The organism is Arthrobacter sp. 10L424 (assembly GCF_056395325.1).
On sequence record NZ_JBFTJH010000004.1, the window covers coordinates 56,679 to 168,771 of the forward strand.

A 112,093-nucleotide genomic window follows, 5' to 3' on the forward strand; every position below is an offset into this window, starting at 1 on the left:
GCTGGAAGGGACATGCCTCGCGTCCCAGGGCCCGACGCTCCTTCCCAGTTACTGCCAGGGGCATCTGTGGCCGCCCGCGACATTCCGGGGTTTAGTCCGGGTCCGGGAGCGTTCTTAGGACGTGTAACTGGGCAGGAGCGCCTGGGCCCGGACTGCGGCTCGATGTTCCCGCGTCAGCCCTCCTCGGTCCGCCGGCGGACATGTCCCGCGCTGGGGTCGAAGCATGGACATAGTGCCCTCATGTCCATTCCCGTGCGCTGAGACTGAGCATGTCCACGGGCCTGGTGGTGCGGACCGGGCGGCCACGGACCGGCCGGTGCGGCCGGTGCCAACGGCGGCCTGCGGAAGCCGGGCTACTGGATCGGCGGGACGGTGCGGGGCCTGACGACTAGCCAGAGTGCAGCCGCGGCAAGGAAGATGCACGCGGCCTGGACGGCACCCATCGGGGTGGCGGAAGTGACGCCGAACCAGCCCACCACGGGTGAGATGAGACCTGCCATCAGGAAGGTGGCTGCACCCAGCAGGGAGGCAGCTGTGCCGGCCTGTGCGCCGTGCTTGGCCAGCGCCAGCACCTGGACGCAGGGGAACGTAAAACCGGCGCCGAGGATGTAGAACCACAGCGGCACCATGACGCCCCACAGCCCGAAGCCCAGCTGGTCGAAGACCACGATCAACAAGGCCATCAGGAACATCCACGCCGTGGAGCCGGCCAGGATCCACTGCGGCGGGACCTTCCGCACGAGCCTGGAGCTGGTCTGCACACCCGCAACGATGCCCAGGGAATTCACGCCGAAGAGCAGGCCGTACTGCTGCGGGCTGAAACCGTAGACATCCTGGAAAAGGAACGGCGACGCGGACAGGTAGGTGAACAGGCCGGCGAAGTTCATTCCTCCCACCAGCAGCAGCCCGACGAAGATCCTGTCCGCGAACAGGACGCCATACCGCTGGCGGGCAGTCATGCCGGTCTTTCCCCGCAGTTCCCGGGGAAGCGTCTCGCGCACCACGAACACCGCGGCAATGAGGACGCACGTCCCATAGGCGGCCAGGAAGAAGAAGATCCCCGGCCACGGCATAAACAGCAGCAGCTGCGAACCGATCACCGGCGCGAGGATCGGAGCCAGGCCGTTCACCAGGGCCATCCGCGAGAACATCCGCACCATCGCGAATCCGCTGAACAGGTCCCGAACCATCGCCATGGCCACCACGCCGCCTCCCGCAGCGCCAATGCCCATCAGCACGCGGAAGAAGCCCAGCGTCGTGATGTCGGTCGACAGGGCCGCCCCAAGGGAAGCCATGATGTGCACCGCAGTGGCCAGGATCAGCGGCATCCGCCGGCCGAACTTGTCGCTCAGCGGGCCAACCACGAGCTGGCCCAGGGCAAAGCCGATTGTGGTGCCGGTCAGCGTCAGTTGCACGGCCGCCTCGGAGACGCCCAGGCTCTCCTCCAGCGCGGGGAAGGCCGGAAGGTACAGGTCCACCGTGAACGGCCCCAGGGCGGTGAGCGCGCCGAGCATCAAGATGTAGAGGAGCTTGCGGCGGCGGCTCAGCGAATCGCCGGGATTGGTGGGTGTAGTCACAGAGGTCAATCCTAGGGCCCGCATTCAGCTGATCGGGTGTGCGGCAGGGGGCGCGCCACAGCCCGCCGCCGCGCCCCTGCCCGGAGCCTGAATGGTAGTTTTGACACCGGGGTGTGCGTGAAGCTGCGCAGACCGGCAAGCCCGCGAACGCGGAATCATGGATGTAACCAGTTAGGCGGGACCGATGAGCGGACGTCACACCGGCGGGACAAATGGGGTGCTGCGCATTTCCACGCTGCCCAGAACCCTCAAACTGATCTTCAAACTGGCTCCGCGGCAGCTCAACGACGAGATCGCTCTTGCCAAGGTTGAGCTCAAACGCAAGGGCATCGCGGTCGGCGTTGCCGCCGCGTTCCTCGCCGCCGCGCTGGTCTTTGCCGCTTTCCTGGTCGTCGGCCTCATCGTTGCCGCCATCATGGGCCTCGCCACGATCATGCCCGCCTGGCTCGCCGCCCTGCTGGTCAGTGCTGTCTTCCTGCTGATCGCCGCGATCGCGGGTCTGGTGGGGGTCGGCAAATTCAAGAAGGCCATGCCGCTGGTTCCCGAGGACACCATCCGTGGCCTCAAGTACGACCTCGGCATCGCCAAGGAGGGCTCAGCCTTCGATCCCGCCGTGCTGGACCCGGATTCCGAGCAGTACAAGGCAGCCAAGGCCGCCAAAGCGGAGGCCGAGGCCAAGGCCAAGGCTGAAAAGGAAGCCAAGAAGGCCGCCGAACCGGACCTCGGTCCGCCGCCCACCGAAGCTGAACTGCGACGCCGGCTGGACCAGCGCCGCACGCACCTCACCGGCGTCCGCGATGAACTCAACGAGGAACTCGACGTCAAGACCCAGGCCCAGGCGCTGCTGGCGGCTGCCCAGGTGAAGCTGCAGGACGGCAAGGAACAGCTCAGCGGCAAGGTCGCCGGCTTCCGCTCCTCGGCCGCGCGCGCCACGAAGCGTCCGTCGACGTCGGCCGGTGCCTCCAAGGCCGGTGCCGGCAGAGACAGCGCGGGCGTGACCGACCAGCTGAGCCAGCGGTGGAAGCCCCTCGTCGCTCTCACCGCCTCAGCCGCTGCCCTGGTGTTCCTGCTGCGCAGACTCTTCAAGGGCTAGGCAGCCTGCTGAACTGCAACGCCGACTCGTTGTCGGCCACGGAAAGGGGGACTGGATGAAGTTTATTGGCGCTGGTGCCCGGCCTGGTCAGGCTCAGATTCACCACGACAGGATCTTCACCGTCCCCAACGTCCTGACCGTAGTGAGGTTCCTCGGCGTACCGCTGTTCGTCTGGCTGGTCCTTGGGGTCCAGGAATACGGTTACGCCGCCCTTGTCCTGGCGGTCATGGGCAGCACCGACTGGGTGGACGGCTACGTCGCCCGCCGGTTCAACCAGATGTCCAACCTGGGCCGGGTCATGGATCCCATCGCCGACCGGCTGTCGCTGATCGCGGTTGCTGTCACGCTCGTAATCGCCGGCGTGGTCGAGTGGTGGTACCTCGCGGCGCTGCTGATCCCGGACGCCATCCTGCTCGCCCTGTCGCTCTTCTACTTCCGCGGCCACCCCGACCTGCCTGTCAGCAGAATCGGCAAGATCCGGACCGCGCTGCTGTTGGTCGGCACGCCGTTGCTCGTCGTCTCGGCACTCCCGGTCCCGGGCGCCGATGTGTACTTAGTGGCCGCGTGGATTTTCCTGGGGCTGGGGCTCGTGGGGCATTGGATTGCCGCGTACAACTACGTTTGGGCCATCGTCCGCAAGGGCAAAATGATTAAGGGCAACAAGTTCGACGTCGACGGCGGCACCCGCTGATGATGTGGTTCGCCGTTTTGCTGGCTGTACTTGGCGCGTTTTGCCTCGCGTTCGGCGCCCAGCGCCAGGGCAGTGCGGTCAAGGCGGACACCGGGGGACTGGCGCTCAGCAACCATGGCATGCTGCGCCTGATCCGCAATCCGCGTTGGGTGTTCGGTCTGCTGTTGCTGTGTGTGGGCATGGCGTTGAACTCCGTCGCCCTCGTGATGGCACCGCTCACGGTGGTGCAGCCGATCGGTGCGATCGCCCTTGTCATCACCACAATCGTCAACGCCAAGGACCAGGGACTGAGCATCAACCGGGCCACGGTGGTGGCCATCTCCGCCTGCGTCACGGGTTCGGCCCTGTTTGTGATTCTGGCGGTCAACGTGACCCAGGAGAACCACCAGGTCAGTGCCTCCGACGAGCTGACGGTTGTGCTTCTGCTGGCCCTGGCCGTCGGGCTGTTCGGGACGCTCGCCCTGGTGTTCCGGCACCGGATGAGCGCCTTCATCTACATCCTTGGCGCGGGGATCCTGTTCGGCTTCGTCGCCGTCCTGACCCGCATCATCGGCAAGCACCTGCTGGATCCCAACGGCCTGGGTGTGCTGAATGTGCCGTGGTATTCGGTGGTCGCGATTGTGGCCGCCGGCGTCCTTGGCTCGTGGTTCGTCCAGAACGCCTATTCCGGTGGCCCGCCGGACCTTGTGATTGCCGGGCTGACCGTGATCGACCCGATCGTGGGCATAGGAATCGGCATCACGATCCTCGGCGAGCTGCGCCCGGATGTCCACGCCGTCACCGCAATTGCGATGGGGGCGGCCGGTTTGCTTGCTATCGTGGGAGTGATCGCCTTGTCCAGGCACCACCCCGAAGTCACCAAGCGCAAGAAGGACGCGCGCAAGGCCGCGGGGCGGGTATCCCCGGACAAAACCAGACTTCAGCAGTAGGCCCGGTACGCCTGCGCCGAGGGCCAGCCGGCCACTACAGTTCCAGCTGACCGCACCGTGACCACCAGGAGTTCTCCCCGTGACCATGCCTGACCACCAGCACCCGCTGACCATCCTGATTGCCGCGGACACCTACCCGCCCCACGTCAACGGCGCTGCCATGTTCGGCTACCGCCTGGCCAAGGGAATGACGGCGCGCGGACACGATGTCCACGTTCTGGCCTGCCGCCCGGACAAGGGCAAGAGCTACACCGAGTTCTGCGAGGAAGGCACCGTCCACCGGATCCGCTCGCACTCAGTTCCCACGCACGAGTACTTCCGGATCACCTTCCCGTGGGAGATCAAGAAGGAAATCAGCCTGCTGTTCGACCGGATCCAGCCGGACGTCGTGCACATCCAGAGCCATTACATGATCGGCGAGCACGTGCTCTACGAAGCCGTCAAGCGCGGCATCCGGATTGTTGCGACCAACCACTTCATGCCCGAGAACCTGAACCCCTTCCTTCCGTTCCCGCAGTGGTTCAAAGACATCGTCGGGCGCATTTCCTGGAAGGACATGGGCAAGGTCATGGGCCAGGCCGACGTCGTCACGACGCCGACGCCGCTGGCGGCCAAAGCGATGCACCAGCACGCCTTCCTCCGCCAGGTACTGCCGCTCTCCAACGGCATTGACTCCGCCGCCTACGAACTCAAGCCCGGTGAGGAAGTGGCGCGCCACAGCAGCCCCACCGTCCTGTTCGCCGGCCGGCTCGCCGAAGAGAAGCATGTCGACGTGCTGATCGACGCCGTTGCCAAGACACCGAAGGAACTGGACGTCCATCTCGAAATCGTCGGTGGCGGCGAGGTGCGGCCTGGCCTCGAGGCCCAGGTCGAGCGGCTCGGCCTGCAGGCCCGGGTCAAGTTCCTGGGACTGGCGACCGACGCCGAACTCCGCCGCGCCTACATCGCGGCGGACCTGTTCTGCATGCCCGGCACGGCCGAGCTGCAGTCACTCGTGACGCTGGAAGCGATGTCTGCCTCCACGCCCGTGCTGCTGGCGGACGCCATGGCGCTGCCACACCTGGTGCGCGACGGCGAAAACGGCTACCTGTTCACGCCCAATGACAGCGACGACCTCGCGGCCAAGATGGTCAGCGTCCTGTCGCTCCCTGCGGCTGAGCTGGCGGCCATGGGCAAGGCGAGCCGGGGCATCGTGGAGAACCACAGCATCGAGCGCACCCTGCAGTCCTTCGAGGATCTCTACCGCGGCGCGAGCTACGACGACCTCGTGGTCTGAACCGGGCCACTACTATTGTTAGAGTGATTTTCGCCCGGAACCATCCGGCCCTGGCCGGGCCGGTTTTCCGGGTGCAAGGGGCTATAGCTCAGCTGGTTAGAGCGCGGGACTCATAATCCTAAGGTCCTCGGTTCAAGTCCGAGTAGCCCTACATTTTCGCGGAACCCTGCAGGGGACCCGCGTCCACGGGAGCCGTGGCCGATGTTCCGACGTCGGCCCGGCTCCCTTCTCGTTCCCCGGCTCCGCCGCCGGCGCACTGGGAACGTCCCGTGGGGAATCACGCCGGGATTGTGTCCTCCACATGGCCTCCGTCACTTGCAGTGTCTCTCCTGATTGCGATAAGTTACTGGTGAGTAACATCCCGTTGGCGCGAAGCGCGCGCCATTCTGGTCGCTGCTGATCACACGTGAAGGAACACCATGTCCAAAGCTGCCGTCGACATCAACAACCTCCCGTACGCCGATGGCGACTTCTACGCCTTCGAACAGCTGCTCAGCGGCAAGGAACAGGACAGGCTCGCGGAGGTCCGCGACTTTCTGGCCCGTGAGGTCAAGCCGATCGCCGTCGACTGCTGGAACCGCGGCGAGTTCCCTATGGACCTCATTCCCAAGCTCGCCGAGGTCGATCTGGTGAGCCCCGTCCGGAGGCAGGGCTACTCCAACGTCTTCGCGGGCATCATGCACGCCGAGGTGACCCGGGCGGACACATCCATTGCCACCTTCATGGGCGTCCACGACGGCCTCTTCACCGGCTCGATCGAGGCTCTCGCGTCGCAGGAGCAGCAGGAGGCGTGGCTACCGGACATCTACTCACTCAAGAAGATCGGCGCCTTCGGCCTCACCGAACCCCTGGGCGGTTCCGACGTCGCCGGCGGCACCCGCACGACTGCGCGCCGCGAGGGGGACAGCTGGATCCTCAACGGGGCCAAGCGCTGGATCGGCAACGCCACGTTCTCCGACTGGGTGGTCATCTACGCCCGGGATCTCGCCGACAACCAGGTCAAGGGCTTCCTTGTCGACACCAAAACCGAGGGCTACAGCGCTAGCAAGATCGAGAACAAGATCTCGCTTCGCACGGTGCAGAATGCTGACATCACCCTCGACAACGTCGTGGTGCCGGACTTCTTCAAGCTCGCAAACGCCAACAGCTTCCGCGACACGAACAAAGTCCTCAAGGTCACCCGGCTGGCCGTCGCCTGGCAGGCTGTCGGCCAGCAGCTCGCCGCCTTTGACGTCGCCCGCCGCTACGCTGTCGAACGCAGCCAGTTTGGCCGCCCGATCGCCTCCTTCCAGCTGGTGCAGGACCAGCTCGTACAGATCCTCGGCAACGCCGTCAGCTCGATGGGCATGATGGTCCGGCTCTCCCAGCTGGAGGACCTCGGCCAGGCCAAGGACGAGCAGTCCGCCCTGGCCAAGGCCTTCACCACCGCCCGGATGCGCGAAAGCGTTGCCCTGGGCCGCAGCATCCTCGGCGGCAACGGCATTGTGACCGACTTCGAAATGGCCAAGATCTTCTCGGACGCCGAGGCCATCTACTCCTACGAAGGCACCCACGAGATCAACACGCTCGTCACCGGCCGGGCAATCACCGGCATCTCCGCGATCGTCTAGCCGGCGGCGCCCGGCCGGGCACGCGGCCCTTCAGTCTGCCGTGCCATCCTCCTCTAGCCCCTACCCGGGTGCGGGGTCCAGGGGAGGGAGCAGGACGGAGGGCCGCAGGTCCGTCACGAAGCCCAGCGGATTGAGGTACTCCTCGCCGCGGCGGACTCCCCAGTGCAGGCAGGGTCCAGGTCCGCAATGGCCCGGCTGGATCCAGCCCAGGACGTCTCCCTCGGCGACGGCGGTGCCCGGCTTGTGTTCGCTGCGCACCGCCTCGAAGCTGCTCCTCAATCCGTTCCCGTGGTCAACGGTGATGACAGGACGGTCCACCACGACGCCGGCAAAGGTGACGGTCCCGGCCGCCGGTGAGGTGACCGGGGCGCCGTCGTGAGCTGCCCGAAGATCAACGCCGCGGTGGCCGCTGAGCCACGGCTTGGCCGGCGGGTCAAAGGCGCGCAGTACGGCGGGCCTCGGGTCCAGGGGCCAGCTCCACCCGCCGGCCGCCACGTCTGAGCCGGTATAGACACTGGACGCAACTGCCGCGCCGGGTCCCCCGGACGCCGCGGCGGGGGAGAAGGCCACGAGCAGGGCGGCAGCCATGACGTTCCTGATCGCCTGAGTTTTCATCCACCCAGCCTGCGGCTGCCGCCGGATCTGGTTAACCCCTACTCCGCGCTATGTGGATAGATCCCGGAGGGAGTGCCAGCCCTGCGAAGGTGCCCCGAAAATGCGGCCCAAAAAGTCACCTGCGCAGCCCTCGGCAAAACCCCTGCGCGCCAATCCGGCAGCCCCCGGAAACGGTCCATTCCCGTACGTGCCCTGTAGTACACTTGGTGGAGCAGTTTGCTGTGCCCTCACGCTTGATCATTCTCTTTGTGTACGTACTGTCTTTGTATAAGCAACGTAATTATCAGAGCCGGCACGCCTCATTCAGGGGTGCGGGGGAGCAGCAGCTGACTACGCGTATCCAGCCCTCCACATTGGAAGCCTCAACTCTTCAGCGTGCGGAGGACTGCGCCTCTTGCGGTCCGGCCCTTGTGGTCCGGATAAGAAGCGCAGTGGATGCCAGGAGCACCGCCCGCCTGGGTGTTGCTAATCAACCGTCAACTATTGGCAGGGTAAGACAGTCCATGGGCTGTCTCATGAATGACCTGCCGGAAGGAGCGTCGGCATGCCCGTCGTAACTATGCGCCAGCTGCTTGACAGCGGCGTCCACTTTGGACACCAGACCCGTCGTTGGAACCCGAAGATGAAGCGTTTCATCTTCACGGAGCGCAACGGCATCTACATCATTGACCTGCAGCAGTCGCTGTCCTACATCGACCGTGCCTACGAGTTCGTGAAGGCCACCGTTGCACACGGCGGCACCGTTCTCTTCGTCGGCACCAAGAAGCAGGCGCAGGAATCCATCGCCGAGCAGGCCACCCGCGTTGGCCAGCCGTACGTCAACCAGCGTTGGCTCGGCGGTATGCTGACCAACTTCCAGACGGTCTCCAAGCGCATCCAGCGCATGAAGGAACTCGAAGAGATCGACTTCGACGACGTCGCCGGTTCCGCTTACACCAAGAAGGAACTGCTGCTCCTTCGCCGCGAACTCACCAAGCTGGAAACCAACCTCGGTGGTATCCGCAACCTGACCAAGGCGCCTTCCGCACTGTGGATCGTTGACACCAAGAAGGAACACCTTGCTGTCGACGAAGCCAAGAAGCTGAACATCCCGGTTGTTGCCATCCTGGACACCAACTGCGATCCGGACGAAGTCGACTTCCCGATCCCGGGTAACGACGACGCCATCCGCTCCGTCAACCTGCTGACCCGCGTTGTTGCTGACGCCGTTGCTGAGGGCCTCATCGCCCGCAACCAGCGCGCCACCGGCACCACGGAAGCTCCGGAAGAGCCGCTGGCCGAGTGGGAGCGCGAGCTCCTCGAAGGCAGCAAGACCGAAGAAGCCCCTGCCGCTCCGGCCGCAGAAGCTGCTCCGGCCGAGGCTGTTGAAGCACCCGCCGCTGCTGAGGAAGCTCCGGCTGCTGCTGAGGAAGCTCCGGCTGCCGACGACGCCGCAGGCGAATCCAAGTAGTCAGACACAACAGTCTGCTTTGCACAGCTGACAAATAAATCCGGATCTCCCCGCGCGGTCTCCGCGCAGGGGAACTGACAGGATGGCCGCTCACAAGGTGAGCTGCCGTCCTGTCAGTCCGTACACCACATAAAATTTCTAGACAGAGGGGTTCACATGGCGAACTACACTGCCGCTGATATCAAGGCTCTGCGCGAGCGCACGGGCGCCGGCATGATGGATGTCAAGAAGGCTCTTGACGAAGCCAACGGTGACGCCGAGAAGGCCATCGAAATCATCCGCATCAAGGGCCTCAAGGGCGCTACCAAGCGCGAAGGCCGCTCCACCGCTGAAGGCCTGGTTGCTGCCAAGGTCGACGGCGGCGTTGGCGTGATGATCGAAGTCAACTGCGAGACCGACTTCGTCGCGAAGGCTGACAAGTTCATCCAGCTCGCCGACAAGGTCCTGGCAATTGCAGTCGAGTCCGGCGCTGCCGACCTCGAGACCCTGCTGGCCACCGAGGTCGACGGCAAGCCGCTGTCCGAGGTCGTCGTCGAAGAGGGCGCGGTTCTGGGCGAGAAGGTTGTTGTCCGCCGCATCTCCCGCATCGAGGGCGCAACGGTCGACGCTTACCTGCACAAGACCTCCAAGGATCTCCCGGCCCAGGTCGGCGTCCTGTTCGCTGTTGACGGCGAAGGCGAAGCAGCTGCCACCGCAGCCCACGACGTCGCCGTCCACGTCGCCGCGATGTCCCCGAACTACCTCTCCCGCGAGGATGTTCCGTCCGAGCTCGTCGAGTCCGAGCGTCGCATCGCCGAGGAGACTGCCAAGGCTGAAGGCAAGCCTGAAGCAGCCATGACCAAGATCGTGGAAGGCCGCGTCACGGGCTTCTACAAGGGCGAGGTTCTCCTCGACCAGGCATTCGCCAAGGATGCCAAGAAGTCTGTCGCGCAGGTCCTCGAAGAGGCCGGCGTCAAGGGCACCGCATTCACGCGTTTCCGCGTCGGTTCCTAGTCAGACACCAGTCAGACATTAGTCAGACACGCTGAGGGGGTGGTCACTGCGGTGGCCACCCCTTTTGCATGCACCCGGGACGCAGTCCCGGGAAGTCCCGGGAAGATCGGGGCAGGCCGGGGGCCGGGCGGAATCACGCCTTTGGTCCCCGGCACGATAACCTAGCTCAGAGTTCACCAACGGGAAGGCACCATGGAAACCGTCACCAATTCAGCCCAGCCAAAGAAGAGCCGGCGCCGGGTCCTGTTGAAGCTTTCCGGCGAGGTCTTCGGCGGCGGGAAGCTGGGCGTCGACCCTGACACCGTCCGCGGCGTGGCCAAGCAGATCGCCGCGGCGGTCCCCGACGTCGAAGTCGCGATCGTGGTCGGCGGCGGAAACTTCTTCCGCGGCGCCGAGCTGTCGCAGAGCGGCATGGACCGTTCCCGCGCCGACTACATGGGCATGCTCGGCACGGTCATGAACTGCCTGGCGCTCCAGGACTTCCTGGAGCAGGCCGGCGTCGAAACCCGTGTGCAGAGCGCCATCACCATGGGCCAGGTCGCAGAGGCGTACATTCCGCGTCGCGCCATCCGCCACATGGAAAAGGGCCGCGTCGTCATCTTCGGCGCCGGCGCCGGACTCCCGTACTTCTCCACCGACACCGTGGCCGCCCAGCGCGCCATGGAGGTCCACGCCGACGTCGTCCTGATGGCCAAGAGCGGGGTCGACGGCGTCTACACCGCCGACCCGAAGAAGGACCCCACTGCCGAGAAGCTGCACCGCCTCAGCTACGACGACGCCCTTCGCCGAGACATCCGCGTGATGGACCAGACCGCCATGACCATGTGCAAGGACAACAACCTGACCATGGTGGTGTTCGGCATGGAAGGCGACGGCAACGTGACCCGGGCCATCCGCGGCGAGGACCTGGGCACCGTCGTCACGCCCTAGCAACGGCTAGGATGTTTTCAGGACATTTCCGCACTTCGAAGCCTGGGGCCAGCAGTCGGAACACCACCAAGACCGTGCAGTACCCGCCAGCGGCGGCTGCACCAAATTTCTGAGGAGAGATCGTGATCGAAGAAACCTTGCTCGAAGCCGGGGACAAGATGGACAAGGCGGTTGAAGTAGCCAAGGAAGACTTCGCCTCGATCCGCACCGGCCGCGCCAACCCGGGCCTCTACAACAAGGTCCTGGTGGACTACTACGGCTCGCCCACGCCCTTGCAGCAGCTGGCCTCCTTCGCCATCCCGGACGCCCGGACCATCCTCATCACGCCGTTCGACAAGACCGCCCTGCGGGACATCGAACGTGCCCTCAGCGACTCCGAGGTGGGCGCCAACCCCTCCAACGACGGCAACGTCATCCGGATCACCATCCCGGACCTCACGCAGGAGCGTCGCAAGGAGTACGTCAAGATCGTCAAGTCCAAGGGCGAGGATGCCAAGGTGTCCATCCGCAACATCCGCCGCAAGGCCAAGGAAACCCTGGACAAGCTGGTCAAGGACGGCGAAGCCGGCGAGGACGAGGGCAGCCGGGGCGAGAAGGAACTGGACGCCCTGACCAAGGCCCACGTCGACGGGATCGACGAGCTGCTCAAGCGCAAGGAAGCCGAGCTGCTCGAGGTCTAATGACGCAGGAACAGGGGGACCCCGGAGCACGCATCCGGGTGCGGGGGAAGCAGCGGCGGAACCCCACGCCCAAGGCCGGCAGGAACCTTCCCGCTGCGACCGCTGTGGGCCTCGGCATGCTTATCGTTGTCCTGGGCGGGCTGTTGTTCCTTCCGCTGGGGTTCGTGCTCATCGTCACCACCTTCGCGGTTTTCGGCGTCTGGGAAGTCTTCCGGGCCCTGGAAGCCTCGGGCACCAGGCTGCCGATCATCCCGGTGATGACCGGAACCGTTGCGATGCCGGCGGCCGCCTACTTCGGCGGCCCCGAAAGCCTCCTGTTCGCGATGATGCTCAGCAGCGTCGCGGTCCTGATCTGGCGGTCCCTGGAGGGCGCTGCAGGTTCCGCGCGCAGCATCTTCGCCGGTGTCTTCACCCTGGCCTGGATCCCGTTCCTCATCAGCTTCGCCGTGTTGCCGCTGCACACGTTCGCGGGGGAGACACCGGTGGGGCTGTGGCCCGACGGCGTTGTTCCCGCCGGAGCGTGGCAGATTGCCACCCTGCTGCTGCTGGTGGTCGCCAACGACACGTTCGGGTACCTCGTCGGGGCCTCGCTCGGCAAGCACCCGATGGCGCCGAAGATCAGCCCGAAGAAGAGCTGGGAGGGCTTCGCCGGCTCCATCGCCGGTGCCACCGCAGTGGGTGTGCTCGCCTCCGTCTTCCTGCTGGACAAACCCTGGTGGGTCGGCGTGGCCTTGGCCGTGGGCATGGTCGCCGCGGCCACCGCCGGAGACCTCTCCGAATCCATGGTGAAGCGTGAACTGGGGATCAAGGACATGAGCAGCATCCTGCCCGGCCACGGCGGGGTCATGGACCGGCTGGACTCGATCGTCTTCGCTTCCCCGGTGGCCTTCATCCTCTACTCGATCTTTGCCGGCGCGTAAGGCATCACGGCATTCACCCTGCGGCCCCTAGAATGGTGCCGGGCAGACCGGACAAACCGGACAGTCCGGCCGAACAGCATTGAAGGAACAAAAAGTTACAGTGGACATTCAACGGCAGATTCCTGCTTCCTTTGACCGTGTGCAGCGGAGCCAGTACGGCTACAACGCCAAGCAGGTCGACCAGTTCATGCAGCGCGCACGGGTGTCGTTCGAATCGCCACGGTCTGCCGCCCGGCCGGTCAAGAGCGCGGACGTCAGGTCGGTCTCCTTCGACCCCGTCAAGGGCGGGTATGTCGCGGCGGACGTGGATGCAGCCCTGGACCGCCTGGAGGACGCCCTTGCCCTGCGGGAACGCGACGAACTCGTCGCCGCACGCGGCGAGGACGCCTGGCTCCGCGAGATCGGCCGGCTCGCCGGCCTGCTCCGCGGACGGTTGCACCGCCCCGACGGCCAGCGGTTCCGGCGCCCGGCCAAGGCCAAAGCGCGCAGCTACAACACCACGGACGTGGACGACCTCTGCCACGACCTGATCGGCTACCTCGAAGAAGACAAGCCGCTGAGCGTGGACAATGTCCGCCGCGCTGTCTTCCGTCCCGCCGTCGGCAAGGACGGCTACGAGGAGAACCAGGTGGACGCCTTCCTGGACCGCGTCGTCGAACTTATGGCCGCCATAGACTGAGCGCGCTCAGCGCTCAGTGGCCAGCGGCCGCTCCGGAGTGTGCAGCCGGGTCATGAGCCGGGTGATGGTCCGCGGCACGCGGTCCCGGGTGGCCCGGGAAACCAGGACCATTACGGCAAACGCCGCCGGCACGGTCCAGGCCGCGGGCTGCGCCAGCCAGGACGGCGTTCCGGCGGCACTCAGGAAGGCTCCGGCCACCATCGCCCCGCCGCACAGCACGGCTCCGGTCACCATGCCGGCGATCGCCCCGGCGTCGGTCAGCCCGCGCCACCAGATGCCCAGCAGGAGCACCGGGCAGATCGTCGACGCGGTGAACGCGAACACCATCCCCACGCTGCCGGCCAGAGCAAGGGAACCCGTCATGGACGCGATGCCCAGCGGGACCACCGCCGAGATCACGGCCGCCCGCCGGAAGCCCTGGACGCTGCCGCCGAAGAGGTCCTGGCTGATCACACCGGCGAGCGAGACCACCAGCCCGGACGTCGTCGACAGGAACGCGGCAAACGCCCCGGCCACCACCAGTGCGGACAGCAGGTCACCTGCCGTCCCGCCCACCAGCTCCCCGGGGAGCAGCAGCACCAGCGCATCGGACTGCCCGCTCTGCGCCAGCTGCGGGGCGAACACCCGGCCGATCAGCCCGTACGCCGTGGGGAACAGGTAGAACACCGACAGCAGGCCCAGGACAATCAGGGTGGTCCGGCGGGCCGACTGCCCGTCCGGGTTCGTGTAGAAGCGCACCAGCACATGCGGCAGCCCCAGCGTCCCGAACAGCAGAGCCACCAGCAGGGAGACGTTCTGGTACATCCCGGCCGGTGCCGCTCCCGTCGGGTTCACGGACGCCTCGGCAGCGAGGGGAGTTCCGGAGTCTGCCAGCACGAAGAGAATGAACAGGATCGGCACGGCCAGCGCCGTCAGTTTCAGCCAGTACTGGAACGCCTGGACAAACGTGATGGACCGCATGCCGCCCGCCACCACGGTGACGCAGACAACCACCACCACCGCCACCATGCCCACCCACGCCGGCAGCCCGGTGGTGATCCGGATGGCCAGCGCCGCGCCGTGGAGCTGGGGGACAATGTAGAGCCAGCCGACCATCACGACGACGACACTCGTGACGCTGCGGACCACCCGCGAATCGAGCCGCGCCTCGGTGAAGTCGGGGATGGTGTAAGCGCCGGAGCGGCGGAGCGGCGCGGCAACGAAGAGCAGCAGCATCAGGTAGCCGGCCGTGTACCCCACCGGAAACCACAAGGCGTCCGTGCCGGAGAGCAGGATGAGCCCGGCGACGCCGAGGAAGCTCGCCGCCGAAAGGTACTCGCCGCCGATGGCCGAGGCGTTCCACCAGGGCCGGACCGTCCGTGAAGCCACGTAGAAATCCCCGGTGGTGCGGGAAATCCGCAGGCCGTAGAAACCGATGCCGGCCGTGGCCAGCGAGACGGCTACGAACGCTGCAATGCCGACGACCGGGTTCACGGGCGCCTCATTTGTCCCCGACGAGGTCCCGGTAGCGGGACTCGTTCCGGGCCGCCGTCCGGATGTACAGCCAGGCGCTGAGCCCGACCACCGGATAGATCCCGGCGCCCAGCAGCACCCAGTCGAACGGCAGCCCGGCGATCGTGGACTCCGCGAGCCCGGGGACCAGTCCCAGCATGAGCGGGAAGGCGGCAAGGATCAGCAGGAACCCCGCAGCCACCACCACCCCGAGCCGCAACTGAGAGCGAATCAGCGAGCGGACAAACACCTGGCCGGCGTCGGACTCCTCGGCGGCTTCGCGCGAGTCGGCGGCCGACCGCACAGCCGGGAGCGCGCTGCCACCCAGGGCGACACCGCCCGTCGCAGCGGCGCCTGAGTTGCCGCTCCGCGGCGCGGTGACGCGGACGCGGGTCATGCCTGCGGCCGGATCCGGGTGGCCTCAAGCTTCTCCCGGACGGACGGCAGGTGCCGCCGGCTGATCGGGAGTTCGGCCCCCGCCACGGTGACACTGGGCGCCGCGGCGGCAAGTTTCATGTGGCTGACGTGGTTCAGCGCGATGAGGTACGAACGATGGATGCGGATAAATCCGGCGTCCGCCCACTGCTGTTCCAGGTCGGCCAGCGGGACACGGATGAGGTAGCTCGCGTCGGCGGTGTGCAGCCTGGCGTAGTCGCCCTGGGCCTGGACGTAGGTGACATCCTCGCGGCGGATCATTTTCGTGGTGCCGCCAAGGTCCACCGTGATCATCTCCGGGGGCGGCGCGCCGTCCTTGAGCAGCTCGCAGATCCGGCCGACGGACTTCGCCAGCCGCTCAGCCCGGACGGGCTTCAGCAGGTAGTCCACGGCGGCCAGTTCAAAGGCTTCCAGGGCGCAGTCCTCATCGGCGGTGACAAACACGACGGCGGGCGGCTTGCTGCTGCGCGAGATGACCCGCGCGATGTCCAGGCCGGAGAGCGCCGGCATGTGGATGTCGAGGAAGACGGCGTCGACATTCTCGGCTTCGAGGGCCCGCAGCGCCTCGGCCCCGGAGGACGCGCGGTGGATGGTGCCGATCCGGTCATCCTTGCCGAGCAGGAAGGCCAGTTCCTCGACAGCGGGCAGCTCGTCGTCGGCGACGAGGACGTTAATCATGGATCAAGACTACTGCCGCAGGCGCTTCGGCCTGCCGCAGGCTCAGGCGTCGTGCCGGGGCTGCGACTTCGGGACGCGCATCGTAATCAGGGTGCCTTCGCCGGGCGCCGTCTCGATCACGAGGCCGGTGTCGTCGCCGTAGACCTGCCGCAGCCGGGCGTCGACGTTCCGCAGCCCGACGTGGTCGCCTTCCCCGTGCCCGGCGAGGACTGCCCGCAGCTGCTCCGGGTCCATGCCCACGCCGTCGTCCTCGATGGTGACCTCGGCGAAGGCGCCGGAGTCGTTGGCCGTGATGGTGATGTGGCCGGGACCCTCCTTGGCCTCGAGGCCATGCCGTACCGCGTTTTCCACGAGCGGCTGCAGGCTCAGGAACGGGATCACCGTGCTGAGCACCTCGGGGGCGATCCGCAGGCTCACCTGGACGCGGTCGCCGAACCGTGCCCGTTCCAGCAGCAGGTAGCGGTCGATGCAGCGCAGTTCCTCGGCGAGCGTGGTGAAGTCGCCGTGCCGGCGGAAGGAATAGCGGGTGAAGTCGGCGAACTCCACCACCAGCTCGCGCGCCCGGACCGGATCCGTGTTGATGAACGAGGCGATCGCGTTCAGGGAGTTGTAGATGAAGTGCGGGCTGATCTGTGCCCGGAGCGCACGCACCTCGGCCTCCATCAGGAGCGTGCGCGACGCATCCAGTTCCGCCAGCTCCACCTGCGTCGCCACCCAGTCGGCCACCTCGCTGGTGGCCCGGACCAGCCCGGCGCCGGCAGCCGGGGCGAAGGCGGCCACCACACCCACCACACGGGTCCCGGCCTTGATCGGGGCGATCACCGCGGCACGTTCCACATCCGTGCGGGTCGCGACGGCGCCTCGGCCCCGGGCGAGTTCCTGCACCTCGCCGGCCGGGATCACGGCGGTGTGGCCGCCGTCGAGCACTCCTGCCGACAGTTCCATCAGCAGCGGCGTGAGTTCCTCGCCGGCGCCGTCCCAGGCGAGCACGCCGGAGGCATCGGTGATCGCCAGCGCGTCGCAGCCCAGCAGGGTGCGCAGCTGGCGGCTCGCCTTGGCGGCCCCGGCCGGATTGAGCCCGGTCCGCAGGTGCTGGCCGGCGCGCGAGGCCGCGTGAAGCGTCTTGTAGGTGGCCCGCTCCGCGTCGGTGCCAAGCTCCCGGAAGGAGCGGAGCACCTTGAGCCCGACGGCGACGACGACGGCGATCGCCGCCGCGATCACGGCAACGGCGGCGGCGGTGAACAGGGGAGAGTCGGGCATGGGCCCAGCGTATCGCGGCACCTGCCGGACGGGGCCGAGGGTGCGCCCGCCTGCCTTTCAGGCACGGCTTCGGGCGCCGCTGAGCGCAGCATCGGGACCGTTGAGCGACGCAGGGCGCGGTAATTCTGGAATGTAACCCGCATCACGGGGGACAGTGATTGCAGTCACATTGGCCGGAGGGCTGTTCGGAGCAGGCCAGGGCAGCCGGTGTGGACACGCCAGTCTCAATGAGGAGGAACGATGGGTAACGATGCCCAAGAAACGGACGCTACGGCGGCCGTGGACTTCAAGGAAGTCCAGTCGACGCCGCGGTTCCAGGAACTGCGCAAACGTCACCGCAGCTTTGTCTTTCCGATGGCCATTGCATTCCTGCTCTGGTACTTCGCCTATGTCCTGCTGGCCGACTACGCGGTGGAGTTCATGTCCACCAAGGTCTGGGGCAACATCAACATCGGCCTGATCCTGGGCCTGCTCCAGTTCGTGACCACGTTCGCCATCACCGGCTGGTACGTCAGCTACTCGAACCGGAAGCTGGACCCCATTGCCGCCGAGATCCGCGACGAAATCGAAGGCCACGAGTTCGACACCCACGGTAATCCAGTGAGCGGATCGGCAAAATGACAACATTGATGGTTCCCGCGGTCAACGTCGCCGCCCTGAAAGACACCACCCTGCTGAACATGGGGATCTTTGCCCTGTTCGTGGCGGTCACCATGGTGATCGTCTTCCGCGCCAGCCGCAACAACAAGACGGCCGCCGACTACTACGCGGCCGGCCGCTCGTTCACCGGTTCGCAGAACGGCACCGCCATCGCCGGCGATTACCTGTCCGCTGCCTCGTTCCTGGGGATCACCGGGGCCATCGCCATCAACGGCTACGACGGCTTTATGTACTCCATCGGCTTCCTCGTCGCCTGGCTCGTCGCCCTGCTGCTCGTCGCCGAGCTCCTGCGCAACACGGGCAAGTTCACCATGGCCGATGTGCTCTCATTCCGGCTCAAGCAGCGCCCCGTGCGCATTGCCGCCGCCATCTCCACCCTTGCGGTCTGCTTCTTCTACCTCCTGGCCCAGATGGCCGGCGCCGGAAGCCTCATCTCCCTGCTGCTGGGCATCAGCGACTGGGGCGGACAGGCGCTGGTGATCATCGTCGTCGGCGCCCTGATGATCATGTACGTCCTGATCGGCGGCATGAAGGGCACCACCTGGGTCCAGATCATCAAGGCCATCCTGCTGATTGCCGGGGCCGCTGTCATGACCTTCTGGGTCCTGGCCATTTACGGCTTCAACCTCTCCTCCCTGCTGGGCGGCGCGGTGGAAACCGCGGGCAACCCGGCCATCCTCAACCCGGGACTGCAGTACGGCAAGTCCGAGACCTCCAAGCTCGACTTCCTGTCCCTCGGCCTGGCCCTGGTGCTCGGCACCGCGGCCCTGCCGCACGTGCTGATGCGCTTCTACACGGTCCCGACCGCCAAGGAAGCCCGCAAGTCCGTGGTCTGGTCCATCTGGCTGATCGGCCTGTTCTACCTGTTCACGCTGGTACTCGGCTACGGTGCCGCGGCACTGGTGGGCGCCGAGACCATCAAGGCCGCCCCGGGCGGCGTCAACTCGGCCGCTCCGCTGCTCGCGTTCCACCTCGGCGGACCGCTGCTGCTCGGCTTTATCTCCGCGGTGGCCTTCGCGACCATCCTTGCCGTCGTCGCCGGCCTCACCATCACCGCGGCGGCCTCGTTCGCCCACGACATCTACGCCAACGTCCTGGCGAAGGGCAAGGCCGACCCCGACACCGAGGTGAAGGTGGCGCGGAAGACCGTCGTTGTGATCGGTGTGCTGGCCATCATCGGCGGCATCTTCGCCAACGGGCAGAACGTCGCGTTCCTCGTGGCCCTGGCCTTTGCCGTGGCCGCCTCGGCCAACCTGCCCACCATCCTGTACTCGCTGTTCTGGCGCCGTTTCACCACCCAGGGCGCCGTCTGGAGCATGTACGGGGGCCTGGGCTCCGCGGTGATCCTGATCGCGCTGTCCCCGGTGGTCTCGGGTGCGAAGACGTCCATGATCCCGGGCGCCAACTTCGCGATCTTCCCGCTGAGCAACCCCGGCATCGTCTCCATCCCGCTCGCGTTCTTCCTGGGCTGGCTCGGCACGGTGCTGGACAAGAAACTGGAAGACACCACCAAGCAGGCCGAAATGGAAGTCCGCTCCCTGACGGGTGTGGGCGCCGAAAAGGCCACCAACCACTAAGAGGGTCGGCGGCCCCCCGCCCGCTCACACCGCAGGAGCCCCCATGCAACCGCATGGGGGCTCCTGCCGTGTAGACCGTCAGCCTTCGGCGGAGCCGCGTTCCAGCAGCGGCTGGATCCGGAACGGGATCATCTCGCTCATCGCCAGGGCGGTGTCCGTCCGGTCCACCCCGTCGCAGGACAGGATCTTGCCGTTGATCCGGAACAGGTCCTCGGCGTCGAGCGCCACCACCCGCAGCAGCAGGTCCGCCGAACCGGTGAGCCCGTAGCCCTCCAGAATCTCCGGGATGTCCGCCAGTTCCACCGCCAGCTGGCCGAGTTTCTGCTGCTGGACGTGCACCGAGATGAAGGCCATCAGCGGGTAGCCCAGCGAGGCCGGATTGATGCGGCGCTCGAAGGACAGGAAGACGTGTTTTTTCTCCAGCTGGGCCATCCGCGCCTGCACGGTATTCCGCGACAGGCCCAGCTTCTGGGCCAGCGCCACGACGGTCCGCCGCGGGTCGCGGGCCATGGCCGAAAGCAGGCGGGTGTCGGTGCCATCCAAGGGTTGCATAGTGCGCAAGATTAGCACGGTGCCAGGGTGCCGGACAGTGCAGAATGCTCAACTTTTCTGCAGGTGGTTGTACCCAATGGGCGTTGTGAGTAGGGTCACAACTATCCGGGGCAACGGCGCCCGGGCGGCCGGTGCGCGCCGGGATCACGAGTCCTGCGAGTATCGGTCAGACGACGTCAGAAGGTGCGGACAACTGTGTTTACCGACGACGCGGGCAAGGGCGGTATTTCCGCCGGGGGCCCCGGGAACAGTGCAGAATCAAACAGGCGGACGGGCGGGGACCTCGTCCAACTCATCACCCCCGGGGGTGAACGCGTAAGCCATCCCGAGTTCGATCCCTGGGTCCAGGACGTCAGCGACGAACAGCTCGGCGCGCTCTACGAGGACATGGTGGTCATCCGACGCATCGACGCCGAAGCCACCGCCCTGCAGCGCCAGGGCGAACTCGCCCTCTGGCCGCCGCTGCTGGGCCAGGAAGCCTCCCAGATCGGCTCGGCCCGGGCCCTTCGGGACGACGATTTCGTCTTCCCCAGCTACCGTGACAACGGCGTCGCCTACTGCCGCGGCGTCAACCCCGAGGACATCGTCAAAGCCTGGCGGGGCAACGCCCTGGCCGGCTGGGACCCCTACACGGTCAATGTCGCCACGCAGCAGATCATCATCGGCGCCCAGACCCTGCACGCCACCGGCTACGCGATGGGAATCCAGAACGACGGCGCCGATTCGGTCGCCGTGGCCTACTTCGGCGACGGCGCCACGAGCGAGGGCGATGTCAACGAGGCCCTGGTGTTCGCCGCCAGCTTCCAGTCCCCGGTGGTCTTCTTCTGCCAGAACAACCACTGGGCCATCTCCGAGCCCGTCCGGCTGCAGTCCCACATCCAGATCGCTGACCGCGCCGCAGGCTTCGGCATCCCCAGCATGCGCGTGGACGGCAACGACGTCCTGGCCGTGATGGCCGCAACCCGCATCGCCATCGACCGTGCACGCCGCGGCGGCGGCCCCACCTTCATCGAGGCCGTCACCTACCGCATGGGCCCGCACACGACGGCGGACGACCCCACCCGCTACCGCGACGCCAACGAGCTCGAGGACTGGGCCGCCAAGGACCCAATCGCCCGGCTGAAGTCGCTGCTGGAACGCAAGGGGCTCCTCACCGAGGACCTCGAAACCGCCGTCGCCGCCAAGGCGGACGCCGTCGCGAAGGCACTGCGGGCGGGCACCATCAACATGCCCGAACCGCAGCCGATGGACATCTTCAAACACGTCTACAGCACGCCCAATTCCTCGCTGGACCGCCAGCAGGACCACTATTCCCGTTACCTGGCTTCCTTCGGCGATCCCGCAGAAGCCGCTACTGAAGAAGGTGCACGCTGATGACGAAGATGACCTTCGCCCGAGCCATCAATTCGGGCCTGCGCAAGTCCCTCGAGAACGATCCCAAGGTGATCCTCATGGGCGAGGACATCGGCGCCCTCGGCGGTGTCTTCCGCGTCACCGACGGCCTGCAGAAGGACTTCGGCAAGCACCGCGTCGTGGACACCCCGCTCGCCGAGTCCGGCATCATGGGCACCGCCGTCGGACTCGCGTACCGCGGCTACCGCCCAGTGGTGGAGATCCAGTTCGACGGCTTCATATACCCGGCGTTCGACCAGATCGTCAGCCAGGTCGCCAAGATGCACTACCGCACCCAGGGCGCGGTCAAGATGCCCATCACCATCCGCGTCCCGTTCGGCGGCGGCATCGGTTCCCCGGAGCACCACTCGGAATCGCCCGAGGCCTACTTCACCCACACGTCGGGGCTGCGCGTCGTCAGCGTCTCCAACCCGCAGGACGCCTACACGATGATCCAGCAGGCCATCGCCTCCGATGATCCGGTGCTGTACTTCGAACCCAAGCGCCGCTACCACGACAAGGGCGAGGTGGACGAGACCCTTGACCTCGGCGCCGCCCTGTCCCTGGAGAAGGCCCGCGTCGTCACCGAAGGCAAGGACGTGACGCTCGTGGCCTACGGCCCGCTCGTCAAGACCGCCACGGACGCCGCGCTCGCCGCCGCCGACGAAGGCGTGTCGGTCGAGGTCATCGACCTGCGCTCGCTCGCCCCGCTGGACTTCGCGACGCTGGAAGCCTCGGTCCGGAAGACCGGCCGGCTCGTCATCACGCACGAGGCCTCCCAGACCGGCGGCATCGGCGCCGAAGTAGCCGCCAGCATCACCGAACGCTGCTTCTACCACCTTGAAACCGCACCGGTCCGGGTCACCGGCTTCGACGTCCCGTACCCGTACTCAAAGCTTGAAATGCACCACCTCCCGGGCCTGGACCGGATCCTGGACGGCGTCGACCGTGCCCTGGGCCGCCCCAACTCCCTGAGCGGGCTGGAAGGATGAGCGCCACCATGATCAAGGAATTCCGGCTGCCCGACCTCGGCGAAGGTCTCACCGAATCGGAAATCGTCGCCTGGAAGGTCGCGGTGGGGGACACCGTCGCGCTCAACCAGATCATCGCGGAAGTAGAAACGGCCAAGGCCGTCGTCGAGCTTCCCTCGCCGTTCGCCGGGGTAGTCGCTGCCCTGCACGAACAGCCCGGCACCGTCGTGGAGGTCGGCAAGCCGATCGTTTCCTTCGAGGTAGAGGGCGACGACGGCGCTCCCGCCGGCGGCTCTGGAACTGCCGGAGGTACCGGTGCGGACGCGCCCGCCAAACGTGAACCGAACCTCGTGGGCTACGGCGCCGTCCTGGAGAACTCCGGCCGACCGGCCCGCCGCACCCGCAGCTTCGCCGCTCCCGCGGCTTCGGCCGCCGCACCGGCCCCGGCCGCGCCGGCCACGGTGGTCGAACCGGTCGCGCCCGCCCCGGTGGCCGAACCCGCTGCCGCCGCGCACTCCGGGGACCGCCCGCGGTCCACGCCGCCCGTGCGCAAGCTGGCCAAGGATCTCGGCGTCGACCTCGCGGCCGTCGCCGGCACGGGCGAGTTCGGGCTCATCACCCGCGACGACGTCCGCAACTTCGTCGGCGGGGGAGACCTGCCGGTGGCACCCCGGGACCTGGCCGGCGTGCCCGTCCAGGCCCAGGCGCAGGGCGAGCGGGAAACCCGGACGCCCATCAAGGGCGTACGGAAGTTCACCGCCGCGGCCATGGTCTCCAGCGCCTTCACGGCGCCGCACGTCACGGAATTCCTGACCGTCGACGTCACCCCGACCATGGAACTGCTGGCGAAGCTCAAGGCCAGCCGCGCGTTTGCCGGCTACAAGCTGACCCCGCTGACCATCGTGTCCAAGGCTGTGCTCATCGCCCTGCGCAACCACCCCACGCTCAACACCCGCTGGGATGAGGCCAAGCAGGAGATCGTGCAGTACAACTACGTGAACCTGGGCATCGCGGCGGCCACCCCGCGCGGCCTCACCGTTCCGAACATCAAGGACGCCGACCGGATGTCCCTGCTGGAGCTCTCCACGGCGCTGACCGAACTGACGGACACGGCGCGGTCCGGCAAGACGGCCCCGGCCGAGCTTTCCGGCGGCACCATCTCCATCACCAACATCGGCGTCTTCGGCATCGATGCCGGCACACCCATCCTGAACCCGGGCGAGGCCGCCATCCTGGCCCTCGGTGCCGTGCGGAAGATGCCGTGGGAGTACCGGGACGAGGTGGCGCTGCGCCAGGTCATGACGCTCAGCCTGTCCTTCGACCACCGCCTGGTCGACGGCGAGCAGGGCTCACGCTTCCTGCAGGACCTCGGCGCCATGCTCTCCGACCCGGGCATGGCCCTCGCCATGGTCTAGGCCCCCAACGTCACGGCTGCCGGCTGCCCCCTCCCGGGGTGGCCGGCAGCTTTGTTGTGCGGCGGGTTGTCCGTCCGGGGGCACATTGGCCGGAAAGTTCGACGGCGGCGCCTTGGCAGTCGGCGTGTTCGCGCCAAAGGGCCCCCGGAGCGCGGGACGGCGTGAGCTGCGGGGCCGGGCGGCGTGGGCGGGACGGCGTGAGCCGCGGGGCCAGGGGGACCCGGCACGCGGGCAGGGACAGGTCAGTCGAGCGGGTCGGGAACGGCCGGGGCCATCAGGGCCGCCAGCGCCATGCTCTGGAGCAGGGGCCGTGCCCGCTTGACTGCGATCCGGCGCCCGTGGCTGCGGACCGAGTGCGGCGTGGAGTTGATCAGGCCGAACGTGGCGTGGGCGCGCATCCGGAGTTCAGTATCTTCGGTCTCGGGGTGCAGCCCGGCCAATACCTCGACCCAGAGCTCCACGTAGTTCCTTTGCAGCGTGCGGACCTGCGCCTGGTCGTCGTCGGCGAGGTTGCTGAAGTCCTGGTCCTGCACGCGGATGACGTCGGGGTTACTCAGCGCGAAGTCCACGTGGAACTCCACCAGCCGGCGCAGCGCAACGGCGGCGCCGTCGGAAGCGGCAATCACGCGCCGGCCGCCGTCGAACAGATCCTGGCTGACGCTGAGCAGCAGCGCCCCGAGGACTGCCTGCTTGCCGGAGAAGTGCCGGTACACCGCAGGGCCGCTGACGCCCGCCGCGGCGCCCAGATCCTCCAGCGAGACGCGGTTGAAGCCGTCGACGGCGAACAGCTCGGCGGCCGCGGACAGCAGGGCCTGCCGCCTGTTCTCCTTGGCCTGGCTGCGCTGGGTTGATGCGGGAGGTGTCGATGTAGGAGGCGTCGAACCGGAAGAGGCCGGAGGGGCCTGGGTTGTCTGGCTGGACTCGGTCACCGGCACGTCCCTCTTTTCGAATTCCACTTGACTGTGCAGCTGACTCTGCTGTCCTGTGTTGGACATCACAGTTAATAGAGACTAACCTAAATCTCAGTTATGCGGTACTAACCGAAGTGGCTGGAGCGGGCGCAAGTCAGGTCCCCGGCATGAAGGCCCAGAACGGAAGCAGTCAATGGAGACAATCGCCAGCCAGGTGGACGCCACGAGCGCCGCCTTCGCCGCGAACCGCGAGGCACAGCTGGGGCTGGCCCGCGAGCTGAAGGCACGCCTCGCCACGGCAGCCCTCGGCGGGCCGGAGAAGTCGCGCGAACGCCATGTGGCCCGGGGCAAACTCCTGCCGCGCGAGCGCATCGACCAGCTGCTCGATGACGGCAGCCCGTTCCTGGAGATCGCTCCGCTGGCCGCCAACGGCATGTACAACGACGATTCCCCCGGCGCCGGCGTCATTGCCGGGATCGGGCTGGTCCACGGCCGCCAGGTGCTGGTCATCTCCAACGACGCCACCGTCAAGGGCGGCACCTATTACCCGATGACGGTCAAGAAGCACCTCCGGGCCCAGGAAATCGCGCTGGAGAACCGGCTGCCCTGCATCTACCTCGTGGACTCCGGCGGCGCCTTCCTGCCCAAGCAGGACGAGGTCTTCCCGGATAAGGAACACTTCGGCCGGATCTTCTTCAACCAGGCCAAGATGTCCGCGGCCCGGATCCCGCAGATCGCCTCGGTGATGGGCTCCTGCACCGCCGGTGGCGCCTACGTTCCCGCGATGAGCGATGAAACCGTGATCGTCCGCAACCAGGGCACCATCTTCCTGGGCGGCCCGCCGCTGGTGAAGGCCGCCATCGGCGAGATCGTCACGGCCGAGGAACTCGGCGGCGGCGACGTGCATTCCAAGATCTCCGGCGTCACCGACCACCTCGCCGAAAACGACGAGCACGCCCTCCAGATCGTCCGCGACATCGTCTCCACGCTGCCGAAGCCGGCGGCCCCCGCCTGGGACATCGACACCGCCGTCGAACCCGTTGCCGACCCGGATGAGCTCTACGGTGCCGTCCCCACGGACGTCAACGCGCAGTACGACGTCCGCGAGGTGATTGCCCGGCTGGTGGACGGCAGCCGCTTCCACGAGTTCAAGAAGGACTACGGCACCACCCTGGTCACCGGCTTCGCGAAGCTGCACGGCCACCCCGTGGGCATCGTGGCGAACAACGGGGTGCTCTTCAGCGAGTCCTCGCTCAAGGGCGCGCACTTCATCGAACTCTGCGACCAGCGCGGCATTCCGCTGATCTTCCTGCAGAACCTCTCCGGCTTTATGGTCGGCAAGGACTACGAGCAGGGCGGCATCGCCAAGAACGGCGCCAAGATGGTCACCGCCGTCGCCACCGCCCGGGTTCCCAAACTGACTGTCGTGATCGGCGGGTCGTTCGGCGCCGGCAACTACTCGATGTGCGGCCGGGCCTACTCGCCGCGGTTCCTGTGGATGTGGCCGGCGTCCCGGATCTCGGTGATGGGCGGCAACCAGGCCTCCAGCGTGCTCGCCACCGTCAAACGGGACCAGTACGAGGCCCGCGGCGAGGAATGGTCCGCCGCGGACGAGGAAGCCTTCAAGGCCCCGATCAAACAGCAGTACGAGGATCAGGGCAGCCCGTACTACTCCACCGCCCGCCTCTGGGATGACGGCGTGATCGACCCCGCGGACACCCGCACCGTCCTGGGACTGGCGCTCGACGTCGTCTCCCGCACCCCGCTGCCGGAGACCTCCTTCGGCCTGTTCCGGATGTGAGCCAGCCATGACTATTTCTTCCTCGAGTATTTCTTCGTCGACTACAACCTCCCCGACGCCGATGGGGGACAAGCCTCTCTTTGGCACCGTGCTCGTCGCCAACCGCGGCGAGATCGCGTGCCGCGTGATCCGCACCCTGCGGGCGCTGGGTATCCGCTCGGTGGCCGTCTATTCGGACGCCGACGACGACGCCCGGCACGTACGGGAAGCAGACGTCGCCGTGCGGATCGGCCCGGCGGCCGCGGCCGAGAGCTACCTCAAGATCGAGGCGATCCTCCAGGCCTGCCGCGACACCGGCGCCGAGGCTGTGCACCCGGGCTACGGGTTCCTGAGCGAGAACGTGGACTTCGCCCGCGCGCTGGAGAAGGCCGGGATCACGTTCATCGGTCCCGGCGTCGAATCCCTCAATGTCATGGGCGACAAGATCCGCTCCAAGAACCACGTCACCGGCTACGGCGTTCCGGTGGTCCCCGGCATCGCCGAACCCGGGATGACGGACGCGCAGCTGATCGACGCCGCGGCCGGCGTCGGCTTCCCGCTGCTGATCAAGCCCTCCGCCGGCGGCGGCGGCAAGGGTATGCACGTCGTGGAACGCGCCGAGGACCTGGAGGCAACCCTTGCCACAGCCCGCCGCGTCGCGGCCAGCGCCTTCGGCGACGACACCCTGTTCCTGGAGCGGCTCGTCCTGACCCCGCGGCACATCGAGGTCCAGATCCTCGCGGACAACCACGGCAACGTCATCCAACTCGGGGAGCGCGAGTGCTCGCTGCAGCGCCGGCACCAGAAGGTCATCGAGGAAGCCCCGTCCCCGCTGCTCGAAGCCCTGCCCGACGGCGCCGATATCCGGGCCCGCCTCGGTGAGGCCGCGTGCAACGCCGCGCGCAGCGTCAGCTACAGCGGCGCCGGCACCGTGGAGTTCCTGGTTTCCGACAACGCCCCGGACGAGTTCTTCTTTATGGAGATGAACACCCGGCTGCAGGTCGAGCACCCCGTCACCGAAATGGTCACCGGCGTCGACCTCGTCGAATGGCAGGTGCGGATCGCCGCCGGCGAGGAACTCACCGTCCGGCAGGACGACGTCGTCCTCACCGGGCACTCGGTGGAAGCGCGTGTCTACGCTGAAATCCCGGAACGGAACTTCCTGCCCTCGGGCGGTGAGGTGCTGCTCCTGGATGAGCGAGGCGAGATCTTCACCGCGATGGATGACCTGGACGCCGTTAGCCCGGCCTCTGCCGATCCTGACATCCGGATCGATTCCTCGCTGCTTGAAGGCCTGGAAATCTCCAGCGACTACGACCCCATGGTCGCCAAGGTAATCGCCTGGGGCGTGGACCGCTCCGCGGCGCTGGACAAGCTCGACACGGCGCTCTCCCGGTACACGGCACTGGGGATCGACACCAACGTCGAATACCTCCGCCTGCTGATCAACGACGCCGACGTCCGCGCGGGCCGGCTCGACACCGGCCTGATCGAACGGAAGATGGACGGCTTCACGTTCCGCCGCGCCGGCGACGCCGAGCTGATCGCCGCGGCAATGCCGTTCTGGGTCCTGGCCGAGGCACCGGAAACGCTCAGCTCGCCCTGGGACACCACCACGGGCTGGCGCCTGGGGGCACCGGCCGCCTGGACCATGAGCTTCGGTGTTCCCGGCGGGGAACTGGCCACTGTGGCCGTGACCTGGCTCAGCAACACCGACCTCGGCCGTGCCAGGGTCCGGGTCAACGACGGCCCGGCGCATCAGGTGCGGGTCATCGGGATGTCCAGTGACGATGTCTTCCTGGAGCTCGACGGCGGGGAACTCAGGTTCGCCCAGGCGGGGTCCGGGCCGGACCACCCGCGGGAGAACCCGCCGGAATTCGTTTATCTCGGCAACGACGGGTGGTCCTGCCGCCTCGAACCGCTCACCCGGGAAACCCGGCTCGCCCGGGTGCTGGACGCCGTCGAACGCGTGGAGGGCGCCGCGGACCCCGCGGTGCGCTCGCCGATGCCGGGCACGGTGGTGTCCGTCTCCGTCAGCAACGGGGACCCCGTCACCGCCGGGCAGGTCCTGCTCGCGGTGGAGGCCATGAAGATGGAGCACCAGCTCGTGGCGCCGCTCGACGGGACCGTGCACATCAGCGCCGCCTCCGGCGACCTCGTGAAGGCAGACCAGATCCTGGCCACCATCCACCCTCCGGAACCCTCCGGAGCCGAAGACACCATCGAGGAATCCGTCATCGCGATGGGCGCCGCGGACTAGATTCCACAGCTTCACCACCAGACCGCAATTCTCAGACAGCACCACCAACAGAATTTCCAGACAAAGGAGTCACCATGCCGGATTTTGAACTCAGCGAGGACTACCAGGACCTCAGCAACACCGTCCGCGAATTCGCCGATGAAGTAGTGGCTCCGGTCTCCGCCAAGCACGACGAGGAACACAGCTTCCCCTACGAGGTTGTCTCCCAGATGGCGGAAATGGGCCTGTTCGGCCTGCCGTTCCCGGAGGAATTCGGCGGCATGGGCGGCGACTACTTCGCCTTGGCCCTCGCCCTCGAACAGCTGGGCCGCGTGGACCAGTCCGTCGCCATCACCCTGGAGGCAGGCGTCTCCCTCGGTGCCATGCCGATCCACCGCTTCGGCAACGAGGCTCAGAAGCAGGAGTGGCTGCCGCTGCTGGCCTCCGGCAAGGCGCTCGCCGGCTTCGGCCTGACTGAGCCGGAAGCAGGCTCCGACGCCGGCGGCACCAAGACCACCGCCAAGCTCGGCGGCGGGGAATGGGTCATCAACGGCAACAAGGAGTTCATCACCAACTCCGGCACGGACATCACCAAGCTCGTCACCGTCACCGCGGTCACCGGCCAGGAGGAACGCCCGGACGGCAGCATCAAGAAGGAAATCTCCACCATCCTGGTGCCCACCGACACGCCCGGCTTCAAGGCGGAGAAGGCCTACAACAAGGTCGGCTGGAACGCCTCAGACACCCACCCGCTGACGCTGGACAACGTCCACGTCCCCGAGGAAAACCTGCTGGGCACCCGGGGCCGCGGCTACGCCAACTTCCTCTCAATCCTGGACGAGGGCCGGATCGCGATCGCGGCGCTGGCCGTCGGCGCGGCCCAGGGCTGCGTGGACCAGTCGGTGAAATACGCCAAGGAACGCAGCGCGTTCGGACAGAACATCGGCAAGTACCAGGCCATCGCGTTCAAGATCGCCCGGATGGAAGCGCGCGCCCACACTGCCCGGCTGGCCTACTACGACGCTGCCGCCCGGATGCTCGCCGGCAAGCCGTTCAAGACGCAGGCGGCCATCGCTAAGATGGTCGCAGGCGAGGCAGCCATGGACAACGCGCGGGACGCCACCCAGGTGTTCGGCGGCTATGGCTTCATCAACGAATTCACCGTGGCGCGCCACTACCGCGACTCCAAGATCCTTGAAGTCGGCGAGGGCACCACGGAGGTCCAGCTGATGCTGATCGCCCGCGAACTGGGGCTCTGACCGGCCCGCTGGCCGCAACCGTCGAGAGAGGGAATCAACGATGATTAACAAGGTTGTGGCCAGCGCTGCCGAGGCAGTTGCGGACATCCACGACGGCGCCTCGCTCGCCGTCGGCGGGTTCGGGCTCTGCGGCATTCCGGTGGCCCTGATCGACGCGCTGCACCAGAGCGGCACCAGGAACCTGGAAACCGTCAGCAACAACTGCGGCGTCGACGACTGGGGGCTCGGAATCCTGCTCAAGGACGGCCGGATCCGCCGCACCATCAGCTCCTACGTGGGGGAGAACAAGGAGTTCGCCCGGCAGTACCTCGCCGGCGAGCTCGAGGTGATCCTCACCCCGCAGGGCACGCTGGCCGAGAAGCTGCGTGCCGGCGGGGCCGGGATCCCTGCGTTCTACACGCCTGCCGGCGTCGGCACCCAGGTGTCCGACGGCGGCCTGCCGCAGAAGTACGACGCCGACGGCAACGTTGCGATTGCCTCCGCGGCGAAGGAGGTGCGCAGCTTCAACGGCGCCGACTTTGTCCTGGAGGAATCGCTGACCCCCGACTTCGGCCTCGTCCACGCCTGGAAGGGCGACCGCCACGGCAACCTCGTCTTCCACGCCACCGCGATGAACTTCAACCCGCTCTGCGCCATGGCCGGGAAGGTCACGATCGCCGAGGTGGAGGAACTCGTGGAGCCGGGGGAGCTGGACCCCGAACACGTCCACATTCCCGGCATCTTCGTCCAGCGTGTGGTGCTCGCGCCCGGCGCTGAGAAGCGGATCGAGAAGCGGACGGTGGCGCTGGCCGCAGCGTCCGCCGCCGGCAGCGCACCTGCCGCCACCGCAGCTTCGGCCCCTGCCGCCGCCGTCCCAGCAACAGTCCAGTCAGGAGCCTAGGCCATGGAATCCAACAGCCTCCCGGGCGCGCCGCCCCGTCCCGAAGCGGTCCGCCACGAATACCGGCCCCCCGCCGTCGGGCATCCCGCCGGTGTGGAGAGCAAAGGCTGGACCCGCAACGAACTGGCCGCGCGGGTGGCGCGGGAGCTGCACAACGGGCAGTACGTCAACCTTGGCATCGGGATGCCCACACTGATTCCCAACTACATCCCGGCCGGCGTCGAGGTGGTCCTGCATTCCGAGAACGGCATCCTCGGCGTCGGCCCGTACCCGGCCGAGGACGCGGTGGATCCGGACCTGATCAATGCCGGCAAGGAAACCGTCACCGTCAACAAGGGCGCCGCGTTCTTCGACTCCGCCTCCTCCTTCGGCATGATCCGCGGCGGCCACGTGGATGTCGCAGTGCTCGGCGCGATGGAAGTGGCCCGGAACGGTGACCTGGCCAACTGGATGATCCCGGGCAAGATGGTCAAAGGCATGGGCGGCGCCATGGACCTGGTGTTCGGCGCCAAGAAGGTGATCGTGATGATGGAGCACGTGGACCGTAACGGCCGGCCCAAGATCGTGGAACAGTGTACGCTGCCGCTGACCGGCAAAGGCTGTGTGGACCGCATCATCACGGACCTGGCGGTGATCGACGTCGTGACGGAGGGCGGCACGTCCCGGCTGGTACTGCGCGAACTTGCCCCCAACGTGACGGCCGCGGACGTGGCGGCTGCCACCGGCGCCGAACTCTTCGAGGAAGACCAGGAACTGACCGTATGACAACGAATTCCCAGCACGCGGCTGAACCCCGCGCCGTCGAGCCCCGCGTCATTGAACAGCGCGGACTCTACTTCGATGAACTCGAAGAGGATGTGGTCTACGCGCACCGGCCCGGCCGGACCGTGACCGAGGCGGACAACGTCCTCTTCACCACCATGACCATGAACACCCAGGCGCTGCACCTCGATGCCGCCTGGAGCGCGGAGCAGCCGTTCGGCCAGCGCCTGATGAACTCCATGTTCACCCTGGCCACGGTGGTGGGGCAGTCCGTGCCGCAGCTGACCCAGGGCACCATCATCGCGCAGCTGGGCCTCACGGACGTGTCCTTCCCGCACCCGATGTACCACGGCGACACGCTGTACACGGAGACGGTGGTGACCGGGAAACGGCTGTCCTCCTCCCGCCCCGGCCAGGGGATTGTGACCATGAAGCACACCGGCCGGAACCAGAACGGCGACGTCGTCGCCCTCGCCACCCGCAGCTGCCTGATGTGGACACGGGATGCGCACTCCGAAGCCCAGAACGCGCGCAAAAGGGCAGAATAGATCCATGAGTTTCCTGATGGGCCCCGCCCTGCTGTTCTGCCCTGCCGACCGCCCTGAGCGCTACCAGAAGGCGGCCGAGCGCTCCGACGCGGTGATCGTGGACCTCGAGGACGCCGTCGCACCCGCGGACAAGCAGCGGGCCCGCGGCGCCATCCTCGCCCAGCTCGGCGCCACCGGGGACGTCCCCGAGCTGGACCCGAGCCGCACGATCGTCCGGATCAACCCTGCCGGCACGGAGGAGTTCGAGAAGGACCTGCACTGTCTCAAGCACACCCCCTACCGGCACATCATGCTGGCCAAGGCCGAGAGCGCTGCCCAGCTCAAGGAGCTTGAAGGCTTCAGCGTGATTGCGCTCTGCGAGACGGCGCTTGGCGTTGTCAATGCCGCCGCCATCGCGGCCGAACCCAATGTGGTCGGGCTGATGTGGGGCGCCGAAGACCTGCTCGCCTCGCTCGGCGGCACCTCCAGCAGGACGGACGACGGCGCCTACCGTGCGGTTGCGCTGCACGCCCGGTCCGCCGTGCTGCTGGCCGCCCGCGCCTTCGGCAAGGAAGCCGTCGACTCGGTCTACGTCAACATCCCGGACCTGGACGGCCTCGCCGTCGAAGCCCGCGACGCCGTCGCCTCGGGCTTCGGCTCGAAGGCCTGCATCCACCCGAACCAGGTGGCCGTGGTCCGCGGGGCCTACGCGCCGTCCGAAGCCGAGGTCGAGGCGGCCGCCGAACTGCTGGCCGCCGCCGCCGAGGCAGGTTCCGGTGTGTTCCAGTTCAACGGCAAGATGATCGACGGCCCCATCCTCAAGCACGCCGAATCCACGCTCCGCCGGGCCGGCCGCTAGCTTCTGGGCTACGGCTTTCGTTTTTGTGGCGCGGCGTGTGGCTGCCGCCCGATGTTGCGCGGAGTGAAACCTCGGCCATTCACCACGAATGGCCGCTTGGGCAGGTCGTTTGGCGGCCACTTGCGTCAGATGGGTGCACTTTGGTGCGGAGCCCGTGCCGCCGGGCATTCTGGTGCTCCACCGGGCGGGGGGTAGGACCAGGGGTTGAACCTCGTCGATTCACCACGAATGGCCGCTTTGGCAGGTTGTTTAGTGGCCACTTGCGTCAGATGGTGTGCTCAATTGCATCGAGACCGGGTCCCGCGAGGGGTTTATTGGCGACGAATGGACATGCTCAGCGCTTCCATAAGTATCTGTTCTCCGGCCGGCCCGCGGCGCCATAGCGGGGGGTTAGCCGGGCGAAGCCGTGGATGACCAGATACTCGAGGTAGCGCCGGGCGCTGACCCTGGACAGCCCGAGCTGAAGCGCCATCCCGGCCGCCGAGACGTCCTCCGGGCTCGACTTGAGCGCCTCGATGACGGCGTCCAGCGTGGGCCGGGACAGCCCTTTCGGCAGCCTCGACATCGGCTCGGCAGCCGGGTCAGCCACGGGACCGGCCAAGGTGTCCCCGGCTGTGGCCCGGCGGGTCGGCGCCACGAGCCGGTCGATGCTGTCCTGGTCCAGCGGCCCTGCAGCCCCACCTGCGGCGAGTTCACGGCGGAGGAACAGGTACTCGTCGAGCCGTTCGTTGAGGGCCTGGGAGGTAAAGGGCTTCACTAGGTAGTGCAGCACCCCGCCGGCCATGGCGCCGCGGACCGTCTCCAGCTCCCGCGACGCCGTGATGACAAGGACGTCCAGGGCCTGCTGGCGGCCGCGGAGTTGCCGGAGTACGTCCAGGCCGGACATGTCCGGGAGATGGATATCCAGCAGGACCAGTTCCGGCCGCAGCTCCGCCGCCAGGTCGAGGCCCTGCTGTCCGGTGTGGGCCATGCTGACGACGTCGAAGCCGCCGCGGGCCAGCAGGAATCCGTGGTGGATTCCGGCGACTGCCACGTCATCGTCAATGATGAGGGTGCGAATGGGGCTCATTGTTTTTGTAGTTCCGCCTCTTTTGTCCTGAGTACCACCGTAAAGCAGGCGCCGCCCAGCGCGGATTGCGACACCGACGCCCCGCCGCCCCGGCGCCGGGCCACCCGCTGGACCAGTGCCAGCCCAAAGCCGCGGCTGTTGATCCCCTCGGCTGCTTTGGTGGTGACGCCGGCCTCGAAGACGGCCTGCCGCTCCGGTTCGGGGACGCCCGGACCGTCGTCCTCGACCGTGATGGTGCGGCCGCCGTCGGGGGACTCCTCCAACCGGACGGCGACGGTGCTGTCGTAGCCCGCCGCGTCCACCGCGTTGTCGATCAGGTTCCCCAGGACCGTGATGACGTCGCCGGTCCCGTCCGGGGTGCACGCCGAATCCGGGCTGACCAGAATCTCGATGCCGCGCTCGGCGCAGACGGTGGACTTGGCGATCAGCAGCGCCCGGACGTCATGGTCGGTGATTCCAGCGGCCAGGGGACGGCTGACGAAGGCGGCGTCGCTGTGGCTCCGGCCCAGGTACTGCGAGGCTTTGTCCTGCTCGCCCAGCTCCAGGAGACCCGAGATCACGTGCAGTTTGTTGGCGAATTCGTGGGCCTGTGCCCGGAGCGCCTGCGTCACGTCCAGGGCCCCGTCGCGGTCGCGGAGGACGGCGTGGAGCTCCGTGCGGTCGCGAAGGATCAGCACCTTGCCTACCTCCCGGCCGTCCACGGTGGCGGCGTTGACCTTGCCCAGCAGGATCCGTTCCCCGGAGAGCACCAGCTCCTCCGCAACGGACCCGGCGGTCAGCATCCGCCGGATCCCGGGTTCCAGGCATTCGCTGGCGGGTTTCCCGGTGATCTCCTCGCCCAGTCCCAGCAGCCGGCGGGCTTCGTCGTTGACCAGCGCCACCTTCCCGTCAGCGTCGACGGCGACCAGCCCCTCGCCCAGGCCGTGCAGCATCGCGTCGCGGGTCTCGAGGAGCGCGGCGATCTCCTCCGGTTCCAGCTTGTAGATCCGCCGCCACACGAGCTTGGAGATGTACATCGCCCCCAGCGACCCGAGCAGCGCCGCCCCAAGGAGCCAGCCGAACAGCTGTGGCAGGTCCTCGTAGAGGTCCTGGGCCAGGGTGGTTTCGAGCACGCCAACCGAGGCCGAGCCGATCACAGTGCCGGTTCCGTCAAAAATGGGAACCTTCACCCGCCAGGACTCACCCAGGGTTCCTGTCTGGGTGCCGACGTAGATCTCGCCGGACAGCGGGACAGACGGATCGGTGGAAACGGGCCTGCCGATTTCGGCCGGGTTCGGGTGGGACTGCCGGACCCCGTTCCGGTCCGTCACCACCACATAGGTGACATTCGAGGCCTGCCGGATGACTTCGGCGATGGGCTGGATGATCTGGGCCGGATGCGGTGTCCCGAAAGCCTGCACTACCGAGGGCAGCCGGGCAACACTTTCAGCGACGCCGATCAGCCTGCCTTTGTAGGCGTCCCTGAGCTGCTGTTCCTGCATCCGGATGGTCACGGCCCCGACCGCCGTCAGGACGGCCAGCACGATGGCGAGCTGCAGCGCCACCAGCTGGAAGCGTAAGGGAATCCTGTGAACCATGTCACAAGTTTCCCATCCGGCCGCCGCCTCACCGGCCAAACCCGGCCTCCGGGCTGTGACCAATATGACCACTACTACCTCTATGGCCAAATTCTGGCCCCCGGGCCGGGGCGCTCCTAGTCTCTGGGAAGTGATTCCGATGACGTGCGTCACATTTCAACAAGGAGAAACCATGACCTCCCCTTCCAATTCCACGCGGTCCAGCTTCACCCGCCGGGCTGCGCTCGCTGCCGGGGCGGCCGGCGTCGTCCTCGCAATGTCGGCCTGTGCCGGTGGTGCAAGCGGCGCGGCGGCCGGCCAGAGCGGCGCGGCAGCCGACCCCATCAAGAAGCTGAGCATCATCGTTCCGGCCAACCCGGGCGGTGGCTGGGACCAGACCGGCCGTGCGATGCAGCAGGACCTGCAGACCAACAAACTCGTCACCTCCGCCCAGGTCAGCAACATCGGCGGCGGCGGCGGCACGAACGGCCTGGCCAAGCTCGCCACCGAAAAGGACGTCAACACCCTGATGGTGATGGGCTACGTCATGGTGGGCGCCGTGGAAACCAACGCCGCCAAGACCCGGCTGGAAGACACCACCCCCATTGCGCGCCTGACCGAAGAGCCGCTGGTCCTCGTGGTCCCGGCGTCGTCGAAGTACCAGTCCGTCAAGGACCTTGTGGACGACATCAAGGCCAACGGCAAGGGCGTGGCGATCACCGGCGGCTCGGCCGGTGGAGCGGACCACATCCTGGCCGGCCAGATCCTCAAGTCCCAAGGCGTCGAGTCCGACAAGCTGAACTACATCGGCTACTCCGGCGGCGGCGAATCGATCGCGGCCCTGCTCGGCAACAAGGTCCAGGCCGGCATCTCCGGCGTGGGGGAGTACGCCGAGCAGGTCAAGGCCGGCAAGGTCCGGGCGCTCGCCGTCTCCGGCACGTCCGAGGCACCGGCCCTGCCGGGCGTCAAGCCGCTCAAGGACCAGGGCGTCGACGTCGTGCTGACCAACTGGCGCGGTGTTGTTGCGCCGGGTTCCATCGACGACGCGCAGAAGGCAAAGCTGACCGAGGTTGTCACCAAGCTGCACGCCACGGAAGCCTGGAAGGCCACCCTGGCCAAGAACAACTGGGACGACGCCTTCCTCGCCGGCGACGGTTTCAAGACCTTCCTCACCGAGGACATCGCCAAGGTCAAGACCACGCTCACCGAGATTGGCCTGGTCAAGTAACAATGTCCGTTCAAGTCAGCACGCCCGCCAAGCGTCCCACGGGGGAGATCCTCTTCGCCCTGGTGTTCGTAAGCGTGGGCGCAGCCGGCCTGCTGACGGCGGGGTCCATTCCGATCCCGCCGTCAGAGACCGGCATCGGCCCGCGGGCTTTTCCATACATCGTGTGCACCATGCTGGTGCTCGTGGGCACCGGCATCGTCGCCCAGGTGTTCCGCGGCAAGGTGGGCCAGGCCGAGGAAAGCGAAGACCTGGACGTCACCGCCAAGACCGACTGGGTGGCCCTGGCGAAACTCGTGGGCTTCGTGGTGCTCCACATCTTCCTGATCGAACCGGCCGGCTGGCCCATTGCCGCAGCCGTGCTGTTCAGCGGAGCGGCGTGGTCGCTGGAGGCCAAGCCGCTCTGGAAGGCGGTCATCATTTCCGTGGTGCTGGCGCTCGTGCTGCAGTACGTCTTCGGCGGCCTGCTGGGCGTCTCCCTGCCGCCGGGCCCGCTGCTTGAGGGGGTGCCGTTCTTCCATGGATAGCTTCATGATGCTCCTGGAGGGCTTCTCGACGGCGCTGCAGCCGGTCTACCTGCTGTACGCCCTGGGCGGCGTCTTCGTCGGCACCGCCGTCGGCGTGCTGCCCGGCATCGGTCCGGCGATGACCGTCGCGCTGCTGATGCCCATCACCTACGCGCTGGATCCCGCGGCCGCGCTCATCGTGTTCGCCGGCATCTACTACGGCGGCATGTACGGCGGCTCCACCACGTCCATCCTGCTCAACACCCCGGGCGAATCGTCCTCGATCGTCACGGCGCTCGAGGGCAACAAGATGGCAAAGGCCGGCCGGGGCGCGGCGGCACTGGCGACGGCGGCGATCGGCTCGTTCATCGCCGGCACCATCGCGACTGTGCTGCTGTCCTTCCTGGCCCCCGTCGTCGCGGAACTGGCCGTCGGCCTGGGACCCGTGGACTACGTGGCCCTGATGGTGGTGGCGTTCCTCACCGTCGGTGCCCTGCTGGGCGCCTCCGTGCTCCGCGGCCTCGCGTCGCTGGCCCTGGGGCTGTTCATCGGGATGATCGGCATCGACGACAGCACCGCGCAGCAGCGGTTCACCTTCGACAACCCCACCCTGGTGGACGGCATCGACATGGTCCTCGTAGCTGTGGGTCTCTTCGCCCTCGGCGAGGCCCTGTACGTGGCCTCGAAGCTGCGGCACGGCCCGGTCGAGGTCATCCCGGTCAGCAAGGGCAAGAACGCCTGGCTGTCCAAGGAGGACTGGAAACGGTCCTGGAAGCCGTGGCTGCGGGGCACCTTCATCGGGTTCCCGATCGGCACGGTGCCGGCAGGCGGCGCGGACGTCTCCACCTTCCTGTCCTACGCAGCTGAGCGGAAACTCGCCAAGGGCGAGAACAAGGCACAGTTCGGCAAGGGCGCCATCGAGGGCGTCGCCGGGCCGGAAGCGGCGAACAACGCCGCTGCCGCCGGCGTCCTGGTCCCGCTGCTGACGCTCGGAATTCCGACGACGGCGACCGCGGCCATGATGCTCACGGCGTTCCAGCGCTACCAGATCCAGCCCGGACCGCTCCTGTTCGAGAACCAGGGCGCGCTGGTGTGGACCCTGATCGCCTCGCTGTACGTCGGCAACCTGATGCTGCTGGTGCTGAACCTGCCGCTGGTCGGGCTCTGGGTGAAGATCCTGCAGATCCCGCGGCCCTACCTGTACGCAGGCATCCTCGTCTTCGCGGCCCTGGGCGCCTTCTCGGTGAACTTCGCGGCGGCCGACGTCGGCATCCTGCTGGTGGTGGGCATCCTGGGCTACTTCATGCGACGCTACGGCTATCCCGTGGCGCCCATGGTGGTGGCGATGATCCTCGGGCCCATGTTCGAAGTGCAGCTGCGGCGCTCGCTGCAGCTCTCCCAGAACGACCCCACGGCCCTGTTCTCCTCGCCGTTCGCTGTGGTGGTGTACGTGTCGATGGCACTGATCTTCGTGGGCTCCTGGTGGCTCCGCCGCCGGCAGGCGTCCCTGGAGGCTGCGCCGGTGAAGGACGAGCTGTCCGTCTAGGCAGAACGCTCTCCTGATTCGCCACAAATGGCCGGAATGGTGACCACCATTCCGGCCATTTGCGTCAGATCGGTGGTGCGGTGGGCCGCAGAACGTGCCCCGGGCCCCGGCAACGGGACTCAGTCCTCCGGCGGCAAGGATAGCGGCGGGATGGACTCGTACAGCGGAATCCGGATCCAGCGCTCGCCGGTGGCGCGGAATTCCTTCCGGGTGGCGAAGCGGTACAGGTAGCTGCGGGCCCGCACCCAGCGGGGCCGGGCGCCGTCGAACGGGTCATGGCGCAACAGGCGCAGGGTGGGGCGGTCGGCCTCCAGTAGTTTGGCCAGGAAGGCGTAGAACCACTGCTCGTGCACGGTGCGCAGGGGAAGGAACCACATCAGCCAGTCGAGGCGCAGGTGATACGGCGCCCACTGGCGCGGGATGCGGCGGACGTCGCCGGGCTTGCCACGGAAGCCGTATTCCTGCCAGTCCGCAGTCTCGTCGGGCTCGGCGTCGAGGGTTCCCTCCACCGCGATTTCGATCCGCTGCTTCGTGACCGTGCCGAAGGCGCCATAGGTGTTCCCCAGCTGCCAGCGGTTGAAGGCGGCGTTCATCAGCTGGTCGTGGGAGAACAGGTTCTCGGCCGGGCGGTAGCTGAGCACCACGAGCAGCACGGTGGCGACCAGGACCACCACCAGCCACGCGACCGGCGCCTGGGTACCCGTCGCTGCCGCCCCGCCCGCCGTGGCAACTGCCCCGCCCGTGCCGGCCGCCGCGGTGTGCCAGTCGAGCGGAATCGCCGGGACCAGGGCATGCGCCACCGGGTCGCTGACGGCGGCGAAGGCGAGCAGGATCGCCATCCAGTTGAGCCACGCGAAGTTCCCGCTCGCCACCAGCCAGAGCTGCGTGAAAATGACAATTCCCGCCGCCACGCTGGCCAGCGGCTGCGGGGCAAAGAGGAAGAACGGCACCACCAGCTGCGCGAAATGGTTGCCCAGGACCTCCACCCGGTGCCACGCCTTGGGCAGCAGATGCGCCTGCCGGCTGAGCGGGCCCGGCATCGGCTGGGTCTCGTGGTGGTAGTACAGGGCGGTGAGGTCGCGCCACTCCCGGCCGCCGCGGATCTTGATCATGCCGGCGCCAAACTCGAGGCGGAACACCAGCCAGGCCAGCAGGATCAGGATGGTCCGCGGCGGGGGAATCTGGTCGGAGCCGAGGAACGCCACAATGAAGCCGGCCTCCAGCAGCAGCATCTCCCAGCCAAAGCCGTAGAACGTCTGCCCCACATTGACGATCGACATGTACAGCAGCCAGAGCGCCAGAAACGCCAGCATCGGAACCCACGGAGGGCCCAGCTGTGGCAGCCCCAGGATTGCCGTGGCGGCGATCGCCATACCGCCCCGGCAGACGGCCCGCAGCAGCCGGTCCGAGTAGCGCCAACTGAACAGGGTGGGCCGGCGGTACCGGCTGGAGCGTGCCACGAAATCCGGGACCGGCAACAGGCCGCGCTCGCCGAGGAGGGCCGGAAACTGGTTGTGCGAGGACAGGAACGCGACAAAGTAGATGGTGGCGATGCCGCGCTGCAGCACCTGCCGGGCGAACTCGTACTCCGGCGCGTCGAACCAGGCGGTCCACTCCACGATCCCCACGTTACGCCTGCGGTCCGCGGCGTCAACGGCGGGCGTCGAGTGGACACTTCGCGGCAATGTTGCGCGCGATCACTGCCGTGACATGTCAACTCGATGGGGAACCCGAGCACGAACGCGGTGCGGGATACTTGAACCATGCAGCCGCGCAAGATCGTCCTCCTCGGGTCCACCGGTTCCATCGGCACGCAGGCGATTGACGTCGTCGACGGCGCCCCGCACCTTTTCGAGGTCGTGGCGCTCAGCGCGGGCGGCGGCAACCTCGAACTCCTGGCCCGGCAGGCCGTCCACACCCGGGCCCGGGCCGTCGGCACCGCGTCCGGAGATGCGGGTGCCCTCCAGCACCTGATCGACGACGCCGCCGGGGCGGCGGGAGTGACCGGCTACCGGCCCGAGATCATCACCGGCCCGGACGCCTCCACCCGGATCGCCGAAATCGAGGCCGACGTGGTGCTCAACGGCATCACCGGCTCGATCGGCCTCGCCCCCACCCTGGCGGCGCTCAAGTCCGGGGCAACCCTGGCCCTGGCCAACAAGGAATCCCTGATTGTCGGCGGCGCCCTGGTCAAGGCCGCGGCCCGCGAAGGCCAGATCGTCCCGGTCGACTCCGAACACTCCGCCATCGCCCAGTGCCTGCGCTCCGGCTCCGCCGCCGAGGTGGACCGGCTGGTCCTCACGGCGTCCGGCGGTCCCTTCCGCGGCAAGACCAGGGAGCAGCTGCACGATGTCTCCCCGCAGGACGCCCTGGCGCACCCCACCTGGGACATGGGCCTTATGGTCACCACCAACTCCGCCAGCCTGGTCAACAAGGGACTGGAAGTGATCGAGGCGCACCTGCTCTTCGACATCCCGCTGGAGAAGATCGACGTCGTGGTCCACCCGCAGTCCGTGGTCCACTCGATGGTCCAGTTCATCGACGGCTCCACGATCGCCCAGGCCTCCCCGCCGGACATGCGCCTGCCCATCGCCCTGGGCCTCGGCTGGCCGGACCGCGTTCCGGGCTCGGCCCGGCCGTGCGACTGGACCCAGGCCACCAGCTGGACCTTCGAGCCGCTCGACACGGAGGCGTTTCCCGCCGTCGGGCTGGCGAAGGATGCCGCCAGGCAGGGGAGTACCTACCCGGCGGTCTTCAACGCCGCGAACGAGGAGGCCGTGATGGCGTTCCATGCCGGGCGGATCCGGTTCACCGACATCGTCGATACCATCGAAGCGGTGCTCAGCGAACACACAGGTTCCTCCGGGCTGACGGTGGAGTCCGTACTGGATGCTGAAAGATGGGCACGCGCCCGCACCCACGAACGTTTAGCCCTCAGAAGCGTCTAGGAAGCAGCAGATTCAAGCATGAGCCCCGTCCTCCTCTTTATCCTCGGTGTCGTCTTTGTGGCGATCGGCATCGCCGTGTCCATCGCCCTCCACGAGGTCGGCCACCTGCTGCCCGCCAAGCTCTTCAAGGTCCGCGTCACCAAGTACATGATCGGCTTCGGGCCCACACTCTGGTCCCGCAAAAAGGGCGAGACCGAATACGGTTTCAAGGCCATTCCGCTGGGCGGCTTCGTCTCCATGATCGGCATGTACCCGCCGAACAAGGAGGACGGCACCGTCCGGACCTCCAGCACCGGCATGTTCCAGTCGCTCGCCTCAGACGCCCGCTCCCTGGCGCACGAGGAAGTCGGTCCCGCCGACGCCAACCGCGTCTTCTACAAGCTGCCGGTCTGGAAGAAGATCATCATCATGCTCGGCGGCCCGGCCATGAACATGCTCATCGGACTCGCCCTGACGGCCGTGCTGCTGATGGGCTTCGGCATTGCCACCCAAACCACCACCATCGCCGACGTCTCCAAATGCCAGGTCAAGGCCGGCGAAACCGTGGACCCGAACTCGGCCGACTGCAAGCTCACGCCCGCCGCCACCGCGGGCCTGCTGCCCAACGACGTCATCACCTCCTTCGACGGCAAGGCCGTCACCAGCTGGGATCAACTCACCGGCTGGATCCGCGCCTCCGCGGACAAGCAGGTCAGCATCACGGTGGAGCGCGACGGCGTCCCGGTCACCACCACCGTCACCCCGGTCCTCTCCGCGCGGCCCGTGGTGGGCGACGACGGCCGGCAGGCCAAGAGCGCCGACGGCACCCTCCAGTACCAGGACGTCGGCTTCCTGGGCATCGGCGCGCAGACCGCGCTCGTGCCGCAGCCGGCGTCGACCGTCCTGCCAATGGCGGGCGAGAACATCAAACAGATCGCCGGCGTCGTCCTGAACCTTCCGGCCCGTGTGGCCGGTGTGGCGCAGGCAGCCTTCAGCGAGGAACCCCGCGACCCCAACGGACCCATCAGCGTGGTCGGCGTGGGGCGGGTGGCCGGCGAGGTCGCCGCCATGGAGCAGGTTCCGATGCAGTCCCGGGTGGCCACCCTGGTGGGGCTCCTGGCCGGGCTCAACTTCGCCCTGGCCGTCTTCAACCTCATCCCGCTGCTGCCGCTCGACGGCGGCCATGTGGCCGGCGCGCTGTACGAAGGGGCGCGCCGCAGGATTGCCAAGCTCTTCGGCCGCCCGGACCCCGGCGCGTTCGACATCGCCAAGCTGCTCCCCGTCACCTATGTGGTGGCAGTGCTGCTGATGGGCATGGGCGCCCTGCTGATCTACGCGGACATCGTCAAGCCGGTCAACCTCTTCGGCTGACACGGCGGCTTTCCGGCCTGCCGGGGCCGCCGTCGTTGTGTCGAAGTCGCGAAATCGCCGGAAAGCTGCCAGTTCGCCGACACTGTACGGCGATTTGGCAGCTTTCCGGCGACCTCGGAGGGCCGGGGGCCGCCCAATCCGCCCGGGCGAACCGGATTGCGATGATTTACTCTTATCAGCTTATTTCGTCTTATTTTCAGTAATCAGTTGAAAATGATTGATTCCCGTAGATCAGCCCTTTAGGGTGGGGCTATGTACGTGATGACGATCGACCAGCGCGGCAGCAGCGCCGACGTAGACCGTGTCCCCGGGCTCCTGGCGGAGTTGGCCGGCTTGTCCACCGCCGGGCGCTTCGAGCGCTCAGTGGGCGACGAGGTCCAGGGCGTCGTGGAGCGTCCGGACGAAGTCGTCGAGATTGCCCTGCACGCCCTGCGGAGCGGCCGCTGGTACGTGGGAATCGGAGTGGGCGCTGTGGACCTGCCGCTGCCGGCCAGCCCGAGGGAAGGTTCCGGTCCGGCCTTCGTGGCGGCGCGTGTGGCCGTCGAGAACGCAAAGTCCGGGTCAGCGCATGTTCCGTTCTCCGTCGTCTCCGGCGGGCTGCGCAGGGGAGAGGCGGCTCCCTCGCCCGCAGGATCAGCAGGCGCCCGCGCCTGCGCCAATGCCGAGGCGGTGCTGCGGCTGATCGGACGGCTCGTCCAAGACCGGACGGCCGCCCAGTGGAAGGTCGTGGATGCGCTGCGCTCGGTGCAGCAGGGCCACTCCGGCACGCACGGCACGCAGAAAATCGCTGCACAGGAACTGGGAATCACCGAACAATCGGTGAGCCGCGCACTGCTGCGCTCCGGTTGGCAGGAAGAATGGGCGGCGAGGCCGGCGGCGGAAATGCTGCTGTCCTTCGCCCACGGAACAATCACCGGCACCGGAAACGGCACCGGAAACGGCGACGCCGGCGGGCAGCCTGCGGACCGGGCCCGGGACGCGGGAGTGGCCCGGCAATCGGATTCCCGCCCGCGGGACAGCACAGAAGGAGATCGGTGGACGCCCTCTGGATCACCCTGACCCTGCTCGCTGCCGGCTTCGTCGGCTGGCCCGTCACCGCGCTGGTCTTCCGGCTCGCCCGGACCATCGACGACCGGGCCGACGCCGGCACCCGCGCTACGGACCCGGCCAACGATCCAGCGGCGGACGTCACCGTTGACCCCTCGGCCGCCGCTGATCCCACCGCAGCCACTCCAGCCGCCGGCACCGCGGCATTGGCAGCAGGCTCCGCGGGCGCCTCGGTGAACAGCGTCCGGATCCTGCGCGGCGGCGCGATCATCGGCGTGCTGGAACGGCTGGCGGTGTGCCTTGCGATCCTCGCCGGTGAACCGGTCGCTATCGCCTACGTGGTTGCGATCAAGGGCCTGGGCCGTTTTGCCGAGTTGAAGGAGACTCCGGTCGCCGCGGAGCGGTTCATCATCGGAACCCTCACGTCCCTGCTGTGGGCGGCTGGCGTCGCGGCCCTGGCCAAAGTGCTCTTCCTGAGCTGACGCCACCCCGACGCGGGCTGGCCGCCCCGTCGCCCCGCCACCCCGCCGCCCCGTCGCCGTCCCGCCGCGTGCGGGGCTCCGCGCGTCCCCGGCTGCGCCCCGGAGCGCGGCCCCGCACGGTGTCCCGGTGGGCGCCGGATGGGTACCGGGCCGGCAGGGCGATAGTGTATCCGTATGACTGTTTTTGCTGTTGAGTACGTATACGGCGCCGAATCCTCTGAGGTCCGCGACGCCACCCGCCCCGCACACCGCGAATGGACCGCAGGACTGGCCCAGGAGGGAACGCTGCTCGCCAGCGGTCCGTACGGTGACGGCGCCGGTGCCCTCCTCATCTTCAAGGCCGCCGACGAGCAGGCCCTGAACCAGCTCCTCAAGCAGGATCCTTTCGCCACCGCAGGCGCCATCTCCGGTACCCGCACGATGGTCTGGGCCCCCCTGACCGGCCTCCTCGCCGGTCACGCCGCCTGACCAACCCCGCCAGACCTACTTCGATACAAGGAGTCCATGTGACCTCGGTCAGCCTGGGAATGCCGTCAGCACCGCCCCCCGTCCTTGCGCCGCGCCGCAAGACCCGCCAGATCAAGGTGGGCTCGGTCGGCGTCGGCTCCGATTCGCCGATCAGCGTGCAGTCCATGACCACCACGCCCACCACGGACATCAACGCCACCCTGCAGCAGATCGCCGAGCTCACGGCGTCCGGCTGTGACATCGTGCGCGTCGCCTGCCCGTCCGCCGACGATGCCGAGGCGCTCCCGATCATCGCCAAGAAGTCCCAAATCCCCGTGATCGCGGACATCCACTTCCAGCCGAAGTACGTCTTCGCCGCCATCGAGGCAGGCTGCGCGGCGGTCCGGGTGAACCCCGGCAACATCCGCAAGTTCGACGACCAGGTCAAGGAAATCGCCCGCGCGGCGAAGGACCACGGCACCTCGATCCGGATCGGCATCAACGCCGGATCGCTGGAGCCCGGAATCCTGAAGAAGTACGGCAAGGCCACCCCCGAGGCCCTCGTGGAGTCCGCCGTCTGGGAAGCCTCACTGTTCGAAGAGCACGGCTTCAATGACTTCAAGATCTCGGTCAAGCACAATGACCCGGTCATCATGGTCGCTGCCTACGAGATGCTCGCCGAGCAGGGCGACTGGCCGCTGCACCTCGGCGTCACCGAAGCCGGACCGGCCTTCCAGGGCACCATCAAGTCGGCCACGGCCTTCGGTGCGCTGCTGTCCCGCGGCATCGGTGACACCATCCGCGTGTCACTTTCCGCCCCGCCGGTGGAGGAGATCAAGGTCGGCAACCAGATCCTGCAGTCGCTGAACCTGCGCCCGCGCAAGCTCGAGATCGTCTCCTGCCCGTCCTGCGGCCGCGCCCAGGTGGACGTGTACACGCTTGCTGAACAGGTCACGGCCGGTCTGGAAGGCATGGAGATCCCGCTGCGCGTTGCCGTCATGGGCTGCGTCGTCAACGGACCGGGCGAAGCCCGCGAAGCCGATCTGGGCGTCGCGTCGGGCAACGGCAAGGGCCAGATCTTTGTGAAGGGCGAGGTCATCAAGACTGTCCCCGAGAGCCAGATTGTTGAGACACTGATCGAAGAGGCCATGCGTATCGCTGAAGAGATGGGGGAGGCCGATGGCGAAGATGCTGTCAAGGGTAGCCCCGTGGTTAGCGTCTCGTAAGGACGGCGCCGCTCCCGGCGTCGCAGTCCGGGCCCTCGGGGGCCCGGACACTTCCCAGCTTGTGGACCTGGCCCGGCAGGACGCCGTCGCCAACGTCTTTATCCTGTCCCATCTGAAGACCGCCGGTTCGGCGGCCCCCACTGCCGGCGGCGCCAGCATCCTTGGCGTGTTCGACGGCGGCATCCTCCTGGGGGCGTGCTGGGCCGGCGCCAACCTGGTGCCGGTGCAGCTGGACCCGGAGCTTGCCGGCATGGTGGCGGTGGCCGCACACAGCACGGGCCGCCGGTACGCCTCGATCTTCGGTCCGGCGGAGTCGGTCCTGGCCCTGTATGCCGGGCTGGAACAGTTCGGCCAGGCGGCCCATGAAATCCGCGACGACCAGCCGCTGATGACGATTTCCGGCCCGCCCGCCGTGGCGCCGAATCCGCGGCTGGGCTTTGGCCAGCTGGCCGACTTCGACAAGATCCTGCCTGCGTGCGCGGCGATGTTCGAAGAGGAAGTGGGCTATTCGCCGTACCTGGGCGGCCGGGAGTACTACAGCCGCCGGGTCAAGGGCCTCATTCGCGAGGGGCATTCGCTGGTCCACCTGGACGCCGCGGGCGAGGTGGTCTTCAAAGCCGAACTCGGCGCGGTCACTCCGGAGGTGACGCAGGTGCAGGGTGTCTGGATGAACCCGGCCCTCCGCGGACAGGGCCTCAGCGCCGGGTACATGGCCGCCGTCGTCGTTCTGGCCCAAACCCGGGCCCCGGTGACCAGCCTTTACGTGAACAGTTTCAACTCCCGGGCGCGCGCCACCTACGAACGAGTGGGCTTCCGCCAGGCGGGCACCTTCGCCACAGTTCTTTTTTGACGCCAGTTCTTTTTAGCGGCAATCCTTTCTTGACTGCAGTGGCTTTTTGGCCGTCGGGTTACGCGACGATTAACAGCAGTATTCTCCCGCCCCAGCAGTAACACGTGGCTTCCTGAAAAATATCTGGATGCGGACTCTTGTTTTCGTGCCCCGCGTCACATAAGTTCGAGCTAGCCGTGTCGCATGGGCACGTGTTTCCCCGGGAGTACCAGCCGGGGTAGCAGACGCCCTTGAGGGCAACACCAGGGGCCCACAGCCAGAGATTTGGCGGTATTGGGGGCCGCAGAGCCACGTCATGACAGGATGACCAGCCGGATTCGGCCAGGGGCTTCCACCGGTCATGACGTGGCTCTTCTGCGTCCGGGCGGACGGTAGATTAGTATCTAGGCTTTTGCGCCGGTCACTCCGGCTCTCCTGATCCACAGCCTAAGTTCACAGCTTCGCTGATTTTCCCGCACCTTCCCAGAAACGGATAGATACCCAGTGGTCCTTCGACTCTCCAAGTTGTTCCTGCGCACCCTGCGTGAAGATCCCGCCGACGCCGAGGTGGCCAGCCACCGGCTCCTGGTCCGCGCCGGGTACATCCGCCGCGCCGCTCCGGGCATCTACACCTGGCTTCCGCTGGGACTGAGCGTGCTGCGCAAGGTGGAGACGGTCATCCGCGAGGAAATGTCCGCCATCGGAGCCCAGGAAGTGCACTTCCCGGCCCTGCTGCCCAAGGAACCCTACGAGGCCACCAACCGCTGGACCGAGTACGGCGAAGGCATCTTCCGGCTCAAGGACCGCAAGGGCAACGACTACCTGCTGGCCCCCACGCACGAGGAAATGTTCACCCTGCTGGTCAAGGACCTGTACTCCTCGTACAAGGACCTGCCGCTGAGCATCTACCAGATCCAGAACAAGTACCGCGACGAGGCACGTCCCCGGGCAGGCCTGCTGCGCGGCCGCGAATTCATCATGAAGGACTCCTACTCCTTCGACGTCGACGACGCCGGCCTGGACGCCAGCTACGAGGCACACCGCGGCGCCTACCTGAAGATCTTCGAGCGCCTGGGCCTCGAGGTCGTTCCGGTGTCCGCCACCGCCGGCGCCATGGGCGGCTCCAAGAGCGAGGAATTCCTGCACCCGACGGAGATCGGCGAGGACACCTTCGTCCGTTCCGCCGGCGGCTACGCGGCCAACGTCGAGGCCGTCACCACGGTGGTCCCCGCGGACATCGACTTCAGCAACGCCCCTGCCGCCGAGGTCCGGGACACCCCGGACACCCCCACCATCGACACGCTCGTGGACGCCGCCAACGTCCTGGTGCCCCGTGCCGAGGCCGACGGCGGCGCCTGGACGGCCGCCGACACCCTCAAGAACGTCGTCCTCGCCGTCACCCTGCCCACCGGGGAACGCCAGCTCGTCGTCATCGGCGTTCCGGGCGACCGCGGCGTGGACCTCAAGCGCGTGGAAGCGAACATCGGGTCTTTCCTGCCCATCGCCGGCGAAATCACGCTCGAGGCCGCCAACGAGGAGGACCTCAAGAAGCAGCCCCTCATCGTCAAGGGCTACCTCGGACCGGGCATGTCCCTGGACGCGCCCCTGCTCGGCGCCGAGGGTGCCGCCAAGCTGCTCTACCTCGTGGACCCGCGCGTCGTCAGCGGTTCCGCCTGGGTGACCGGCGCCAACGAGGCCGGCAAACACGTCTTCGGACTGGTCGCCGGCCGCGACTTCGGCTGGGACGGCGTCATCGAAGCCACCGAGGTGCGCGCCGGCGACGAGGCCCCCGACGGCTCCGGCCCGCTGGAAACCGCCCGCGGCATCGAAATGGGCCACATCTTCCAGCTCGGCCGCAAGTACGCCGAAGCCCTCGAGCTCAAGGTCCTGGACCAGAACGGCAAGCAGGTCGTGGTGACCATGGGCTCCTACGGCGTCGGCGTCACCCGCGCCGTCGCGGCCCTGGCCGAATCCAACCACGACGACAAGGGCCTCGTCTGGCCGCGCGCCGTCGCCCCGGCCGACGTCCACGTCGTCGCCGTTGGCCGCGGCGAGGAAATCTTCGCCGCCGCGGAGAAGCTGGCCCTCGAGCTCGAAGCCGCCGGCCTCGACGTGATCTACGACGACCGCCCCAAGGTTTCCCCGGGCGTGAAGTTCGGCGACGCCGAGCTCGTCGGCGTCCCGACCATCCTCGCCGTCGGGCGCGGCCTGGTGGACGGGGTCGTCGAGATCAAGGACCGCCGAAGCGGCGAAGCCGAGAACATCGCCGTTGAGAAGGCCGTCGACTTCTGTGTCGACGCCGTCCGCAACCACTAACCCGCTGAACCTGCGGGCGTGGTTTCCGGACTCGAATCAATCGAGCTCAGCACCCTCATACTGATCGTCGTCGCCGGCTTCGCCGCGGGCTGGGTCGATGCCGTCGTCGGGGGCGGGGGACTGATCCAGCTCCCGGCGATGCTGCTGGTGCCGGGCATCAGCCCGGTGCAGGCGCTGGCGACGAACAAGATGGGGTCGATTTTCGGCACCACCACCAGCGCCGCCACGTACTACGGCCGGGTGCGGCCGGATCTCCGCACGGCGCTGCCCATGGCGGTGATCGCCATGGCCGGGAGTTACGGCGGGGCGGTCCTCGCGGCGAACCTGCCGGCGAGTGTGTTCAAGCCCATCATCCTGGTGGCGCTCGTCGCCGTCGCGCTGTTCACTGCCTTCCAGCCCAGCGTCGGCCAGCTGACCAAGCTGCGCCACGAGGGTCACCGGCACTACGTCGTGGCCTGCCTGATCGGCGGCGTGATCGGCTTCTATGACGGGCTGATCGGCCCCGGGACCGGATCCTTCCTGATCATCGCGCTCGTCTCGGCGATGGGCTACGCCTTCCTCGAGGCAAGCGCCAAGGCCAAGATCGTGAACATGGCCACCAATGCAGGCGCCCTGCTGTTCTTCGTCCCGCACGGTGCCGTGCTGTGGGGACTCGGGCTGGTCCTTGGCGCCTCGAACATGGCCGGCGGCTACCTCGGCGCCCGGACGGCCGTGAAGCAGGGGAGCAGGTTCATCCGTATCGTGTTCCTGGCCGTGGTCGGGGCGCTCATCGTCAAACTCGGCTCGGACATCTGGCAGGACAGCTTCGCCTAGCAGCCGCTCCCGCCGGCCAGCACTTCGGACCTAACGGCCGGTGGCTTCGGCGGTTTGGTGTTCTGTCACGAAGGGACCGAGCAGCGTCCTGAGGTGGGAGTGGACTCGTTCAAGCGTTTGCCCGGATTCGAGCATTCGCGTGCCGGCGTGAACGACGGAGTTGATCAACTCTGCCAGCGACTCGGGGTCCGCAACCCCAAGCTCCCTAAGCGTCTCTATGAGCGGTTCCTGAAGCTGCCGGTGCATCAGGGTGGCTTGCTCGTCGAGTTCGGCACCCGGGGCCAGCGCGGCCAACGCTGCCCCGACGGCGTGAGCTCCTTCGGCCACAAGATCCACATTGGCCGTAGCGTAGGCCAGGATACGGTCCGCTTTGGTGGGGGCATCGGCCATGGCGCCGGTCACGCGCTCGGTCCAGCGTGGGAAAATGTCGCGGACCAGGGCCTGGAGCAGGTCCTGCCGGGAGTCGAAGTACTGGTAGACGCTGGGTCTCGAAAGTCCGGCCCGCGCGGCCACGTCGGCCATGGTCGGCGCTTCCGAAGTTTCCTGCAGGAGTTCGTGGGCAGCGTCCAGCAGTGCGCGCTCCTGTGCGGCGCGGTGCTCCGCGACGGTGGCGGCACTGATTCTGGGCATTGCGGGATCCTTTGACACTGACTGACGTACGCATCAAGGATACGGTGCGAGACGGCGGCCTGCTGGGCAGGCCGCCGTCGTCGTACGCGGGGTGGTGCGTGTTAGCGGACCGGGGCAGGGGCCCCTAAGTGGCCGTCCACCATTTCGACGACGCGGTTGCAGTAGCCGAGGACGTCGTGGTCGTGGGTGACCATGACGGTTGCGACGCCGTGCTCGCGGCTCTGCCGGGCGAGGAGTTCTACGACTTCGCGGCTGCGCGCCCGGTCCAGGGACGCGGTCGGTTCATCCACGAGTAGCAGTTTCGCCCCGGAGACGAGGGCCCGCGCAATGCCGACGCGCTGCCGTTCGCCTCCGGAGAGCTGGCCGGGACGGTTGGTCGCACGGTGGGCCATGCCGACTGATTCCAGCAGGGCAATCGGGTCGAAGGCCCTCGATCCGCCCGCGAGACGGTTGACCAGCCTGAGCTGATCCGCTGCGGTCAGTGCAGGGATGAGGTTGCCGGACTGGAAGACGAAGCCAATATTGGCCAGCCGGAACGCAGCGCGTTTGCCCTGGCGCAGTTGGGAAAGGTCCTGGCCGTTCACCGTGACCGTTCCGGAATCAGGGGCTGCCAGGGCGCCGGCGACGGCGAGCAGTGAGGATTTGCCGGAACCGGACGGCCCGACAATGGCCAGGAACTCGCCGGGGGCAACATCGAGGCTGACGTCATCCAGGGCTCTCACCCGGGTGTCGCCGTCGCCGAGTTCCATCACCGCGTGGCGGATGGACAGGCCGGTGGTTTGGAGTGTGTCAGCGGGGCTTGCGCCGGCTGCCGGGAACATGGGGTTGGTCATCGCTGTCCTCCAAGGGCGTTGAGCGGGTCGATCCGGGAAATGCGCACCACGGCCACGGCGGCACCGATCAGGCCAAGGCCAATGGTGAGAGCTGTGGCGATGGCGATCGATGCGGCCTCGAGAGCGAACGGCATGGCGTCCGGCATGGCGGCGCCCAGGCCCAATCCGGCGGCCACGCCCAGCGCGGTGAATCCCACCAACAGGATGGCGGCCTGGGCCAGCCCGTCCCGCAGCAGGTAGCCGGTCGAGGCCCCGATGGCCCGCAGCACCGAGATTTCGTGCTTGCGTTGGATCGTCCACACGGTAAAGAACGCGCCGACCACCAAAGCGCAGATCGCGTAAAGGAACACCTGGATCATGCTGAGGGTCATGGTCTCGGCCTCATAGCCGGGAGATGCATTGAAGGCAGCGGACAGGGATTTGCTGGACGTTCCGGCGGCACTGTCTCCGGCCGCAAGGTCCGGCTTGGCGCCGGGCTTGGCCTGGACGGCAACGACGCTGGCGGTATCAAAATCAATTGCGGACAGCTGCGCGGCGCTTGGGGCTCCGGCTGCGGCCTGGCCGGAGGCGATCAGCTGCCAGGTTTTCAGGGGCAGGTAGGCCACATCGACGTGTCCGAACGTTGCCTGCCCATCGGTGAAGCCAACAACTCTAAGCTTCGTGCCAATCCGGTCCAGCGTCACCACCGTGCCGAGGTTGATGCCTTCAGCCTTTGCGGTCGAGGACACGACAATGCCGTCAGTATCGCCGAGACCGGTACCTGCAGAGCGGGACGGTTCCAGGAAGGATCCGGGCTCGATGCCGAAAAGCGTGAGGTCAATCTGCCTGCCGGAATCGGTGGTGGCATTGGCCATACCAACGCCCATCTTCTCGGCGGCGGCAACGCCCTCGATGCCGCGCCAGGCGATGAGCTGCTGGTCATCGATCACGGAGCGGGAGAAGGCGTTGTCGGTCTTGGTGCCCTCGTCGAAGGCGAAAGCGGTCACGGGCATCGATTTGAGGCCGGACACGCCGTCGTTGACGAGGCCCGAGGACAGGCCGGAGAGCATCACCATCAGGACGGCGATGAGTGCAATCACGCCGCCCATCAGGCTGAAGCGGCCACGCGCGAAGATCAATTCGCGGAGTGCAAGGAACATTGGGAGTCCTAGGTTTAGGGATGAACGGGTAAGGTTGCTGACACGATGTCGACATCTTGCCGACAGCTTGTCAGGAAAAGGCCATTCGTTCAAATCCACGGCGCCGGACGGCACTTTGGACGCCACCCCCCAGCTTCATCCGAACCGGTTCGACGAAGGTTCGAACAGCCCTGCCCGTCGCATCGCCGCGGGCGTAGCATGCAGCTATGTCAGCATCTGAAGAACGCTACGAAGGTGCCCTGGAGGCTGCGGCCCGGCATGCACGGCAGTGGCTGGAGAGCCAGGAAACCCGGCACGTCGGCCCCAGCGTGACCGCGGCGGACCTGGCGGCAGTCTTCGGCGGTCCGCTGCCCCAGGACGGAATGCCGGCCGCAGAAGTGGTGGACTACCTGGCGACGAAGGCTGAACCCGGGTTGATGGCCATGCCCTCCGGACGGTTCTTCGGCTGGGTCATCGGCGGGACCCTTCCGGCCGCGCTGGCCGCGGACTGGCTGGTCAGCGCCTGGGACCAGAACGCCGGATTGCGGTTCGCCACGCCCGCGACGGCGGCCATCGAAGAAGCCGCCGGCAAATGGCTCCTCGAGCTGCTGGGCCTCCCCGAGGAGTCCGACGTCGGGTTCGCCACTGGTGCCACCATGGCGAACTTCACCGGCCTGGCAGCGGCGCGTTGGCGGCTGATGGCCGACTCCGGCTGGGACCTCGACGGCGACGGCCTCGCCGGCGCGCCCCGGATCCGCTGCTTCGTGGGCCAGGAACGGCACGACACCATCGATCTCGGACTGCGGTATCTCGGGCTGGGGCGGCCTGACGTTGTCCCTGCGGACCGGCAGGGCCGCATCGACCCGTGGGAACTTGACCGTGCCCTGGGCCGCGCTGTTGAACAGGCGTCGGCCGCGGGATCGCGCCCGGCGCCATTGCTGGTCTGCCTGCAGGCTGGAAACCTGCATTCCGGAGCCTTCGATCCGTTCGTGGAGGCAATCGCCGTCGCAAAGGCGCGGGGTGCCTGGGTCCACGTGGATGGCGCGTTCGGGCTCTGGGCCGCGGCCGTCCCGGAGCTCGCCGCCCTGACCGCCGGGCTGCAGGGGGCCGATTCGTGGGGCACTGACGCGCATAAGACCCTCAACGTCCCGTACGACTGCGGGATCGCAGTGGTCCGTGACGCTCGGGCCCTGCGCGCAGCCATGGGCGTCCACACCAGCTACCTGATCCAGGACGCGGACGGCGCGGCGGACCCCTTCGAGACCGTTCCCGAGCTGTCCCGCCGGGCCCGCGGGGTGCCGGTCTGGGCCGCGCTGAAATCGCTGGGCCGGGACGGCGTCACGGGCCAGGTCCGCGGGCTCGTGCTGCGCGCCCGGCAGCTCGCGGATTGGCTGTCCGCGCTGGACGGCGTCGAGGTGCTTAACGACGTCGACTACACCCAGGTGTCGCTGGCCTTCGGCGACGACGCCACCACCCGCGCGGTGACGGCGCGGATCATCGGCGACGGGCGGGTCTGGATGTCCGGTTCCCGCTGGCAGGACAGGGATATCCTGCGGATCTCCGTCAGTAACTGGAGCACCGACGACGCCGACGTTGCAGTCGCCGTCGACGCTGTCCGGGATGCACTGGCTGCGGTCCGCAGGCAGCATCTTTAGCCGGCGGCGTCCCCAGGTGCCGGCAGTTCGTGCGGTGCGGGAAGCCCCGGCAGGGTCCGGCCGGCCAGCGTGCTGGCCACCCAGAGCGAACGGGCGAGGTCGCCCTTGTGGCGTGGTTTGGCGGCGTACCAGAGGGCGTTTTCCACCTCGCGGGCCAGGCTCCACTGCCGGGCGACGTCGGCGTCGAGGCCGGCGGCACTGCTGAAGTCGTGGCAGCGCTCCCGCAGGCCCCGTGCGGGATCGGCCCGCGGAAGCTCCTGGATCCGGTTCCACAGCAACGGCGCCACCGCGAACTCCGCCTCGCCGATCATGGGCTGCGGATCGATCGCGGCCCAGCCGCCGGCCGGTTCACCGCCGGGGTCCGGTTCGTCGCGGGGGAGCCGGGCAAGGATGTTCAGATAGTGCAGGTCGGTATGGACCAGCACGTCCTTGCCGGAGCGGCGGCCGACGGCGCCTCGGGTCTGGCAGACCTCCAGCGCGGCTTCCAGCAGCCAGCGCGGGAAGGGCCGGCCCAGCCGTTCCCAGGTCTCCGGCAGCTCATCGCTCCATTGTTCGGCCCGGGCCGCAACGTGTCCGAACTCCGCCCAGTCCGGCTGTCCGTCCGGGACCAGGCTCAGCCGGCGGACCAGTGCGGCCCACACCGGGACTGCCACGTCCATCGGCGCGTCCTGTAGCGAGCGGTCGGCGTCCAGACGCTCCAGCAGCAGCGCGCCGGCCCCGGCATCATGGGCCAGCAGCCGGACAGCCCCGTGCCCGTTCCAGAGGGACAGGGCATACGGCTCCACGAGGGCTTCGTCGTGCGGATAGGCGATCTTCAAGACCGCGGGTTCACCGGTGCGGGAGCCGGCAACGGCGCCGGCCGGATGGCGCACCGGGACAACGATGGCGCCGTGTCCGTTCCAGGGCAGCTCACCGGGAGCGAGGTCAAGCTCGAGCTGCCACCGGTCGAGGGACTGCTCGATCAGCCGGGGGAGTGACGCCAGCCAGTCGCGGCCGGTGGCGCTGCCGCAGTAGCGGCGGCTGAGGTCGGGTGGGATCGGGACGTCTGCGGTCTGGCTCATCGGATCCAGCGTAGTTGCTGCCGGGCGCTTGGTAGCCGCTGACGCCGCCTGATCCGGCCTGCGGGACGGTGGCAGTTGGGCGCGGCAGGGGTTAGTCGAGCCGGCGGGACCAACCGGCCCGCCAAGCCAGACCGGCCGAAACATGGTTGTCAGACGATGATGCCGCTGGCGCCGAGCCAGCTGCCGATGAGGAAGGTCGCGATGAGCGCCGCCGCGCCGCCGATGACCACGCGCACGGCCGCCTTCGTCTTCGAGCCGCCGCCGATCCACGCGCCGATGGCGCCGGTCAGGGCGAGGGCGACCAGCACGGCCACGAAGGTCAGCGGAACACGGATGTTCTCGGGCGGCAGCAGGATGGCAAGCATGGGGAGGACCGCGCCGATGAGGAACGCCGCGGCGGAGGCGAACGCTGCGTGCCACGGGCTGACAATGTCCGTCTCGTCAATGTGCAGTTCCGCGGAGAGGTGGGCGGCGAGGGCATCGTGGGCCGTGAGCTCCTTGGCTACGGTGCGCGCCGTATCAGCGCTGAGGCCCTTGCCCTGGTAGATCGCGGCGAGCTCCTCGAGTTCCTCCTCGGGCTGCTCGGCCAGCTCCCGGCGTTCCTTCTCGATCAGCGCCTTCTGGCTGTCCTTCTGGCTGCTCACGGAGACGTATTCGCCCAGGGCCATCGAGATTGCCCCGCCTACGACGCCGGCGGCACCGGCGACGAGGATGGGGCCGGAATCCGTGGTGACGCCGGCAACGCCGACCACAATCGCGGCGACGGAGACGATGCCGTCGTTGGCGCCCAGCACACCGGCGCGAAGCCAGTTAAGGCGGTGCGCAATGTCGTTGTGGTGGGGCTCGTTCTCGTGCTGCGTGGGGGCGGCTTGGCTGTCCATGACTACAGCAAAGCACCGGTGGTCGCGGCTGGCCAGCATGACAAGCCTAAGCAAGGTAAGCCGCAGCTACCCCGGCCCGGGGGGATTTCCTTGCCCATCAACCCGTGGCGTGCCAGCGCAGCGGGGGCACATTGACACGGACACGCCGCGCTCAGGGCCGGAATCCTGGCCCACGGACGCCAAAGTTGCCCCGCACGGCCGCGGGCGAGTGCCAACCCCGCGGGCGAGTGCGGACAGGCATGGACCCGGAAGGAGGAAATCCGGGGGCGAGAGACCAGCCGGTTAGGGACCGGGCATCACCGACGGAGCCGGCAGCGGCGGGAACGTCTCCGGGTCTGCGGCCAGGCCGGGGACGGCGCCGGTGTCAGCGCCCCAGAGGGCGGACCGCCGGGCGGCCCCCACGAGTCCGGAGATCGCCCACTGGCGGGTCTGGCCCTCGCTCAGGGCCACCAGGTCGCCGTAGGCCGTCAGCGCAGAGGTTTCCAGGCCGCCGAGGCCGGTGGCGGGCGAGGCTAGGAACGCCGGGGCCATGGTGTACCCGGCTTCCCGGGCCGGAGCCGCGGCGCAGTGCATCCTGCTGAGGGCTTCGGCGCCGGAAGCGAGGGCTTCATGCCGGGCGAGCTGCTGCGACGCCGAGGCGGCCGCGTCGCCGGAGAGCCGGGTCAGCGCCACCTGGTAGCCGTACACCGTTTCCAGCTCGGTCCGCACGATGGCTGCCAGCGCTCCGGGCAGGGTAGCGGTGCCAGTGTCCCGGCCCGCCGAAGCAGCAGCCCCGGAGGACGCCGGCGCGGACGACGGCGACGCAGGGGCACTCGGGCACGCCCCGAACAGTGACGGTGCGGCCGGGTCGGGCACGGCAGGGGCCGGTGCGCCGGCCGCCGCGGCGAGGGAGGACGCCTGAAGCAGCTGCGCGGTCCCGACGGCGGCCAGCAACCGGGCCATGCCGCCGTCGGCCATGGCAGCGTCGGCGAGCCGTTGCGAGGCGCTGGCCGCCAGCTCGGTCGCGAGGGCGGCGGCGGTAGCGGGCAGGGGAGGGGATGACGGCGACGCGGACGGGGTAGCACTTGAGGGCGCACCCTCCGCCGGAGGGGATTCCGGGCTGTCCTGGCCCGGCAGCAGGAGGGCCCTGGCCTGGCTTGTCAGCAAACTCACAGTCCGCGCCACAGCCGGTTGCCCGCCGCTTGCGATGGACCGCCCAAGTTCCTCGCCGGCGGCCCGCAGCCGCATGGTTTCCGTCAGCGCGGCGGACCTCGCCTGCTCGGAAAACGGCGGTTCGGCGGGCTCTTTGGGGATGCCGGGACTGAACGCCATGCCCAGGCTGACGACCACCAGGGCGAGGCAGGCCAGAAGTGCGATGCGGGGAATGAGGCCCCGCCGCCGCTTTTGCCTGGTGTCGTCTTTCACAACAGACCATGTTGTCATGCCGGCCACTAACTCCGTGCACCACGTCGCCCGGAAAATCGCTAGGCTAGTACACACAACATCATCTAGCGGGAGGCGGCCGGCATCATGACCAACGCAGAAGCCACGACTTCAACAGACCGGACCGGGACGGGGAAGGCTGAAGCCGCACCCGCTCACAACTTCGAGGCCGAGCGGCTGCATGCCCTCCTGGAGCCCGAGGTACTGGCAAACCGGCTGTACCTGGAGGACGTTTCCATTCACGTCGCCGGAGCCAACCGGGTGGTCCACGTAGTGGTGGACCTGCCGCAGGAGGAGACCGGGGGAGTCGGCCTCGACGTCATCGCGGAGATCTCCAAGACCCTCTCCGACACCCTGGACAACGATCCCAGCACCGACTCCCGCCCCTACGAGCTCGAAGTTTCCTCGCCCGGCGTCGGCCGTCCGCTCACCGAAGAGCGGCACTGGTACCGCGCCCGGGGCCGCATGGTCAAGGTCAACGTCCTGCAGGGCGAGAACGTCACCGGCCGGGTCCAGTCCGTCGACGACGGCGGCGTGACGCTGGTCCCGGAGATCACCGTGAAGAAGGGTATGAAGCCCAAGCAGGGCGAGCCCGTCAAGCTTCCTTTCGACAGGATCCGCAGTGGAAAAGTCGAGATAGAGTTCAGCCACCTCGAAGAGGCCGGCCTGGAGAACGCAAACAATGGACCTTCTGAGGAGGCCTAATGGATATTGACATGAGCGCACTGAGACTCCTGGAGCGTGAGCGTGAAATCCCGCTGGATCTCCTGATTCCGACCATCGAGCAGGCCCTGCTGGTGGCCTACCACAAGACGCCGGGCGCCTTCGAGAAGGCCCGGGCCGAGCTGGACCGCAAGAGCGGCCACGTCACCATCTGGGCCACCGAGATCGACGACGACGGCGCCCCGGTCGGCGAATTCGAGGACACGCCCGCGGGCTTCGGACGCATCGCGGCAAGCACCGCACGGCAGATCATCCTGCAGCGCCTCCGGGACGCTGAGGACGACAACGTCTTGGGCCAGTTCAAGGGCCGCGAGGGCGAGCTGGTCGCCGGCACCATCCAGCAGGGCAACAACCCGCACATGATCCAGGTCAACCTGGGCACGGTGGAGGCACTGCTGCCGCCGCCCGAGCAGGTGCCGGGGGAGAAGTACACCCACGGCAACCGTCTCCGCGCCTTCGTGATCGACGTGCACCGCGGTACCAAGGGTCCGTCCATCACGCTGTCCCGGTCCCACCCGGGTCTCGTCCGGAAGCTCTTCGAAATGGAAGTTCCGGAAATTGCGGACCGCTCCGTGGAAATCGTTGCCCTGGCCCGCGAGGCCGGTCACCGCACCAAGATGGCCGTTAAGGCCAACAACCCCGGCATCAACGCCAAGGGCGCCTGCATCGGCGAAATGGGCTCGCGCGTCCGGGCAGTCATGAACGAACTCAACGACGAGAAGATCGACATTGTCGACTACAGCGACGATCCGGCGACGTTCATCGCCAGCGCGCTCTCCCCGTCGCGGGTGAATTCGGTCACCATCACGGACGAGGCAACCCGCTCGGCCCGCGTGGTGGTCCCGGACTACCAGCTCTCCCTCGCCATCGGCAAGGAGGGCCAGAATGCCCGCCTCGCCGCCAAGCTCACCGGCTGGCGGATCGACATCGTCTCCGACGCCGCGGTCACCCGCGACAAATAGGCTCCAACGAAGCAGGCCTGACCGCCGCGGGCCCCACACCGGGGTCCCGGCTCAGGCCCCCGCCGCCGGCGTCCGGGTTCCCGCAAGTTCGGGGGCCGGGCGCTTGAGGGGCTAGAATAGACATGACCGCGCCTAACGGCCGGTATCCGTGTGTCCTCGACGCGTCCGGGTGAGTCCGGCGAAGCTGTTGTCCTCAACATCCTCGCCAGGCAAGCGCCGGAAGCCCGGGGCGGCAGATATGTACTGGCAGGAAGATACTCGTAAGTGGCACACGTGCAACACCTCGAGAATCAGCCGCAGCGTACCTGCATCGGATGCCGGAAAAAAGGGTCGCGGTCGGAGCTACTCCGGCTCGTCGCCGACGGCAGCGGTTCATCCGCCGTCGTAGTGGATGAACGACGCCGGATGGCTGGCAGGGGTGCATGGCTGCACCCCAGCGAAAAGTGCCTGGCACTGGCGGTCAAACGTCGAGCGTTCGGTCGCGCCCTCAACGGCGCTGCCGGAACGGCCGACGTCGAGCGCCGGATCATGGCAGGCACGCAAGCCGTGGACACCCCGGTGGCCGCAGCAACAACCGTCCAACCTGAAAGCGGGTCAGAAAACTGATGGAAACCCGATGAGTTCCCAGCGATGAGTGCGCAACGATGACAACTTTGTTGCGCTCTGCAATGGACCTTTCAGCTGCACTCGCGGCGGAGGTCCGCAGTAAGAAGTAGACGGTTCGTGCCTGGCTCGGTGCGGACCGAGACAGGAGAAATGTGGCCAAGGTCCGCGTACATGAGCTTGCTAAAGAGCTCGGTATTACTTCCAAAGATGCAGTAACCAAACTGCAGGAACTGGGCGAATTCGTTCGCTCTGCCTCTTCCACCATTGAGGCCCCCGTTGTGCGTAAACTCCGCAACGCGTTCCCCGACGCAGCAGCAGCTTCGAAGTCTGAAGCGCCCGCGTCCGCCCCCAAGGCACCCGCCAGCCCCTCGGCTAACCGTCCGGCGCCCGCGCCGGCCGCCCCGAAGGCTGCGGAAACCAAGACTGAAGCTCCGGCGCCGGCAGCAGCTGCTCCGGTACCCGCTGCTGCCCCGGCAGCCCCCGCCGCAGCGGCAGCACCCGCTGCCCAGGCTCCGGCGGCGCCGTCGACGGGCATCAAGCCCGGCGCGCGTCCGGCACCCAAGGCTGAAACCCCGGCTGCTCCGGCACGCCAGGGCTCGGCACCCCGCCCGGGCGGTCCCCGTCCCGGCAACAACCCGTTCGCCACGTCCCAGGGCATGCCCCGCGGCCGCGGCGGCGACAACGAACGTCCGTCGCGTCCGGGTAACAACCCGTTCGCTCCTTCCCAGGGCATGCCGCGTCCGGGCGGAAGCCGTACCGAGGGCGAACGCCCCGGCGGCCCGCGTCCCGCAGCGGGCGCCGGCGGTCCCCGTCCGGGTGCTCCCCGCACGGGCGGCGCTCCGGGTGCACGTCCGGGTGCTCCGCGTCCGGCCGGCGCAGCTGGTGCCGGCCGTCCGGCAGGAGCCGGCGGAAACCGTCCGACTCCCGGCATGATGCCTAACCGCACCGAACGTCCCGCACCCGCTGGTGCAGGCCGTCCCGGCGGCGGGGCCCGCGGCCCGGGCCGTCCGGGCGGCGCTCCAGGTACCGGTGCTCCCGGTGCCGGTGGCGGCGCTCCGGCCGGCGGCGGCTTCGGCAAGGGTGGCCGCGGTCGTGGTGGCACCCAGGGTGCTTTCGGTAAGGGCGGCGCAGGCCGTGGCAAGCAGCGCAAGTCGAAGCGTGCCAAGCGCCAGGAACTCGAGCAGATGAGTGCCCCGTCGCTGGGTGGCGTAAGTGTGCCCCGCGGCGACGGCAACACCGTAGTCCGGCTTCGCCGTGGCTCGTCCATCACGGACTTTGCCGACAAGATCGAGGCAAACCCCGCAGCACTGGTGACTGTGCTCTTCCACCTCGGCGAAATGGCTACGGCCACGCAGTCGCTGGACGAAGAGACCTTCGCCCTGCTCGGCGAGGAGCTTGGCTACAAGCTCCAGGTCGTGTCCCCGGAGGATGAGGAGCGCGAGCTGCTCTCCGGCTTCGACATCGACTTCGAAGCCGAGCTGGAAGCCGAAGGCGACGAGGACCTCGAGGCACGTCCTCCGGTTGTCACCGTCATGGGTCACGTTGACCACGGTAAGACCCGCCTGCTCGATGCCATCCGCAAGTCCGACGTTATGGCGGGCGAGCACGGCGGCATCACGCAGCACATCGGTGCTTACCAGGTCACGCACCAGCACGAAGGCACCGATCGCAAGATCACCTTCATCGATACTCCGGGCCACGAGGCGTTCACCGCCATGCGTGCCCGTGGTGCGAAGGTCACCGACATCGCCATCCTGGTGGTCGCAGCGGACGACGGCGTTATGCCGCAGACCGTTGAAGCCCTCAACCACGCCCAGGCGGCCAACGTGCCGATCGTCGTGGCCGTGAACAAGATCGACAAGGAAGGCGCCAACCCGGAAAAGGTCCGCGGCCAGCTGACCGAGTACGGACTGGTTCCGGAAGAATACGGTGGCGACACCATGTTCGTGGAGGTCTCTGCCCGCCAGAACCTGCACATCGACGAGCTGCTCGAGGCTGTCCTGCTTACCGCAGACGCCGCCCTGGACATGCGCGCCAACCCGAACAAGGACGCCCGCGGTATCGCGATTGAAGCCAACCTGGACAAGGGCCGCGGTTCCGTGGCCACCGTCCTGGTTCAGTCCGGCACCCTGCACGTCGGCGACACCATCGTGGCAGGCACGGCCCACGGCCGCGTCCGTGCGATGTTCGACGACGACGGCAGCGCCCTGACCGAGGCCGGCCCGTCCCGCCCCGTGCAGGTCCTGGGTCTGTCCAACGTCCCGCGCGCCGGCGACACCTTCTTCGTGACCGCTGACGAGCGCACCGCCCGTCAGATCGCCGAGAAGCGTGAAGCTGCGGACCGCAACGCCGCACTGGCCAAGCGCCGCAAGCGCATCAGCCTGGAAGACTTCGACCAGGCCGTCGCCGATGGCAAGATCGACACCCTCAACCTCATCCTCAAGGGTGACGTGTCCGGTGCCGTGGAAGCCCTCGAAGACGCGCTGCTCAAGATCGACGTCGGCGAGGGTGTCCAGCTCCGCGTTATCCACCGCGGTGTCGGTGCGATCACGCAGAACGACGTCAACCTGGCAACGGTCGACAGCGCTGTCATCATCGGCTTCAACGTCAAGCCCGCTGAGCGCGTTGCCGAACTGGCAGACCGCGAAGGCGTGGACATGCGCTTCTACTCCGTCATCTACGCAGCAATCGATGACATTGAGGCAGCCCTCAAGGGCATGCTCAAGCCGGAGTACGAAGAGCACCAGCTTGGCACCGCCGAGGTCCGCGAAGTGTTCCGTTCCTCCAAGTTCGGCAACATTGCAGGCTCGATCGTGCGCTCGGGTGTTATCCGACGCAACGCCAAGGCCCGCATCAGCCGCGACGGCAAGATCATCGGTGACAACCTCTCCGTTGAGACGCTCAAGCGCTTCAAGGACGACGCCACCGAGGTCCGCACGGACTTCGAGTGTGGTATCGGTCTTGGCTCGTTCAACGACATCACCGAGGGCGACATCATCGAGACCTTCGAGATGCGCGAAAAGCCGCGCGTCTAAGGTGTTGCTTCACGGGTGGGGCCGTCGGAATATTTCCGGCGGCCCCGCCCAAGGTGCGGGGCCGTTGGATTTTTCCGGCGGCCCCGCCCCTTCGCCGGACGGTTTTCGATCTTCGATCGCAAACCGCCCGGCTCCGACAGGCCCGATGCCACTCCCTGGCCGCCGGAAAAAACCCAACGGGTCCGTCGTAGACTCGCTTTAGGCGCGTGGCAACAAACCAGAAGTGTGTACGTAAGCCGCTAACGCGCCGTCGTACATCCAAATTTTTAGGAGTGGAAATGGCTGATCCCGCACGGGCTGCCAAGTTGGCGCAGCGGATTAAGGTTGTTGTTGCTGAGGCGCTGGGCCGGAGGGTTAAGGATCCGCGGCTTGAGGGCGTTACTGTTACCGATGCGCGTGTGACCAACGATCTTCAGCACGCCACGGTCTACTACACGGTGTTCGGTGACCAGCTGGTCCAGGCCGAGGCTGCCAAGGGGCTTGAGAAGGCCAAGGGTGTGCTGCGCCAGGAAGTCGGGCGGAACATCACCGTGCGGCTGACCCCGACGCTGGAGTTCGTGGCGGACCAGATTCCGGTCAACGCCTCGAACCTCGAGGAGCTGCTCCGCGCCGCGAAGAAGCGCGACGCCGAGGTGGCCGCACTCGCCGCCAGCGCCAAGCACGCCGGCGACGCCGACCCCTACAAGAGCGACACTCCGCAGGACGTGGAGCTCGACGAGGACGACTTCGACGAAGAGGACCTGGACCTCATCGACGAAGACGACGTCGACGAGGACAGCAACAAGTAGTCCAGCGTCGTCGCAGTCCTGAACAAAGCGTTTTGCACCAGGAATGGCCGGCCCCTTTGGGGGACCGGCCATTTCTGTCTGGCTTCAGGGCCGATCAGTGGCTGTGCAGCTCCACATACACGACCTGGCCGTCGGGCGGGCCATCGGGTCCGGGCAGTGCGTTGGCGGTGGCGTAGACGGTGTTTCCGCGGAGGTCCACGTCGGCGGTGGAACCGGCAGCGAGTACCACTGTCTGGTCGCCCGAGTCCGGGTCGATCCTCAGGACGCCGTCGCCGAAGAGCGAGGCAACGTACATGTCGCCGTTGTCGGCCAGGGCGAGTCCCGTGGGCGACATGATGTCCTCGGCCACGAGCTCAACCTCGTCCCCGTCCGGGCTCACCTTGAAGATCGCGCCGCGGGCGCCGAGCGCCGGATCCTCCGGTCCTCCCGGGAGCGTGGTGACGTACAGCCAGCCGTCATGCCCGACGGCGACATCGGTCGGGACGGGCTCGAAGTCGTAAGTCGATCCCACGACGCAGTCCGGCAGGCCATTGGAAGCGGCAGCGTCCGCGGTGATCTTGTAGGGCCGCGGCGGGAGTACCGCAACGGTCCTGGTCTTGCCGTTCCCGGCGTCGACGGAGACCACACTGTTGGCGCCGGCGTCCGCGACATAGATGGTTTCCTCGGTGAGAGCGATGCCGTAGGGGTGCGAATCAATTTCACCCTTGTAGGTCTCGGGCATGTCTGCGGGCAGTTGCGCCGCGCAGCCGTCCGGCAGATTCCGGAAGCCGTACCGGTTTGTCTGGTCGGCGTTGTGCTCCGTCTCCAAAGCGGCAAAATCGCCTAGGGTCCGCTGGTGGCCTTCTTCGTCGATGATTCGGATGTGGCCGGCCAGCTCGGCAGGGTCGGGACCGGCGCCCTGGCTCTCCAGGAAATACACCGAACCGTCCCGCTGGGCGTTGCCCGCCACGCTCCAGTCAGGGTTTTCGTAGAGAACTTGCTGGCTCCCCGCGGAGTCGACTCTGGTCAGGCGGCCGGCGAAGGACTCGCTCACCGTCACGGAGCCGTGGCGCCCGGCGCTGAGGTGGAGCGGACCCACCAGCCCGCCGGTGAGCACAACGGGTTCCTTACCGCCGCTGTTCCCGGCGGTATTTCCGCCGGCATTCCCTCCAGGGGCTGCGCCGGCGGCTGTCCCGGTCGAGAGGAACACGGCTGCCGTGGCGGCCGTGGCTAGCAATGACAAACTCTTTCTCATGGTTGGCTCCCGTGGCGAGTGATGAAGTATCCACATCGTTGAGACCACTGAGACCGGTACTTTGGCGGCCGGAGAATTCACGGCGGCCCCCTAAAGCGGATATTAGGCCCTCGGCGGCGCAAAGTCGATGGCCCCTCGGCGGGCCAGGGTCGCCCCCAACCGACGGTGTTGCTGGCTATGATCGGACCATGGCCACGCCTCCCTCAGCCCCGGACATCAACCGCTTCCTGGATCAGGCGATCCGGCTCGCCGCAGGGAGTGTGGCTGCGGGCGGCGGACCGTTCGGGGCGCTGGTGGTCACCGCCGTCGGGCGCATCCATGAGGGCGTCAACCGGGTCACGCGGGACAACGATCCCACGGCGCACGCCGAAGTGGTGGCCATCCGCACGGCAGCGGCGGCGTCCGCCAACTTCGACCTCAGCGGCGCCGTGCTGTATGCCAGCTGTGAACCGTGCCCGCTGTGCCTCGCCGCGGCCCTCTGGGCCCGTGTGGGCACGGTCTACTTCGCCGCCGACCGCCACGCGGCCGCCGCCGCCGGCTTCGACGACGCGCTGTTCTACGAGTATTTCGACGGGACCAGGCCGGACCTGATGCCGGTGCTCCAAACGGCAGTCCCGGCATCGGACGCTCCCTTCCAGGCCTGGCGCGACAATCCGGACCGCATCGAGTACTGAGGCGGCGCCGCTGACGGGCAGCCGGGGACTTTGGACCCTATGCCCGCCCCGCGCCGGGGCGTCCCATGGAACCATGACTGCGGGGACTCGGGAAAGCGGCGGGCCGTGGCCTCCAGCCTGATCAAGTGCCCCCATTGCGGGAAGACCAACCGGATTCCCGCGGCGGCGGCCGGCCACCCGCGCTGCGGCAACTGCCGCCAGGACCTGCCCTGGATCGTCGACGCCGGCGATGCCGACTTCGCGGTCGTCGCCGAGCAGTCCTCGACTCCCGCCCTGATCGACTTTTGGGCGGCCTGGTGCGGACCGTGCCGCATGGTCAGCCCCGTGCTCGACAAGCTGGCCCAGGAGCGCGCCGGCCGGGTCAAACTCGTCAAGGTCGACGTCGACAAATCACCGGCGCTCTCACAGCGCTTCGCCATCCAGGCCATTCCGACCATGATGCTTATCAGGGACGGCAAAGTTGTGGCCCGCCAGGCGGGCGCTCCGCCGGCGGTGGCCCTGCGCCAATGGCTCGACGGCGCGCTGGCGCCGGGCCGCCCGTGACTGACCCATCGGTGGGGTGGCGGGATGGCGAGATGGCGGGATGGAGGAAGCAATGACGGAAATACTGCGCTACGAAGTGGGTTCCGGGACCGTGCTGGTCGAAGCCGCGGACAACAGCTTCGGCGTCGAACGGCCTGCCCGCAACGATCAGGGGATCACGGACGCCGGGCGGCGGCTCGAAGACGCGCTCTCCGCCATCCGGCCTGCAGCCACCGCGGCGGCGGAGGTGCTGAAGGAAGTCGGCGCGGAACACCTGGAGCTTCAATTCGGCGTGAAGCTGGCCGGTGAGGCCGGGGCAATCATCGCGCAGAACTGCTCCGAGGCCCACTTCGTCGTCACGATGTCCTTCTCGCACGCGCCCGCGGCGGCGCATCTGGCGCATGTGGCGCCGGAGGACGACATCATGCTGTGAAGCGCTGCAGGCCCCTTGGCGATGTCTTCAGCGGCGCCTGCTCCGCGCTCCCCGGGCGCCCAGCCCCCCAAGGAACGGCGAGCCCACCCCCAGCAGGAAGCCGAAGTCGTACCAGTTGCCCGCGCGGGCCGAGTTGTAGAACGGGAACTCGCTCCACTGCCCGAAGACGTGGACGATCAGCACGATCCACGCCGTGAGCCCGTTCCAGATGCCCCATAACAAGTCCTGCCACCACATGTGAACCTCTCTGACCGAACCCGGAAACTCCAGTCCCGGCAAGTCCCGGGACGGCACGCGAAGCGCACGCGTTGCGCTCAGGGTAGGCGCTGCGGGCCCCCGGCGGTAGGGGACTGGGGCCCGCTGGCCCCGCGCCTCAGGCCAGCCGGGCCGGGAGCCGGCCGAGGCCTTCCACCAGCTCAGCCTGGCTGCTGCACAGGGCAATCCGGATCCAGCCCTCGCCGATCGAGCCGAACGCGGTGCCGGGGGCGAAAGCCACCCCGGAGTCGGCCAGGAAGCGGCGGACCCACGAGCGGACGTCCCCGCCGCTGACGTGGGACACATCGGCCCAGAGGTAAAAGGCGCCCTGCGCCGTGAGGAACGGGATCCCCTTGGACTCCAACACCGCAGAGGCGGCGTCTCGGTTGGCCCGGTAGTGCGCGTGGGCGTGGCTGACATAGTCCTGCGGGCCCGTGAGTGCGGCCAGCGCCGCGTACTGCGAAGGCGAGGCGACACAGGAGACAATCGCCTCCATCACGTTGTTCATCTTCTGCTCCAGGCCCGGCGGGCAGATCAGGGCGCCGATGCGCAGGCCCGTCAGGCCGTAGGTCTTGGAGAGCGTGAGCGAGGTGAACACGCGGGCTTCGCCGGGGACGTCGCTGTCGAAGCGGGCCGGGCTCACATGCGGAACGTCGTAGGTGAACGCCTCGTAGCATTCGTCGGAGATGATCCACAGATCGTGGCGTACGGCCAGTTCAACGAGGCTGCGGGTGAGCTCCTCGCCCAGGACGGCGCCCAGCGGGTTGGACGGCGAGTTGAGGATCAACACCTTGGTCCGCGGGGTGATGAGCTCCTCGATGTCCGCGATCCGGGGCTGGAAGTCGTGCCCGGGGTAGAGCGGGTACTGCACCGGGACGGCGTGGAGCAGGCTGCTGGTCATGGCGAACGTGGGATAGCCCGGATTGGGGATCAGGATTTCGTCGCCGGGGGAGACCAGCAGGCTCATCGCGAAGTGCAGGCCCTGCTGGGCGCCGTCGACGACGTACACGCGGTCCGCTCCGACCGGCGTCGCATTGTGCTCGCGGAACCTCGCGGCGAACGCCTCGCGCAGGGCCGGGATGCCCGCGTTGGGGGTGTAGTTCGTTTCGTCGCGGTCCAGGCAGGCCATCCCGGCCTCAAGGATGTGGCGGGGGACGGCGAACCCCGGTTCCCCGATGCTCAGGACGATGGCGCCGGGAGTTCCCCAGGCAGCTTCGGTGATCTCGCGGATCTGGTTGATGGGGACGTCGCGGACGTGGGCGGCAAGCTCGGGCATGTCTGCCATCCTAGCCGCCGTGGCCAGCGGCGGCGGGGGACGTTCGCGGCCCCAGGCGCCGGGGGCGGCCCCGGCGTCCGCGGCCCCCCGCGCAGGGGGCGGCTCCGGCGCAGATATACTGGGGAGCGTGCTTTCTGGACTGGTAATAGTGGACAAGCCGCAAGGCTGGACCAGCCATGACGTGGTTGGACGGATGCGGCGGCTCGCCGGTACCCGAAAGGTGGGCCACGCCGGAACGCTGGACCCCATGGCTACGGGCGTCCTTGTGGTCGGCATCAACAAGGCCACCCGGCTGCTCACCTACATCGTGGGCACCTCCAAGACCTATACGGCCACCATCCGCCTGGGCGAATCAACGGTCACCGACGACGCCGAGGGCGAGGTCACCGCGACCCGCAGCGCCGCCTCGGTCACCGAGGAAGCGGTGCGCGCCGGCGTCGCGGCCCTGACCGGGGAGATCGAACAGGTTCCCAGCAGCGTCAGTGCCATCAAGGTCAACGGCGAGCGCGCCTATGCGCGGGTCCGGTCCGGCGAAGAGGTCAAGCTGGCCGCCCGGCCGGTCACCATCCACCGCTTCGAGGTGCACGGGCTCCGTCCGGAGCGCGGCGGCGAGGCACTGGACGTGGATGTCCTCGATGTGGATGTCACCGTGGAGTGCTCTTCGGGCACGTATATCCGGGCGCTGGCCCGCGACCTTGGCGACGCGCTGGGCGTTGGCGGCCACCTGACGGCGCTGCGCCGGACCCAGGTTGGCCCCTACACGCTGGACCAGGCCCACACCCTCGAACAGCTCGCCGAAGAACTGGACGTGCTGGAAATGTCGCAGGCGGCCCGGGCGCTGATGCCCAACCGAGAACTCAGCGACGAAGAGACCACGGAGATTTCCTTCGGCCGCAGGATCGCCGCCGGCGCGGCCGCGGGGACTCCCGGTGCAGCCACGCCGGAGAATCCGGCCGCCGGCTTCGCCCCGGACGGGACTCTTGTGGCGCTGCTCGCTGACAAGGGCAGCTACGCCAAACCGGTGCTGGTCTTCGCGCCGGACAACGAGAAGCGCGCTCCGAAACCCCCGACAGCGGAACAGCAGGCCGGGCAGTAGTGGACGCGTATTTTTACATCATTTTGGTGGTCGGGCTGGTCTCCACCGTCATCTGCCTGGCCGCGGGCATCCTTAAGAAGGCGCCGAACGACACAACCATCCTCTCGGTGGCCGCCGTCGAACTGTCACTGCTGGTGTACCTCGTCGGTTCAATCGTGCGGGTCGCGGCCGGGGAACAGATCGCGGGGGAGCCGTGGGAGTTCTGGGGCTACCTGTTGACCGCGCTGCTGCTGCCGGTCGGGGCGGTGTACTGGGCCATCCTGGAACGCACCCGGTGGAGCAACTTCGTGCTGGCCGCCGTCGGCGTCACCGCCCTGGTGATGGCGGCCCGGATGAATCAGATTTGGTACTGACGTGGAAGAGGCAAAGAACGTGACGGCGAAACCTTCGAACGAGGACATCGGAACGACGCCGGGAGCGGTTGCGCCGGACAACGGCTCTGCCGGCGTCCCTGGCGCCGCCAACGTCTCCGGGTCCGGAACTGTCGGTTCCGACGCTGCCGGGTCCGGAACTGTCGGCGCCAACGCCGCCGGTTCCGACACTGCCGGTTCCGACACCGCCGGTTCCGGAGCGGTCGGCGCCAACGCCGCCGGTTCCGGCACGGCCGGTTCCGGACCGGTCGGTTCTGGCCCGGCCGCGACTCCGGCAAGCGCTTCGGCGGCGCGGGACACGCGCAACACCGGCCCCGGCCGGCTCCTGATCGCCGTCTACGCCGTGTTCGCGATCTCGGCGACAGCGCGGGCGGGATACCAGATCCTCACCAAGTTCTCCGAAGCCCCCCTGGCCTACCTGCTGTCGGCGTTCGCCGCCGTCGTCTATCTCGTGGCGACAGTGTCCCTCGCGAAGTCCGGCCGCACATGGTTCAAGGTGTCCGTCGCGGCTGTGCTCGTGGAACTCGTGGGCGTGCTGGTGGTCGGGGCGCTCAGCGTGTTCGACTCCGTGAACTTCCCGCATGAGACCGTCTGGTCCTTGTTCGGCCGCGGTTATGCGTTCATCCCGCTGCTGCTGCCGATCCTGGGCCTGATCTGGTTGTACCGCCGCCGTCCCGCGCCGAAGCAGGCCTAAGCCTCCTCGTCCGCACGCTCGTCCGCGTGCGGGGCCGCGGGCTGGTCCAGTTCCTGGAACAGCGTGATTTGGAGCCCGGCAGGGCCGATCAGCCGTGCGTTCAGCGAGCGCCACGGTGTTTCCCGCGGCTCCGCGATCAGCGTGCCGCCCGCTTCCAGTAGGTCCCGTGCCGTTGATGCCGCGTCGTCAACTTCGAAGGCAACCCGGATCCGGGCGCTCGGCTGACCGTCAGCTTCCACCTGGTCGATGTATTTGACCTGCGCGGGGTTGGAGAGTTCCAGGGTAGCCCGGCCCGCGTCCAGGATCGTGATGCGTGCGTCCCCCTCGCTGGGGACCACCTCACGCTCCACGAGCCCGAGGACATCCCGGTAGAAGGTCACGGCGGCGTCGAAGTCCTCCGTTTCGACGACGAGGCGCAGCTGCCGGACGGGAGGCGGAGCGTGATTTTCGGTAGTCATACCGGAACCTTAGGACGGACTACTCCTCTGCGGAATGCCCGGTTTTGCTTGCCGCCGGCAGGGGCGGATGTTTGGGCTCAGTCCGTCCCGGTGTCGAGCCCCGTGAGCCTGCGGCGAAGGCCCGGCCAGGCAGCTCCGAACCCGGGGTGCAGCTCCTTGTCGCCGACGTGCTCAACCGGCACCCACTGCAGTTCCAGGCTTTCCGGGTCGCTGATTTCCGGGTCGAACGCCTCCACAACTTCGGCGGCGACAGTCGTGTAGGTCCAGTAGCCGACGTCGAACACCGACGTGAACAGGACCCGGACGTTTTCCGGCGGGACGGCAGCTTCTTCCTTCGCCTCGCGCAAGGCCCCGTGGACTGCTTCTTCGCCTTGGTGCAGGGCGCCGCCGGGCAGTCCCCAGGTGCCGCCCTGATCGCTCCACAGGGCGCGGTGCTGCAGCAGGATGCCCTTTTCGGGGTCGTGAACCAGCAGACCCGCCGAGCCGAAACGCCCCCAGAACCGTCCGCGGTCGCCCTCAACCCAGGCATCGCCGGGGTCACGGGGACCGAGGGGACGGCGCAGCTCCATAGGAAGCTCGGTGGAATGAGCTGCGCCGGGTCGAGAGGTTTGGGGGAGCGCGTCGTCGGGTAGGGCCGCGCTGGAGGTCGGGGCAACAGAGCTGTCCATGCCCTCAGTGTGCCACGGGCACTGCTCGTCCTTGGAGAAGTGTGACCCCGCGGGACTGGCCATCAAACGGGTCGCGCGCGGGGTGGGCGCGGCGGCGGCCGTCCGCCAGCAGCGGGCGGATTCCTGATTTCGGCGTGCGATGGTTCTTCCCACAAATCATCCACCCATGTGTCGAAGGCCTCCTTCGAATAGAAGTGGAGGCAATTCCGAGAGGCGTTGGATTGTCCCGGGACCTCCGGTGCCCTCCCGGTTGAGAGGGATGGATGGCAGTCCGGCGTTCCGGGGTCGGCGCTGGTCGCTCAGCCCGCATTGCTTGCCGAATCCAGGCCTATCGACATCTGCGCCGCCGCTCCGGTCGGGGTTCGCAGCGGAAAATCCAGGTCCACCCATTGAGTTATCCACATAGGGGAATTAACTGCAGTCACCAGCGCTGGAACCGGGAATCATTGGGAGTAGCCCCACGAGCCAGGGCAGCGGATCACGCACCGGAGCCCGGTGATGGCAGCTTCTGATCACGCGAATATCTATTGGAATAACTGCCAGTCCCGGCCTCCCGGAACGTTGCAGCCTCAAGGAAGGACTCGGCCGTGACAGCCAGTGAAGATGTGATCCTGCCACAGGCCACCCGGCTTGGTGCCGGAATGCTTCTTGCGATTCCCCGGCTGTCGCCTGTTCCACGCGAGGCGGTTGCCGTGGACCGCGCTCTGGAGACTGCCCTTGCCCTGCTGCGCTCTTGCACCGCGACGGCCCTGCCGGATGCAGCGCTGTTCGGGGTGACCGAAGCCGCGGACTTTGCCGGCCGCGTGGAGAAGCTTTCGCGCATGGCCGACTTCCTGCAGCTTGTGGCCGCGGGGGCGGTCGACCGGACCCGGAGCCAGGCAGCTGCCGGAGCGAGGACCGCCGCTGCGACGTTTGGTACCGACGCGCCCGCCGGGTGGTTGACGGGCTGGAACACCGCACCGGGCGGGCCTGCGGGAGTCGCGCCGGACTCGACCTGGAACGAGCAGGAAGTCATGGATCCTTCGCCGGGATGGGTGGACGACGGATACCGGAACACCGCAGAATTCCTGAGGGCGCGGCTGCGGATCAGCTCCGTGGAAGCCAGGCGCCGCCTCGCCCTTGCCGCGGATGTTCTGCCGCGCACCGGCATGTCAGGCCAGCCCCTGCCTGCCGCGAGGGAAGAACTCGCCGCGGGTGTTGCCGCCGGGGACATCGCCTCACGTGCAGCGTCGATCATCTGCCTGTCCCTGGAACGGGTCCGGCATGTGTGCCCACCCGAAGCAATAGCCAGCATGGAGCATGCCTTAACCCGGACAGCGGTAGAGAACGACCAGGACTTCCTGACCAGGATGTCCCAGCGCTGGACGGACGCCTTAGACCAGGACGGCGCGGAACCCAGCGAGCAGGCGTTGCGCCAGGGCCAGGGCGCCTTCATCCGACGGGCACGTCGTGGACTGCACCACGTGGAAATCTTCGCCACAACAGACCAGTTTGAACAGTTGGTCACGGTCATGAACGTAGCCACCAACCCGCGGACCGGCGCCTTATCCAGTTCCGACGCGGGCTCGGACGCGGCGGCCGCTGCCTCAACCGGGTCCGATGCCGCCGCCGATACGGACGCCGCTGCCGCCGCAACCGGGACCGACGCTGATGCCGCCGTCGACAGCGCTGCGGACGCCGCCTCAGTGGAACGTCTGGATCCGCGCACCCGGCCCCAGCGGCTCCTTGACGGCCTTGTCGGAGCCTGTAAGGCAGCCCTCGCAGCCGGAGACCTGCCGGCCGCGGGAGGACTACGTCCGCAGGTAATGGTCACCATTGACTACCGCGACCTGCTGGAACGGGTCGGAGGAACCGAGGAGGAAGTCCGCGGTCCTGGCTCCAACGTAGGAACGCTGATGTTCACCGGCCCTGTCACCGCCTCGACAGTGCGCAAGATCGCCTGCGACGCCGACATCATCCCTATTGTGCTGGGCGGAAAAGGCCGGATCCTCGACATCGGCCGCACATCGCGGGTCTTCCCGCCACACATCCGTAGGGCCCTCACGGCGCGGGACCGGGGCTGCGCCTTTCCCCAGTGCACCATCCCGGCGCCCTGGTGCGAGGCCCACCACATCGACTACTGGTCCCGCGGCGGGAGCACCGGGACCGGCAACGGAGCGCTGCTCTGCTCGCATCACCACCACTTGATACACAAAGAGCAGTGGACCATTCAGCTGCGAAGTGGCGTTCCATGGTTTGTCCCGCCACCGCACGTTGATCCGAGCCAGGTGCCACGGCGGAACCGGTTTTTCCGGCTTGAGTGAGGCCGTCGGTGCAAGAAACGGTCGGGCGGTGTCAGCCAGTAGGGGTGGAGGCTCTGAAGGGGAGCGGCTCGCTGGCGTCGAATGGAACCGCACCCTGCGCCGGGGTTTGGGTCTGCCAGCCGTTCTCCTGCTTGCCGGCGTAAATCAGCATCCGCTGACTCCGCCCAAGCGGATCGCCGTCTGGATAGGAAACTCCTGCGGAGCACGTCACCGGCGTGGATGCGATGCGGAGCGGTGCTGGACCGGGATCACCCTTGAGGACGGTCTCGACCTCCAGGACATAGACGTTCGCCTTGTATCCGTAGATGAGTGTCTCACCGTCCACCCGAACGGGCTTGCCGATCAGCACGAGGGCAGCCTGATCGACCTGCGCCTGAGGCGTCCCGAAGTGGATCCAATCGACGCAAGTCTCGGACGTTGTGGGCAGCAGAGCGCAACCACCCACCAGGTCGCACGTCAGAAGTCCCACGCTCGCCGCTTGCCAAGGTCTTCGCATGCCCAGAACATATCCGCCGTGGCAACCGCGGTCTACGGGAGAGCTGATTCGTGCACGGGGAGGACGAACCCGGGCGGCGGGCTCAACCTGGACTAGCGGAACTGCGCAAAGACTCTTATCGGTTCGGGGCGGAAATCGGAGCCCTCGATGAAGCCGAGGGCCTCATAGAAGGCGCGCTGTCCGGGCTCGTTGTCCGTGAGCAGCACCATTTGCCGGACGTGCCCGTAACGCGCCCGCACAGCTTCCAGCAGCGCGCGGCCGGCACCGGATTTCTGGAATGCCGGATCCACCAGGATGTCCTGCACGTAACAGATCGTCGCGTCGTCCGAGACCGCACGGGCCAGCCCAACCAGCCCGCCGTCGGGAGCCCGGACCGTGACAACGAAGGAAGATCCCCGGATTGCGCTGACGAGCACATCGGGTTCCCGGGTGTACGCGGTCCAGCCCACGGACTCGTACAGCGACAGCACCTCGGAATCGGAATCAGGTGGACCGGCAAGGACCGTGAACTCTGGCATCGGATCAGTGTCGCACACAGGCATTCCCGACAACCCGGGCGGAAGGTGCTAGCGTATCGCCGATGCGCTAGACGGGGCCGGGCCTGCGTGGCGCCAAATCCAGGGGGACGAACCATGAACACATCCGTGAACGCCGCCGTGAGTATCCGCCGGTGCACGGCGGCCGATCTTGCGGCGCTGGGCCTGCACGAACCTCCGAACGCGAGGATCGCCGCAGGCTTCCTGGACCGTCAGACTGCCGGGGATCTGATCTATGCCACGGCGTGGACCGGAGAGACCCCGCACGGCGGGGCGGTGCTGGATTTTCGTGCCGGACCAGTCCCTGAGCTCAAGAATCTCTTCGTGTATTCCGGGAGCAGGAGAGCGGGGATCGGCCGGGCGCTTTGCCTCTGGCTCGAGGAACAGGCGAGGCTGGCAGGACGCAGCGGCGTCATCCTCGGTGTCGAGCCCGGCAATACAGCAGCCCGGAATCTCTACGAGGACCTTGGCTACCGGGCCACCGGCGACGTCTCGACTCATTCGTATGAATATCTGGATTCGGCAGGCTACCGAAATGTCGCCACGGAAACGGCTGAAATGTATCTCAAACCACTGGCAACCCCCAGGGAAGCTGCCGCTCCCGGGGAAGCTGACGCTCCCGCGGCGTTTGACGCCCCGGTGGCTGCTGACGCTCCCGGGGAAGCTGACGCTCCCGGGGAAGCTAACGTTCCCGCGGCGTTTGACGCTCCCGGGGAAGCTGACGCTCTCGCGGCCGTTGACGCCCCTGAGGAAGTTGGTGCTCCCGCGGCCGTTGGCGCTCCCACTGCCTCCAAACCAACCCAGGCCGCACCTTCCCGGGTCCTCTTCTACGGCGTGACGGGCAGCGGCAAGTCGTCCGCCGCCCGCGCCTACGCGCAGGCCACGGGACTGCCTGAATTCTCGGCGGACGATGACATCGGCTGGCTGCCCGGGTGGCAGCAGCGCACTGTCGAGGAGCAGAGGGACATCGCCGCCGCGATTGCGTCCCAGGACCGCTGGGTGCTGGACAGCGCCTACGGGGTCTGGCGGGACGTTGTGCTGCCGCGGGCGGAGCTCGTCGTCGGCCTGGATTATCCGCGGTGGCTCTCGCTGACCAGGCTGGTCCGCCGCTCGCTCCGGCGGGCTTGGACCCGCGAACCCGTCTGCAATGGCAATTCCGAAACCGTGGCCCGGCTCTTCGCCGAAGACTCGATTATCCGCTGGCATTTCCGGTCGTTCGCCAGGAAGCGGCAGGTCATGCGGGGCCTCGAGGTCAACGCCGATATGCCGCCGACGATCCTCTTCCGCCATCCCCGGCAGCTTGACGCGTGGCTCGCGCAGTTGCCGGAGCAGTGGCCCGCCGAGTCTGCGGGTGCAGGGCGGGCCGAAAGCCTCTGACCGCACGACGGCGGAGGGTGGCTACGCTGGATTCATGGCTGGACTCGAGGCTTCACGCGGCCTGCCGGAGGATGAACGAGCTTCCCTGCTAAGGGCCGTGAAAGCATTCCACACCTTTGCGTGGTTCACCATTGAGGTCTGCATGGTCTACGTCCTGTATGCCGGAGCCCGCGGCCGCACCGACCGGAGAGTGGGCCTGGCAGCCGGCGTCGTGACCGCCGAGACCCTCGTCTTTGCCGCCAACGGTTTTCACTGCCCGCTGACCGCCGTGGCCAAGGACCTGGGCGACGAGACGGGCTCTGTCACCGATATCTACCTGCCGCGGTGGTTTGCAAAGAACCTCCCGGGCATCCACGTTCCACTGATTCTGGCTGCCGTGCTGCTGCATTGGCGCAACTACCGGGCCGGCGGCGGCACTACTGCGAGGAAGGTCCCCGGCGCCGCACGCGTCAGCCCCGGCGGTGCGCCCGAAGCGGCCGGGTACAGCTAGAGCAGCGGGTTTCCGTTGAGATCGACGCGGAAATCCTCGATCACCTTGTTTGTGGCCGTATCGATGATGATCACGGAGTCTGCAGGCCAGGACGGGTCGGGAACGGCGGTGTAAGGAACATCCGGAATCAGGGTCGCTCGCCCGGCGTCGTTGATCTCCCGGCTGAAGGCATCCACTACCTTGTTGGTCCGGGTGTTGATGGCCACTGTTTCCTGGGGGAGGCCCGCAGTGTTGCCGCTGGCCGGCGTTGAGTTCCACCAGCCTTCGTAGCCGCCCACGGCCGATTCCGACGACGCCGTCGTGGACGCGGGTGTGGACTCCGGTAGAGGTCCGGCTGCTTTAGCCGAGCCGCCGCAGGCGCTCAGCGACACCCCGGCCGCGAGAATCACACTAACGGCGGCAAGGCGCCGTGCTTCAGCCTTGTATCCCAAGATGATGTCCCCCAACATTGTTCGCCGCCGGAGATCCCCGGCGCGGATGGGGATGAACCTACCAGCCCTGTCACCCTACGGACCGTACACACGAGACCGCGGACCCGGGCCAGGGATCAGCCCGGCGACCGCTGCGATCGGCCGACGGCTGCCGGCCGGTCGCCCGCTGGTCCCCAGCGACTGCCCGGAGGCTGCCCCGCGACCGCCGGCGACTGCCTGGCGATCGCGACCGGCGCCGCCGTTACCGCCAGGCGACTGCCCGGCGACCGCCCGCGATCACCCGGCGACCACCCGGCGACTGACGCCCCGTGCGCGGCCTACTTCTTTCCGAACAGACCGCCCAGGATCCCGCCGAATCCGCCAGGGCCGTCGTCCTCATTTTTACGCTCCGCAGGCTGGCTCTCGGGGAGGTCGACGTCGATCACCTCACCGGGGCGCGGCGCGCCGCCAGTCGGTTGGCCCTGCGGGTGGGCCAGCGGCTCCAGCGGCGAATCCTGTCCGGCGTCCGGAACGGCCGCCTGCGAGGACGGCTGGCCCCCGCCGAACAGCCCGCCCAGCAGATCGCCTAAACCGCCCATCCCGCCGCTGCCTCCGGCAGCAGCGCCGCCGCCCAGGATCCCGCCCAGAATTCCGCCGAGGTCAATGCCGCCCGCCCCAGCCTCACCGGCGCCGCCAGCCCCAGCGCCAGCCCCGGACGACTGCCCGCGGCCGCCGAGGACCTTGTTGGCGAGATAGGACATCACGATCGGGGCCAGTATCGGCAGCAGCTTCTTGATCAGGTCTCCGCCCACGCCGCCCAACTGGGACGTCCCGGCCAGTTGGCTTGCCACCTGGTCCTGCTGCCCGCCGAAGACGTGGCTCACGATCTTCTCGCCGTCCGCTGTATCCACTTGAGAGACATCCACCCCGCCCTCCAACAGCCCGTCCTGGTGCTGGCTGAGCGCTGACTCCAGTGAGGCGGCGCCGTCGGAGGCCTGCGCGTTGTTCTGCATACCGGCCAGCAGCGTGGGCACGGCTGCCTCCACAGCGGTCTGGGCGGTCTGCCGGTCGGTGCCGAGCAGTCCGGCAATCTGGTCCATCGGAATCTGCCGCAGGATGTCTTGGAGCTCGCTCATGGGTACTCCTTCAGCCGCAGCTCAGTGCGGCCTCGCTGGAAGCGGCGCCTGCACAGACGCCGTCGGACGGTTGCCCTTGCATCGTAGTCCGGGTGTCCCCGACGCGAAAGGACGCTGCCGGGGCCGGGCAGCGCCCGTCGGGGGCAGGCCGCGATTGCGGGTAATCTAGGAGAGTTCCGGGGCCGACTGGGTTCGCCGGAAGAGCACATGGCAGGAAGCAAAAAGGCGAGGTTGATGGTCCACATCTGGAACGATCCGTCCGAAGTCCCAGCGGACTTTGGTCCCTCCGTCGTTACCTTTGGCAATTTCGACGGTGTGCACCGGGGACACCAGCAGGTGCTCTCGCAGCTCATCCGGGTCGCCCGCCTGAACCACGCCCGGGCCGTCGCCATCACCTTCGACCCGCACCCCGCGCAGGTCCACCGCCCCGAGTCCGCCCCCGAACTGATCATGGGCCTGGAAGACAAACTGGCGGCCCTCGGCGAGCTGGGCCTCGACGCCGTGCTCGTCATGAAGTACTCCCTCGAACTGGCCAGCCTCACTCCCGAAGAATTCGTCGCCGACGTCCTGGTCGGCAGCCTCAAGGCAAGCCACGTGGTGATCGGCCACGACGCCCGGTTCGGCCGGGGCAACTCCGGCGACCTGGAGACCATGCAGGAACTCGGCAAGAAGCTCGGCTTCGAAGTGCTGGTCATCAGCGAGTTCGGCTCCGAAGGCTTTCCCATCCACGGTGAACTGCACGACGACGGCGGCAAGGACCGCCGCTGTTCCTCCACCTGGGTGCGCGAGGCACTGCGGGAGGGCGACGTCGCCACTGCCGCCGCCGTCCTGGGCCGGGCCCACCGGATGCGCGGAGAGGTGGTCCACGGCGCCGCGCGCGGCCGCGACCTCGGCTTCCCGACCGCCAACCTCGCCGCCGACGCCAGCGGCTACATCCCGGCGGACGGCATCTATGCCGGCTGGCTCGTGGACGCGGCGGGCACGCGATGGCCCGCCGCCATCTCCGTCGGCTCCAACCCCACGTTCTACGGCGTCAGCCGGCAGGTGGAAGCCCACGTGATCGACCGCCCGGAAGAGGCGGTCGAGGACTTCGATCTGTACGGCCAGACAGTAGTCGTGGAATTCGTCGCCCGGCTGCGGGGGATGGTGGCGTACCGTGGCCCTGAGGCGTTGGTGGACCAGATGCGCCTGGACGTGGTCCAGGCCCACAACATCCTGTCCGCGCGCTAAACCGCGGGGCCGGGTCCCATAGCTGGACCGCTGTACCAGACCGTTGGGCGTCACCGCTGAGATGATTCAACGGCCGGGTTCGCAGGCCGGTCAGCGCAGAGATTCACAGCCATTTGGCAAGGAAGGCAAGACTGTGACCATTGAGAAGAATACAAGGGAGCTGGACAAGGAAATTGTCCGCGACTTCAGTTCCCGGATGAGCTACGCGTCCTACCTGCAGCTGCCGACCCTGCTGAGCGCCCAGCAGCCGGTCAGCACCCCGGAGCACCACGACGAGATGCTGTTCATCATTCAGCACCAGACCACGGAACTGTGGCTCAAGCTGGTCCTGCACGAGCTCCGAAGCGCCGCCGCCTGGCTCCGCACCGACGACCTCGGGTCCGCCCTGAAGGCCATCGCCCGGGTCAAGCACATCCAGAAGACCCTCACCGAGCAGTGGTCCGTGCTGGCCACCCTCACACCCACCGAGTACTCACAGTTCCGCGGCTTCCTGGGCAATTCGTCGGGCTTCCAGTCCAGCCAGTACCGCGCGGTCGAGTTCCTGCTCGGCAACAAGAACCGCAAGATGCTGCCGGTGTTCGAATCCGACCCCGAGGCCCACGCCATGCTGTTGGAGCTCCTCGAATCCCCGAGCATCTACGACGACTTCCTCGCCTACCTCAAACGCCAGGGCTTCGACGTTCCCGCGTCGCTGCTGGAGCGGGACGTCACCCAGGCGCACGAGTTCTGCGCCGAACTGGTGCCGGTGTTTAAGTACATCTACGAGAACGCGGCCGACAACTGGGGCGCCTACGAGGCCTGCGAGGAACTCGTAGACCTCGAGGACAACTTCCAGCTCTGGCGCTTCCGGCACCTGCGCACGGTGCAACGCACCATCGGCATGAAGTCCGGTACCGGCGGCTCCAGCGGCGCCGCCTTCCTGCAGAAGGCACTCGAGCTGACCTTCTTCCCCGAGCTTTTCGCAGTCCGGACGGAGATCGGCCAGTGAGCGCCCTGACCCCGCAGACGGCAGGCACCGCCGAAAACAACAACAGCACCGACGCCCTGCTGCAGCGCGCCCGGGAACTCGACGCCGCCGATCCGCTGGCCGCCTACCGGGAGCACTTCATCGGCTCGGACACGGATCTGTCCTACCTGGACGGAAACTCCCTCGGGCGGCCGCTCAAGCGCACCGTCACCGACGTCAGCACCTTCATCCAGGACAGCTGGGGCGGGAGGCTGATCCGCGGCTGGGACGAGGAATGGCTGGAACTCCCGCAGGCCATCGGTGACCAGCTCGGCAGGGCCGTCCTCGGCGCCGCTCCGGGGCAGACCATCATCGCTGACTCCACCACCGTGGTGCTCTACAAGCTGATCCGCGCCGCCCTGGCAGCTGTGACGGACCCGGCCCGCACCGAAATCGTCCTGGACACGGACAATTTCCCCACCGACCGCTACCTCGTCGAGGGCATCGCCCGCGAAGAGGGCCTCACGCTGCGCTGGATCGACGCCGACCCCGCCTCCGGCGTCACCGTCGAGCAGGTCCGGGCCGCCACCGGCCCGGCCACCGCCGTCGTCGTCCTGAGCCAGATCGCCTACCGGTCCGGGTTCCTCGCGGACCTTCCGGCCATCACCGCCGCCATCCACGACGCCGGTGCCTTGGTGGTGTGGGACCTATGCCATTCCGCCGGTTCGGTGGAAATCGCCCTGGACGCTGCCGGCGTCGACTTCGCCGCCGGCTGCACCTACAAGTACCTCAACGGGGGACCGGGCTCGCCCGCCTTCGCCTACGTCAACGCCCGGCACCTGCCGGGCCTGCAGCAGCCGATCTGGGGCTGGATGGGCCGCAAGGACGCCTTCGAGATGGGGCCTGGCTATGAGGCCGCCGCCGGAATCCGCGGCTTCCTCAGCGGAACCCCCGCGATCTTCGGGATGCTCGCCATGCGCGGCACCCTGGACCTGCTGGAGGAAGTGGGCATGGCCGCAGTCCGGGAGAAATCGCGGCTGCTGACCGAGTTCGCCGTCGAACTCCACGACGCCTGGCTCGCGCCGGCGGGCGTTGAACTCTCAACGCCGCGGGATCCAGAACTGCGCGGCAGCCACATCACGGTGGACCACCCGGCGTTCCGGGAGATGACCGCGGCGCTGTGGGAACAGGATGTCATTCCGGATTTCCGGGCGCCGCAAGGCATCCGGATCGGGCTGTCCCCGCTGAGCACGTCCTTCGCCGAGCTGTACCGCGGCGTGGCCGCCATCCGCGAACGGCTGGCGGACGGCGCGTCCGGGCAGCCGTAAGGCCCGCCGTTTCGACAAGTTCAGCGGCGTGCCGGTAAACTAAAGGTTGGATCCGGCTGCAGTCCGTGGCGGCTGGCTCTTGTTGTGCACGGGAAAGGTTCTCCTTGGAGGGCGGACCCGGCGCGGCACCCCCGGCAGTGAGTTACTGATTCGGGCCTCACGGCACATCTCTAGGAGTTATCGTGGCACTTGAAGCCGCTGTAAAGCAGTCCATCATTCAGGATTTCGCAACGTCCGAGGGCGACACCGGTTCGCCGGAGGTCCAGGTTGCAGTCCTGACTCAGCGGATCAAGGATCTCACTGAGCACATGAAGGTGCACAAGCACGATTACCACACCCAGCGCGGTCTGCTGGCCATGGTTGGTCGTCGCAAGCGCATGCTGACCTACCTCAAGAACACTGACATCACCCGCTACCGTAAGCTCATCGAGCGCCTCGGCCTGCGCCGCTAGTCAGCTTTAGGGGCGGCCCCTTCCGGACCGGAAGGGCCGCCTCCTTCAAATAAAACTCAACAGGAGGATCAACCGCATCACGCATTCGCGGTCCTCGGTAGTGATCCCCGGGAACGGCTTCAAGGAACGAAGCCTTGGCCCGTGGGTCTCGATCGATGACCGGGTGCAGTGCAGGCCAGTAGACAGATGCTGGGCTGGGTTGATGCGGCTGGGCTCCGTGAACCATGAAACGGAGGTGACTCTCTATGGAGGGTCCCGAAATCCAGTTCTCAGAAGCAGTCATTGACAATGGCCGCTTCGGCAAGCGTGTAATCCGCTTTGAAACCGGCCGCCTTGCCAAGCAGGCAGCCGGCGCAGCGATGGTCTACATCGACGAAGAGACCGCGCTGCTGTCCGCAACCACCGCCGGCAAGCACCCGCGTGAAGGCTTCGACTTCTTCCCGCTGACCGTCGACGTCGAAGAGCGCATGTACGCCGCCGGCCGCATCCCGGGCTCGTTCTTCCGCCGCGAAGGCCGTCCCTCCACGGAAGCCATCCTGGCCTGCCGCCTCATGGACCGCCCGCTGCGGCCCGCGTTCGTCAAGGGCCTGCGCAACGAGGTCCAGATCGTCGTCACCGTGCTGTCCATCAACCCGGACGAGCTCTACGACGTTGTCGCGATCAACGCTTCCTCGATGTCCACCCAGCTCTCCGGCCTGCCCTTCTCCGGCCCGATCGGCGGCGTCCGCGTTGCCCTCGTCGCCGACGAGAACGGCTCGCAGTGGGTTGCGTTCCCGAAGCACTCCCAGCTTGAGAACGCCGTCTTCAACATGGTCGTTGCCGGCCGCATCGCCGGTGACGACGTCGCCATCATGATGGTTGAAGCCGAAGCCACCGACAACTCCTGGAACCTCATCAAGGAACAGGGCGCCACCGCCCCGACCGAAGAGGTTGTCTCCGAGGGCCTCGAGGCCGCCAAGCCGTTCATCAAGGCACTCTGCGAAGCACAGTCCGACCTGGCAGCCCGCGCCGCCAAGCCGACCGTCGAGTTCCCGGTCTTCCTGGACTACCAGGACGACGTCTACGCCGCTGTGGAGTCCGCTGCCGCCGACAAGCTGGCCGCTGTCTTCCAGATCGCCGACAAGCAGGAGCGCGACACCGCCTCCGACGAGCTCAAGGACGAGGTCACCTCTTCCCTGGCCGGCCAGTTCGAAGGCCGTGAGAAGGAGCTGTCCGCAGCCTTCCGCTCCGTCACCAAGCACGTTGTGCGCCAGCGCATCCTCACGGACCAGATCCGCATCGACGGCCGTGGCCTGACAGACATCCGCCAGCTCACCGCCGAGGTTGAGGTTCTGCCCCGCGTCCACGGCTCGGCCATCTTCGAGCGCGGCGAGACCCAGATCATGGGTGTCACCACGCTGAATATGCTCAAGATGGAACAGCAGATCGACTCGCTGTCTCCCGTGACGCGCAAGCGCTACATGCACAACTACAACTTCCCGCCGTACTCCACCGGCGAGACCGGCCGCGTCGGTTCCCCGAAGCGCCGCGAAATCGGCCACGGTGCCCTCGCAGAGCGCGCCATCATGCCGGTGCTGCCCTCCCGCGAGGAATTCCCCTACGCCATCCGCCAGGTGTCTGAGGCTCTCAGCTCCAACGGTTCGACGTCGATGGGTTCCGTCTGCGCCTCCACGCTGTCCCTGCTCAACGCAGGTGTGCCGCTGAAGGCCGCTGTTGCCGGTATCGCCATGGGCCTGGTCTCCGACCAGGTTGACGGCCAGACCCGTTACGCCGCCCTGACCGATATCCTCGGCGCCGAAGATGCCTTCGGTGACATGGACTTCAAGGTTGCCGGTACCTCCGAGTTCGTCACGGCCATCCAGCTGGACACCAAGCTCGACGGCATCCCGGCCTCCGTCCTGGCGGCCGCCCTGAAGCAGGCCCGCGAAGCCCGCCTGCACATCCTGGACGTCCTGAACTCCGCGATCGACACCCCGGACGAGCTCTCCGAGTTCGCGCCGCGCGTCATCGCGGTCAAGATCCCGGTAGACAAGATCGGCGAGGTCATCGGCCCGAAGGGCAAGATGATCAACCAGATCCAGGAAGACACCGGAGCCGACATCTCGATCGAGGACGACGGAACTGTCTACATTGGCGCCACCAACGGCCCGTCTGCCGACGCAGCACGGTCCGCGATCAACGCCATCGCCAACCCGCAGATCCCGGAAATCGGCGAGCGCTACCTGGGCACGGTCGTCAAGACCACGACCTTCGGCGCCTTCGTTTCCCTGACCCCGGGCAAGGACGGCCTCCTGCACATCTCCGAGCTGCGCAAGATCGCCGGCGGCAAGCGCGTGGACAACGTCGATGACGTCGTCTCCGTCGGACAGAAGATCCAGGTGGAAATCACCAAGATCGACGACCGCGGCAAGCTCTCCCTGTCGCCCGTTGTGGCTGACGAGGCGGGTTCTGAAAGTGCTGACGACGCTGAGGTCTCCCTGGAGTCCGCAGAGTAGTCTTTCCTGACCCAAGCAGCGGGGCCGGTGGATCATCCACCGGCCCCGCTGCCGTTAAAGGCAGGTAGGATTGCAGGCAGATTTGGCACGTTTCCCGGAACGGATTTATTGAAAGGCCTTGATGACTGTCGTCCCCCTGCCGCTTGAGCAGAACCAGCACGCTGACACCCTGATCCACGGAGCCGACGGCGGTTCCGAGGTACGCCGTTCGGTCCTGCCCGGCGGCGTCCGTGTGCTGACCGAGGCGATGCCCGGCCAGCGCTCGGCCACCATCGGCTTCTGGGTGGCCGTAGGCTCCCGCGACGAGGCGCCCGGGCAGCACGGCTCCACCCACTTCCTGGAGCACCTCCTGTTCAAGGGCACGCAGCGGCGCACGGCACTCGAGATCGCCTCGGCCTTTGACGAGGTGGGCGGGGAATCCAACGCCGCCACGGCGAAGGAGAGCACCTGCTACTTCGCCCGCGTGCTGGACACCGACCTTCCCATGGCGATCGACGTCATCGCGGACATGATCACCGGCGCCGTGCTGGACCCGCAGGAGATGGAGCAGGAACGCGACGTCATCCTTGAGGAAATCGCGATGGACAGCGACGACCCCACCGACGTCGCCCACGAACACTTCGTGGCCGCGGTGCTGGGCACCCACCCGCTGGGCCGCCCGATCGGCGGCACCCCGGACGCTATCCGCGCCGTCGCGCGGGACTCGGTCTGGGACCACTACCGCCGCTACTACCGCCCGGACGAGCTCGTTATCACCGCCGCCGGGGGACTGGACCACGACGTCGTCTGCGGACTTGTGGTGGACGCCCTGCACTCCGCGGGCTGGAGCCTGGAGCCCGACGCCGCCCCGGTACAGCGCCGCTCCACGGACCGGGCCGCCATCACCGGCACCGCCGGCCTGCACGTGGTCAAGCGCCCGGTGGAACAGGCCAACATCATCATGGGCTGCCCCACGATCGTCGCCACCGATGACCGCCGCTTTGTCATGAGCGTGCTCAACGCCGTGCTCGGCGGCGGCATGTCCTCCCGGCTGTTCCAGGAAGTCCGCGAGAAGCGCGGCCTGGTGTACTCGACCTACTCCTTCGCTTCCTCCTACGCCGATGCCGGCTACTTCGGTATGTACGCCGGCTGCACCCCGACCAAGGTCCGCCAGGTCCTTGAGCTGCTTGGCGCCGAACTCGACAAGCTGGCTGAAGGCGGCATCTCCGACGAGGAACTGCGCAAAGCCGTCGGGCAGCTGTGCGGCGGAATCGTGCTGGCGCTGGAGGACACCGGCTCCCGGATGTCCCGGCTGGGCCGCGCCGAACTGGTCTCCGGCGAATACCAGGACATCGACGAGACCCTGCGCCAGATCAAGGCCGTGACCGCAGCGGAGGTCCAGGAGCTCGCCCGCGAGCTCGCGGCTGCACCGCGGACCGTCACCGTGGTGGGCCCCTTCGAGGAAACCGAGACGTTCGGCCTCTGACGCCCGGCCCCCCCGCAGGCCCGTACCGGCCCGGTGGCCAAGCCCCCGCACCGGCCCGGTTGCCAGGCCCGCTCCGGCTGTCAGGCCCGCACCGGCCCGGGCGCCCGGCCGGGCGCAGGTGGGCCAGCCCGCACCTAGCCCGCGCGCCCGGCCAGGCCCGGGGTGACGGGCCCGCACCTAGACACGGCAGGCGGCGCCGCGTGATGATGGGGACGGGCTCACTCGGGAGGATCTCCACTGGGGAGGACCCTGGAAGGAAGACATGGACCGGCCGCTGCCAGGCAGTGCACACGAGGCGCTCGAGGCGTTCCTGGGGCGCTGGACTGGAACCACGCAGTGGCAGGCCACGGCCTGGGGGCCGGCGCGGGCCGCCGACGTCGAACTGACTTTCGCCCGTGCCGCCGCGGGGCTGGCCGTCACCCACAGCTACCGGCATACGGAGGCTGACGGCGCCCGGTCAGAGGGCCACGGGGTGTTCACCATGGACCCGGACCACCCCGACACGCTCTGGTATCACGTCAACAGCATGGGCCTGCCCCCGGAAGCGCCGGCGCGCGCGAGCTGGCTGGAGGGCACCCTCACCATGGAACGCCGCAGCGACCGCGGCACGTCCCGGCATACCTTCCGGGTGGACGACGGCGTGCTGACGCACAGCGCCGGGCTCCGGCTGGGGGCCGCGAGCGAATTCACACCCTTCATGACCTCGGTCTGCCGGCGCGCAGCCGCGGAGGCAACCGTCCCCGCCTGAGGTTCCCAACACGCGCCGTGGCCCGACTCGTTAGAACACGGGGAACTAGCGGGTCCCTTCCGCCTCGAAGCGTGGGGGACGCGACACGGACAAATCCACCGGGCGTGAGTCTGGTGTCCACTATGCACTCAGTGTATAGATTGAACTGTGAACAATTCCCTCACCCTGCTGGGCCTACTGAGCCGCGAGCCGAGCTACGGCTACGACCTCAAGCACTCCTATGACCGCTACTTCGGAGCCGGAAAAGCCTTGGCCTTCGGGCAGGTGTATTCCACGCTGGCCCGAATGGTCCGTGACGAACTGATCCAAGCCCTGGGCGAAGAATCCGGCGGCGGTCCGGACCGCAAGAAATACGAGATCACCCTGGCCGGCCAGGCCAGGGTGCGCGAGTGGCTGTTCACCCCCGACGTCCCGTCGGAGTCCCTGCAAAGTGAGCTTTTCGCCAAGACGGTGGTCGCCCTGCTGCTCAATGACGACGCCGACCGGCTGCTCGATGTGCAGCGCGGTGAACACATGGCCCGGATGCGTGAACTGACCCGGCTGAAGAAGGACGCGGACCTGCTGCGGGTCCTGATGTGCGACCACGGCCTGTTCCACATCGAAGCCGACCTGCGCTGGATCGACCTCACCAGCGCCCGCCTGACCCAACTCAAGAAGGAGCTCCAGAGCCCATGAGTACAACTGACACCGCTGCACCCGTCCTCAGTGCCCGCGGCCTGCACCACTCCTTCGGGCAGACCGAGGCATTGCGGGGCGTCGACCTCGACGTCCGCGCAGGGGAGGTGCTTGCCGTCATGGGCCCGTCCGGATCCGGCAAGTCCACGCTGCTGCACTGCCTGGCCGGTGTTCTGGTTCCCGACGGCGGATCGGTGACCTACCGTCCGCCCGGGCGGCCCGCAGTGGAGACCAGTAGCCTCGGGGAGCCACAACGGGCCCGGCTGCGGCTGACCGACTTCGGGTTCGTCTTTCAGTTCGGCCAGCTGCTGCCTGAGCTCACGGCGGCGGATAACGTCAGCATCCCGCTGCTGCTGGCCGGGACACGGCGGCCGGAGGCGCTGCGCCGGTCCAGGGAGCTCCTGGACCGCCTCGGTCTGGACGGGCTGGGCGCCAAGCTGCCCGGCGAACTGTCCGGAGGACAGGCCCAGCGCGTCGCCGTCGCGCGGGCGATGGTGACGTCGCCAGCCGTGCTGTTCGCCGATGAGCCCACCGGTTCGCTGGATTCCCTCGCATCAGAGAACGTGCTGACGCTTATGCTCGAGCTGGTCCGCGAGGCGGGCACCACCGTCGTGATGATCACCCACGATGCCCGTACCGCCGCCTATGCGGACCGGGAAGTCATCGTGCGGGACGGCGCCATCGGCGCCGGCTATCGGGTCTCCGCGTGAATCCCGGCCTGCTCAAACTGGCAGTCGTCGGCAGCCGGTCCGCCTACGGCAGGCTTGCCAGCATCGCTGGTGGGGTCGCCGTCGGAGTCTGCCTGTTGTTGTTGCTGTGGGGCGGCGCCAACGGCCTGAGCGCACGTGATGACCGCGGTGCCTGGCTGCGGGAGTCCGGACGCCCCTCCGTGGCAGCCCCCTTGGCGACGGACGGTCCGGTCACTTCAGGGCCGGGGACACCGGTGCCGCTGACCGCCGACACGGTGCTCATGGAGGCGAACCCGGGGGAGGTCTTCCGCGACCAACTCATTAGCCGCCGCGACGTTGCCGCCCTCGGTTCCACTAATTTCAGGATCCCCGGGATCGGCAAACCTCCGGCTCCTGGCAGCTACTACGCGTCCCCGGCGCTGCAGCGGCTGATCGAGGCAACGCCGCGGAACGAGCTTGGCGACCGCTTCGGGACGTTTGCCGGCACGATTGACGATGCCGCCTTACCCGGACCGGATTCGCTGATCGTCGTCGCGGGAGCCACGGAAGCCGAACTCCGCCAGAACGGCAGGGCCTTCCTGGTGTCAGACTTCACGACCAACCCGTATGGTGGCAGCGCTGCCGCCTACAACACGGTGCTGTCCATCGGGGCCATTGCGGTGTTCTTCCCCGTGCTGCTCCTGATCAGCATTGTCACCGGACTGGGGGCTGCCCAGCGCCGGGAGCGCTTCGCGACACTGCGCCTCATCGGCGCATCCCCGCAGGTTGTCTCCCGGATCGCTGCCGTCGAAACCGCCGTCCCCAGCCTGATCGGTGCAATGCTGGGCGTCGTGCTGGCCCTTGTGCTGAGGCCGGCGGTCGCGCAGATACCGGTCAACGGCACCAGGACGTTCGCCGCCGATCTGACCACCGGCTGGGTGGCGGCCGCCGCGGTCGTCGCCGGGGTGGTCGCGGCGTCGGCCCTCGTGGCCGCGCACCGGACCGCCCGCGCAGGCATTGGCCCCCTGGGCGTGACGCGGGCCGTGCACGAAAAGCCACCCACCCTATGGCGGACTGTGCCCTTGCTCGCGGGTCTGGCAGCCATGATCACGGCTGTAATAATGATCCGGGTAGTGGAGGTGGGGCTGCCGTGGCTGGAATCACCGCTGCTTATCGTCGGCTTTGCGCTGATCCTTGTGGGCATCGTGGTTATCGGTCCCTGGCTGACCCGCATGGTGAGCCGGGTGGGACTGCGCCGGGCGCGGAGCGCAGCCGGAGTCATTGCCGCCAGCCGGATCCAAAAGACGCCGGTGGCGACCTTCCGATCCGTGTCAGGACTCGTGATCGCCGTGTTTGTCGTCTCCGTCTTCGCCGGAGGATCAAGCATCATCGAATCCACCGAGGCGCCTCCGGCCGGGCCCGGTCTGCTTCAGCCCACGAGCCTCCACGCCACCGTGAGTGCCGGACACACCCCGGCCCAGGCCGCGGAGGCCGCCCGCCGGGCCAGCGAACTGCCCGGAATCCGGGGCGCCACGGTCGGCTACGGGCCGGACGTCCTCTCCGGACCCGATGCCGGCCCCGAAATCTACCTTCGCGCCGCTGACGCTGGCGGCCTCGGGTTCGAGGACATCCCGGCAACAGAGGTGGTCACTGTGGATACCTCGTTCCTCTACTTCTGGACGACGCAGCCACTGGCTCTGACCCCGGCGCCCGCCACCAGCCTGGATGCAATGGTCCCGGTCGTGATGGTGCTCGGCACCGACGGGACCCCCGCGGCCATGGACCGCGCCCGGACTGCATTGAACGGTTCAGGCATCACGGCCATCCCGGCCTCGTCCCCGTTGGACTTCAAACTGCAGTCCACCGGGCGCCTGATTCAGGGCCTGGCCGTGCTCGCCTACCTCGGCATGTTTGTCGCGATAGCAATCGCAGGCCTGTCCCTGGCCGTCGCCACAGCCTCCGCCATCCTGGACCGGAAAAGAGTTCTGGGCCTCATGCGGCTCATGGGGATGCCAGTGTCCGCCCTGCGCCGGGTCATCACCCGTGAAGCAGCCGTCCCGCTCCTGACCGTGCTGCTGCTCTCGGTCGGCCTCGGATTCCTCGTGGCCTGGCTCATGGTGACCTTCGTTGACGACACTTATAGGGTGACCTGGCCGGCGCCTGATTACTTCGTTGCACTGGGTGTCAGCCTGCTCCTGGCCCTCGGAGCAGTCACCGCGACATTCGGCCTCATCCGGGGCAATACAGGATTGACGGTTACCCGTTTCGAGTAGTTGCGCCACAGACAGGAAGCATTGAGTTTCCGCGAACAGTGAGGGCGACAAGGAGCCGTTCAAGAGTCCGTCCAAAATGCGGCGGCGAGGGAAGCCCACAGGTTGGAGGGTCCGCTGGTGCGGTGAGTCGGTCGAAAAGCTGGCTCAAAGAATGAATCATCTGGCTTTTAGGTTGAGATTGCAGCGATATGGAGAGAAGCGCGTGATTGCCGTGGATATGGTGACTGGCATGAAACCAGTTCTGAACCTTGCACGGCGTTGGGGCGCCCCGTGGCGGCCGTCATCTTCTTCTCACTGTGGTGTGTGGCCGAGGCCGGAAGGATGGGAGGGCCCTGGCTGGAATGGCCAGGGACTTGGTCGCTATCCTTGACGACCTGGTCGGGGACCTGGGCACTGGCTCTGATGACCCTGGCGATTGCCACTGCCTCCTGGAAACCGCTTGTCTCCCTCGGGTTCACGGCGGCACTCCTCGCCGGACAGCTAAGCCATGCCCTGCCACCGATGTATTCCAATCACTGGCCCATCTACCTCGGCTCCTTTTTCGCTCTTGGCTTCATCTTGTGGACCGCCCCGCGGCGGATACGATTCATCGCCTCGGGCGCCAACCTGGTGTTCGTGGCCCTGATGACCGTCCTCATGCTCTCCTGGCGATACGGCAACGGCGTCGGCTGGTTCATGCCCATGTACTACGGTGACAGGCCCATGTTTATGATTTACGGCTGGCAGCTATTCGCACTCCTCCTGCTGATCGCGGGAGCCTGCGCCGCCGTCGGACTTCTGCTGGCGCTGTATCAGGAACGGGGCAGTCTGTTCCGGGCTCGGGAACTGGCGCAGAGCAGCCTCAAGGAAACCGAGGTCGACCTGATTGTCGAGCAGGAACGGACACGCATCGCCCGGGATCTGCACGACGACCTGGCGCATTCGCTCGCGGTCATCGCCGCGCAGGCCGACGGAACCCGGTACCTGAGCAAGGATCAGCCCAAGGCCGTCCTCAACGCCCTGGACACCATCGCCCGGTCAGCCCGCAGCGCCCTCGTGGATGCCCAACGCGTCATCGAAGGAGTCCGTGATGACGGCATGGTGACGCCACAGCCGCGGCTGACCGACATCCCGGCTCTGATCGAAGGCATGCAGCGCGGCAGTTTGAAGATCCACCCCAGCGAGTCCGGGACTCCCGTGGAACTCTCCACGGGACAGGAGATGGCCGTCTTCCGGATCGTTCAGGAGTGCCTGACCAATGCCCTCAAACATGGTGGGCGCGGCACGGATGTGCGGCTCCACTTTGACTGGAGCGGGCCCGGCCTGGCTCTGCATGTGGCCTCGACCATAGCCCCGACCGGCTAAGAAGACGCTGCGAGTCCGGCCACGCACCGGATCGGGCGGGGACTTCCCGGCATGCGCGAACGCGCCCATCTGGCCGGCGGCTGGCTGACGGCGGGACCGGACGGCGAACAATTCCGGGTGACGGTCTTCATCCCCTACGGAACCCGGGAAGTGACGTCACCGGACGATACAGCCGGCGCCGAAGCCGGGGGCATTTTCGGTGAAAGTTCGCGCGCGGAAGCCCAGCCTGCACTGGCTGCAGCAGGGAGCCTTCCCCGGCCGGCAGGGGCCGCACAGGAAGTCGGCGACCGTGGCTGACACCGCGGATCGCATCACCGTGGCCCGGGTGGATGACCAGCCCTTGTTCCGGGCGGGTATCCGCATGCTGATAGAGAGCCAAACGGACTTGGAACTCTCGGGCGAGGCCGGCGACGGGGAGCAGGCGGTGACCCTGGCAATCGAAGGGCGTCCGGATGTAATGCTGATGGACCTTCGCATGCCCGTCCTTGATGGTGTCGAGGCCACCCGGCGGATCGTGCAGCAGGCCGCGGCGGCCGGAACCGATAAGCCAAAGATCATTGCACTGACTACCTTCAACAGGGATCAGGCTGTGGTCCAGGCCGTCCAAGCCGGAGCGAGCGGGTATCTGCTCAAGAGCGCGGAACCGGAATTCCTGCTGGCAGCGATCCGCACTGTCCACTCGGGTTACTCCGTCATCGCCCCAGGATCCATCCACTCCCTCTTTGAACATGCTGCCCGCAGTGGACCCGCGACCGGTCCGGACCTGTCCGTCCTGAACGTCCTGTCCGTGCGGGAGCGGGACGTCTTTCTACTCGCGGCCAAAGGTCTCAGCAATGGTGAAATGGCGGAGAGCCTGTTCGTCTCTGAAGCCACCATCAAAACTCACCTGCGCAGCGTCTTGGACAAGCTGGAACTCCGCACCCGGCTCCAGCTGGTCGCATTCGCCCACGAACGCCGGCTTCTTGGCAGCTGAGCAAGCAGCTGTCACGTCTGGCAGCCGCGCAGTGCGCTGGCCCCGGAGCCACAGTACCTGCCCGTGGGCGGCATGAGCCGTCGCGGGCGGGCGGCGCACCATTGCGCTGCTTTGCGGGAAAACCGTGGATGAGCACGCACACCTGGTGCGGCCGAGCGCGGGCCCGATCTCTCAAACCGTTGCCATAACGTTGCAAAGCCGCCCTTGAAATCCGTTGACACGCTGTGAGCTGCACCATAGATTTGCCGTAATCTGAATCACCTTTCAGGTTCAGCGCATTTCCTGTCAGTTCTCCTGCTCAGATCTCCTGCTCAGCTACCGCGGGAGTTTCAACGAAAGGCATCCCGTGAAGGATACAAAGAAGTTCCTGATGGCCGCCGTGATGGCCACCGGGCTCGCCCTCAGCGCCTGTGCCCCCTCTGCCGGCACCGCAGCGCCGGCCGAGTCGGGCAGCACCAAGGCCGCCGAGCCGGTCAACGTCGGCATCATCTACTCCAAGACCGGCCCCTTGGCCGCCTACGGCGCCACCTACTACGAAGGCCTGCAGGCGGGCATCGACCACGCCACCGGCGGGACCGGCGCCGTCAACGGCGCCAAGATCAACCTGACCTACGCCGACGACGGCGGCGACCCGGACAAGGCGGTCACGGCAGCCAAGGACCTGATCGGCAAGGGCTACAAGATCATCGGCGGCACGGTCGTCTCCGGGATCGCGCTCAAGCTGGCGGAACAGGCAGCGCAGAACAAGGTCCTCTACATCTCCGGGCCGGCCGCCACCGACGCCATCCAGGGCATCAACAAGTACACCTTCCGCTCGGGCCGCCAGAGCCTGCAGGACGTGGCCACGGCCGGTTCCTTCATTGACACCAACGGCAAGAAGGTCGTCGTCTTCGCGCAGGACAACGCGTTCGGCCAGGGCAACGTCGCCGCCGTCAAGGCCGTCCTCGGCGCCAAGGGTGCCACGGTGGAGGCCGTCCTGGTCCCGGACGGACAGGAGCTCACCCCCTTCGCCCGCCAGCTCATCGACGCGAAGCCTGACATGGTCTTCGTGGCCTGGGCCGGGGCAACGTCGGGCACCATGTGGCAGACCCTCAGCCAGCAGGGCGCCTTCGACGCCGCCCCGATCGTCACCGGACTCGGCGACGCCGCCACCTTCGGCGCCTACGGCGAGGCCACGTCCAAGATCAGCTTCCTGAACCACTACTTTCCGGGTGCCGCAGGCAACGAGGTGGAGAAGAAGATGATTGCCGCCGTCGAGAAGGCCGGCAAGAAGGCCGACCTCTTCACCCCCGACGGCTTCGTGGCCGGCCAGATGATTGTCCAGGCCATCAAGGAGGGCGGCTCCGACGCCGACGCCATGGTCAAGGCACTCGAGGGCTTCAGCTTCGACGGGCCCAAGGGCAAGGAAACCGTCCGCGCCTCGGACCACGCCCTGGTCCAGGACATGTACCAGGTCAAGCTCGTCCAGACGGGCGGCACCTGGGCTCCCGAGCTCGTCAAGGTGGTTCCGGGCGATACCGTCGCCCCGCCGGAAAAGAAGTAAACCGGCACGACGGAAGCTGCCCGCGGCGCTGTGCCCGACCTCCCGGCATAGCCAGTGCAGCGTCACTGGAGAGATCACTGCAGTGACACGGCACAGCGCCGCACACCACCCCTACGGCCCCAGCGAGACACGAAGGATCCGAATGAATTCCCCAGCCCTGCCCGCCCTGGCGGTGGACGGCCTCGGTCTGCAGATCGGCGGTGCCCGTATCCTCGAGGATGTGAGCTTCTCCGTCGGCACCGGCGAAATGGTCGGCGTCATCGGCCCCAACGGCGCCGGCAAGACCACCCTGTTCAACCTGATCTCCGGCGTTCTGCGCCCCACCGCGGGCAGTGTGACGCTGAACGGCAGGGAGATCACGGCCGCGCCGGTCCACCGCCGGGCCAAGGCAGGGCTGGGCCGGACCTTCCAGACCTCCAACCTGTTTCCCCGGCTCAGCGTGCTGGAAAACGTCCGGCTGGCCGCGCAGGCGAAACTCGGGGGCAGCTTCAGCCTCCTGCGTTTCCCTGCGGCCTCCGACGAGGCCACCCGGATTGCCCGTGGCACCATCGGCGAGGTCGGGCTCACGTCCCAGCTTTCGACAGCGGCGGGGGACCTCTCCCACGGAGAGAAGCGCAAGGTGGAAATCGCCGTCCTGCTGGCGACGGACCCCGCCGTCGTGCTCCTGGACGAGCCGATGGCCGGGGTGGCGTCGGGGGACGTCCCGTCCCTCACCGCGATCATCCGGGGCATGCACCGGGACCGCGGCTGCACCGTGATGATGGTGGAGCACCACATGGACGTGGTCCTGGGCCTCGTGGACCGGGTGGCCGTGATGCACCACGGCAGCCTGCTCGCCCTGGACAGCCCGGAAGCCGTGATGTCGGACCCGACCGTACAAAGTGCCTACCTGGGAGAACCCGTATGAGCGCCGCAGCGGAAACCCGCCCGATCCTCCGGCTGACGGGACTCAATGCCCACATCGCCGGACAGCAGGTCGTTGAGGATGTCTCCTTCACCGTCCCCGCCACCGGCATCACCGCACTGCTGGGCCGCAACGGCGTCGGAAAGACCAGCACTATCAAGGCCATCATCGGCCTCATCGACCGGACCGGGGCGGTGGAGCTCGACGGCGTGCGGATCGAGAAAGATCCGACGTTCAAGATCATCCGCAGCGGGGTGGGTTACGTGCCGGAGGACCGCGAAGTGTTCTCCAAGCTCACGGTGGCGGAGAACCTCCGGCTCGCCGAACGCGACGCCGCACCCCGGCGCCAGCTCGTCGAGGAGCTGTTCCCGGACCTGCTGGCCCGGTCCTCGCAGATGGCCGGCACGCTGTCCGGCGGCCAGCAGCAGATGGTCTCGCTGGCCCGCGCACTCCTGAACACCAACAAGATCCTGCTCGTCGACGAACCCACCAAGGGGCTGGCCCCGAAAATCGTCTCCGAAGTCGCCGAGACCCTTGCCGAGGCCGCCAGGACGGTCCCGATCCTCCTGGTCGAGCAGAACCTGCACGTCGTCCGCCAGCTCGCCCAGGACGCCATCGTCCTCTCCGGCGGCCGGGTGGTCCACACGGGCGGCGCCCTGGAATTCCTCGACGACGCCGGGCTGATCCAGCGGCATCTGGGTGTGTCCACCGATCATGGCCCGTCCGGGGAAACAGCCGGAAAAACAGGCGGGGAATCCGCCGCGGAACCAGCCGGGAAAGGCGCCGCCCTGTGAGTACCGTTGTCCTCCTGCTCTTCACCGGCCTGGGCCTGGGTGCCCTGTACTTCCTCGTGGCCGCCGGGCTGTCCCTGATTTACGGGCTGATGGGTGTGCTGAACTTCGCGCACGGCGCCTTCCTGACGCTCGGCGCCTTCACCGGCTGGGAAATCGCCCGCCGGACCGGCTCGGACAACTGGTGGACCTTCCTGCTCTCCCTGCTGGTCGGTGCCGCGGCCGGGGCCGCCTTTGCCGCCTTCACCGAGTTGGTCCTCATCCGCCGGCTCTACCAGCGGCACATCGAACAGGTCCTCATCACGGTGGGCCTCTCGCTCGCCGCCGTGGCACTCTTCGACGGCATCTGGGGCACCGACCCGGTGTTCATCCAGGGGCCGGCCTGGTTCAAGGACACCACCGAGATCCTCGGCGCCCGTGTCCCCAACGACCGGTTTGTCTGCATCATCGCCGCCGTCCTGGTGCTGCTGGCCATGGTGTTCTTCCTGAAGAACACCCGCTACGGCATGATCATCCGGGCCGGCGTCGAGAACCGTTCCATGGTGACGGCCCTCGGCATCGACGTCCGGAAGGCCTTCACCCTCGTCTTTACGATCGGCGGCGCCGCCGCCGGCCTGGGCGGGGTCCTGGCCTCGCACTACTTCGGCTACGTCTCACCGATGCTGGGCGGCTCGCTGCTGATCTTCGCGTTCATCGTCACCGTGATCGGCGGCCTGGGCTCGCTGACCGGCGCGGCCATCGCCGCCGTCGCCGTCGCCGTCCTCCAGCAGTTCGCCAACTTCTACCTCGGCGGCACCGGCGACTTCGTCGTGGTGCTGGCCCTGGCGCTCGTGCTGCTGTTCCGTCCCTCCGGCCTGCTCGGGAGAACCTCATGACCACCGATACCGACGCCGCCGGCACCGCCGGCGATGCCAGCACCGCCAGCACGGCGACCAAGGGCACCGCCGGGAGCCCCGCGGTGCCGCACGGGACAGAAACCGCCGGCCGTCCCAACCCGCCTGGCCGTCCCCGCCCGACCCGCCGGAAGATCGCCGGCGCGGCCGCCGGACTCGCCGGGATGGTGCTGCTGGTCCTGCTGCCGCTGCTCAACCTGTCCCTGCCCGGCGTGCTGCCCGGGCCGACGTACACGCCGGGTTCCCTGCAGCTGCTGGCCATGTGCATGCTGATGGCCGCGGCCGCCCTGACCTACCACCTGCTGCTCGGCGTCGCCGGACTGCTTTCCTTCGGCCATGCCCTGTACTTCGGCGCCGGCGTCTACGGGCTGGCGATCATCCTGCAGAACCTGGACATCCCGCTGCTCCCCGCGATGGGCCTGACCCTGCTGGTGGTGATCGTGCTGGCCCATGTGGTGGGCAGCATCAGCCTGCGGGTCAGCGGAATCCCCTTCGCCATGGTCACCCTCGCTTTCGCCCAGGCCGGCTCGGTGATCGTGGGCCGCAACCCGGACGGCACCACCGGCGGCGACGAGGGCCTGACCCTGCGCACCGACAACCTGCCCGATTTCCTCGTCGGCGTGGTAAATACCCGCAACCTCTACTGGCTGGCGCTGGCGGTGCTCGTGGCCGTGTTCATCGTGGTCACCTGGGTGCAGTCCTCCCGGGCCGGACACGTTGCCGCGGCGGTCCGCGAGAACGAACTGCGCGTCCGCGTCCTGGGCCTGCAGCCGTACCTCGTGAAGCTGCTGATCTTCGTGGTCTCCGCCATCCTGGTCAGCATCATCGGCATGGTGTTCCTGCTCCTGCAGAGCGGCGCCGTCCCGCGTGCCATGTCCGCCGACCTCACCATCACCCTGCTGGTCATGGTGGTCCTGGGCGGCGTCGGCTCCCGCTGGGGCGCCGTGATCGGCGGCGTCTTCTACACCATCTTGGACCAGCGCCTCACGACCCTCGCGAACTCGGACGCCATCGATGCGCTGCCGGACATCCTGCGGGTACCGTTGTCTGAGCCCTTGTTCATCCTGGGCACCCTGTTCATCCTCGTGGTGCTCTTCCTGCCCGGCGGCCTGACGGGCACCGCGCAGCGGCTGGCCCAGCGCCGCAACCAGCGGATCCGGGACACCGGAAACGACGGCACCGGGAACGCCGGCACCGGAAACGACGGCGCCGGAAAAGACGGTACCGGCAAGGACAGGACGGCGATGTCCCGCGAGATCCTGGAGGAATCGGCATGAGCAGCACAACAGGTCCCGGCCGGGTTGACGGACTGCACACCCTGGGCCGCTGGACCACGGACCGGAGCCTCGCCACCCCGCACCGGATCGCCGTCGACGACCGCGGCTGCACCCTGAGCTACGGCGAACTGGAACGCCGCGCGGCCGGCCTCGCCGCCGGACTGAAAAGTGCCGGCTACGTCACGGGGGACCGGATCGCGACCCTGACCGGGAACAGCTCGGACCACGTGGTGGTGTTCTTTGCCTGCGCCAAGGCAGGGCTGGTCCTGGTGCCGCTGTCCTGGCGGCTGTCACCCCGGGAACTGGCAGCCCAGCTCCAACTCGCCGACCCCCAGCTCCTGCTTGTCGAGGACGAACTCGATTCGCTCGCCGCGGGGGCGTGCACGCTGCTGCCGCACCGGCCCCGGACGGCTGCGCTGGGCCCGGGCGGCGTCGAAAAGTCCGTGCCGCCGCCATCCCGGATCCAGCCGGCGCCCGCTGCGGGCGGCGGCCGGCCGGACGTCCGCGGGCTCGAAGCCGCCAGGGACGTGCGCGACGACGACCCCCTCCTGATGATCTTCACATCCGGCACCGAGGGGGCCAGCAAGGCTGCCGTGCTGACCCACGCCAACTGCTTCTGGACCAACCTCTCGCTGTCCCGGACCCTCGACCTGGGCAGCACCGACGTTGTGCTGGCCGTGCTCCCGCAGTTCCACGTCGGCGGCTGGAACATCCAGCCCCTGCTGGCCTGGTGGACGGGCGCCACCGTGGTGCTGGAACGCGGCTTCGAACCCGGCCGTGTCCTGCAGCTGATCGCCGAACGCCGGGTCACCATGCTCATGGGCGTCCCCACCCAGTACCTGATGCTTGCCGAACACCCCGACTTCGCCTCCGCCGAGCTCGGCAGCCTCCGGCACGCCGTGGTGGGCGGGGCCCCCATGCCTGCGCCGCTGCTGCGGATCTGGCACCGCAGGGGAGTGGCGCTGAGCCAGGGCTACGGGCTGACCGAGGCGTCGCCCAATGTGCTCTGCCTGGCCAACGAGGATGCCGCCCGGATGGTCGGCTACTCGGGCAAACCGTATCCGCATGTCGCCGTCGCGGTGGCCGATCCGGTCACCGGGGAGGTCCTCGACGGCGCCGCGTCCGGGGAGCTGCTGGTGGGCGGCCCGGGGGTCTTCGCCGGCTACTTCCGCGATCCCGCCGCCACCGCGGCCGTCCTGGCCGGCGGGTGGCTGCGCACCGGGGATCTGGTGGAGCGCGACGCCGAGGGCTATATCAAAGTGGTGGACCGGCTCAAGGACATCTATATTTCCGGCGGCGAGAACGTGGCCCCTGCCGAGGTCGAGGCTGCGCTGCTGGCCCACCCGGCGGTGGCGCAGGCCGCCGTCGTCGGGGTGGAGGACCAGCGCTGGGGCGAAACGGGCGTCGCCTTTGTGGTGATCCGTCCCGGCCTCGCCACGGACGAGCAGGAACTCCTGGACCACTGCGCAGCACAGCTGGCGCATTTCAAGGTTCCCTCGCGGATCGAAACGGTCGGAGCCCTGCCGCGCACGGCGTTGAACAAGGTGCTGCGGGCACGGCTCCGGCAGCAACTGGACGAGCAACGGCCGGCGGGACCCCACGGACGCGGGGCGGCCGCCCTGCCAAACGCTGTTGCCCTGCCAAACGCTGTTGCCGCGGATGCGGTTTCCGCAGACTGGGGCCGGCGATGAGCGCCGTACCCCGCACGGCGCGGGGCACCCGCACGCGGGCCAAGCTGCTGCAGGCCGCCGAGACGGTGTTCGCGTCGGTGGGCTACCACGAGGCCTCGATCGTCAAGATCACCGAGGAGGCCGGGGTGGGCCTCGGCACCTTCTACCTGTACTTCGAGGGCAAACAGGCCATCTTCGACGAGGTGGTCGAGGACCTGAACCGGCGGGTCCGGCACGCCATGACGGACGCCGCCCGCTCCGCCGGGACCAGGCTCGCGGCCGAACGCGCAGGGTTCCGGGCCTTCTTCAAGTTCACCGCGGACCACCCCGCGCTGTACCGGATCATCCGGCAGGCCGAGTTCGTCTCGCCCGGGGCGCTGCGGCTGCACTACACCCGGATCGTCAACGGCTACATCGAAGGGCTCAAGGCCGCGCAACTCAGCGGCGAAGTCCGCGAGATGGACCCCACGGTAGCCGCCTGGGCCCTGATGGGCATCGGTGAGCTGATCGGAATGCGCTGGGTGCTGTGGGACGAAGAAGGCGCCGAACCCGCCCAAGGCGCCCGCCCGGATGTCCCTGAGGAAGTCTTCGAGGAAATGATGCAGTTCATCGAACGCGCCCTCGCCCCCGCGCCCGGGGCCACCTCCGGAGCCGCCCACGGGGCCACCTCCGGCGCCGCCCCCAGAACCATTCAGGCCCAGGAAGGGACCGCCCAGTGAGCACTCCAGCAGTGAGCCATCAAGCAGTGAGCACTCCAGCCACAAACCTGGCAGCCAGCACCTCGAGCTACCGGACCACCGAGGTCGAGGTCCGCGGCGGCACCCTGCACACCGCCATCTGGGGCCCCGAAGACCCCGCCTCCCCGACCATCCTGGCGGTGCACGGGGTCACCGCGTCGCACAAGGCCTGGCCGGAACTGGCCGAAGCCCTGCCGGACGTCCGGATCATCGCCCCCGACCTGCGCGGACGGGGCCGCAGCAACGCGCTCCCGGCGCCGTACGGTATGCCCGCCCACGCCGAGGATCTCGCGGCCGTGCTGGCCGCACACAGCACCGGGCCCGTGGTCGTCGTCGGCCATTCGATGGGCGCCTTCGCCGCCGTGGTGCTGGCGAACCTGTTCCCGGAGCGGGTGCGGTCCCTCGTACTGGTCGACGGCGGTCTGCCGCTGCAGGTTCCGGCGGGCCTCAGCGACGAGCAGATCGTCGCCGCCGTGCTGGGTCCCGCGGCCGAGCGGCTGAACGCCACTTTTCCCAGCCGTGAGGTCTACCGCAGCTTTTGGAGGCAGCATCCGGCCTTTAGCGCCGACTGGAGCCCGTTTGTGGAGGAGTACGTGGACTACGACCTCACCGGTGAGGAACCGGTGCTCCGGCCGGCCACCCGCTACCAGGCGATGGCGGACGATACCGCCGAGCTGCACCGCGGTGCCTCACTCCTGAAGGCCTTGGACGAGCTTGCTGTGGAGACCCTGGTGCTGCGGGCGCCGCGCGGCCTGCTCAACGAACCCGGCGGCCTGTACGCCCCCGGCTATCTGGACGCCTGGGCGGAGAAGCTGCCCGCCCTGACGGTCCGCGAGATCCCGGACGTCAACCACTACACCATCGTCATGGGCGCGGCGGGTGCCGCCGCCGTCGCGGACACCGTGCGGGAGGCGCTGGCCGTCGCGTAAGGACCCGGCTCTGACGCTGGACCGCCGGCGCTATTTAGAGAGCGGACTCGAGAATCCGGGTCTTCGGGGCACCCTTGAGCGCGGGGGCCAAGTCGGAGGAGTTCCAGACCTTGGTCTGCAGGTTCGCAAGCAGCGCCTCCGCCTGGTCGCGCTGCTCAAAATCGAGTTCGACCACCACGGAGTGCGGATCGTCCACGGGGCGGCTGACCCGGTGTGCGGTAACCCCGGACGCGGCACGGTTCACCGGGTCGCGGTCGAAGGCGGCCTTCCACACGTCAAAGTCCGTGATTGCGTGTTCTATCTGCAAGGTGTACATCGCTTCCTGTCCTTCCGGCTGGTGATCCCGGGATTGCTGGGATGCTTCCAAGCTACGCGCGGCGGGGAGTGTGCGGTACCCAAAAATCCGGTCGGGGAGCGGCCGGGATCCGGCAGGTCTTAGCCGCCGGCGAACGGCGGCAGCACGTCGACGACGTCGTCCGGCCGCAGCGTGGCTGCCCGGTTCCGCACCGCCACCTCGTTGAGCAGGAAGCTGCTCCGGGACAGCAGCCGCGCCAGCGGCGGGGTCCCGGCCGGAGGTTCCGGGCGCTCGACGGCGAGGATCGCCTCCAGCAGTGAGCTGACGGTGGCGTCTGCGGGGAGTTCAAAGCGCTCCTCGTCGACGCCGGCAGCAGCGCGCGCGGCAGCGAAGTAACGTACATTCACAGGTAATTCAGCCTCCGATGGCGCTCATGCTGCGGTCCGGCTGGACGAAGTCCGGGGCGTCCAGTCCGACGTGGTCCATGCCGTGGGCCTTGGGCTTGATCCACATGGCGTCCTGCCAGCGTTCGGCGAGTTGTTCGTCGCTGGCGCCCTCGCGGAGCAGCCCCAGCAGATCGACTTCCTCGCGGGAGAACAGGCAGCTCATGATCTTGCCCTCGGCCGTGATGCGGGTGCGGCGGCAATCGGAGCAGAACGGCTCGGTCACGGAGGCGATGATCCCCACGGTTCCGAGCACCGGCCCGGTCGCCTCGGCCGTGCCGGGCACGCGGGCCCGGACCTCGAAGCGCTCCGCCGGGGCGCCGTCGCGGTCCCTCGGATCGCTGCTGAGCACGTAATCGACGGAGAGCAGCTCGCGGATTTCCGCCGCGGTGATCATGTTCCGGCGGGTCCAGCCGTGGTCGGCGTCGAGCGGCATCTGCTCGATGAAGCGCAGTTCATAGCCGCGGTCCAGCGCCCAGGCCAGGAGGGCGGGGGACTCGGCGTCGTTGATGCCGCGCATCAGCACGGCGTTGAGCTTCACGGGGCCCAGCCCGGCGGCCCAGGCGGCGTCGACGCCGGCCAGCACTTTGTTCAGGAAGGGGCGGCGGGTCAGCTGGGTGAACGTTTCCTCATGGAGCGAATCCAGCGAAACGTTGATCCGGGACAGCCCGGCGGCCTTGAGCCCGGCGGCCTTCTTGTCCAGCCCGACGGCGTTTGTGGTCATGGAGATCGGGAGGTCGGGGTGGGCGTGACGGAGCGCAGAAATGATGTCCATCAGATCGGCCCGGACCAGCGGTTCACCGCCGGTGAGCCGCAGTTCCCGCACGCCCAGCATGTCGACGCCGATCCGCACGATCCGGACAATCTCCTCCGCGGACATCACGGCCTGCTTGGACAGCCACTCCAGGCCCTCGGCGGGCATGCAGTAGGTGCAGCGCAGATTGCATTTGTCCGTCAGCGAGAGCCGCATGTCGGTGGCGCGGCGGCCGTAGCGGTCCACGAGGCCGGCGGGCATCCCGGCCGGGCGCCCGGGGAGTTGCAGGCCGGAAGTGCCCGCGCCGGAACCGTCCTCCGCGCGGGGCTGGGGCATACCAAGCTGAACACTCATAATGTCAGGCTACGCCACCTCGGCGCCGGCATCACTGCTGTTGAGCCCCATATTGCGCCCGGTAGTGAGCCCGGTCCGGCGCATTGCCCGGCAGCCGGTGCCGCCGCGCCGGCGCGAACCTATGCTGGAGGGGTGAACACCTCCCAGCGGGCGACGGCATTGGCAGCGGCGGCCGGAGTCGTGGCCGTCGGAACGGGGCTCGCCCTGGGCGAGCTCGCGGCCGGTCTCGTGAGCCCGTCGCTCTCCCCGGTGACCGCCGTCGGGGGCGCCGTGATCGATGTGGTCCCGCCCGGCGTGAAGGACTGGGCCGTTGCGCTCTTCGGAACGGCGGACAAGGTCGCCCTGCTGGGCGGCATGGGACTCGTCATCGCGGCGCTGGCCGCCCTGGCCGGAGTCGCGGAGCTGCGGCGCCGCTTCGCCGGGGTCGCCATCATTGCCGTCTTCGGCGTGGCGGGGCTGGCGGCCGTGCTGGGCCGGAGCGAGCTGACGCCGAACGCGGTCCCTGTCCCGCTGCTCGCCGCCGTCGTGGGCATGATCCTGCTGAGGTGGCTGATCCGGCGGCTGGAGGAGTGGCAAACCGAAGAGGCAGCAGTGCCGGCGGGTCCCGGCCCCGGAGCCGGTGCTCCAGAAAGCGCCTCGCCCAGCCGGCCGGCTTCCCGCCGCCGCTTTTTCCAGGTGCTGGGCGGTACAGCCGCCGTTGCCGTCCTCGCCGGGGTCCTGGCCGCGACGTTCCGGGGGGCCGCCGCCGTCGTGAGTGAACTGCGCAGCAAGCTGGCGCTCCCCGTACCGGCGTCACCGGCTCCGCCCATCCCGGCCGGCGCCGAGGTCCGGCTGGACGGGGTGGGTCCGCTGGTGACCCCGAACAAGGATTTTTACCGGATCGACACCGCACTGCGTGTCCCGGTGCTGGACCCGGGCCAGTGGACCCTGAGGGTCACCGGGCTTGTGGAGCGGGAGATCTCGCTGGACTTCGCCACGCTGCTTGCCAAGCCCCTGGTCGAACGGCACGTCACCATCGCCTGCGTCTCCAATGAGGTGGGCGGGGACCTGATCGGCAACGCGCGCTGGCTGGGCTGGCCGGTCCGGGAACTGCTGGCGCTCGCCGGTCCGAAGGCCGGCGCGGACATGGTTCTATCCCGCAGCACGGACGGCTGGACCGCCGGCACTCCGCTGGAGGTGCTGACGGACACCCGGGACGCGCTCCTTGCCGTCGGGATGAACGGAGAGCCGCTGCCGCTGGAACACGGCTTCCCGGTCCGGCTCATCGTTCCCGGCCTCTACGGCTACGTCTCGGCCACCAAGTGGGTCACTGAGCTCAAGGTGACGCGCTTCGCGGACGACGTCGGATACTGGACACCCCGCGGGTGGAGCGAGCAGGGACCCGTCAAGACCTCCTCCCGCATCGACGTGCCCCGGGACGGCCGTTCCGTGAGCGCCGGCATGGTCGCCTTCGGCGGGGTCGCCTGGGCCCAGCACACCGGGATCGGCCGTGTGGAGCTCAGGGTCAACCGCGGCGCGTGGCAGCAGGCGGAGCTGGCCCCCGGGATCTCCAAGGACACCTGGTACCAGTGGAAGCTGGCCCTGCCGCTCACCCCCGGCCAGTACGAGGTCCAGGTCCGCGCCACGGACCTTAACGGCGCCGCGCAGGTAGAGGACCGCGCGCCCGCTGCGCCCAGCGGGGCCACCGGCTTCCACACGGTTAGAGTGGACGTGAAGTCCTAACGGGCCGGGCCACCACGCCGGGCCAGGGAGCCGGGCCAGGGAGCCGGACCGGCGAACCCAGCCACAGGCTCAAGACGAGGGGTCACCAACGCATGCACCGCACCCAGGCACGGCACGTCACCGTGGAAGAGCACCGCGAATCGGTCCGCCGGCTCCTGTCCCCGCTCCGCACCCCGGACCGGATTGAACGGCTCCCGATCCTCGCGGCGCTTGGCCGGGGACTCGCGGCGGACATCGTGGCTCCGCTGGACCTGCCCCCCTTCGAGAATTCACAGATGGACGGCTTCGCCATCCGCAGCGCCGACGTGCCCGATGGCGGCGGCGAACTGCGCGTGGTCGCTCCCGTTCCGGCCGGTGCTGCGCCGCCCGAGCTGGCCGCCGGGACCGCCGCCCCGATCATGACCGGCGCCATGATGCCGCCCGGGGCGGACGCCGTCGTCCCAATCGAACAGGCCGTGCCTTCGTTGTTCCCCGCGCCCGGCGTCCCCGCCACGGTCCGGTTGCCCGCCGTCCCGGCACGGAACTTCGTCCGCGACGCGGGCAGCGACATCAGGGCCGGGGAGCAGGCCCTCGGCGCCGGCACCTTCCTCGGGCCTGGCCAGCTGGGGCTCCTGGCCGCACTGGGATTCACCGAGGTGCCCGTCTACCGGACGCTGCGAATCTTGCTGGTCACCACCGGGGACGAGGTAGTGGAGCCGGGCGGCCCCCTGGGCGCCGGCAAGATCTACGACTCCAACTCCACCCTGCTGGAATCCTCCATGCGCCAGGCCGGCCTCGACGTCACGAGGACCGGGATCTCCACCGACCGCCCGGAGGAACTCGCCGCCCTGCTGCGCCGGCATGCCGCGGACGTGGACCTGATCGTCACCACCGGCGGCGTCAGCAAGGGCGCCTACGAGGTGGTCCGGCAGGCGATGGAGGGCCACGACGTCGACTTCTTCGGCGTCGCGATGCAGCCCGGCGGCCCGCAGGGAATCGGAACTTTCGACGGCGTTCCGGTCCTCGGGTTCCCGGGGAACCCCGTGAGTTGCCTCGTCTCCTTCGAGATGTTCCTCCGCCCGGCGCTTGGAGAACTCTTCGGCTCTCCCGCACCGCGTCCGGTGGTCAGGGCACGGCTCGCCGGGGCGCTGACGTCCCCGCCGGGCAAGCACCAGGTGCGGCGCGGCACGGCCCTCCCGGACGGCACCGTCCGGCTGGAAGGCGGCGCCGGCTCGCACCTCGTCAGTGCCCTGGCGCACTCCAACGCCCTGATCCAGGTGCCGGAAGGAATTGCCGCGCTCGCCGAGGGCGCCGAGGTGGAAGTATGGATGCTGTGAACGAAGAAAACCCGCCAACGGGAACCACAGGCCTGACCCACCTCCGGCAGGACGGCACGGCCCAGATGGTGGACGTGTCCAACAAGGCGGAGAGCACCCGCGAGGCCACGGCTACCGCCACGGTCCGCAGCACCGCCGAGGTCCTGTCCCTCCTCGGCGCCGGAGACCTGCCCAAGGGCGACGCCCTCGCCGTGGCCAGAGTCGCCGGGATCATGGCCGCCAAGAAGACCGCGGACCTGATCCCGCTGTGCCACCCGCTGCCGATCGCCAAAGTCACCGTCGACTTCGAACTCGACACCGACACCGTCACCGTCTTCGCCACCGTCAAGACCCGCGGCATCACCGGCGTCGAGATGGAAGCGCTGACCGCAGCCTCCGTGGCCGCCCTTAGCGTGTACGACATGATCAAGGCCGTGGACAAGCACGCGGTACTGACCAACATCAAAGTGCTGGCCAAAAGCGGCGGCAAGAGCGGGGACTGGACAATATGAGCATGCCCGAACCACACCGGCACGGCGAAGCCACCGGGCGGAAGGCCGGCGTCGTGATCGCCTCCACCCGGGCCGCGGCCGGAATCTATGAGGACCTCACCGGCCCCGTCATCATCGACTGGCTCACCGAGCACGGCTTCGAGACCTACCCGGCAATGGTGGTCCCGGACGGCGAAGCCGTCGGCGCAGCCCTGCGCGCGCTCCTGACCCAGGCGCCCGCCGTCATCATCACCAGCGGCGGCACGGGCCTCAGCCCCACCGACGCCACCCCGGAACAGACCCTGCCCCTGCTGGACCGGGAGATCCCCGGCATCATGGAAGGCATCCGCGGCGCCGGCATCGCCAAAACCCCGCTGGCGATGCTCAGCCGGGGCCACGCAGGAGCGGCCGGCCAGACCTTCATCGTCAATCTCCCCGGCTCCCCGAAGGGCGTCATGGACGGCCTCAGCGTGCTGGACCCCGTCCTCGGACACCTCTGCGACCAGCTGGAGGGCAGCCATGGCCACTGAACCAGCCCTTGAACCAGCCTTTGAAGTGCTGAACGCTGTGCTGAGCGCCGAGCCCATCTCCGTGGACCAGGCCATCGCCGCCGTGGAATCGGACACCGCGGGCGCGGTAGTCAGCTTCAGCGGCGTCGTCCGGAACCACGACGGCGGCAAACCGGTCCAGCGGCTCAGCTACAGCGCGCACCCGACCGCGCACCAGGTGATGGCCGACGTCGTCGCGCAGCTCGTCGCCGAGCAGGCGGCCGCGGGAGAACCCGCCGGGGCAGGCACTGCGGCAGCCACCGGCGCGGCCCAGCCGGTGCGGATCTGGGTGGCGCACCGGATCGGGATGCTGGAAATCGGTGATCCCGCCCTGGTCTGCGCCGTGTCCGCCGCGCACCGTGGCCAGGCCTTCGCAGTCTGCTCGGAACTGGTGGACCGGGTCAAGGCCCAGGTTCCGATCTGGAAGGAACAGTTCTTCACCGACGGCACGGTCGAGTGGGTCGGCGCGGGGGCGTAGGCCCGCCCGCGCCGCACCGGAGGTGCACCGGATGTGCGCATGGTCTGCGAAACCTGGGGGGCCTGTAACGCGCGGTCCCCGGTTCAAGGCGGCACCCGCCCCGGCGGTAGGGTTGATGGCATGACCGAACAACTCGCAGTCGCCGTGCTGGGCGCGAACGGGCGCATGGGCGCCGAAGCGGTGACCGCCGTCGAGGCCGCCGCGGACCTGAAGCTTGTCGCCGCGCTGTGCCGGAACGATTCCCTGGACACCCTCGTCGACGCCGGAGCCCGGATCGTGGTGGACCTGACCGTCCCCGAGAGCACCGAAGCGAACGTCCGCTTCGCCGTCGAACACGGCATGCACGCCGTTGTCGGCACCACCGGCTGGGATCCGGAGCGGCTGGGCCGGCTCGAGGAGCTCCTCGCCGGCCAGCCCGGCGTGGGAGTCCTGATCGCGCCGAACTTCGCGCTCGGATCGGTCCTTGCCTCCGCCTTCGCGGCCAAGGCTTCGCGGTACTTCGAATCGGTCGAAATCGTCGAACTGCACCACCCGGACAAAGTGGACGCCCCGTCCGGCACCGCCGAGCGGACCGCGCAGCTGATCTCCGCCGAGCGTGCAGCCGCCGGCCTCCCCGCCAGCCCGGACGCCACCACCAGCGAGCGCCCCGGCGCGCGCGGCTGCGACGTCGACGGCGTCCGCGTCCACAGCGTCCGGCTCCGCGGCCTGGTGGCGCACCAGGAGGTCCTGCTGGGCGGGCCGGGGGAGCAGCTGACCATCCGGCACGACTCCTTCGACCGTGCCTCGTTTATGCCCGGCGTGCTGCTGGGCGTGCGCAACGTCGCGGCCAACCCTGGCCTCACTGTCGGCCTGGACGGCTACCTGGACCTGGGGCTCTGAACGCCGTGGCCAACGTCCTGACCGCTTTCAAAGCCAACCGCACCAAGATCTGGGTCGGGGCCGTCACGCTCCTGCTGGTCTTCTACCTAGTGGTGTCCTTCCAGCGCGCGGTGTTGCTGATGACGGACCCCAACCCGGTGGCCAAGGCCATCGGCGTTGCGTATCTGCTCCTGCCGGTGATCGGCGCCTGGGCCCTGGTCCGCGAACTGCTCTTCGGCGCCCGGACCGAACGGCTGGCGAAAATCCTCGAAGCCGAGGGCGGGCTGCCGGAAGACAATCTGCCGCGCACCCCCGCGGGGCGGATCATCCGTGAAGCCGCGGACCGGGAATTTGAGAAGTACCGTGCCGAGACGGAAGCCGCGCCGGACGACTGGCGCTCCTGGTTCCGGCTCAGCTGCGCCTATGACGCCGCGGGCGACCGCAAGCGGGCGCGCACCTCAATGCGCGACGCCGTCCGGCTGTACCGTACGGGATCCCGCCAGGCCTGATCCGCTACGGGCGGGAATTCCGGCGCCGGGCAGCGCGCCGTGGCGGAGTGCCGCGGCGACTGTCGTGCCGCCCCGTGCGGCCCCAGGCCCGGCACCCCCGGCCGCGGGCACAGCTCCGGGAGAGCTAGCGGATGCGGGCCGGCTGGTACCGGCCGAGCTGGTTGGCCGCGTGCGCCACCCACTCCAGCGGCCCCCGCCACGCCAGGGCCGCGAAGATTCCGCCCAGGGCGAGGATCGCCGCCACCTGCACCCAATAGACGCCCTCGACCGTCCATCCGGCCGGCAGCGGCTGGCCGTACAGCGAGGCCATCACGCACAGGTGTGCCGTGTAGAGGCTCAGGGTCATGGCGCCGGCCCCCCGCAGCGGGAGCAACGCGTCCAGCCGGGCCCCCTGGACCAGCCGGCCCAGGATCAGGAAGACGCCAACGACGGCGGCCGCCACGCCCGAGGTGTGCAGCAGATCCAGCGTGGTGCCCGAGTGCGGGGCGCTGGAGGCGAGCCACCAGGCGGAACCGGTCTGTTCCACGCCGGCCAGGTTGACCTGCAGGAGGCTCTCCAGCGGATACGAGGGATTGAGCAGCGAAGCCTGCAGCGCGGCCCTGCCGCCCCAGTCCTCCATCATCACGATGCTGAGCCACTTGGCCAGGACCGCCACTGCGGATCCCACCGCCAGCAGCAGGACCGGGACCGCCGCCGAGGTGAGGGCCAGCCGGCCGATCGCGAGGCCGATCAGCAGATAGGTAATCCATTGCAGGACGGGGTAGTAGCCGGTCAGGAAGAGGTCCCCGAGCAGCACGGACGGCGTGGTCAGGTCCTCCCACAGCGGGTTGTGGCCCAGCTGCAGGGGAGGTTCGGCGGTGAGGAGCCATGGCCGCAGCAGGAAGGCCACCGCCGGGCTGACCAGCACCCAGCCGGCAGCCAGCACCAGCAGGTGTTTGACGTCGAGCCCAAGGAACGGCAGCACACAAAGGAACAACACGGCGTAGTGGACCAGGATGATGGCGATGTTCACTTCGAGCCCGCCGAGCGAAAGCCCGACGGCCCCGATCACCAGGGCCCGGAGCGCGACTCCCCGGCGGGCGGCCCACAGCTGGGGACCGTGCAGCGGCTGTTGCTTGCCGGTTGAGAGTGCCAGCCCGATTCCTGCGAGGACGGCGAACAGGGCCGAGGCGCGCCCGGAAAACACCAGGCCCACCCAGGTGGGCGTGAGCTGGGCGTCCGACTCGAAGGTCGGGAAGATGTGCGTGGCCATCATGCCCAGGAGGGCCACTCCGCGGGCGGCGTCGATGCCTGACAGCCGCGGACCCCCGAGCTTGCCTGCTGCGGACCGGGAAGTGGAGGCTGTTCCGCGCGACGTCATCTTTTGATCGTCTCACGATCAGGGCCGGTGAACTTCGGCCAGGGGATGGATTGGGGGATGTTCACAGGAGCTGCACAGCCCCTTGTGTTCGAATATATGTTCGAATACGATGTCGTCATGAACAACCGACCAGAACCCGCCTTCCCGCCGGACGCTGTCCCGTCGGATGCAACAGCAGGCGTGCTGAAAGCGATGAGTCCCGGCGTCGTGGACTTCCTCTTCCGGCAGCTCGTCGCCGGGGAACCGGCAGAGGACGTCCAGTGGCACAAGGAGGGGACCGTCCTGTCGGCGCAGGCGCCCGGCGCCGAACTGGCCCGCCGGCTCGCCGAAACCGAGCTCGTTGCGCTCACGCCCGGCGAACTCTTCGACTACGTTCGGGCGGCCCAGCGGCTCGCGGCGTGGGCGGAGGGGCTGCGGGAGGACGCCGTCAGCCGCTACTGCGCCTCACCCTCCGGCGGGACTGCCCCCGCCGGGTAGGCCCCGCCTAGGATGGCACTGTGACCACCGCGCTGACGCTTTCCGCCATCCAGTACACAGCCCTCGACGGCAGCCTTGCCGCCAACGTTCCGGAGCACATCCGCCTCATCGAAGACGCGGCCGACCACGGTGCCCGGCTGGTGGTTTTCCCCGAACTCTCCCTGACCGGCTACGACCTGGGAGGACTGGCGGACCCGGAGCGGTGGGTTACTGCCGCGGACCCGCGGCTGGACGGCGTGCGCGAAATTTGCCGGCGGACCGGCATTACCGCGGTTGTCGGGGCCCCGTTCCGGGAAGCGGACGGCACGTCCCGGCTGGCGTCCCTCGCCCTGCAGCCCGGCGGTGACGTGGAAGCGTCATTCAAGGTCTGGCTCCACGGCCCGGAGCAGCAGTTCTTCAAGCCCGGGGACCGCCCCGCCGTCCTGGACCTCGACGGCTGGAAAATTGCCCTGGCCGTTTGCCTCGATGCCGCCCGCCCGGTTCATGCGCGCGAGGCCGCGGAGGCGGGCGCCGACATCTATGCCGTCTCGGCCCTCTACTCCGCCGGCGAGGACCACCGGCTTGCCCTGCACCT

109 protein-coding genes, 1 tRNA gene and 1 pseudogene (1 of these 111 running past the window's edge) are annotated in these 112,093 nt (G+C 67.9%); 81 read left to right on the forward strand and 30 right to left on the reverse strand.

The genetic code is table 11. From position 1 onward, the window contains the following. Positions 1-353 precede the first annotated feature (353 nt). Positions 354-1,577, reverse strand: a complete 1,224-nt coding sequence (locus tag AC1DC5_RS09990) for a multidrug effflux MFS transporter (protein ID WP_476865032.1) — start codon at positions 1,575-1,577, stop codon at positions 354-356. A 184-nt stretch (positions 1,578-1,761) separates the two neighbouring features. Here AC1DC5_RS09990 and AC1DC5_RS09995 point away from each other — a divergent pair, with 184 nt between their 5' ends. From AC1DC5_RS09995 to AC1DC5_RS10020, 6 genes are all read left to right on the forward strand, one after another. Then, positions 1,762-2,670, forward strand: a complete 909-nt coding sequence (locus AC1DC5_RS09995) for a phage holin family protein (RefSeq protein WP_476865033.1) — start codon at positions 1,762-1,764, stop codon at positions 2,668-2,670. 55 nt (positions 2,671-2,725) lie between these two features. Then, positions 2,726-3,361, forward strand: coding sequence for a CDP-alcohol phosphatidyltransferase family protein (locus tag AC1DC5_RS10000; protein ID WP_476865034.1), 636 nt, complete (start codon positions 2,726-2,728; stop codon positions 3,359-3,361). Next, entirely contained in the window at positions 3,361-4,290 is a 930-nt protein-coding gene (locus tag AC1DC5_RS10005; RefSeq protein ID WP_441405550.1) for a DMT family transporter, read from the forward strand. Before AC1DC5_RS10000 ends, AC1DC5_RS10005 begins: the two co-directional genes overlap by 1 nt. A gap of 79 nt (positions 4,291-4,369) precedes the next feature. Then, on the forward strand, positions 4,370-5,566 hold the full coding sequence (locus AC1DC5_RS10010) for a glycosyltransferase (RefSeq protein WP_441405549.1): 1,197 nt from the start codon (positions 4,370-4,372) through the stop codon (positions 5,564-5,566). A 77-nt stretch (positions 5,567-5,643) separates the two neighbouring features. Continuing rightward, positions 5,644-5,717, forward strand: a tRNA-Ile gene (locus AC1DC5_RS10015). 268 nt (positions 5,718-5,985) lie between these two features. Further along, on the forward strand, positions 5,986-7,176 hold the full coding sequence (locus AC1DC5_RS10020; RefSeq protein WP_441405548.1) for an acyl-CoA dehydrogenase family protein: 1,191 nt from the start codon (positions 5,986-5,988) through the stop codon (positions 7,174-7,176). A gap of 60 nt (positions 7,177-7,236) precedes the next feature. Here AC1DC5_RS10020 and AC1DC5_RS10025 read toward each other — a convergent pair whose 3' ends face one another. After that, complete coding sequence (locus AC1DC5_RS10025; RefSeq protein WP_441405547.1) at positions 7,237-7,791, reverse strand: M23 family metallopeptidase; 555 nt, start codon at positions 7,789-7,791, stop codon at positions 7,237-7,239. Between the two features lie 544 nt (positions 7,792-8,335). Here AC1DC5_RS10025 and rpsB point away from each other — a divergent pair. The 6 genes from rpsB to AC1DC5_RS10055 all read left to right on the forward strand — a co-directional run bounded on the left by rpsB (position 8,336) and on the right by AC1DC5_RS10055 (position 13,443). Further along, positions 8,336-9,241, forward strand: a complete 906-nt coding sequence (gene rpsB / locus AC1DC5_RS10030; RefSeq protein WP_441405546.1) for a 30S ribosomal protein S2 — start codon at positions 8,336-8,338, stop codon at positions 9,239-9,241. 156 nt (positions 9,242-9,397) lie between these two features. Beyond that, on the forward strand, positions 9,398-10,234 hold the full coding sequence (gene tsf / locus AC1DC5_RS10035; protein WP_441405545.1) for a translation elongation factor Ts: 837 nt from the start codon (positions 9,398-9,400) through the stop codon (positions 10,232-10,234). 192 nt (positions 10,235-10,426) lie between these two features. Further along, positions 10,427-11,164, forward strand: coding sequence for a UMP kinase (gene pyrH, locus AC1DC5_RS10040; protein ID WP_441405544.1), 738 nt, complete (start codon positions 10,427-10,429; stop codon positions 11,162-11,164). A 122-nt stretch (positions 11,165-11,286) separates the two neighbouring features. Then, a complete protein-coding gene (gene frr / locus AC1DC5_RS10045; protein WP_441405543.1) occupies positions 11,287-11,844 on the forward strand; it encodes a ribosome recycling factor in 558 nt (185 codons plus the stop codon). Further along, positions 11,844-12,764: a phosphatidate cytidylyltransferase gene (locus tag AC1DC5_RS10050; RefSeq protein ID WP_441405542.1), complete on the forward strand. Its 921-nt coding sequence runs from the start codon at positions 11,844-11,846 to the stop codon at positions 12,762-12,764. The genes frr and AC1DC5_RS10050 overlap by 1 nt, the downstream gene beginning before the upstream one ends. 100 nt (positions 12,765-12,864) lie before the next feature. Beyond that, positions 12,865-13,443 (forward strand): DivIVA domain-containing protein, encoded by a 579-nt coding sequence (locus tag AC1DC5_RS10055; protein ID WP_441405541.1) that lies wholly within the window; start codon positions 12,865-12,867, stop codon positions 13,441-13,443. 6 nt (positions 13,444-13,449) lie between these two features. Here the strand turns inward: AC1DC5_RS10055 and AC1DC5_RS10060 are convergent, their stop codons facing one another. Genes AC1DC5_RS10060 through AC1DC5_RS10075 form a run of 4 tightly spaced genes read right to left on the reverse strand, consistent with a single transcriptional unit; the run spans position 13,450 to position 17,307 of the window. After that, the gene (locus AC1DC5_RS10060) at positions 13,450-14,916 is read right to left on the reverse strand and encodes a sodium/solute symporter (RefSeq protein ID WP_441405540.1); all 1,467 of its coding nucleotides are present in this window, start codon (positions 14,914-14,916) and stop codon (positions 13,450-13,452) included. A gap of 7 nt (positions 14,917-14,923) precedes the next feature. Beyond that, positions 14,924-15,331, reverse strand: a complete 408-nt coding sequence (locus AC1DC5_RS10065) for a DUF485 domain-containing protein (RefSeq protein WP_441405539.1) — start codon at positions 15,329-15,331, stop codon at positions 14,924-14,926. Beyond that, a complete protein-coding gene (locus AC1DC5_RS10070; protein WP_441405538.1) occupies positions 15,328-16,047 on the reverse strand; it encodes a LytR/AlgR family response regulator transcription factor in 720 nt (239 codons plus the stop codon). Before AC1DC5_RS10070 ends, AC1DC5_RS10065 begins: the two co-directional genes overlap by 4 nt. A gap of 42 nt (positions 16,048-16,089) precedes the next feature. Further along, positions 16,090-17,307 carry a sensor histidine kinase gene (locus AC1DC5_RS10075; RefSeq protein ID WP_441405537.1) on the reverse strand — a complete coding sequence of 406 codons (1,218 nt, stop codon included), beginning with the start codon at positions 17,305-17,307 and terminating at the stop codon, positions 16,090-16,092. A 240-nt stretch (positions 17,308-17,547) separates the two neighbouring features. On the opposite strand from AC1DC5_RS10075, the gene AC1DC5_RS10080 reads away from it, so the two are divergent. Further along, positions 17,548-17,928 carry a DUF485 domain-containing protein gene (locus tag AC1DC5_RS10080; protein WP_441405536.1) on the forward strand — a complete coding sequence of 127 codons (381 nt, stop codon included), beginning with the start codon at positions 17,548-17,550 and terminating at the stop codon, positions 17,926-17,928. After that, on the forward strand, positions 17,925-19,544 hold the full coding sequence (locus AC1DC5_RS10085) for a solute symporter family protein (protein ID WP_441405535.1): 1,620 nt from the start codon (positions 17,925-17,927) through the stop codon (positions 19,542-19,544). The genes AC1DC5_RS10080 and AC1DC5_RS10085 overlap by 4 nt, the downstream gene beginning before the upstream one ends. 78 nt (positions 19,545-19,622) lie before the next feature. Here AC1DC5_RS10085 and AC1DC5_RS10090 read toward each other — a convergent pair whose 3' ends face one another. Next, a complete protein-coding gene (locus tag AC1DC5_RS10090; protein WP_441405534.1) occupies positions 19,623-20,096 on the reverse strand; it encodes an Lrp/AsnC family transcriptional regulator in 474 nt (157 codons plus the stop codon). A gap of 195 nt (positions 20,097-20,291) precedes the next feature. Between AC1DC5_RS10090 and pdhA the strand changes: the two genes are divergently transcribed. The 3 genes from pdhA to AC1DC5_RS10105 are packed head-to-tail and all read left to right on the forward strand — an operon-like array spanning position 20,292 to position 23,874. Further along, a complete protein-coding gene (pdhA, locus tag AC1DC5_RS10095) occupies positions 20,292-21,470 on the forward strand; it encodes a pyruvate dehydrogenase (acetyl-transferring) E1 component subunit alpha (protein WP_441405533.1) in 1,179 nt (392 codons plus the stop codon). Further along, positions 21,470-22,480 carry an alpha-ketoacid dehydrogenase subunit beta gene (locus AC1DC5_RS10100; protein WP_441405532.1) on the forward strand — a complete coding sequence of 337 codons (1,011 nt, stop codon included), beginning with the start codon at positions 21,470-21,472 and terminating at the stop codon, positions 22,478-22,480. Before pdhA ends, AC1DC5_RS10100 begins: the two co-directional genes overlap by 1 nt. Then, the gene (locus AC1DC5_RS10105) at positions 22,477-23,874 is read left to right on the forward strand and encodes a dihydrolipoamide acetyltransferase family protein (protein ID WP_441405531.1); all 1,398 of its coding nucleotides are present in this window, start codon (positions 22,477-22,479) and stop codon (positions 23,872-23,874) included. The genes AC1DC5_RS10100 and AC1DC5_RS10105 overlap by 4 nt, the downstream gene beginning before the upstream one ends. Before the next feature lie 242 nt (positions 23,875-24,116). On the opposite strand, the gene AC1DC5_RS10110 is transcribed toward AC1DC5_RS10105, so the two are convergent. Further along, positions 24,117-24,803 (reverse strand): SACE_7040 family transcriptional regulator, encoded by a 687-nt coding sequence (locus AC1DC5_RS10110; RefSeq protein WP_476865035.1) that lies wholly within the window; start codon positions 24,801-24,803, stop codon positions 24,117-24,119. Positions 24,804-24,978: 175 nt separating this feature from the next. Here AC1DC5_RS10110 and AC1DC5_RS10115 point away from each other — a divergent pair, with 175 nt between their 5' ends. The 7 genes from AC1DC5_RS10115 to AC1DC5_RS10145 all read left to right on the forward strand — a co-directional run bounded on the left by AC1DC5_RS10115 (position 24,979) and on the right by AC1DC5_RS10145 (position 33,091). Then, on the forward strand, positions 24,979-26,586 hold the full coding sequence (locus AC1DC5_RS10115) for a carboxyl transferase domain-containing protein (protein WP_476865036.1): 1,608 nt from the start codon (positions 24,979-24,981) through the stop codon (positions 26,584-26,586). 7 nt (positions 26,587-26,593) lie between these two features. Beyond that, a complete protein-coding gene (locus AC1DC5_RS10120; RefSeq protein WP_476865037.1) occupies positions 26,594-28,825 on the forward strand; it encodes an acetyl/propionyl/methylcrotonyl-CoA carboxylase subunit alpha in 2,232 nt (743 codons plus the stop codon). Positions 28,826-28,899: 74 nt separating this feature from the next. Beyond that, positions 28,900-30,063, forward strand: a complete 1,164-nt coding sequence (locus AC1DC5_RS10125; RefSeq protein WP_441405527.1) for an acyl-CoA dehydrogenase family protein — start codon at positions 28,900-28,902, stop codon at positions 30,061-30,063. A gap of 40 nt (positions 30,064-30,103) precedes the next feature. Continuing rightward, the gene (locus tag AC1DC5_RS10130; RefSeq protein ID WP_476865038.1) at positions 30,104-30,943 is read left to right on the forward strand and encodes a CoA transferase subunit A; all 840 of its coding nucleotides are present in this window, start codon (positions 30,104-30,106) and stop codon (positions 30,941-30,943) included. Positions 30,944-30,946: 3 nt separating this feature from the next. Further along, positions 30,947-31,708 (forward strand): 3-oxoacid CoA-transferase subunit B, encoded by a 762-nt coding sequence (locus AC1DC5_RS10135; protein WP_476865039.1) that lies wholly within the window; start codon positions 30,947-30,949, stop codon positions 31,706-31,708. Continuing rightward, positions 31,705-32,253, forward strand: coding sequence for a MaoC family dehydratase (locus tag AC1DC5_RS10140; protein WP_441405524.1), 549 nt, complete (start codon positions 31,705-31,707; stop codon positions 32,251-32,253). The genes AC1DC5_RS10135 and AC1DC5_RS10140 overlap by 4 nt, the downstream gene beginning before the upstream one ends. Positions 32,254-32,257: 4 nt before the next feature. Then, positions 32,258-33,091, forward strand: coding sequence for an HpcH/HpaI aldolase/citrate lyase family protein (locus AC1DC5_RS10145; RefSeq protein WP_476865040.1), 834 nt, complete (start codon positions 32,258-32,260; stop codon positions 33,089-33,091). A gap of 334 nt (positions 33,092-33,425) precedes the next feature. On the opposite strand, the gene AC1DC5_RS10150 is transcribed toward AC1DC5_RS10145, so the two are convergent. Then, complete coding sequence (locus tag AC1DC5_RS10150) at positions 33,426-34,160, reverse strand: response regulator (protein WP_476865041.1); 735 nt, start codon at positions 34,158-34,160, stop codon at positions 33,426-33,428. Beyond that, entirely contained in the window at positions 34,157-35,737 is a 1,581-nt protein-coding gene (locus AC1DC5_RS10155; protein ID WP_476865042.1) for an ATP-binding protein, read from the reverse strand. Before AC1DC5_RS10155 ends, AC1DC5_RS10150 begins: the two co-directional genes overlap by 4 nt. 172 nt (positions 35,738-35,909) lie before the next feature. Here AC1DC5_RS10155 and AC1DC5_RS10160 point away from each other — a divergent pair, with 172 nt between their 5' ends. Genes AC1DC5_RS10160 through AC1DC5_RS10170 form a run of 3 tightly spaced genes read left to right on the forward strand, consistent with a single transcriptional unit; the run spans position 35,910 to position 38,993 of the window. Further along, positions 35,910-36,944 (forward strand): Bug family tripartite tricarboxylate transporter substrate binding protein, encoded by a 1,035-nt coding sequence (locus tag AC1DC5_RS10160; RefSeq protein ID WP_476865043.1) that lies wholly within the window; start codon positions 35,910-35,912, stop codon positions 36,942-36,944. Between the two features lie 2 nt (positions 36,945-36,946). Beyond that, entirely contained in the window at positions 36,947-37,468 is a 522-nt protein-coding gene (locus tag AC1DC5_RS10165) for a tripartite tricarboxylate transporter TctB family protein (protein WP_476865044.1), read from the forward strand. Then, positions 37,461-38,993, forward strand: coding sequence for a tripartite tricarboxylate transporter permease (locus AC1DC5_RS10170; RefSeq protein WP_476865045.1), 1,533 nt, complete (start codon positions 37,461-37,463; stop codon positions 38,991-38,993). The genes AC1DC5_RS10165 and AC1DC5_RS10170 overlap by 8 nt, the downstream gene beginning before the upstream one ends. Before the next feature lie 119 nt (positions 38,994-39,112). Here AC1DC5_RS10170 and AC1DC5_RS10175 read toward each other — a convergent pair whose 3' ends face one another. Then, positions 39,113-40,612 (reverse strand): lipase maturation factor family protein, encoded by a 1,500-nt coding sequence (locus tag AC1DC5_RS10175; protein ID WP_476865046.1) that lies wholly within the window; start codon positions 40,610-40,612, stop codon positions 39,113-39,115. 144 nt (positions 40,613-40,756) lie between these two features. Between AC1DC5_RS10175 and dxr the strand changes: the two genes are divergently transcribed. The 9 genes from dxr (at position 40,757) to AC1DC5_RS10220 (ending at position 50,451) form a co-directional block, all read left to right on the forward strand. Beyond that, entirely contained in the window at positions 40,757-41,941 is a 1,185-nt protein-coding gene (gene dxr, locus AC1DC5_RS10180) for a 1-deoxy-D-xylulose-5-phosphate reductoisomerase (RefSeq protein ID WP_441405516.1), read from the forward strand. An 18-nt stretch (positions 41,942-41,959) separates the two neighbouring features. Then, positions 41,960-43,291: a M50 family metallopeptidase gene (locus tag AC1DC5_RS10185; RefSeq protein WP_441405515.1), complete on the forward strand. Its 1,332-nt coding sequence runs from the start codon at positions 41,960-41,962 to the stop codon at positions 43,289-43,291. 252 nt (positions 43,292-43,543) lie between these two features. Then, positions 43,544-44,350 (forward strand): MarR family transcriptional regulator, encoded by an 807-nt coding sequence (locus AC1DC5_RS10190; RefSeq protein WP_441405514.1) that lies wholly within the window; start codon positions 43,544-43,546, stop codon positions 44,348-44,350. Then, entirely contained in the window at positions 44,326-44,820 is a 495-nt protein-coding gene (locus AC1DC5_RS10195; RefSeq protein ID WP_441405513.1) for a hypothetical protein, read from the forward strand. Before AC1DC5_RS10190 ends, AC1DC5_RS10195 begins: the two co-directional genes overlap by 25 nt. 174 nt (positions 44,821-44,994) lie before the next feature. Next, positions 44,995-45,288, forward strand: a complete 294-nt coding sequence (locus AC1DC5_RS10200) for a YciI family protein (protein ID WP_441405512.1) — start codon at positions 44,995-44,997, stop codon at positions 45,286-45,288. 38 nt (positions 45,289-45,326) lie between these two features. After that, positions 45,327-46,493, forward strand: coding sequence for a flavodoxin-dependent (E)-4-hydroxy-3-methylbut-2-enyl-diphosphate synthase (ispG, locus tag AC1DC5_RS10205; protein ID WP_441405511.1), 1,167 nt, complete (start codon positions 45,327-45,329; stop codon positions 46,491-46,493). Then, on the forward strand, positions 46,456-47,343 hold the full coding sequence (locus AC1DC5_RS10210; RefSeq protein ID WP_441405510.1) for a GNAT family N-acetyltransferase: 888 nt from the start codon (positions 46,456-46,458) through the stop codon (positions 47,341-47,343). The genes ispG and AC1DC5_RS10210 overlap by 38 nt, the downstream gene beginning before the upstream one ends. Before the next feature lie 483 nt (positions 47,344-47,826). After that, positions 47,827-49,638, forward strand: coding sequence for a proline--tRNA ligase (locus tag AC1DC5_RS10215; RefSeq protein ID WP_441405509.1), 1,812 nt, complete (start codon positions 47,827-47,829; stop codon positions 49,636-49,638). A gap of 18 nt (positions 49,639-49,656) precedes the next feature. Beyond that, positions 49,657-50,451 (forward strand): sulfite exporter TauE/SafE family protein, encoded by a 795-nt coding sequence (locus AC1DC5_RS10220; protein ID WP_441405508.1) that lies wholly within the window; start codon positions 49,657-49,659, stop codon positions 50,449-50,451. 30 nt (positions 50,452-50,481) lie between these two features. On the opposite strand, the gene AC1DC5_RS10225 is transcribed toward AC1DC5_RS10220, so the two are convergent. From AC1DC5_RS10225 to AC1DC5_RS10235, 3 genes are all read right to left on the reverse strand, one after another. After that, positions 50,482-51,081, reverse strand: coding sequence for a TetR/AcrR family transcriptional regulator (locus AC1DC5_RS10225; protein ID WP_476865047.1), 600 nt, complete (start codon positions 51,079-51,081; stop codon positions 50,482-50,484). Between the two features lie 101 nt (positions 51,082-51,182). Further along, positions 51,183-51,914, reverse strand: coding sequence for an ABC transporter ATP-binding protein (locus tag AC1DC5_RS10230; RefSeq protein WP_441405506.1), 732 nt, complete (start codon positions 51,912-51,914; stop codon positions 51,183-51,185). Beyond that, positions 51,911-53,053, reverse strand: coding sequence for an ABC transporter permease (locus AC1DC5_RS10235; RefSeq protein ID WP_476865048.1), 1,143 nt, complete (start codon positions 53,051-53,053; stop codon positions 51,911-51,913). Before AC1DC5_RS10235 ends, AC1DC5_RS10230 begins: the two co-directional genes overlap by 4 nt. A 206-nt stretch (positions 53,054-53,259) precedes the next feature. Between AC1DC5_RS10235 and AC1DC5_RS10240 the strand changes: the two genes are divergently transcribed. After that, entirely contained in the window at positions 53,260-54,687 is a 1,428-nt protein-coding gene (locus tag AC1DC5_RS10240) for a pyridoxal phosphate-dependent decarboxylase family protein (RefSeq protein WP_476865049.1), read from the forward strand. Here the strand turns inward: AC1DC5_RS10240 and AC1DC5_RS10245 are convergent. The 3 genes from AC1DC5_RS10245 to AC1DC5_RS10255 all read right to left on the reverse strand — a co-directional run bounded on the left by AC1DC5_RS10245 (position 54,684) and on the right by AC1DC5_RS10255 (position 58,051). Beyond that, positions 54,684-55,748: an aminoglycoside phosphotransferase family protein gene (locus AC1DC5_RS10245; RefSeq protein ID WP_441405503.1), complete on the reverse strand. Its 1,065-nt coding sequence runs from the start codon at positions 55,746-55,748 to the stop codon at positions 54,684-54,686. The two genes, AC1DC5_RS10240 and AC1DC5_RS10245, sit on opposite strands and share 4 nt — an antisense overlap. 149 nt (positions 55,749-55,897) lie before the next feature. Next, positions 55,898-56,629 (reverse strand): VIT1/CCC1 transporter family protein, encoded by a 732-nt coding sequence (locus AC1DC5_RS10250; RefSeq protein ID WP_441405502.1) that lies wholly within the window; start codon positions 56,627-56,629, stop codon positions 55,898-55,900. 282 nt (positions 56,630-56,911) lie between these two features. Beyond that, positions 56,912-58,051 (reverse strand): ferritin-like domain-containing protein, encoded by a 1,140-nt coding sequence (locus AC1DC5_RS10255; protein WP_441405501.1) that lies wholly within the window; start codon positions 58,049-58,051, stop codon positions 56,912-56,914. Between the two features lie 87 nt (positions 58,052-58,138). Between AC1DC5_RS10255 and AC1DC5_RS10260 the strand changes: the two genes are divergently transcribed. The 5 genes from AC1DC5_RS10260 to rbfA all read left to right on the forward strand — a co-directional run bounded on the left by AC1DC5_RS10260 (position 58,139) and on the right by rbfA (position 64,165). Then, positions 58,139-58,756: a ribosome maturation factor RimP gene (locus tag AC1DC5_RS10260; protein WP_441405500.1), complete on the forward strand. Its 618-nt coding sequence runs from the start codon at positions 58,139-58,141 to the stop codon at positions 58,754-58,756. Beyond that, positions 58,756-59,736, forward strand: a complete 981-nt coding sequence (gene nusA, locus AC1DC5_RS10265; protein ID WP_441405499.1) for a transcription termination factor NusA — start codon at positions 58,756-58,758, stop codon at positions 59,734-59,736. Before AC1DC5_RS10260 ends, nusA begins: the two co-directional genes overlap by 1 nt. Before the next feature lie 273 nt (positions 59,737-60,009). Then, a complete protein-coding gene (locus AC1DC5_RS10270) occupies positions 60,010-60,342 on the forward strand; it encodes a YlxR family protein (RefSeq protein WP_224049098.1) in 333 nt (110 codons plus the stop codon). A gap of 152 nt (positions 60,343-60,494) precedes the next feature. After that, positions 60,495-63,377 (forward strand): translation initiation factor IF-2, encoded by a 2,883-nt coding sequence (infB, locus tag AC1DC5_RS10275; RefSeq protein WP_476865050.1) that lies wholly within the window; start codon positions 60,495-60,497, stop codon positions 63,375-63,377. 278 nt (positions 63,378-63,655) lie between these two features. Beyond that, positions 63,656-64,165 carry a 30S ribosome-binding factor RbfA gene (rbfA, locus tag AC1DC5_RS10280; RefSeq protein ID WP_056432514.1) on the forward strand — a complete coding sequence of 170 codons (510 nt, stop codon included), beginning with the start codon at positions 63,656-63,658 and terminating at the stop codon, positions 64,163-64,165. Positions 64,166-64,259: 94 nt separating this feature from the next. Here rbfA and AC1DC5_RS10285 read toward each other — a convergent pair whose 3' ends face one another. Further along, positions 64,260-65,381, reverse strand: coding sequence for a ScyD/ScyE family protein (locus AC1DC5_RS10285; protein ID WP_476865051.1), 1,122 nt, complete (start codon positions 65,379-65,381; stop codon positions 64,260-64,262). 206 nt (positions 65,382-65,587) lie between these two features. Between AC1DC5_RS10285 and AC1DC5_RS10290 the strand changes: the two genes are divergently transcribed. The 3 genes from AC1DC5_RS10290 to AC1DC5_RS10300 all read left to right on the forward strand — a co-directional run bounded on the left by AC1DC5_RS10290 (position 65,588) and on the right by AC1DC5_RS10300 (position 67,028). Further along, positions 65,588-66,073: a nucleoside deaminase gene (locus AC1DC5_RS10290; protein WP_476865052.1), complete on the forward strand. Its 486-nt coding sequence runs from the start codon at positions 65,588-65,590 to the stop codon at positions 66,071-66,073. Between the two features lie 105 nt (positions 66,074-66,178). Beyond that, positions 66,179-66,616 carry a thioredoxin gene (trxA, locus tag AC1DC5_RS10295; protein WP_476865053.1) on the forward strand — a complete coding sequence of 146 codons (438 nt, stop codon included), beginning with the start codon at positions 66,179-66,181 and terminating at the stop codon, positions 66,614-66,616. A 52-nt stretch (positions 66,617-66,668) separates the two neighbouring features. Continuing rightward, the gene (locus AC1DC5_RS10300; protein ID WP_476865054.1) at positions 66,669-67,028 is read left to right on the forward strand and encodes a CU044_2847 family protein; all 360 of its coding nucleotides are present in this window, start codon (positions 66,669-66,671) and stop codon (positions 67,026-67,028) included. Between the two features lie 27 nt (positions 67,029-67,055). Here AC1DC5_RS10300 and AC1DC5_RS10305 read toward each other — a convergent pair whose 3' ends face one another. Both AC1DC5_RS10305 and AC1DC5_RS10310 read right to left on the reverse strand, forming a co-directional pair. Further along, positions 67,056-67,265, reverse strand: coding sequence for a hypothetical protein (locus AC1DC5_RS10305; RefSeq protein ID WP_226762315.1), 210 nt, complete (start codon positions 67,263-67,265; stop codon positions 67,056-67,058). Between the two features lie 136 nt (positions 67,266-67,401). Further along, positions 67,402-68,559, reverse strand: coding sequence for a pyridoxal phosphate-dependent aminotransferase (locus AC1DC5_RS10310; RefSeq protein WP_476865055.1), 1,158 nt, complete (start codon positions 68,557-68,559; stop codon positions 67,402-67,404). 127 nt (positions 68,560-68,686) lie between these two features. Between AC1DC5_RS10310 and truB the strand changes: the two genes are divergently transcribed. From truB to AC1DC5_RS10325, 3 genes and pseudogenes are all read left to right on the forward strand, one after another. Beyond that, entirely contained in the window at positions 68,687-69,655 is a 969-nt protein-coding gene (truB, locus tag AC1DC5_RS10315; RefSeq protein ID WP_476865056.1) for a tRNA pseudouridine(55) synthase TruB, read from the forward strand. Next, on the forward strand, positions 69,655-70,008 hold the full coding sequence (locus AC1DC5_RS10320) for a hypothetical protein (RefSeq protein WP_441405491.1): 354 nt from the start codon (positions 69,655-69,657) through the stop codon (positions 70,006-70,008). The genes truB and AC1DC5_RS10320 overlap by 1 nt, the downstream gene beginning before the upstream one ends. Positions 70,009-70,318: 310 nt before the next feature. Continuing rightward, positions 70,319-70,720: pseudogene (locus AC1DC5_RS10325) on the forward strand (hypothetical protein); the annotation flags it as partial. On the opposite strand, the gene AC1DC5_RS10330 reads toward AC1DC5_RS10325, so the two are convergent. Both AC1DC5_RS10330 and AC1DC5_RS10335 read right to left on the reverse strand, forming a co-directional pair. Next, a complete protein-coding gene (locus AC1DC5_RS10330; protein ID WP_476865057.1) occupies positions 70,717-71,178 on the reverse strand; it encodes a VOC family protein in 462 nt (153 codons plus the stop codon). The pseudogene AC1DC5_RS10325 and the gene AC1DC5_RS10330 overlap by 4 nt on opposite strands. Positions 71,179-71,255: 77 nt before the next feature. Continuing rightward, positions 71,256-71,747, reverse strand: coding sequence for an NUDIX domain-containing protein (locus tag AC1DC5_RS10335; protein WP_476865123.1), 492 nt, complete (start codon positions 71,745-71,747; stop codon positions 71,256-71,258). 686 nt (positions 71,748-72,433) lie between these two features. Here AC1DC5_RS10335 and AC1DC5_RS10340 point away from each other — a divergent pair. Then, complete coding sequence (locus AC1DC5_RS10340) at positions 72,434-74,149, forward strand: HNH endonuclease signature motif containing protein (protein ID WP_476865058.1); 1,716 nt, start codon at positions 72,434-72,436, stop codon at positions 74,147-74,149. Positions 74,150-74,180: 31 nt separating this feature from the next. On the opposite strand, the gene AC1DC5_RS10345 is transcribed toward AC1DC5_RS10340, so the two are convergent. Together AC1DC5_RS10345 and AC1DC5_RS10350 are read right to left on the reverse strand one after the other, a co-directional pair. Then, on the reverse strand, positions 74,181-74,498 hold the full coding sequence (locus tag AC1DC5_RS10345; RefSeq protein WP_476865059.1) for a hypothetical protein: 318 nt from the start codon (positions 74,496-74,498) through the stop codon (positions 74,181-74,183). Positions 74,499-74,737: 239 nt separating this feature from the next. Beyond that, positions 74,738-75,163, reverse strand: coding sequence for a GNAT family N-acetyltransferase (locus tag AC1DC5_RS10350; RefSeq protein WP_441405486.1), 426 nt, complete (start codon positions 75,161-75,163; stop codon positions 74,738-74,740). 114 nt (positions 75,164-75,277) lie between these two features. Between AC1DC5_RS10350 and AC1DC5_RS10355 the strand changes: the two genes are divergently transcribed. Together AC1DC5_RS10355 and AC1DC5_RS10360 are read left to right on the forward strand one after the other, a co-directional pair. Next, a complete protein-coding gene (locus AC1DC5_RS10355; RefSeq protein WP_476865060.1) occupies positions 75,278-76,558 on the forward strand; it encodes a GNAT family N-acetyltransferase in 1,281 nt (426 codons plus the stop codon). 34 nt (positions 76,559-76,592) lie between these two features. After that, positions 76,593-77,048, forward strand: coding sequence for a hypothetical protein (locus tag AC1DC5_RS10360; RefSeq protein WP_476865061.1), 456 nt, complete (start codon positions 76,593-76,595; stop codon positions 77,046-77,048). Here AC1DC5_RS10360 and AC1DC5_RS10365 read toward each other — a convergent pair. Then, positions 77,045-77,479 carry a hypothetical protein gene (locus AC1DC5_RS10365; protein WP_476865062.1) on the reverse strand — a complete coding sequence of 145 codons (435 nt, stop codon included), beginning with the start codon at positions 77,477-77,479 and terminating at the stop codon, positions 77,045-77,047. The genes AC1DC5_RS10360 and AC1DC5_RS10365 overlap by 4 nt on opposite strands. Positions 77,480-77,796: 317 nt before the next feature. Beyond that, a complete protein-coding gene (locus AC1DC5_RS10370; RefSeq protein WP_476865063.1) occupies positions 77,797-78,594 on the reverse strand; it encodes a DUF937 domain-containing protein in 798 nt (265 codons plus the stop codon). Between the two features lie 234 nt (positions 78,595-78,828). Here AC1DC5_RS10370 and AC1DC5_RS10375 point away from each other — a divergent pair, with 234 nt between their 5' ends. From AC1DC5_RS10375 to AC1DC5_RS10475, 21 genes are all read left to right on the forward strand, one after another. Next, a complete protein-coding gene (locus AC1DC5_RS10375) occupies positions 78,829-79,824 on the forward strand; it encodes a bifunctional riboflavin kinase/FAD synthetase (protein WP_476865124.1) in 996 nt (331 codons plus the stop codon). A 133-nt stretch (positions 79,825-79,957) separates the two neighbouring features. Further along, positions 79,958-80,812, forward strand: coding sequence for a tryptophan 2,3-dioxygenase (gene kynA, locus AC1DC5_RS10380; RefSeq protein WP_476865064.1), 855 nt, complete (start codon positions 79,958-79,960; stop codon positions 80,810-80,812). Positions 80,813-80,817: 5 nt separating this feature from the next. After that, positions 80,818-82,098 (forward strand): kynureninase, encoded by a 1,281-nt coding sequence (kynU, locus tag AC1DC5_RS10385; protein ID WP_476865125.1) that lies wholly within the window; start codon positions 80,818-80,820, stop codon positions 82,096-82,098. Positions 82,099-82,280: 182 nt separating this feature from the next. Then, positions 82,281-82,550, forward strand: coding sequence for a 30S ribosomal protein S15 (gene rpsO, locus AC1DC5_RS10390; protein ID WP_224049119.1), 270 nt, complete (start codon positions 82,281-82,283; stop codon positions 82,548-82,550). Between the two features lie 245 nt (positions 82,551-82,795). Continuing rightward, entirely contained in the window at positions 82,796-85,045 is a 2,250-nt protein-coding gene (locus AC1DC5_RS10395) for a polyribonucleotide nucleotidyltransferase (RefSeq protein ID WP_476865065.1), read from the forward strand. A 121-nt stretch (positions 85,046-85,166) separates the two neighbouring features. Beyond that, positions 85,167-86,510 carry a M16 family metallopeptidase gene (locus AC1DC5_RS10400; protein ID WP_441405479.1) on the forward strand — a complete coding sequence of 448 codons (1,344 nt, stop codon included), beginning with the start codon at positions 85,167-85,169 and terminating at the stop codon, positions 86,508-86,510. Between the two features lie 262 nt (positions 86,511-86,772). Then, positions 86,773-87,258 (forward strand): DUF1579 domain-containing protein, encoded by a 486-nt coding sequence (locus tag AC1DC5_RS10405; protein WP_441405478.1) that lies wholly within the window; start codon positions 86,773-86,775, stop codon positions 87,256-87,258. A gap of 147 nt (positions 87,259-87,405) precedes the next feature. Next, positions 87,406-87,933 (forward strand): PadR family transcriptional regulator, encoded by a 528-nt coding sequence (locus tag AC1DC5_RS10410; protein WP_441405477.1) that lies wholly within the window; start codon positions 87,406-87,408, stop codon positions 87,931-87,933. Next, the gene (locus AC1DC5_RS10415; RefSeq protein WP_441405476.1) at positions 87,930-88,643 is read left to right on the forward strand and encodes an ABC transporter ATP-binding protein; all 714 of its coding nucleotides are present in this window, start codon (positions 87,930-87,932) and stop codon (positions 88,641-88,643) included. Before AC1DC5_RS10410 ends, AC1DC5_RS10415 begins: the two co-directional genes overlap by 4 nt. Beyond that, entirely contained in the window at positions 88,640-90,874 is a 2,235-nt protein-coding gene (locus AC1DC5_RS10420; protein WP_476865066.1) for an FtsX-like permease family protein, read from the forward strand. Before AC1DC5_RS10415 ends, AC1DC5_RS10420 begins: the two co-directional genes overlap by 4 nt. A gap of 366 nt (positions 90,875-91,240) precedes the next feature. Further along, on the forward strand, positions 91,241-92,218 hold the full coding sequence (locus AC1DC5_RS10425; protein WP_476865067.1) for a sensor histidine kinase: 978 nt from the start codon (positions 91,241-91,243) through the stop codon (positions 92,216-92,218). A gap of 51 nt (positions 92,219-92,269) precedes the next feature. Further along, positions 92,270-92,515: a hypothetical protein gene (locus tag AC1DC5_RS10430; protein ID WP_476865068.1), complete on the forward strand. Its 246-nt coding sequence runs from the start codon at positions 92,270-92,272 to the stop codon at positions 92,513-92,515. Beyond that, complete coding sequence (locus tag AC1DC5_RS10435; RefSeq protein WP_476865069.1) at positions 92,508-93,191, forward strand: response regulator; 684 nt, start codon at positions 92,508-92,510, stop codon at positions 93,189-93,191. The genes AC1DC5_RS10430 and AC1DC5_RS10435 overlap by 8 nt, the downstream gene beginning before the upstream one ends. A 346-nt stretch (positions 93,192-93,537) precedes the next feature. After that, a complete protein-coding gene (locus tag AC1DC5_RS10440) occupies positions 93,538-94,734 on the forward strand; it encodes a substrate-binding domain-containing protein (RefSeq protein ID WP_476865070.1) in 1,197 nt (398 codons plus the stop codon). Positions 94,735-94,876: 142 nt separating this feature from the next. After that, a complete protein-coding gene (locus AC1DC5_RS10445; protein ID WP_476865071.1) occupies positions 94,877-95,641 on the forward strand; it encodes an ABC transporter ATP-binding protein in 765 nt (254 codons plus the stop codon). Further along, positions 95,638-96,432, forward strand: coding sequence for an ABC transporter ATP-binding protein (locus AC1DC5_RS10450; protein ID WP_476865072.1), 795 nt, complete (start codon positions 95,638-95,640; stop codon positions 96,430-96,432). The genes AC1DC5_RS10445 and AC1DC5_RS10450 overlap by 4 nt, the downstream gene beginning before the upstream one ends. Beyond that, positions 96,429-97,304 carry a branched-chain amino acid ABC transporter permease gene (locus tag AC1DC5_RS10455; RefSeq protein WP_476865073.1) on the forward strand — a complete coding sequence of 292 codons (876 nt, stop codon included), beginning with the start codon at positions 96,429-96,431 and terminating at the stop codon, positions 97,302-97,304. The genes AC1DC5_RS10450 and AC1DC5_RS10455 overlap by 4 nt, the downstream gene beginning before the upstream one ends. Positions 97,305-97,486: 182 nt before the next feature. Continuing rightward, entirely contained in the window at positions 97,487-98,599 is a 1,113-nt protein-coding gene (locus AC1DC5_RS10460; RefSeq protein ID WP_476865126.1) for a branched-chain amino acid ABC transporter permease, read from the forward strand. Continuing rightward, positions 98,596-100,290: a class I adenylate-forming enzyme family protein gene (locus AC1DC5_RS10465; protein ID WP_476865074.1), complete on the forward strand. Its 1,695-nt coding sequence runs from the start codon at positions 98,596-98,598 to the stop codon at positions 100,288-100,290. The genes AC1DC5_RS10460 and AC1DC5_RS10465 overlap by 4 nt, the downstream gene beginning before the upstream one ends. Then, complete coding sequence (locus tag AC1DC5_RS10470) at positions 100,287-100,988, forward strand: TetR/AcrR family transcriptional regulator (RefSeq protein ID WP_476865075.1); 702 nt, start codon at positions 100,287-100,289, stop codon at positions 100,986-100,988. Before AC1DC5_RS10465 ends, AC1DC5_RS10470 begins: the two co-directional genes overlap by 4 nt. Before the next feature lie 26 nt (positions 100,989-101,014). Then, positions 101,015-101,935: an alpha/beta hydrolase gene (locus AC1DC5_RS10475; RefSeq protein ID WP_476865076.1), complete on the forward strand. Its 921-nt coding sequence runs from the start codon at positions 101,015-101,017 to the stop codon at positions 101,933-101,935. Positions 101,936-101,969: 34 nt separating this feature from the next. On the opposite strand, the gene AC1DC5_RS10480 is transcribed toward AC1DC5_RS10475, so the two are convergent. The 3 genes from AC1DC5_RS10480 to moaA all read right to left on the reverse strand — a co-directional run bounded on the left by AC1DC5_RS10480 (position 101,970) and on the right by moaA (position 103,781). Continuing rightward, on the reverse strand, positions 101,970-102,251 hold the full coding sequence (locus tag AC1DC5_RS10480; RefSeq protein WP_476865077.1) for a hypothetical protein: 282 nt from the start codon (positions 102,249-102,251) through the stop codon (positions 101,970-101,972). Between the two features lie 119 nt (positions 102,252-102,370). Then, complete coding sequence (locus AC1DC5_RS10485) at positions 102,371-102,637, reverse strand: MoaD/ThiS family protein (RefSeq protein WP_476865078.1); 267 nt, start codon at positions 102,635-102,637, stop codon at positions 102,371-102,373. A gap of 7 nt (positions 102,638-102,644) precedes the next feature. Next, positions 102,645-103,781: a GTP 3',8-cyclase MoaA gene (gene moaA, locus AC1DC5_RS10490; protein ID WP_476865079.1), complete on the reverse strand. Its 1,137-nt coding sequence runs from the start codon at positions 103,779-103,781 to the stop codon at positions 102,645-102,647. 132 nt (positions 103,782-103,913) lie between these two features. On the opposite strand from moaA, the gene AC1DC5_RS10495 reads away from it, so the two are divergent. From AC1DC5_RS10495 to AC1DC5_RS10525, 7 genes are all read left to right on the forward strand, one after another. Continuing rightward, a complete protein-coding gene (locus tag AC1DC5_RS10495) occupies positions 103,914-105,503 on the forward strand; it encodes a molybdopterin-dependent oxidoreductase (RefSeq protein WP_476865080.1) in 1,590 nt (529 codons plus the stop codon). 92 nt (positions 105,504-105,595) lie between these two features. Next, positions 105,596-106,819 carry a molybdopterin molybdotransferase MoeA gene (locus tag AC1DC5_RS10500; RefSeq protein ID WP_476865081.1) on the forward strand — a complete coding sequence of 408 codons (1,224 nt, stop codon included), beginning with the start codon at positions 105,596-105,598 and terminating at the stop codon, positions 106,817-106,819. After that, positions 106,807-107,310, forward strand: a complete 504-nt coding sequence (gene moaC, locus AC1DC5_RS10505) for a cyclic pyranopterin monophosphate synthase MoaC (RefSeq protein WP_476865082.1) — start codon at positions 106,807-106,809, stop codon at positions 107,308-107,310. Before AC1DC5_RS10500 ends, moaC begins: the two co-directional genes overlap by 13 nt. Further along, the gene (locus AC1DC5_RS10510) at positions 107,307-107,819 is read left to right on the forward strand and encodes a MogA/MoaB family molybdenum cofactor biosynthesis protein (protein ID WP_441405459.1); all 513 of its coding nucleotides are present in this window, start codon (positions 107,307-107,309) and stop codon (positions 107,817-107,819) included. Before moaC ends, AC1DC5_RS10510 begins: the two co-directional genes overlap by 4 nt. Further along, positions 107,809-108,315 carry a molybdenum cofactor biosynthesis protein MoaE gene (locus tag AC1DC5_RS10515; protein WP_476865083.1) on the forward strand — a complete coding sequence of 169 codons (507 nt, stop codon included), beginning with the start codon at positions 107,809-107,811 and terminating at the stop codon, positions 108,313-108,315. Before AC1DC5_RS10510 ends, AC1DC5_RS10515 begins: the two co-directional genes overlap by 11 nt. Positions 108,316-108,435: 120 nt before the next feature. Then, positions 108,436-109,194: a 4-hydroxy-tetrahydrodipicolinate reductase gene (dapB, locus tag AC1DC5_RS10520; protein ID WP_476865084.1), complete on the forward strand. Its 759-nt coding sequence runs from the start codon at positions 108,436-108,438 to the stop codon at positions 109,192-109,194. A 5-nt stretch (positions 109,195-109,199) separates the two neighbouring features. Continuing rightward, the gene (locus AC1DC5_RS10525; RefSeq protein ID WP_476865085.1) at positions 109,200-109,682 is read left to right on the forward strand and encodes a hypothetical protein; all 483 of its coding nucleotides are present in this window, start codon (positions 109,200-109,202) and stop codon (positions 109,680-109,682) included. 124 nt (positions 109,683-109,806) lie between these two features. Here the strand turns inward: AC1DC5_RS10525 and AC1DC5_RS10530 are convergent, their stop codons facing one another. Next, complete coding sequence (locus AC1DC5_RS10530) at positions 109,807-111,042, reverse strand: heparan-alpha-glucosaminide N-acetyltransferase domain-containing protein (RefSeq protein WP_476865086.1); 1,236 nt, start codon at positions 111,040-111,042, stop codon at positions 109,807-109,809. 117 nt (positions 111,043-111,159) lie between these two features. On the opposite strand from AC1DC5_RS10530, the gene AC1DC5_RS10535 reads away from it, so the two are divergent. Both AC1DC5_RS10535 and AC1DC5_RS10540 read left to right on the forward strand, forming a co-directional pair. Beyond that, the gene (locus tag AC1DC5_RS10535; RefSeq protein WP_476865087.1) at positions 111,160-111,519 is read left to right on the forward strand and encodes a hypothetical protein; all 360 of its coding nucleotides are present in this window, start codon (positions 111,160-111,162) and stop codon (positions 111,517-111,519) included. A 20-nt stretch (positions 111,520-111,539) separates the two neighbouring features. Then, positions 111,540-112,093, forward strand: the 5' portion of a protein-coding gene (locus AC1DC5_RS10540) for a carbon-nitrogen hydrolase family protein (protein ID WP_476865088.1). The gene runs 247 nt beyond the window's last position; only the first 554 of its 801 coding nucleotides appear in the window; it begins with the start codon at positions 111,540-111,542; the stop codon falls past the right edge of the window.

What these genes read in the sequence shown, in the direction of transcription:
- AC1DC5_RS10050 (WP_441405542.1), top strand. Translation starts at nt 11,844, where the DNA reads ATGACGCAGGAACAGGGGGACCCCGGAGCACGCATCCGGGTGCGGGGG.
- AC1DC5_RS10100 (WP_441405532.1), top strand. Translation starts at nt 21,470, where the DNA reads ATGACGAAGATGACCTTCGCCCGAGCCATCAATTCGGGCCTGCGCAAG.
- AC1DC5_RS10165 (WP_476865044.1), top strand. Translation starts at nt 36,947, where the DNA reads ATGTCCGTTCAAGTCAGCACGCCCGCCAAGCGTCCCACGGGGGAGATC.
- moaA (WP_476865079.1), bottom strand. Translation starts at nt 103,781, where the DNA reads ATGAGTGTTCAGCTTGGTATGCCCCAGCCCCGCGCGGAGGACGGTTCC.
- pyrH (WP_441405544.1), top strand. Translation starts at nt 10,427, where the DNA reads ATGGAAACCGTCACCAATTCAGCCCAGCCAAAGAAGAGCCGGCGCCGG.
- AC1DC5_RS10430 (WP_476865068.1), top strand. Translation starts at nt 92,270, where the DNA reads ATGCGCGAACGCGCCCATCTGGCCGGCGGCTGGCTGACGGCGGGACCG.
- AC1DC5_RS10360 (WP_476865061.1), top strand. Translation starts at nt 76,593, where the DNA reads ATGGCTGGACTCGAGGCTTCACGCGGCCTGCCGGAGGATGAACGAGCT.
- AC1DC5_RS10140 (WP_441405524.1), top strand. Translation starts at nt 31,705, where the DNA reads ATGACAACGAATTCCCAGCACGCGGCTGAACCCCGCGCCGTCGAGCCC.
- AC1DC5_RS10465 (WP_476865074.1), top strand. Translation starts at nt 98,596, where the DNA reads ATGAGCAGCACAACAGGTCCCGGCCGGGTTGACGGACTGCACACCCTG.
- AC1DC5_RS10170 (WP_476865045.1), top strand. Translation starts at nt 37,461, where the DNA reads ATGGATAGCTTCATGATGCTCCTGGAGGGCTTCTCGACGGCGCTGCAG.
- AC1DC5_RS10500 (WP_476865081.1), top strand. Translation starts at nt 105,596, where the DNA reads ATGCACCGCACCCAGGCACGGCACGTCACCGTGGAAGAGCACCGCGAA.
- AC1DC5_RS10530 (WP_476865086.1), bottom strand. Translation starts at nt 111,042, where the DNA reads ATGACGTCGCGCGGAACAGCCTCCACTTCCCGGTCCGCAGCAGGCAAG.
- AC1DC5_RS10155 (WP_476865042.1), bottom strand. Translation starts at nt 35,737, where the DNA reads ATGGTTCACAGGATTCCCTTACGCTTCCAGCTGGTGGCGCTGCAGCTC.
- AC1DC5_RS10350 (WP_441405486.1), bottom strand. Translation starts at nt 75,163, where the DNA reads ATGCCAGAGTTCACGGTCCTTGCCGGTCCACCTGATTCCGATTCCGAG.
- nusA (WP_441405499.1), top strand. Translation starts at nt 58,756, where the DNA reads ATGGATATTGACATGAGCGCACTGAGACTCCTGGAGCGTGAGCGTGAA.
- AC1DC5_RS10470 (WP_476865075.1), top strand. Translation starts at nt 100,287, where the DNA reads ATGAGCGCCGTACCCCGCACGGCGCGGGGCACCCGCACGCGGGCCAAG.
- AC1DC5_RS10160 (WP_476865043.1), top strand. Translation starts at nt 35,910, where the DNA reads ATGACCTCCCCTTCCAATTCCACGCGGTCCAGCTTCACCCGCCGGGCT.
- AC1DC5_RS09995 (WP_476865033.1), top strand. Translation starts at nt 1,762, where the DNA reads ATGAGCGGACGTCACACCGGCGGGACAAATGGGGTGCTGCGCATTTCC.
- AC1DC5_RS10305 (WP_226762315.1), bottom strand. Translation starts at nt 67,265, where the DNA reads ATGTGGTGGCAGGACTTGTTATGGGGCATCTGGAACGGGCTCACGGCG.
- AC1DC5_RS10125 (WP_441405527.1), top strand. Translation starts at nt 28,900, where the DNA reads ATGCCGGATTTTGAACTCAGCGAGGACTACCAGGACCTCAGCAACACC.
- dxr (WP_441405516.1), top strand. Translation starts at nt 40,757, where the DNA reads ATGCAGCCGCGCAAGATCGTCCTCCTCGGGTCCACCGGTTCCATCGGC.
- AC1DC5_RS10230 (WP_441405506.1), bottom strand. Translation starts at nt 51,914, where the DNA reads ATGACCAACCCCATGTTCCCGGCAGCCGGCGCAAGCCCCGCTGACACA.
- AC1DC5_RS10200 (WP_441405512.1), top strand. Translation starts at nt 44,995, where the DNA reads ATGACTGTTTTTGCTGTTGAGTACGTATACGGCGCCGAATCCTCTGAG.
- AC1DC5_RS10130 (WP_476865038.1), top strand. Translation starts at nt 30,104, where the DNA reads ATGATTAACAAGGTTGTGGCCAGCGCTGCCGAGGCAGTTGCGGACATC.
- AC1DC5_RS10005 (WP_441405550.1), top strand. Translation starts at nt 3,361, where the DNA reads ATGATGTGGTTCGCCGTTTTGCTGGCTGTACTTGGCGCGTTTTGCCTC.
- dapB (WP_476865084.1), top strand. Translation starts at nt 108,436, where the DNA reads ATGACCGAACAACTCGCAGTCGCCGTGCTGGGCGCGAACGGGCGCATG.
- AC1DC5_RS10185 (WP_441405515.1), top strand. Translation starts at nt 41,960, where the DNA reads ATGAGCCCCGTCCTCCTCTTTATCCTCGGTGTCGTCTTTGTGGCGATC.
- AC1DC5_RS10210 (WP_441405510.1), top strand. Translation starts at nt 46,456, where the DNA reads ATGCTGTCAAGGGTAGCCCCGTGGTTAGCGTCTCGTAAGGACGGCGCC.
- AC1DC5_RS10515 (WP_476865083.1), top strand. Translation starts at nt 107,809, where the DNA reads ATGGCCACTGAACCAGCCCTTGAACCAGCCTTTGAAGTGCTGAACGCT.
- AC1DC5_RS10480 (WP_476865077.1), bottom strand. Translation starts at nt 102,251, where the DNA reads ATGTACACCTTGCAGATAGAACACGCAATCACGGACTTTGACGTGTGG.
- AC1DC5_RS10075 (WP_441405537.1), bottom strand. Translation starts at nt 17,307, where the DNA reads ATGCCCGACTCTCCCCTGTTCACCGCCGCCGCCGTTGCCGTGATCGCG.
- AC1DC5_RS10450 (WP_476865072.1), top strand. Translation starts at nt 95,638, where the DNA reads ATGAGCGCCGCAGCGGAAACCCGCCCGATCCTCCGGCTGACGGGACTC.
- AC1DC5_RS10085 (WP_441405535.1), top strand. Translation starts at nt 17,925, where the DNA reads ATGACAACATTGATGGTTCCCGCGGTCAACGTCGCCGCCCTGAAAGAC.
- AC1DC5_RS10120 (WP_476865037.1), top strand. Translation starts at nt 26,594, where the DNA reads ATGACTATTTCTTCCTCGAGTATTTCTTCGTCGACTACAACCTCCCCG.
- AC1DC5_RS10065 (WP_441405539.1), bottom strand. Translation starts at nt 15,331, where the DNA reads ATGACCCGCGTCCGCGTCACCGCGCCGCGGAGCGGCAACTCAGGCGCC.
- AC1DC5_RS10460 (WP_476865126.1), top strand. Translation starts at nt 97,487, where the DNA reads ATGGTGCTGCTGGTCCTGCTGCCGCTGCTCAACCTGTCCCTGCCCGGC.
- tsf (WP_441405545.1), top strand. Translation starts at nt 9,398, where the DNA reads ATGGCGAACTACACTGCCGCTGATATCAAGGCTCTGCGCGAGCGCACG.
- AC1DC5_RS10310 (WP_476865055.1), bottom strand. Translation starts at nt 68,559, where the DNA reads ATGCCCGAGCTTGCCGCCCACGTCCGCGACGTCCCCATCAACCAGATC.
- AC1DC5_RS10535 (WP_476865087.1), top strand. Translation starts at nt 111,160, where the DNA reads ATGAACAACCGACCAGAACCCGCCTTCCCGCCGGACGCTGTCCCGTCG.
- AC1DC5_RS10290 (WP_476865052.1), top strand. Translation starts at nt 65,588, where the DNA reads ATGGCCACGCCTCCCTCAGCCCCGGACATCAACCGCTTCCTGGATCAG.
- AC1DC5_RS10370 (WP_476865063.1), bottom strand. Translation starts at nt 78,594, where the DNA reads ATGAGCGAGCTCCAAGACATCCTGCGGCAGATTCCGATGGACCAGATT.
- AC1DC5_RS10300 (WP_476865054.1), top strand. Translation starts at nt 66,669, where the DNA reads ATGACGGAAATACTGCGCTACGAAGTGGGTTCCGGGACCGTGCTGGTC.
- AC1DC5_RS10235 (WP_476865048.1), bottom strand. Translation starts at nt 53,053, where the DNA reads ATGTTCCTTGCACTCCGCGAATTGATCTTCGCGCGTGGCCGCTTCAGC.
- AC1DC5_RS10020 (WP_441405548.1), top strand. Translation starts at nt 5,986, where the DNA reads ATGTCCAAAGCTGCCGTCGACATCAACAACCTCCCGTACGCCGATGGC.
- AC1DC5_RS10405 (WP_441405478.1), top strand. Translation starts at nt 86,773, where the DNA reads ATGGACCGGCCGCTGCCAGGCAGTGCACACGAGGCGCTCGAGGCGTTC.
- AC1DC5_RS10135 (WP_476865039.1), top strand. Translation starts at nt 30,947, where the DNA reads ATGGAATCCAACAGCCTCCCGGGCGCGCCGCCCCGTCCCGAAGCGGTC.
- AC1DC5_RS10150 (WP_476865041.1), bottom strand. Translation starts at nt 34,160, where the DNA reads ATGAGCCCCATTCGCACCCTCATCATTGACGATGACGTGGCAGTCGCC.
- AC1DC5_RS10445 (WP_476865071.1), top strand. Translation starts at nt 94,877, where the DNA reads ATGAATTCCCCAGCCCTGCCCGCCCTGGCGGTGGACGGCCTCGGTCTG.
- AC1DC5_RS10105 (WP_441405531.1), top strand. Translation starts at nt 22,477, where the DNA reads ATGAGCGCCACCATGATCAAGGAATTCCGGCTGCCCGACCTCGGCGAA.
- AC1DC5_RS10145 (WP_476865040.1), top strand. Translation starts at nt 32,258, where the DNA reads ATGAGTTTCCTGATGGGCCCCGCCCTGCTGTTCTGCCCTGCCGACCGC.
- AC1DC5_RS10225 (WP_476865047.1), bottom strand. Translation starts at nt 51,081, where the DNA reads ATGCCCAGAATCAGTGCCGCCACCGTCGCGGAGCACCGCGCCGCACAG.
- AC1DC5_RS10375 (WP_476865124.1), top strand. Translation starts at nt 78,829, where the DNA reads ATGGTCCACATCTGGAACGATCCGTCCGAAGTCCCAGCGGACTTTGGT.
- AC1DC5_RS10255 (WP_441405501.1), bottom strand. Translation starts at nt 58,051, where the DNA reads ATGACAACATGGTCTGTTGTGAAAGACGACACCAGGCAAAAGCGGCGG.
- AC1DC5_RS10250 (WP_441405502.1), bottom strand. Translation starts at nt 56,629, where the DNA reads ATGGACAGCCAAGCCGCCCCCACGCAGCACGAGAACGAGCCCCACCAC.
- AC1DC5_RS10400 (WP_441405479.1), top strand. Translation starts at nt 85,167, where the DNA reads ATGACTGTCGTCCCCCTGCCGCTTGAGCAGAACCAGCACGCTGACACC.
- AC1DC5_RS10245 (WP_441405503.1), bottom strand. Translation starts at nt 55,748, where the DNA reads ATGAGCCAGACCGCAGACGTCCCGATCCCACCCGACCTCAGCCGCCGC.
- moaC (WP_476865082.1), top strand. Translation starts at nt 106,807, where the DNA reads ATGGATGCTGTGAACGAAGAAAACCCGCCAACGGGAACCACAGGCCTG.
- AC1DC5_RS10330 (WP_476865057.1), bottom strand. Translation starts at nt 71,178, where the DNA reads ATGACTACCGAAAATCACGCTCCGCCTCCCGTCCGGCAGCTGCGCCTC.
- AC1DC5_RS10240 (WP_476865049.1), top strand. Translation starts at nt 53,260, where the DNA reads ATGTCAGCATCTGAAGAACGCTACGAAGGTGCCCTGGAGGCTGCGGCC.
- AC1DC5_RS10090 (WP_441405534.1), bottom strand. Translation starts at nt 20,096, where the DNA reads ATGCAACCCTTGGATGGCACCGACACCCGCCTGCTTTCGGCCATGGCC.
- AC1DC5_RS10335 (WP_476865123.1), bottom strand. Translation starts at nt 71,747, where the DNA reads ATGGAGCTGCGCCGTCCCCTCGGTCCCCGTGACCCCGGCGATGCCTGG.
- AC1DC5_RS10415 (WP_441405476.1), top strand. Translation starts at nt 87,930, where the DNA reads ATGAGTACAACTGACACCGCTGCACCCGTCCTCAGTGCCCGCGGCCTG.
- AC1DC5_RS10025 (WP_441405547.1), bottom strand. Translation starts at nt 7,791, where the DNA reads ATGAAAACTCAGGCGATCAGGAACGTCATGGCTGCCGCCCTGCTCGTG.
- AC1DC5_RS10260 (WP_441405500.1), top strand. Translation starts at nt 58,139, where the DNA reads ATGACCAACGCAGAAGCCACGACTTCAACAGACCGGACCGGGACGGGG.
- AC1DC5_RS10080 (WP_441405536.1), top strand. Translation starts at nt 17,548, where the DNA reads ATGGGTAACGATGCCCAAGAAACGGACGCTACGGCGGCCGTGGACTTC.
- AC1DC5_RS10355 (WP_476865060.1), top strand. Translation starts at nt 75,278, where the DNA reads ATGAACACATCCGTGAACGCCGCCGTGAGTATCCGCCGGTGCACGGCG.
- rpsB (WP_441405546.1), top strand. Translation starts at nt 8,336, where the DNA reads ATGCCCGTCGTAACTATGCGCCAGCTGCTTGACAGCGGCGTCCACTTT.
- AC1DC5_RS10395 (WP_476865065.1), top strand. Translation starts at nt 82,796, where the DNA reads ATGGAGGGTCCCGAAATCCAGTTCTCAGAAGCAGTCATTGACAATGGC.
- AC1DC5_RS10115 (WP_476865036.1), top strand. Translation starts at nt 24,979, where the DNA reads ATGGAGACAATCGCCAGCCAGGTGGACGCCACGAGCGCCGCCTTCGCC.
- AC1DC5_RS10000 (WP_476865034.1), top strand. Translation starts at nt 2,726, where the DNA reads ATGAAGTTTATTGGCGCTGGTGCCCGGCCTGGTCAGGCTCAGATTCAC.
- AC1DC5_RS10070 (WP_441405538.1), bottom strand. Translation starts at nt 16,047, where the DNA reads ATGATTAACGTCCTCGTCGCCGACGACGAGCTGCCCGCTGTCGAGGAA.
- AC1DC5_RS10510 (WP_441405459.1), top strand. Translation starts at nt 107,307, where the DNA reads ATGAGCATGCCCGAACCACACCGGCACGGCGAAGCCACCGGGCGGAAG.
- rbfA (WP_056432514.1), top strand. Translation starts at nt 63,656, where the DNA reads ATGGCTGATCCCGCACGGGCTGCCAAGTTGGCGCAGCGGATTAAGGTT.
- AC1DC5_RS10190 (WP_441405514.1), top strand. Translation starts at nt 43,544, where the DNA reads ATGTACGTGATGACGATCGACCAGCGCGGCAGCAGCGCCGACGTAGAC.